General features: G+C 65.0%; 102 protein-coding genes, 7 tRNA genes, 1 pseudogene and 2 riboswitches (1 of these 112 running past the window's edge). Of the genes and pseudogenes, 45 read left to right on the plus strand and 65 right to left on the minus strand.

The annotated features are described in order from the left end of the window. Positions 1–168 precede the first annotated feature (168 nt). Both HSDC_RS14425 and HSDC_RS14430 read right to left on the minus strand, forming a co-directional pair. Positions 169–1,554 carry an aspartate aminotransferase family protein gene (locus HSDC_RS14425; protein WP_064700655.1) on the minus strand — a complete coding sequence of 462 codons (1,386 nt, stop codon included), beginning with the start codon at positions 1,552–1,554 and terminating at the stop codon, positions 169–171. 37 nt (positions 1,555–1,591) lie between these two features. Then, positions 1,592–2,359: a gamma-glutamyl-gamma-aminobutyrate hydrolase family protein gene (locus HSDC_RS14430; RefSeq protein ID WP_064700656.1), complete on the minus strand. Its 768-nt coding sequence runs from the start codon at positions 2,357–2,359 to the stop codon at positions 1,592–1,594. A gap of 254 nt (positions 2,360–2,613) precedes the next feature. On the opposite strand from HSDC_RS14430, the gene HSDC_RS14435 reads away from it, so the two are divergent. Together HSDC_RS14435 and HSDC_RS14440 are read left to right on the plus strand one after the other, a co-directional pair. Further along, positions 2,614–3,990, plus strand: coding sequence for a glutamine synthetase family protein (locus tag HSDC_RS14435; protein ID WP_064700657.1), 1,377 nt, complete (start codon positions 2,614–2,616; stop codon positions 3,988–3,990). 180 nt (positions 3,991–4,170) lie between these two features. Then, positions 4,171–5,655, plus strand: a complete 1,485-nt coding sequence (locus HSDC_RS14440) for a Na+/H+ antiporter NhaC family protein (RefSeq protein ID WP_064700658.1) — start codon at positions 4,171–4,173, stop codon at positions 5,653–5,655. Positions 5,656–5,692: 37 nt separating this feature from the next. Here the strand turns inward: HSDC_RS14440 and HSDC_RS14445 are convergent, their stop codons facing one another. Beyond that, positions 5,693–6,754 (minus strand): substrate-binding domain-containing protein, encoded by a 1,062-nt coding sequence (locus HSDC_RS14445; protein WP_064700659.1) that lies wholly within the window; start codon positions 6,752–6,754, stop codon positions 5,693–5,695. A 129-nt stretch (positions 6,755–6,883) separates the two neighbouring features. Here HSDC_RS14445 and HSDC_RS14450 point away from each other — a divergent pair, with 129 nt between their 5' ends. Genes HSDC_RS14450 through HSDC_RS14470 form a run of 5 tightly spaced genes read left to right on the plus strand, consistent with a single transcriptional unit; the run spans position 6,884 to position 12,863 of the window. Then, positions 6,884–7,375, plus strand: a complete 492-nt coding sequence (locus HSDC_RS14450) for a formate dehydrogenase subunit gamma (protein WP_064700660.1) — start codon at positions 6,884–6,886, stop codon at positions 7,373–7,375. After that, a complete protein-coding gene (locus HSDC_RS14455; protein WP_064700661.1) occupies positions 7,372–8,907 on the plus strand; it encodes a formate dehydrogenase beta subunit in 1,536 nt (511 codons plus the stop codon). The genes HSDC_RS14450 and HSDC_RS14455 overlap by 4 nt, the downstream gene beginning before the upstream one ends. 20 nt (positions 8,908–8,927) lie before the next feature. Continuing rightward, positions 8,928–11,798 carry a formate dehydrogenase subunit alpha gene (fdhF, locus tag HSDC_RS14460; RefSeq protein ID WP_064700662.1) on the plus strand — a complete coding sequence of 957 codons (2,871 nt, stop codon included), beginning with the start codon at positions 8,928–8,930 and terminating at the stop codon, positions 11,796–11,798. A 17-nt stretch (positions 11,799–11,815) separates the two neighbouring features. Next, positions 11,816–12,622: a formate dehydrogenase accessory sulfurtransferase FdhD gene (gene fdhD / locus HSDC_RS14465; protein WP_064700774.1), complete on the plus strand. Its 807-nt coding sequence runs from the start codon at positions 11,816–11,818 to the stop codon at positions 12,620–12,622. A gap of 10 nt (positions 12,623–12,632) precedes the next feature. Then, the gene (locus HSDC_RS14470; protein WP_064700663.1) at positions 12,633–12,863 is read left to right on the plus strand and encodes a formate dehydrogenase subunit delta; all 231 of its coding nucleotides are present in this window, start codon (positions 12,633–12,635) and stop codon (positions 12,861–12,863) included. A 57-nt stretch (positions 12,864–12,920) separates the two neighbouring features. On the opposite strand, the gene HSDC_RS14475 is transcribed toward HSDC_RS14470, so the two are convergent. From HSDC_RS14475 to hemA, 14 genes are all read right to left on the minus strand, one after another. Further along, a complete protein-coding gene (locus HSDC_RS14475; RefSeq protein WP_064700664.1) occupies positions 12,921–13,478 on the minus strand; it encodes a glycine zipper 2TM domain-containing protein in 558 nt (185 codons plus the stop codon). A 182-nt stretch (positions 13,479–13,660) separates the two neighbouring features. Then, complete coding sequence (locus tag HSDC_RS14480) at positions 13,661–14,953, minus strand: NAD(P)/FAD-dependent oxidoreductase (protein ID WP_064700665.1); 1,293 nt, start codon at positions 14,951–14,953, stop codon at positions 13,661–13,663. Between the two features lie 165 nt (positions 14,954–15,118). Next, positions 15,119–16,177, minus strand: a complete 1,059-nt coding sequence (locus tag HSDC_RS14485) for a polyamine ABC transporter substrate-binding protein (protein ID WP_064700666.1) — start codon at positions 16,175–16,177, stop codon at positions 15,119–15,121. A gap of 191 nt (positions 16,178–16,368) precedes the next feature. Then, a complete protein-coding gene (locus HSDC_RS14490; protein WP_064700667.1) occupies positions 16,369–17,736 on the minus strand; it encodes a glutamine synthetase family protein in 1,368 nt (455 codons plus the stop codon). Positions 17,737–17,790: 54 nt separating this feature from the next. Further along, complete coding sequence (locus HSDC_RS14495; protein WP_064700668.1) at positions 17,791–18,855, minus strand: ABC transporter substrate-binding protein; 1,065 nt, start codon at positions 18,853–18,855, stop codon at positions 17,791–17,793. A 37-nt stretch (positions 18,856–18,892) separates the two neighbouring features. Further along, positions 18,893–19,690: an ABC transporter permease gene (locus HSDC_RS14500; RefSeq protein WP_082920062.1), complete on the minus strand. Its 798-nt coding sequence runs from the start codon at positions 19,688–19,690 to the stop codon at positions 18,893–18,895. Next, complete coding sequence (locus HSDC_RS14505) at positions 19,687–20,607, minus strand: ABC transporter permease (RefSeq protein ID WP_064700669.1); 921 nt, start codon at positions 20,605–20,607, stop codon at positions 19,687–19,689. Before HSDC_RS14505 ends, HSDC_RS14500 begins: the two co-directional genes overlap by 4 nt. Positions 20,608–20,617: 10 nt before the next feature. Continuing rightward, complete coding sequence (locus tag HSDC_RS14510) at positions 20,618–21,760, minus strand: ABC transporter ATP-binding protein (protein WP_082920063.1); 1,143 nt, start codon at positions 21,758–21,760, stop codon at positions 20,618–20,620. A gap of 33 nt (positions 21,761–21,793) precedes the next feature. Then, a complete protein-coding gene (locus HSDC_RS14515; RefSeq protein ID WP_064700670.1) occupies positions 21,794–23,086 on the minus strand; it encodes an NAD(P)/FAD-dependent oxidoreductase in 1,293 nt (430 codons plus the stop codon). Between the two features lie 348 nt (positions 23,087–23,434). Further along, positions 23,435–24,181 (minus strand): HesA/MoeB/ThiF family protein, encoded by a 747-nt coding sequence (locus HSDC_RS14520; protein ID WP_064700671.1) that lies wholly within the window; start codon positions 24,179–24,181, stop codon positions 23,435–23,437. A 5-nt stretch (positions 24,182–24,186) separates the two neighbouring features. Beyond that, complete coding sequence (locus HSDC_RS14525) at positions 24,187–24,687, minus strand: Lrp/AsnC ligand binding domain-containing protein (protein WP_064700672.1); 501 nt, start codon at positions 24,685–24,687, stop codon at positions 24,187–24,189. A 175-nt stretch (positions 24,688–24,862) separates the two neighbouring features. Beyond that, on the minus strand, positions 24,863–25,711 hold the full coding sequence (gene prmC, locus HSDC_RS14530) for a peptide chain release factor N(5)-glutamine methyltransferase (RefSeq protein ID WP_064700673.1): 849 nt from the start codon (positions 25,709–25,711) through the stop codon (positions 24,863–24,865). Next, positions 25,711–26,802 (minus strand): peptide chain release factor 1, encoded by a 1,092-nt coding sequence (prfA, locus tag HSDC_RS14535; protein WP_064700674.1) that lies wholly within the window; start codon positions 26,800–26,802, stop codon positions 25,711–25,713. The genes prmC and prfA overlap by 1 nt, the downstream gene beginning before the upstream one ends. Before the next feature lie 9 nt (positions 26,803–26,811). Next, positions 26,812–28,080, minus strand: a complete 1,269-nt coding sequence (hemA, locus tag HSDC_RS14540; RefSeq protein ID WP_064700675.1) for a glutamyl-tRNA reductase — start codon at positions 28,078–28,080, stop codon at positions 26,812–26,814. 199 nt (positions 28,081–28,279) lie between these two features. On the opposite strand from hemA, the gene HSDC_RS14545 reads away from it, so the two are divergent. The 9 genes from HSDC_RS14545 (at position 28,280) to HSDC_RS14585 (ending at position 35,592) form a co-directional block, all read left to right on the plus strand. Next, positions 28,280–30,016, plus strand: coding sequence for a tetratricopeptide repeat protein (locus tag HSDC_RS14545; RefSeq protein WP_064700676.1), 1,737 nt, complete (start codon positions 28,280–28,282; stop codon positions 30,014–30,016). A gap of 60 nt (positions 30,017–30,076) precedes the next feature. Further along, positions 30,077–30,700 (plus strand): lipoprotein insertase outer membrane protein LolB, encoded by a 624-nt coding sequence (gene lolB / locus HSDC_RS14550; RefSeq protein WP_064700677.1) that lies wholly within the window; start codon positions 30,077–30,079, stop codon positions 30,698–30,700. Continuing rightward, positions 30,693–31,559: a 4-(cytidine 5'-diphospho)-2-C-methyl-D-erythritol kinase gene (gene ispE, locus HSDC_RS14555; protein ID WP_064700678.1), complete on the plus strand. Its 867-nt coding sequence runs from the start codon at positions 30,693–30,695 to the stop codon at positions 31,557–31,559. The genes lolB and ispE overlap by 8 nt, the downstream gene beginning before the upstream one ends. A gap of 37 nt (positions 31,560–31,596) precedes the next feature. After that, a tRNA-Gln gene (locus HSDC_RS14560) sits at positions 31,597–31,671 on the plus strand. 63 nt (positions 31,672–31,734) lie between these two features. Beyond that, entirely contained in the window at positions 31,735–32,676 is a 942-nt protein-coding gene (locus HSDC_RS14565) for a ribose-phosphate pyrophosphokinase (RefSeq protein ID WP_170825761.1), read from the plus strand. Positions 32,677–32,790: 114 nt separating this feature from the next. Further along, on the plus strand, positions 32,791–33,444 hold the full coding sequence (locus HSDC_RS14570) for a 50S ribosomal protein L25/general stress protein Ctc (protein WP_064700680.1): 654 nt from the start codon (positions 32,791–32,793) through the stop codon (positions 33,442–33,444). Between the two features lie 165 nt (positions 33,445–33,609). Then, positions 33,610–34,194 carry an aminoacyl-tRNA hydrolase gene (gene pth / locus HSDC_RS14575; RefSeq protein WP_064700681.1) on the plus strand — a complete coding sequence of 195 codons (585 nt, stop codon included), beginning with the start codon at positions 33,610–33,612 and terminating at the stop codon, positions 34,192–34,194. Between the two features lie 174 nt (positions 34,195–34,368). Further along, entirely contained in the window at positions 34,369–35,460 is a 1,092-nt protein-coding gene (ychF, locus tag HSDC_RS14580; protein WP_064700682.1) for a redox-regulated ATPase YchF, read from the plus strand. Positions 35,461–35,515: 55 nt separating this feature from the next. Further along, positions 35,516–35,592 (plus strand) — tRNA-Met (locus HSDC_RS14585). A gap of 103 nt (positions 35,593–35,695) precedes the next feature. Here HSDC_RS14585 and HSDC_RS14590 read toward each other — a convergent pair. Next, positions 35,696–36,991: a M18 family aminopeptidase gene (locus HSDC_RS14590; protein WP_064700683.1), complete on the minus strand. Its 1,296-nt coding sequence runs from the start codon at positions 36,989–36,991 to the stop codon at positions 35,696–35,698. 143 nt (positions 36,992–37,134) lie between these two features. On the opposite strand from HSDC_RS14590, the gene HSDC_RS14595 reads away from it, so the two are divergent. Beyond that, complete coding sequence (locus tag HSDC_RS14595) at positions 37,135–39,285, plus strand: carboxy terminal-processing peptidase (protein ID WP_064700684.1); 2,151 nt, start codon at positions 37,135–37,137, stop codon at positions 39,283–39,285. Between the two features lie 205 nt (positions 39,286–39,490). Here the strand turns inward: HSDC_RS14595 and HSDC_RS14600 are convergent, their stop codons facing one another. Continuing rightward, positions 39,491–40,711 (minus strand): Hint domain-containing protein, encoded by a 1,221-nt coding sequence (locus tag HSDC_RS14600; RefSeq protein WP_064700685.1) that lies wholly within the window; start codon positions 40,709–40,711, stop codon positions 39,491–39,493. Positions 40,712–41,648: 937 nt separating this feature from the next. Between HSDC_RS14600 and HSDC_RS14605 the strand changes: the two are divergent. Next, a pseudogene (locus HSDC_RS14605) lies at positions 41,649–41,969 on the plus strand (DUF2726 domain-containing protein); the annotation flags it as partial. A 203-nt stretch (positions 41,970–42,172) separates the two neighbouring features. After that, on the plus strand, positions 42,173–42,391 hold the full coding sequence (locus HSDC_RS14610) for a hypothetical protein (protein WP_064700687.1): 219 nt from the start codon (positions 42,173–42,175) through the stop codon (positions 42,389–42,391). 574 nt (positions 42,392–42,965) lie between these two features. On the opposite strand, the gene HSDC_RS14615 is transcribed toward HSDC_RS14610, so the two are convergent. From HSDC_RS14615 to HSDC_RS14635, 5 genes are all read right to left on the minus strand, one after another. Next, positions 42,966–43,041: transfer RNA gene (locus HSDC_RS14615), tRNA-Asn, on the minus strand. A 43-nt stretch (positions 43,042–43,084) separates the two neighbouring features. Further along, positions 43,085–43,160 (minus strand) — tRNA-Asn (locus HSDC_RS14620). A 60-nt stretch (positions 43,161–43,220) separates the two neighbouring features. Then, positions 43,221–43,296 (minus strand) — tRNA-Asn (locus HSDC_RS14625). Positions 43,297–43,430: 134 nt separating this feature from the next. Beyond that, a tRNA-Met gene (locus HSDC_RS14630) sits at positions 43,431–43,507 on the minus strand. A 108-nt stretch (positions 43,508–43,615) separates the two neighbouring features. Beyond that, on the minus strand, positions 43,616–44,560 hold the full coding sequence (locus HSDC_RS14635) for a choline ABC transporter substrate-binding protein (RefSeq protein ID WP_064700688.1): 945 nt from the start codon (positions 44,558–44,560) through the stop codon (positions 43,616–43,618). A 180-nt stretch (positions 44,561–44,740) separates the two neighbouring features. Between HSDC_RS14635 and betI the strand changes: the two genes are divergently transcribed. The 4 genes from betI (at position 44,741) to HSDC_RS14655 (ending at position 51,436) form a co-directional block, all read left to right on the plus strand. Continuing rightward, complete coding sequence (gene betI, locus HSDC_RS14640) at positions 44,741–45,391, plus strand: transcriptional regulator BetI (RefSeq protein ID WP_425292860.1); 651 nt, start codon at positions 44,741–44,743, stop codon at positions 45,389–45,391. Positions 45,392–45,402: 11 nt separating this feature from the next. Beyond that, positions 45,403–46,872, plus strand: a complete 1,470-nt coding sequence (gene betB, locus HSDC_RS14645; protein WP_064700690.1) for a betaine-aldehyde dehydrogenase — start codon at positions 45,403–45,405, stop codon at positions 46,870–46,872. Between the two features lie 173 nt (positions 46,873–47,045). Beyond that, positions 47,046–48,737: a choline dehydrogenase gene (betA, locus tag HSDC_RS14650; RefSeq protein WP_064700691.1), complete on the plus strand. Its 1,692-nt coding sequence runs from the start codon at positions 47,046–47,048 to the stop codon at positions 48,735–48,737. A gap of 251 nt (positions 48,738–48,988) precedes the next feature. After that, positions 48,989–51,436, plus strand: coding sequence for an acyl-CoA dehydrogenase (locus HSDC_RS14655; RefSeq protein ID WP_064700692.1), 2,448 nt, complete (start codon positions 48,989–48,991; stop codon positions 51,434–51,436). 63 nt (positions 51,437–51,499) lie between these two features. On the opposite strand, the gene HSDC_RS14660 is transcribed toward HSDC_RS14655, so the two are convergent. The 3 genes from HSDC_RS14660 to HSDC_RS14670 all read right to left on the minus strand — a co-directional run bounded on the left by HSDC_RS14660 (position 51,500) and on the right by HSDC_RS14670 (position 55,345). Beyond that, positions 51,500–53,299, minus strand: coding sequence for an SLC13 family permease (locus tag HSDC_RS14660; RefSeq protein ID WP_064700693.1), 1,800 nt, complete (start codon positions 53,297–53,299; stop codon positions 51,500–51,502). A gap of 134 nt (positions 53,300–53,433) precedes the next feature. After that, the gene (locus HSDC_RS14665; protein WP_064700694.1) at positions 53,434–54,003 is read right to left on the minus strand and encodes a carboxymuconolactone decarboxylase family protein; all 570 of its coding nucleotides are present in this window, start codon (positions 54,001–54,003) and stop codon (positions 53,434–53,436) included. Positions 54,004–54,016: 13 nt separating this feature from the next. Continuing rightward, on the minus strand, positions 54,017–55,345 hold the full coding sequence (locus HSDC_RS14670; protein WP_064700695.1) for an aspartate aminotransferase family protein: 1,329 nt from the start codon (positions 55,343–55,345) through the stop codon (positions 54,017–54,019). Between the two features lie 155 nt (positions 55,346–55,500). On the opposite strand from HSDC_RS14670, the gene HSDC_RS14675 reads away from it, so the two are divergent. Beyond that, positions 55,501–56,406 carry a MurR/RpiR family transcriptional regulator gene (locus tag HSDC_RS14675; RefSeq protein ID WP_064700777.1) on the plus strand — a complete coding sequence of 302 codons (906 nt, stop codon included), beginning with the start codon at positions 55,501–55,503 and terminating at the stop codon, positions 56,404–56,406. Between the two features lie 74 nt (positions 56,407–56,480). Here the strand turns inward: HSDC_RS14675 and HSDC_RS14680 are convergent, their stop codons facing one another. Continuing rightward, the gene (locus HSDC_RS14680; RefSeq protein WP_064700696.1) at positions 56,481–57,458 is read right to left on the minus strand and encodes an NADPH:quinone reductase; all 978 of its coding nucleotides are present in this window, start codon (positions 57,456–57,458) and stop codon (positions 56,481–56,483) included. 186 nt (positions 57,459–57,644) lie between these two features. Here HSDC_RS14680 and azu point away from each other — a divergent pair, with 186 nt between their 5' ends. Continuing rightward, complete coding sequence (azu, locus tag HSDC_RS14685) at positions 57,645–58,112, plus strand: azurin (RefSeq protein ID WP_137055336.1); 468 nt, start codon at positions 57,645–57,647, stop codon at positions 58,110–58,112. 71 nt (positions 58,113–58,183) lie between these two features. On the opposite strand, the gene HSDC_RS14690 is transcribed toward azu, so the two are convergent. Further along, on the minus strand, positions 58,184–58,756 hold the full coding sequence (locus HSDC_RS14690; RefSeq protein WP_064700779.1) for a hypothetical protein: 573 nt from the start codon (positions 58,754–58,756) through the stop codon (positions 58,184–58,186). Positions 58,757–59,085: 329 nt separating this feature from the next. On the opposite strand from HSDC_RS14690, the gene ugpB reads away from it, so the two are divergent. The 5 genes from ugpB to HSDC_RS14715 all read left to right on the plus strand — a co-directional run bounded on the left by ugpB (position 59,086) and on the right by HSDC_RS14715 (position 64,068). Next, entirely contained in the window at positions 59,086–60,402 is a 1,317-nt protein-coding gene (gene ugpB / locus HSDC_RS14695) for a sn-glycerol-3-phosphate ABC transporter substrate-binding protein UgpB (protein ID WP_064700697.1), read from the plus strand. Between the two features lie 71 nt (positions 60,403–60,473). Beyond that, positions 60,474–61,349 carry a sn-glycerol-3-phosphate ABC transporter permease UgpA gene (gene ugpA, locus HSDC_RS14700; protein WP_064700698.1) on the plus strand — a complete coding sequence of 292 codons (876 nt, stop codon included), beginning with the start codon at positions 60,474–60,476 and terminating at the stop codon, positions 61,347–61,349. A gap of 18 nt (positions 61,350–61,367) precedes the next feature. Then, entirely contained in the window at positions 61,368–62,213 is an 846-nt protein-coding gene (gene ugpE, locus HSDC_RS14705; RefSeq protein ID WP_064700699.1) for a sn-glycerol-3-phosphate ABC transporter permease UgpE, read from the plus strand. Between the two features lie 29 nt (positions 62,214–62,242). Continuing rightward, positions 62,243–63,364 carry a sn-glycerol-3-phosphate import ATP-binding protein UgpC gene (locus tag HSDC_RS14710; protein WP_064700700.1) on the plus strand — a complete coding sequence of 374 codons (1,122 nt, stop codon included), beginning with the start codon at positions 62,243–62,245 and terminating at the stop codon, positions 63,362–63,364. Further along, the gene (locus HSDC_RS14715) at positions 63,331–64,068 is read left to right on the plus strand and encodes a glycerophosphoryl diester phosphodiesterase (protein WP_064700701.1); all 738 of its coding nucleotides are present in this window, start codon (positions 63,331–63,333) and stop codon (positions 64,066–64,068) included. Before HSDC_RS14710 ends, HSDC_RS14715 begins: the two co-directional genes overlap by 34 nt. Here HSDC_RS14715 and HSDC_RS14720 read toward each other — a convergent pair. From HSDC_RS14720 to cbiE, 7 genes are all read right to left on the minus strand, one after another. Beyond that, positions 64,040–65,509 (minus strand): cobyric acid synthase, encoded by a 1,470-nt coding sequence (locus HSDC_RS14720; protein WP_064700702.1) that lies wholly within the window; start codon positions 65,507–65,509, stop codon positions 64,040–64,042. The two genes, HSDC_RS14715 and HSDC_RS14720, sit on opposite strands and share 29 nt — an antisense overlap. Continuing rightward, positions 65,506–66,216 (minus strand): 5,6-dimethylbenzimidazole synthase, encoded by a 711-nt coding sequence (gene bluB, locus HSDC_RS14725; protein WP_064700703.1) that lies wholly within the window; start codon positions 66,214–66,216, stop codon positions 65,506–65,508. The genes HSDC_RS14720 and bluB overlap by 4 nt, the downstream gene beginning before the upstream one ends. Next, positions 66,213–66,818 (minus strand): cob(I)yrinic acid a,c-diamide adenosyltransferase, encoded by a 606-nt coding sequence (cobO, locus tag HSDC_RS14730; RefSeq protein ID WP_064700704.1) that lies wholly within the window; start codon positions 66,816–66,818, stop codon positions 66,213–66,215. Before cobO ends, bluB begins: the two co-directional genes overlap by 4 nt. 229 nt (positions 66,819–67,047) lie before the next feature. Continuing rightward, positions 67,048–67,839, minus strand: coding sequence for a precorrin-6A synthase (deacetylating) (cobF, locus tag HSDC_RS14735; RefSeq protein WP_064700705.1), 792 nt, complete (start codon positions 67,837–67,839; stop codon positions 67,048–67,050). Continuing rightward, on the minus strand, positions 67,836–68,654 hold the full coding sequence (gene cobM, locus HSDC_RS14740; RefSeq protein ID WP_064700706.1) for a precorrin-4 C(11)-methyltransferase: 819 nt from the start codon (positions 68,652–68,654) through the stop codon (positions 67,836–67,838). Before cobM ends, cobF begins: the two co-directional genes overlap by 4 nt. After that, positions 68,651–69,034 carry a cobalamin biosynthesis protein gene (locus HSDC_RS14745; protein WP_064700707.1) on the minus strand — a complete coding sequence of 128 codons (384 nt, stop codon included), beginning with the start codon at positions 69,032–69,034 and terminating at the stop codon, positions 68,651–68,653. The genes cobM and HSDC_RS14745 overlap by 4 nt, the downstream gene beginning before the upstream one ends. Continuing rightward, positions 69,031–70,257 (minus strand): precorrin-6y C5,15-methyltransferase (decarboxylating) subunit CbiE, encoded by a 1,227-nt coding sequence (cbiE, locus tag HSDC_RS14750; RefSeq protein ID WP_082920065.1) that lies wholly within the window; start codon positions 70,255–70,257, stop codon positions 69,031–69,033. The genes HSDC_RS14745 and cbiE overlap by 4 nt, the downstream gene beginning before the upstream one ends. Positions 70,258–70,430: 173 nt before the next feature. On the opposite strand from cbiE, the gene HSDC_RS14755 reads away from it, so the two are divergent. Next, positions 70,431–71,156 carry a cobalt-precorrin-6A reductase gene (locus HSDC_RS14755; protein ID WP_064700709.1) on the plus strand — a complete coding sequence of 242 codons (726 nt, stop codon included), beginning with the start codon at positions 70,431–70,433 and terminating at the stop codon, positions 71,154–71,156. Positions 71,157–71,200: 44 nt separating this feature from the next. Here the strand turns inward: HSDC_RS14755 and cobJ are convergent, their stop codons facing one another. Genes cobJ through HSDC_RS14795 form a run of 8 tightly spaced genes read right to left on the minus strand, consistent with a single transcriptional unit; the run spans position 71,201 to position 82,670 of the window. After that, entirely contained in the window at positions 71,201–71,983 is a 783-nt protein-coding gene (cobJ, locus tag HSDC_RS14760; protein WP_064700710.1) for a precorrin-3B C(17)-methyltransferase, read from the minus strand. Further along, positions 71,980–72,720: a precorrin-2 C(20)-methyltransferase gene (gene cobI, locus HSDC_RS14765; RefSeq protein ID WP_244534491.1), complete on the minus strand. Its 741-nt coding sequence runs from the start codon at positions 72,718–72,720 to the stop codon at positions 71,980–71,982. The genes cobJ and cobI overlap by 4 nt, the downstream gene beginning before the upstream one ends. Further along, positions 72,717–73,346 (minus strand): precorrin-8X methylmutase, encoded by a 630-nt coding sequence (locus HSDC_RS14770; protein WP_064700711.1) that lies wholly within the window; start codon positions 73,344–73,346, stop codon positions 72,717–72,719. Before HSDC_RS14770 ends, cobI begins: the two co-directional genes overlap by 4 nt. Positions 73,347–73,348: 2 nt before the next feature. After that, a complete protein-coding gene (locus HSDC_RS14775; protein ID WP_244534492.1) occupies positions 73,349–74,494 on the minus strand; it encodes a ferredoxin-like domain-containing protein in 1,146 nt (381 codons plus the stop codon). 49 nt (positions 74,495–74,543) lie between these two features. Further along, positions 74,544–78,431, minus strand: coding sequence for a cobaltochelatase subunit CobN (gene cobN / locus HSDC_RS14780; RefSeq protein ID WP_064700713.1), 3,888 nt, complete (start codon positions 78,429–78,431; stop codon positions 74,544–74,546). Further along, positions 78,431–79,543: a cobalamin biosynthesis protein CobW gene (gene cobW / locus HSDC_RS14785; protein WP_064700714.1), complete on the minus strand. Its 1,113-nt coding sequence runs from the start codon at positions 79,541–79,543 to the stop codon at positions 78,431–78,433. The genes cobN and cobW overlap by 1 nt, the downstream gene beginning before the upstream one ends. Continuing rightward, positions 79,540–80,925: a cobyrinic acid a,c-diamide synthase CobB gene (locus HSDC_RS14790; RefSeq protein WP_064700715.1), complete on the minus strand. Its 1,386-nt coding sequence runs from the start codon at positions 80,923–80,925 to the stop codon at positions 79,540–79,542. Before HSDC_RS14790 ends, cobW begins: the two co-directional genes overlap by 4 nt. Beyond that, positions 80,922–82,670 carry an AAA family ATPase gene (locus HSDC_RS14795; RefSeq protein ID WP_064700716.1) on the minus strand — a complete coding sequence of 583 codons (1,749 nt, stop codon included), beginning with the start codon at positions 82,668–82,670 and terminating at the stop codon, positions 80,922–80,924. The genes HSDC_RS14790 and HSDC_RS14795 overlap by 4 nt, the downstream gene beginning before the upstream one ends. Positions 82,671–82,790: 120 nt before the next feature. Further along, a riboswitch (cobalamin riboswitch) is annotated at positions 82,791–83,001 on the minus strand. 220 nt (positions 83,002–83,221) lie between these two features. On the opposite strand from HSDC_RS14795, the gene HSDC_RS14800 reads away from it, so the two are divergent. Genes HSDC_RS14800 through HSDC_RS14820 form a run of 5 tightly spaced genes read left to right on the plus strand, consistent with a single transcriptional unit; the run spans position 83,222 to position 86,648 of the window. Continuing rightward, the gene (locus HSDC_RS14800; protein ID WP_064700717.1) at positions 83,222–84,238 is read left to right on the plus strand and encodes an ABC transporter substrate-binding protein; all 1,017 of its coding nucleotides are present in this window, start codon (positions 83,222–83,224) and stop codon (positions 84,236–84,238) included. 17 nt (positions 84,239–84,255) lie between these two features. Continuing rightward, positions 84,256–85,317 (plus strand): FecCD family ABC transporter permease, encoded by a 1,062-nt coding sequence (locus HSDC_RS14805; protein ID WP_064700718.1) that lies wholly within the window; start codon positions 84,256–84,258, stop codon positions 85,315–85,317. Beyond that, a complete protein-coding gene (locus HSDC_RS14810; protein WP_064700719.1) occupies positions 85,314–86,078 on the plus strand; it encodes an ABC transporter ATP-binding protein in 765 nt (254 codons plus the stop codon). Before HSDC_RS14805 ends, HSDC_RS14810 begins: the two co-directional genes overlap by 4 nt. A gap of 30 nt (positions 86,079–86,108) precedes the next feature. Then, entirely contained in the window at positions 86,109–86,471 is a 363-nt protein-coding gene (locus HSDC_RS14815; RefSeq protein WP_064700720.1) for a hypothetical protein, read from the plus strand. Further along, positions 86,472–86,648: a DUF1289 domain-containing protein gene (locus tag HSDC_RS14820; protein WP_064700721.1), complete on the plus strand. Its 177-nt coding sequence runs from the start codon at positions 86,472–86,474 to the stop codon at positions 86,646–86,648. It begins immediately after the preceding gene. Position 86,649: 1 nt separating this feature from the next. Here the strand turns inward: HSDC_RS14820 and HSDC_RS14825 are convergent, their stop codons facing one another. The 12 genes from HSDC_RS14825 to HSDC_RS14880 all read right to left on the minus strand — a co-directional run bounded on the left by HSDC_RS14825 (position 86,650) and on the right by HSDC_RS14880 (position 98,743). After that, a complete protein-coding gene (locus tag HSDC_RS14825; protein ID WP_064700722.1) occupies positions 86,650–87,417 on the minus strand; it encodes an ABC transporter ATP-binding protein in 768 nt (255 codons plus the stop codon). After that, entirely contained in the window at positions 87,417–88,418 is a 1,002-nt protein-coding gene (locus tag HSDC_RS14830) for a FecCD family ABC transporter permease (protein ID WP_170862791.1), read from the minus strand. Before HSDC_RS14830 ends, HSDC_RS14825 begins: the two co-directional genes overlap by 1 nt. Next, the gene (locus HSDC_RS14835; protein WP_064700782.1) at positions 88,405–89,259 is read right to left on the minus strand and encodes a cobalamin-binding protein; all 855 of its coding nucleotides are present in this window, start codon (positions 89,257–89,259) and stop codon (positions 88,405–88,407) included. Before HSDC_RS14835 ends, HSDC_RS14830 begins: the two co-directional genes overlap by 14 nt. 87 nt (positions 89,260–89,346) lie before the next feature. Further along, complete coding sequence (locus HSDC_RS14840) at positions 89,347–91,176, minus strand: TonB-dependent receptor domain-containing protein (protein ID WP_064700723.1); 1,830 nt, start codon at positions 91,174–91,176, stop codon at positions 89,347–89,349. A 127-nt stretch (positions 91,177–91,303) separates the two neighbouring features. Beyond that, a riboswitch (cobalamin riboswitch) is annotated at positions 91,304–91,534 on the minus strand. Positions 91,535–91,609: 75 nt separating this feature from the next. Continuing rightward, complete coding sequence (locus HSDC_RS14845) at positions 91,610–92,032, minus strand: bifunctional adenosylcobinamide kinase/adenosylcobinamide-phosphate guanylyltransferase (protein ID WP_064700724.1); 423 nt, start codon at positions 92,030–92,032, stop codon at positions 91,610–91,612. Further along, a complete protein-coding gene (locus HSDC_RS14850; protein ID WP_064700725.1) occupies positions 91,984–92,622 on the minus strand; it encodes a histidine phosphatase family protein in 639 nt (212 codons plus the stop codon). Before HSDC_RS14850 ends, HSDC_RS14845 begins: the two co-directional genes overlap by 49 nt. Before the next feature lie 46 nt (positions 92,623–92,668). Beyond that, a complete protein-coding gene (gene cobS / locus HSDC_RS14855) occupies positions 92,669–93,418 on the minus strand; it encodes an adenosylcobinamide-GDP ribazoletransferase (protein WP_064700726.1) in 750 nt (249 codons plus the stop codon). Then, complete coding sequence (locus HSDC_RS14860) at positions 93,415–93,951, minus strand: bifunctional adenosylcobinamide kinase/adenosylcobinamide-phosphate guanylyltransferase (RefSeq protein ID WP_064700727.1); 537 nt, start codon at positions 93,949–93,951, stop codon at positions 93,415–93,417. The genes cobS and HSDC_RS14860 overlap by 4 nt, the downstream gene beginning before the upstream one ends. Continuing rightward, complete coding sequence (cobD, locus tag HSDC_RS14865; RefSeq protein WP_064700728.1) at positions 93,948–95,030, minus strand: threonine-phosphate decarboxylase CobD; 1,083 nt, start codon at positions 95,028–95,030, stop codon at positions 93,948–93,950. Before cobD ends, HSDC_RS14860 begins: the two co-directional genes overlap by 4 nt. Continuing rightward, a complete protein-coding gene (gene cbiB, locus HSDC_RS14870) occupies positions 95,027–96,007 on the minus strand; it encodes an adenosylcobinamide-phosphate synthase CbiB (RefSeq protein ID WP_064700729.1) in 981 nt (326 codons plus the stop codon). The genes cobD and cbiB overlap by 4 nt, the downstream gene beginning before the upstream one ends. Then, complete coding sequence (gene cobT, locus HSDC_RS14875; RefSeq protein WP_082920066.1) at positions 96,004–97,053, minus strand: nicotinate-nucleotide--dimethylbenzimidazole phosphoribosyltransferase; 1,050 nt, start codon at positions 97,051–97,053, stop codon at positions 96,004–96,006. Before cobT ends, cbiB begins: the two co-directional genes overlap by 4 nt. An 85-nt stretch (positions 97,054–97,138) precedes the next feature. Then, on the minus strand, positions 97,139–98,743 hold the full coding sequence (locus HSDC_RS14880; protein WP_064700730.1) for an OpgD/OpgG family glucan biosynthesis protein: 1,605 nt from the start codon (positions 98,741–98,743) through the stop codon (positions 97,139–97,141). A gap of 154 nt (positions 98,744–98,897) precedes the next feature. Between HSDC_RS14880 and HSDC_RS14885 the strand changes: the two genes are divergently transcribed. Further along, positions 98,898–99,974, plus strand: coding sequence for a PA0069 family radical SAM protein (locus HSDC_RS14885; RefSeq protein ID WP_064700731.1), 1,077 nt, complete (start codon positions 98,898–98,900; stop codon positions 99,972–99,974). A gap of 24 nt (positions 99,975–99,998) precedes the next feature. Here HSDC_RS14885 and HSDC_RS14890 read toward each other — a convergent pair whose 3' ends face one another. The 9 genes from HSDC_RS14890 to HSDC_RS14930 all read right to left on the minus strand — a co-directional run bounded on the left by HSDC_RS14890 (position 99,999) and on the right by HSDC_RS14930 (position 107,402). Then, entirely contained in the window at positions 99,999–100,892 is an 894-nt protein-coding gene (locus HSDC_RS14890; RefSeq protein WP_064700732.1) for a hypothetical protein, read from the minus strand. A gap of 32 nt (positions 100,893–100,924) precedes the next feature. Then, positions 100,925–101,611 carry a glutathione S-transferase family protein gene (locus tag HSDC_RS14895; protein WP_064700733.1) on the minus strand — a complete coding sequence of 229 codons (687 nt, stop codon included), beginning with the start codon at positions 101,609–101,611 and terminating at the stop codon, positions 100,925–100,927. A 68-nt stretch (positions 101,612–101,679) separates the two neighbouring features. Continuing rightward, positions 101,680–102,525 carry a DUF2797 domain-containing protein gene (locus tag HSDC_RS14900; RefSeq protein WP_064700734.1) on the minus strand — a complete coding sequence of 282 codons (846 nt, stop codon included), beginning with the start codon at positions 102,523–102,525 and terminating at the stop codon, positions 101,680–101,682. Then, positions 102,509–102,793 (minus strand): YeaC family protein, encoded by a 285-nt coding sequence (locus HSDC_RS14905; RefSeq protein WP_064700735.1) that lies wholly within the window; start codon positions 102,791–102,793, stop codon positions 102,509–102,511. Before HSDC_RS14905 ends, HSDC_RS14900 begins: the two co-directional genes overlap by 17 nt. 87 nt (positions 102,794–102,880) lie before the next feature. Next, positions 102,881–103,723, minus strand: a complete 843-nt coding sequence (locus tag HSDC_RS14910) for a rhomboid family intramembrane serine protease (protein ID WP_064700736.1) — start codon at positions 103,721–103,723, stop codon at positions 102,881–102,883. Positions 103,724–103,900: 177 nt separating this feature from the next. Further along, on the minus strand, positions 103,901–104,905 hold the full coding sequence (locus tag HSDC_RS14915; RefSeq protein ID WP_064700737.1) for a metallophosphoesterase: 1,005 nt from the start codon (positions 104,903–104,905) through the stop codon (positions 103,901–103,903). Position 104,906: 1 nt separating this feature from the next. Next, positions 104,907–105,788: an NAD(+) kinase gene (locus HSDC_RS14920; RefSeq protein WP_122983346.1), complete on the minus strand. Its 882-nt coding sequence runs from the start codon at positions 105,786–105,788 to the stop codon at positions 104,907–104,909. 63 nt (positions 105,789–105,851) lie between these two features. Beyond that, a complete protein-coding gene (locus HSDC_RS14925) occupies positions 105,852–106,718 on the minus strand; it encodes a carboxylate/amino acid/amine transporter (protein ID WP_064700739.1) in 867 nt (288 codons plus the stop codon). 126 nt (positions 106,719–106,844) lie between these two features. Beyond that, the gene (locus HSDC_RS14930) at positions 106,845–107,402 is read right to left on the minus strand and encodes a YqaE/Pmp3 family membrane protein (RefSeq protein ID WP_064700740.1); all 558 of its coding nucleotides are present in this window, start codon (positions 107,400–107,402) and stop codon (positions 106,845–106,847) included. Positions 107,403–107,639: 237 nt separating this feature from the next. Between HSDC_RS14930 and HSDC_RS14935 the strand changes: the two genes are divergently transcribed. The 8 genes from HSDC_RS14935 to HSDC_RS14965 form a co-directional block, all read left to right on the plus strand. Further along, positions 107,640–108,047: a CBS domain-containing protein gene (locus HSDC_RS14935; RefSeq protein WP_064700741.1), complete on the plus strand. Its 408-nt coding sequence runs from the start codon at positions 107,640–107,642 to the stop codon at positions 108,045–108,047. 249 nt (positions 108,048–108,296) lie between these two features. Next, a tRNA-Gly gene (locus HSDC_RS14940) sits at positions 108,297–108,370 on the plus strand. A gap of 165 nt (positions 108,371–108,535) precedes the next feature. Then, positions 108,536–109,861, plus strand: coding sequence for a tyrosine-type recombinase/integrase (locus HSDC_RS14945; protein WP_064700742.1), 1,326 nt, complete (start codon positions 108,536–108,538; stop codon positions 109,859–109,861). A gap of 90 nt (positions 109,862–109,951) precedes the next feature. Beyond that, a complete protein-coding gene (locus tag HSDC_RS14950) occupies positions 109,952–110,302 on the plus strand; it encodes a hypothetical protein (RefSeq protein WP_064700743.1) in 351 nt (116 codons plus the stop codon). Between the two features lie 57 nt (positions 110,303–110,359). Then, positions 110,360–110,527, plus strand: a complete 168-nt coding sequence (locus HSDC_RS16545; RefSeq protein WP_082920069.1) for a DNA-directed RNA polymerase — start codon at positions 110,360–110,362, stop codon at positions 110,525–110,527. Positions 110,528–110,657: 130 nt separating this feature from the next. Beyond that, a complete protein-coding gene (locus HSDC_RS16550) occupies positions 110,658–111,425 on the plus strand; it encodes a Rha family transcriptional regulator (RefSeq protein ID WP_073292215.1) in 768 nt (255 codons plus the stop codon). A gap of 70 nt (positions 111,426–111,495) precedes the next feature. Next, on the plus strand, positions 111,496–111,702 hold the full coding sequence (locus tag HSDC_RS14960) for a winged helix DNA-binding protein (protein ID WP_219810287.1): 207 nt from the start codon (positions 111,496–111,498) through the stop codon (positions 111,700–111,702). A gap of 899 nt (positions 111,703–112,601) precedes the next feature. Continuing rightward, positions 112,602–113,984: the beginning of a hypothetical protein gene (locus tag HSDC_RS14965; RefSeq protein WP_064700745.1), read on the plus strand. The gene runs 2,025 nt beyond the window's last position; the window shows 1,383 of its 3,408 coding nt (coding positions 1–1,383); its start codon is at positions 112,602–112,604; its stop codon lies off the right edge, out of view.

The raw sequence follows: 113,984 nt of genomic DNA on the forward strand, positions 1-113,984 counted from the left end.
CGGTGGCCGGATTGACGGTGGTGAAGGTCTCGCCGCCGATGGCCGCGACGAAGGCATCGTCGATATAGGCACGGGTCTCGAGACCCTGCTCGACCAGCGTGGCGGCCAGCGCCCGCCAGTCGGCATGGGTTTCGGGGGACTCGGTGGCGAGAATCGAGGATTGAGCGGTCATGCGGTTGGCTCCTCTTGCATGTGCGGGGCGTGCGTCAGTCGGCGAGCCGTCTCGTCCAGGGCCCGTCGGGCCAGTTCCACCAGTTCGTCGATTTCCTCGCGACGAATCACCAAGGGTGGCGCAATGATCATGGTATCGCCCACGGAACGCATCACCAGACCACTGGCGAAGCACAGGTCACGACACAGGTTGCCGGCGCCCAGCGACTTGTCGAAGCGCTGCCCGGTCGTCTTGTCGGCAACCAGCTCCAGGGCGGCCATCAGTCCCAGGGAACGCGCCTCGCCGACGATCGGATGATCGGCCAGGCTGGCCCAGCGTTCGGCCAGATAGGGGCCAAGATCCTCGCGCACCCGATCCACCACGCCCTCGGCTTCGAGCAGTTCCAGGTTCTTGAGCGCCACGGCGGCACAGGTCGGATGCCCTGAATAGGTAAAACCATGGAAGAACTCGCCGCCTTCTTCGACCAGCGTCTCGGCGACACGATCCCCGACCAGCACGCCACCGATCGGCAGATAGCCGGATGAAAGCCCCTTGGCGATCGGCATCAGATCGGGCTCGAGACCGTAGTGCTGGCTGCCGAACCACTCGCCGAGTCGCCCGAAACCGCAGATCACCTCGTCGACGACCAGCAGGATGTCGTATTTCGCCAGCACTTTCTTGACGGCCGGCCAGTAGCTCTCCGGCGGCATGATGGCGCCCCCGGCCCCCTGAACGGGCTCGGCGATGAAGGCCGCCACCCGGTATTCGCCAAGCTCGAGAATCTTGGCTTCCAACGCGGCGGCGCACTCCCGGCCGAACGCTTCCGGCGACATGCCCTGCCCTTCACCAAACCAGTAGGGCTGACGGATATGGGCAATACCGGGAACGCAGGGGCCGCCCTGAGCATGCATCGGCGCCATGCCGCCCAGACTCATGCCAGCCAGGGTGGAACCGTGATAGCCATTCTCGCGACCGATGATCCACTGCTTGTCGGGCCGACCTTTCAAGGCCCAGTAACGGCGCACCATGCGCAGCACGGTATCGTTGGCCTCGGAGCCGGAACCGGTGAAGAACACCTGGTTGATGTGCGACGGCGCCAGTTTGCACAGCTTCTCGGCCAAGCGCACCGCAGGGGGGTGCGTGGTCTTGAAGAAGGTGTTGTAGTACGGCAGTTGCTCGAGCTGCGCCGTTGCCGCTTCAACCAGCTCGCGGCGTCCGTAACCGAGATTCACGCACCACAGCCCCGCCATGCCGTCGAGAATGCGGTTGCCCTCGCTGTCACGGAGGTAGACGCCCTCGGCATGGGTCACGACACGACTGCCTTCTTCGCCCAGTGCCTTGAAATCGGTGAAGGGATGCAGGTGATGGGTGCGATCCAGGGCCTGATAGTCTTGGGTTTGCATGATGTTGTTCTCCATTCACAAGGGGCTCGCAAAGCACTCAGGCCGTTACCGCCGCTACCTGTCTGTGGTACGCCTCACAGGCCCCGGCGAAGCCGCGGAAGATGGCGTCGTAGAGCGGGTGTTCCCGAGGCTGCCACTCGGGATGCCACTGCACCGCCAGGGTGAACCCCTCGGCCTGGGTCACCGACACCGCCTCGACCAGCCCATCGGGGGCCACGGCCTCGGTCGTGAGGCCATCGGCGAGCCTGTCGATCCCTTGCTGGTGCAGCGAATTGACGCGTGACCGCCCTTCTTCGAACAGCCGCGACAGGACACCACCCGGCCGGATTTCCAGATCATGCACGGGCGCATAGCGTGTCGCCTTGTCGCCTTCGGGCTCCCGGTGGTCGAGCTTGCCGGGCTGGTTTTGCACCGCCTGATACAGGCTGCCGCCGAGCGCCACGTTGATCTCCTGGAACCCGCGGCAGATACCCAGCAGGGGCAACCTGCGCGCCAGCGCCACCGATACCAGCGCCAGGGCAAGCGCGTCGCGGTCGAGATCCGCTCGGGTATTCTCCGGCGCCCGCTCGGCCCCGTAGCGCTGTGGTTCGACATTGGTATGACTACCAGTCAACACCAGGCCGTCGAGCCGCTCGGTCAGGGCCTCGACCTCCGCCGGCGCGATGTCTTCCCAGACCGGCAGCATCACCGGCGCGAGCCCATAGTCACGCAGGGCGCTCAGATACTTGTCGGTGACCATGTGTGACGGATGGCCCTCCACCTCACGGCGGCAGGCGATGACACCCACCAGGGGTCGAGTCGGCATGGCAGCCTCCTTGATCGAATCGAGATCACGCTTGTTATGTTTTAATCAACATACACAGGTTGAATAATCTTGCCAACTCTCGTCAGGACGAACACCCAACCTCTTAACATAACTAATTGATATTAATCATAAATACAGAAAAAACGGAGAAGCTATTGCCAGGCATCCGCGAGATGTCGTAAAAAATTTGACAACACGAAGAGTTGATTCAAAGATGACAGCATCATCAACAATCCGATTCCAACAGGTGCCACATGTCACCCAATCCCGTCGATGAGGCCCGAGCCTTTCTCGAGCGCCACCCCGACATCGTCAGCATCGATCTGCTGATCAGCGACCTCAACGGCGTACTGCGCGGCAAGCGCATTCCCCGGGACAACCTCGAGAAGGTCTATCGCGACGGCGTCAACCTGCCTGCCTCGGTGTTCGCCCTGGACATTCACGGCAATACCGTGGAGGAAACCGGTCTGGGGCTCGACAGCGGCGATGGGGACCGAGTCTGCCATCCGGTGCCGGGCACCCTGATGCCGAGTCCCTGGCTGCGCGACGGCCGGCAGGCCCAGTTGCTGATGACCATGACCGAGCCCGACGGCGCGCCCTTCTTCGCGGATCCCCGCCAGGTGCTCGCCCGCGTGCTGGAGCGCTTCCGGCGTGTCGGGCTGACACCGGTCGTGGCGGTGGAGCTGGAGTTCTACCTCGTCGATCGCCAGCGCAACGCGCTGGGCATGATCCAGCCGCCGCTGTCACCGAGCAGCGGAGAGCGCGCCACCCAGAGCCAGCTCTACTCGATCAACGAACTCGACGAATACGCGGACTTCCTCGAAGCGATCCACAGCGCCGCCGAACGCCAGGAGCTGCCGCTGGACACGGCCCTGAAGGAGTGTGCGCCGGGACAGTTCGAGATCAACCTGCTCCACTGCGACAACGCCCTGACGGCCTGCGACAGCGCCGTTCTGCTCAAGCGCCTGATCAAGGGCGTGGCCCTCCAGCATGGTTTCGATGCCACCTTCATGGCCAAGCCCTACGGTAACGAAGCCGGCAGCGGCACCCATGTACACATCAGCCTGCTCGACGACAACGGTCGCAACGTCTTTTCCGCCGAGGACGGGGCACCCCTGGGCACTCCCGAGCTACAGCGCGCGGTGGCCGGCCTGCTCGAGACCATGCCGGCCTCGATGGGGCTGCTCGCTCCCAACCTGAATTCCTTCAAGCGTTTCCAGCCCGGCCTCTACGTGCCCATGGCGCCGACCTGGGGCTACGACAATCGCTCGGTGGCAGTGCGCATCCCTTCCGGCGACAACCGGGCGAGGCGCATCGAACATCGTGTTGCCGGGGCTGACGTCAATCCGTACCTGTTGGTGGCTACCCTGCTCGCCGCCATTGATCACGGCCTTCACCATCACCTGACGCCGCCGCCGGCGATCACCGGCAATGCCTATGACCAGGTCGCCCCTACCCTGACCAACAGCTGGCGCCAGGCGCTGGATCTGCTGGAGCGCGATACCACCCTCGCCGAGGCGCTGGGTCCCGACTTCTTGCGGGTCTTCATCGCCAATCGACGCGTCGAGCGGGACCAGACCATGCAGTCCATCAGCAAGCTGGAATACGACTGGTACTTGCGCCACGTCTGATCTTCCCACCCCGGCACTACACCACCTTCCCGGCTGCCCCAGCGGCCGGGCCAGGGCCCGTATGCCCGGATATCCCATTCCATTCATCCACAACAAAGGGACAGGCAAGATGACAACGACAACCTGCATCGTCTCGACAACGGTCAAGCGGCCTGCCTTCCGTACCGAAGGAGGTCGAGCATGAGCCAGTCACCCCATCCTTTCGCTCCCAGCCTGCCGATGCAGCGCGGTACAGGCCGTACCCTGCTGCTGGTCATCGGCATACTGGCCACCGTGACGACCCTGACCCTGACGCACCGCGGCGTCAGCGACTATGGCTGGGTCAGCCTGGTGCCTTCGTTGATCGTGCTGATCGTGGCCATCACCACCCATCGCACCCTTGAGGCCCTGGCGATCGGTGCCATCTGCGGCCTGATCCTGCTGCAGCCCGATGATTTCATCGGCGAGCTGGCCGATATCTCGCTGTCGGTGATGATGAACGAGACCATCGCCTGGCTGATTCTGGTCTGCGGCCTGATGGGCGGCTTCATCGCCATGCTGGAAATATCCGGCTGCACCCTGAGCTTCAGCCATTGCCTGACACGGCTGGTCAAGACCCGTCGGCAGTCGATGCTCAGCACCGCCGCACTGGGTGTGCTGATCTTCATCGACGACTATCTCAACGCTCTGGCCACCTCGGCGGCCATGAAGCGCCTGACCGACCGTTTCGGCGTCTCCCGCGAGAAGCTGGCCTATATCGTCGACTCCACGGCAGCACCGATCTGCATCCTGGTGCCCCTGTCGACCTGGGCGGTGTACTTCGCCGAATTGCTGGAAACCAACGCCGCCACTGACGGTCCCGGCATGTGGCTGTACATCCAGTCGATTCCCTTCATGCTCTATGGCTGGGTGGCCATGGGATTGGTGGTGCTGGTGGCGCTCGGCCTGCTGCCCGACCTGGGACCGATGAAGGCCGCCGAAGCGCGCGCCAAACGCGGGCAACCGATCCCCGACGGCGCTCCGGACAAGCCACTCTCCGACGACGCGGCCCCGAGCGGACGTCCGTGGGTCGGCGTGTTCAACTTCCTCGCCCCCATGGCGGTGCTGATCGGTGCCAGCGCCTATTTCGAGATCGACCTGCTCAAGGGCGTGATCGTCGCCACCCTGTTCACCCTGGTGCTCTATCTCATCCAGCGGCTGGCGACCTTCAATACATTGATGGACGCCATCATGGACGGCTTCCGCACCATGATGTTGCCGTTGGCCATCGTTGCCGTGGGATTCGTGCTGCGCGAGATCAACGACCAGTTGGGCATGACCCCGTTCATGATCGACGCCTTGTCGCCCTATCTGACCAAGGCACTGCTGCCGGCCCTGGTATTCCTGTCCATGGCGGTCGTGGTCTTCGCCACCGGCTCGTCCTGGGGCGTGTTCGTGATCTCGATTCCCATCGTGGTGCCCATGGCCCAGCACCTGGATGCCTCGATGCCCCTGGTGGTCGGCGCCCTGCTCTCGGCCTCGAGCTTCGGCAGCCATGCCTGCTTCTTCTCCGATTCCTCGGTGCTCTCCGCCCAGGGCAGCGGCTGCCTGCCCATGCAGCATGGCCTGACGCAGTTTCCCTACGCCCTGCTCGGCGCCCTGGTGACTGCCGCCGGCTTCCTGGCACTCGGCTTCGCCCTGAGCTGACCTCCTTCGACCACGCCCGGGCCGGGCGTGGTCGACCTCATCCCGCCATCAGCGCCTCGATTCCCTCGACCTCGCCACACCGGTTCAGCGAATAGCCCGGCAACGCCAGAACGGCCTCCTGGAAGGCCTGGCCGGCCAGCACCTCCCGAAAGCTTTCCAGCCTTGGCTCGGCAAGGCTGCGATGATGGCACAGCAGCAGATAATCCTCGCTGGCCAGCGGCACGAAATCGAGCCCGAAACGCCGTGCCGCCGTCTCCACCCCGAATCCCACGTCGGCCATGCCGGCCGCGATGTAGGCGGCCACCGCCGAGTGGGTGTATTCCTCCAGCTCATAGCCACGAATGCGACGGGCCGATAGGCCCTCGGCCCGCAGCAACCCGTCAAGCAAGGCACGCGTACCGGATGCGGACTGACGATTGATGAAACGTGCCTCGCCGCGTGTTAGATCGGCCAGGCCATGGATATCGCAAGGATTTTCCGGCGTGACCATCAACCCCTGGCGGCGGGTGATGAAGCGCAGCACACGATGGCTGCGCGGTTTCAGCAGCGCGCGATAATCACGTGCCAGCCGTTCACCGACCGGCCCCTGGGGCAGGTGAAAGCCGGCCAGGTCACAAGCACCACGATTCAGGGCGACCAGCGCCTCCCGAGGGCTGCAATACTGCAGATCGAGGCGCAGCTCATCGAGAAATTCCGGCAGCAGCTCCACCGCATAACCGTGGCTGGCATGCAAGCGTAATACGGGCTTCACCCCTTCCAACGTCTGCTGGATGGCCAGGTTGAGCTCCGACCCCAGGCTTTCCAGTTGGGGGCCCAAGCGCGCAATCACGCGCTGCTCGGCCCACAGCAATTTCTCGCCGAGCGGCGACAGGCGTGCGCCACGCCCACGCTGCAGCTCGACCAGGCTAATGCCGAAGAATTCCTGCCACTTGCCGAGCAGGTTCCAGGCATGCCGATAGGACACCCCGGCCATTTTCGCCGCCTCGGTCAACTTGCCATGACGATGGACGCCCTCGAGCAACACGAACAGCTGCGGGTCGATCTGATTGCCTGCCTCGTCGCTGAAGTACCAGGCCGGCGTGATGCGTATCCGTTTCATATGAAGCAAGTTTCATATTTTGCAATTGGCATACCAATGCTAGCTTTAAATCAACCGTGACGCACACCGATCCACCATAATATGAAATGGTGTGCCTATATAGACACAACAACGATCAGGTGATGCCCGATGAGCGCTCCCGCCGAGTGGACGCCGCAGCTGATTCAGGCCGAAGTCGATGCCCTGAAGGACAAGCCCGGCGCCCTGCTGCCGATTCTCCATGCGATTCAGGATCGCGTCGGCTTCGTGCCCGACGCCTCCGTACCGATCATCGCCGAATCCCTGGGCCTGACCCGTGCCGAGGTCCATGGCGTGATCAGTTTCTATCATCATTTCCGCACGTCCCGCCCGGGAAGTCATGTGGTCCGTATCTGCCGCGCCGAGGCATGCCAGGCAATGGGGTCCAGAGCGCTGGAAGCCCACGCCAAGGCCAGTCTCGAGATCGACTACCACCAGACCACCCGCGACCGGGAGATCACCCTGGAAGCCGTCTACTGCCTGGGCAATTGTGCCTGTGGTCCCTCGATATGCGTGGACGACCGCGTCCACGGTCGTGTCACCCCGGAAGCCTTCGACCGCCTGGTCGATGACCTGCGCACCACGCCACTGGAGGTGAAATGATGGCTCGCGTCTTCGTTCCCCGTGATACCACGGCACTGGCGATGGGCGCCGACGAGGTGGCCGACCGCTTGATGTCCGAAGCCGAGGCCCGAGGCATCGAGATCGCCCTGACCCGCAACGGCTCGCGCGGCCTGGCCTGGCTGGAGCCTCTGGTCGAGGTCGAGACCGACACCGGCCGAATGGCCTATGGCCCGGTTAGCGTGGAAGACGTGCCGGGGCTTCTCGATGCCGGCTTGCTGGAGGGCGCCACCGACCACCCGCTGGCCCAGGGCCTCACCGAGTCGATTCCCTACCTGGCTGGCCAACAACGCTTGACCTTCGCCCGAATCGGCGTCACCGATCCCCTCTCGCTCGCCGACTATCTGGCACACGATGGCTTCCGTGGCCTGGAAACCGCCCTGACCCTCGACGCCCAGGCCATCGTCGACGAGGTCAAGACATCCGGCTTGCGTGGCCGAGGCGGCGCTGCCTTCCCTACCGGCATCAAGTGGCAGACCGTGCACGATGCCCCGAGCGACCAGAAGTACATCGTCTGCAACGCCGACGAGGGCGACTCGGGCACCTTCGCGGACCGCCTGGTGATGGAATGCGATCCCTACATGCTGATCGAGGGCATGGCCATCGCCGGCCTCGCCGTCGGCGCCACCCAGGGCTACATCTACCTGCGTTCGGAGTACCCCCTGGCGCATCGCATCCTCGATGACGCCATCGCGCGGGCCGAGCAGGCCGGTTACCTGGGGGCCGACATTCGCGGCAGCGGTCGACGCTTCGACCTCGAAGTACGCCTCGGCGCCGGCGCCTATATCTGCGGCGAGGAGACTTCGCTGCTGGAGAGCCTCGAGGGCAAGCGCGGCATGGTTCGCTACAAGCCGCCGCTGCCGGCCATCGAGGGGCTATTCGGACGTCCCACCGTGGTCAACAACGTGCTCTCCCTGGCGGCGATTCCCTATATCCTCGCCCGGGGCGGACAGGCCTACGCTGACTACGGCATGGGCCGCTCGCGCGGCACCCTGGCGCTGCAACTGGCCGGCAACGTCAAGCGCGGCGGCCTGGTCGAACTGGCCTTCGGCACCACCCTTCGCACGCTGATGGAAGACTTCGGCGGCGGCACCTTCAGCGAACGTCCGTTACGTGCAGTACAGGTCGGCGGCCCGTTGTGCGCCTATCTGCCAGAGAGCCAGTGGGACCTGCCACTGGACTACGAGACCTTCGCCGGCGTCGGTGCGGGAGTCGGACACGGCGGCGTGGTGATGTTCGACGACACCGTCGACATGGCCGAACAGGCACGCTTCTCGATGGAATTCTGCAAGGTGGAATCCTGCGGCAAGTGCACCCCCTGTCGCATCGGCTCGACCCGCGGGGTGGAGGTCATCGACCGCATCCTTGCCAACCAGGATCGCGACGCCAACCTCGAGTTGCTCGACGAGCTCTGCGAAACCATGGAAGACGGCTCCCTGTGCGCCATGGGCGGCATGACCCCCTTCCCGGTTAAGAGCGTGATGACCCATTTCCCCGACGACCTGCAGCGTTGAACGCTGAGGGAGAGATCGCCATGATCGGCTATTACGACCCCAACAAGGATTACGGCACCCCCGCCAGGCTGTCAGAGAACCACGTCAGCCTGTCGATCGACGGCGTGGAGATCAGCGTGCCCGAAGGCACCTCAGTGCTGCGGGCGGCGGCACTCGCCGATATCAATATCCCCAAGCTATGTGCCAGCGACAACCTCGAGGCCTTCGGTTCCTGTCGACTGTGCGCGGTACAGGTCGAAGGCAAGCGCGGCTATCCGGCCGCCTGCACCACGCCAGTGGAAGCCGGCATGCAGGTGACCACTCAGAACACCAAGCTGGCGCGGCTGCGCCGCAACGTCATGGAGCTCTACATCTCCGACCACCCGCTGGATTGCCTGACCTGTCCGGCCAACGGTGATTGCGAGCTCCAGGACGTGGCCGGCGCCGTGGGCCTGCGCGAAGTGCGCTACGGCTTCGAAGGCGAGAACCACCTGGCCGCCGAGAAGGACAACTCCAACCCCTACTTCAGCTTCGACCCCAGCAAGTGCATCGTCTGCTCGCGCTGCGTACGCGCCTGCGAAGAAGTCCAGGGTACCTTCGCCCTGACCATCGACGGCCGAGGGTTCGACTCCAAGGTCTCGCCGGGGCAGATGGAAGACTTCATGGACTCCGAGTGCGTCTCCTGCGGCGCCTGCGTCCAGGCCTGCCCGACGGCGACGCTGATGGAGAAGAGCGTGGTCGATCAGGGCGTGCCGGAACACAGCGTGATCACCACCTGTGCCTACTGCGGCGTGGGCTGCTCGTTCAAGGCCGAGATGAAGGGCGATCAACTGGTGCGCATGGTGCCCTACAAGGGCGGTGACGCCAATCATGGCCACTCCTGCGTCAAGGGCCGGTTCGCCTTCGGCTACGCCACCCACCAGGACCGCCTGACCACCCCGATGATCCGCGATTCCATCGACCAGCCCTGGCGCGAAGTCGGCTGGGAGGAAGCCATCAGCTTCGCCGCCGAACGCCTCAAGGCCACCCAGGCAAAATACGGTCGCGAAAGCATCGGCGGGATCACCTCCTCGCGCTGCACCAACGAGGAAACCTACCTGGTGCAGAAGCTGATCCGCGCCGCCTTCGGCAACAACAACACCGACACCTGCGCTCGGGTCTGCCATTCGCCGACCGGCTATGGTCTCAAGACCACCCTCGGCGAATCCGCCGGTACCCAGACCTTTGACTCGGTGATGAAATCCGACGCCATCATCGTCATCGGCGCCAACCCGACCGATGCTCATCCGGTGTTTGCCTCGCTGATGCGTCGCCGGCTGCGCGAAGGCGCCAGCCTGATCGTCGCCGACCCGCGCCACATCGACCTGCTCGACACCCCGCATCGCAGCGATGCCCAGCACCTGCCGCTGCGTCCGGGTACCAACGTGGCGCTGGTCAATGCCCTGGCGCACGTGGTGGTCACGGAGGGTCTCGAAGACCACGACTTCATCGCCAAGCGGTGCGACACCGAGGCCTACCGGGCCTGGCGCGACTTCATCAGCGAGGAGCGCCACTCCCCCGAGGCCGTCGAATCGGTCACCGGCGTATCCGCCGCGGCCGTGCGCCACGCCGCTCGCACCTACGCAAAAGCCCCCAATGGCGCCATCTACTATGGCCTGGGCGTCACCGAGCACAGTCAGGGTTCGACCATGGTGATGGGCATCGCCAACCTCGCCATGGCCACCGGCAACATCGGGCGCGAGGGGGTTGGCGTCAATCCGTTGCGCGGCCAGAACAATGTTCAGGGCTCCTGCGACATGGGTTCCTTCCCCCACGAACTGCCCGGCTATCAGCACGTCGCCGACGCCACGGCCCGCCAACGCTTCGAGGAACTCTGGGGCGTGCCCATCGACGACGAGCCCGGCCTGCGCATCCCCAACATGTTCGACGCGGCCATCGAGGGCAGCTTCAAGGCGCTCTACGTCCAGGGCGAGGACATCGCCCAGTCGGACCCCAACACCCAGCACGTCGAAGCGGCGCTGACCTCGCTGGACTGCCTGATCGTGCAGGACATCTTCCTCAACGAGACCGCCAAGTACGCCCATGTGCTGCTGCCCGGCTCCAGCTTCCTGGAGAAGAACGGCACCTTCACCAACGCCGAGCGACGCATCAACCGGGTACGCAAGGTCATGCCGCCGCGTGCCGGCAAGGAAGACTGGGAGATCACCGTCGAACTGTCCCGGGCTCTGGGCTATCCGATGGACTATCGCCATCCCTCCGAGATCATGGACGAAATCGCCCAGTTGACGCCGACCTTCACCGGTGTCAGCTACGACAAGCTCGAGCGCCTCGGCAGCCTGCAGTGGCCCTGCAACGCTGAACATCCCGAGGGCACGCCGACCATGCACGAGTTCGACTTCCCGATCGGCCTGGGACGCTTCGCGATCACCGAGTACGTGGCCACCGAGGAACGCACCAACCGGCGCTTCCCGTTGCTGCTGACCACGGGGCGCATCCTCTCCCAGTACAATGTCGGCGCCCAGACCCGGCGTACCGACAACCAGGTCTGGCACGACGAGGACGTCCTGGAGATCCATCCGTCCGATGCCGAAATGCGCGGCATCGCCGATGGCGACTGGCTGGGCATCACCAGCCGCTCCGGCCAGACGGTATTGCGTGCCCGCCTCAGCGAGCGCATGCAACCGGGGGTGGTCTACACCACCTTCCACCATCCGGCCAGCGGTGCCAACGTGATCACCACCGACAGCTCCGACTGGGCCACCAACTGCCCCGAGTACAAGGTCACGGCGGTACAGGTGGAAAAGGTCAGCCGTCCCTCGGCCTGGCAGCGGCGCTTCGATGACTTCGATCGCGAACAGCGCCAATTCCTCGAAGCGGCCAGAGAACCCGCGTCGCAGGGAGTGGCACCGTGACGGGTGACATGGAGCGCATGGGTCGGCTGCCGGTCGAAGAACACCGGGAGCCGACCTGGGAAGCCATTGTTCGCGACGACGACCTGACCCTGGAAACGCCCGTGGCGCTGGTCTACAACGGCATCTCCCATGCCGTGATGATGGCCAGCCCCGACGACCTGGAAGACTTCGCCCTCGGCTTCAGCCTGACCGAGGGCATTCTCGAGCATCCTCACGAGCTCTATGACATCGAGATGCACAACGAAGCGGCAGGCGTCGCCATTCATATGGAGATCGCCAGCCAGCGCATGGCGGAACTGCGCCAGCGTCGCCGGAGCCTGTCGGGCAAGACCGGCTGCGGCCTCTGTGGTACCGAATCGCTGGAGCAGGCCATCCGACCGATCCCTTCGGTCATCGCGCCCGATCCGAGCGACAACGCCATCCAGCATGCCTTGGTGCAATTGCGCGAGTACCAGCCGGTCCAGGCCGCTACCGGGTCCAGCCATGGCGCCGCCTGGTGCGACCTGAACGGCGACATCCTCCTCGTCCGCGAGGATGTCGGTCGTCACAATGCGCTGGACAAGCTGATCGGCGCCCTGGCTCGCGAAGCCGTCGACCGCCATGCCGGCTTCGTCCTGGTCTCCAGCCGTGCCAGCTACGAGATGGTGCACAAGTGCGCCAGCGTCGGCCTCGGCGCCCTGGTCGCCGTCTCGGCGGCCACCGATCTGGCAGTGGCACAAGCCGAGACCGCCGGCCTGTTACTGGTCGGATTCGCCCGCCCGGGCCGTCATCTCATCTACCATCGCCCCGCCATCCAGCCATCACCGGCGTCCATGGCCGGTTGAGGACATCGATATGCAGCACGACCAACGCGCCACTCTGATTCACATGGCCAACCAGATTGCCGCCAACCTGCAGAGTTCCGATGACGCCGCAGCGGGCGTGCGCGCTCACCTGGAAAAGTTCTGGGCGCGCAGCATGAAAGAACGCCTGATCGGCTGCCTGGACGACGCCGACTGCGACCTGAGCCCGATCGCCCGGCAAGCCGTCGAACAAATGGCCGAGCAGCGCCGCCAGGCCTCTTGATCGCCCCTTTCCTGGCAGGACATCCACGCCCCGGGCCAAGGTCAGGGTGACGGTCGCTCATTCCTCGGCGGACAACGACTTCCACTGGGGCTGGCCATCCACCAGTCGGACACGCTCGCCCTCGGGCCGGTTGTCCAGGCGCGTGGTACGTACCTCGCCATCGTGCTGCCAGGTCACTTCATAGCCCGTCGTCTCCTGATGGGTATCGGTCACCGTATGACAGCGCTGCTCGGTGGTGGTGACCGTCTGCCCGGACTCGATGCGCTCCTGCACCTCGCGCCCGGCCAGGCCACCACCGACCGCCCCGGCCACGGTGGCGATCTTCTTGCCGCTGCCGCCACCGATCTGATTGCCGAGAAGCCCGCCGACGATGGCGCCGGCAGCCGATCCGACGACACGATGCGGATCACGGGTCGGCGCCTGGCGCTGGACCGTCACGTTCTCGCAGACCTCTCGCGGCGTCTCGACGCTGCGCGTCAATGGCTCGACCCCGGTGATATCGGCATATTGCGGCTGCCGGGCCTCCTGCGCCTCCTGCATCTGCCAGGCGCCGAAGGCCATGCCACCCAGGCCCAGCACGGCCAGGGTGGTACCCACGACGATCGACTTGCTCATGTTCCACCTCCTCTTGTGATCATCATCGGCTCTACGACAGCAAGACCGAGGATAGCGATGGGAAACGGCGCCTCCCGCGCCCGATGCTCCTAGCATAAACGGCCGGAACGCCCCGAGGGGCGTTCCGGCAAGACTTCCACATTGATTGGACCGGCCGTCGCCGGTCGGCGACGATCCAGGGCCTATAGCCCCAGTCGGTCCCGGGTCTGGTAGTACCAGGCCCCGATGGCCGAGAGCGGTACGCGCAACATGCGCCCACCGGGAAATGGCAGGTGCGGCAGGCCGGCAAAGGCATCGAAGCGCTCGTCGCGGCCGGTCATGACCTCGGCGATCAGACGTCCGGCCAGGTGGGTACAGGTCACGCCATGGCCCGAATAGCCCTGAGCATAATAGACATTATCGTTGAGCACGCCGAACTGGGGCAGCCGGTTGAGGGTCATCAGGAAGGTTCCGCTCCAGGCATACTCGACGCCGACATCCTTCAGGCCAGGGAAGGTCTTCTCCATCTTGGGTCGGATCACTGCCTCGATATCGTTCGGATCCTGCCCCCCATAGTTGACGCCGCCCCCATAGAGCAGCCGGTTGTCGGCGGTGAGACGGAAGTAATCCAACAGATAGTTGCAGTCTTCCACCGCCATGCCGTTCGGCAACAGTGCCTGGGCACGCGTCGGCTCCAGTGGTTCGGTGGCGATGATCTGGGTGCCGCAGGGCATGGACTTGCCTTCCAGCTCGGGCAGCACGCCCTGCAGGTAGGCATTGCCGGCCATCACCACCCGAGCAGCACGCACCACGCCACCGGGTGTGGTCAGTTGCACCGGATCGCCATGCGCCAGGCGAGTCACCGGTGTCTGTTCGTAAATCGTGCCACCCCGCGACTCGAAGGCAGCGGCCTCGCCCAGCACCAGGTTGAGCGGATGCATGTGCCCGCCCGAATGATCGACGAGTGCCCCGACGTAACGCTCCGAATTCACCTCGCGCTTGACCGATGCTCCCTCCAGCAGCTCCAGCTCCCGGTGACCATAGCGCTCCCAGAGCGCCTTGTGCTCGCGCAACCCCTTGAGCTGTTTGGCATTACAGGCGGCGAAAAGGTTGCCATCACGCAGGTCACAGGCGATATCGTAGTCGGCCACGCGTTCGCGGATGATGCGATTGCCCTCGAAGGCCATGTCGCCCAGGGCGCGAGCCGTCTCGGCGCCGTACCGGGCTTCGATCATGTCCATGTCACGGCTGTAGCTGTTGACGATCTGCCCACCATTGCGCCCGGACGCACCGAACCCCACTCTGGAAGCTTCCAGTACCACCACGTCGAACCCTTGCTCGGCCAGGTGCAGGGCCGCCGAGATCCCGGTGAAGCCAGCACCCACGACGCAGACATCACAACTGACCTCCCCTTCCAGAGCGGGGCGCCTCGGTGCGGGATTCGCGGATGCCGCATACCAGGATGCGACGTGTTCCGTGGATGAGGTGGCAGTCATGGAAGCCTCCAATCGGTGATTTTATTCAACATGTTTTCGCCGATGATAGGCACTCTCCCATCACATGGCAAACCAAGAGTCACATTATATTCACCAAAAAAGCGAGCAAGGGATCTCTCCGTTGCTCGCCTTTCCGGGGCACGTGACCGTGCTCGGCGCAAGTGGCTAGCGACTGCGCACTTCCGTCCACAACTGCTGCAGCAATTGCAGCGCATCTCCCTCGATGAGCGGGGTGGTCACCAAACGACCGCGATGCTCCCCATCCAGCCGCGAACTCTCGGCCAACGCCGGGGGCAATCGTTCGAGTGCCGCTTCGTTGGGCGTCCGATAATAGGCATACTCGGCCGAGCGTGCAGCATTCTCGGGCTGCATCAGAAAATCGATGAAAGCATGGGCCAGTTCCGGATGCGGTGCTCGAGCGGGAATCACCAGAGTATCCACGCCCAGTTGCGATCCCTCTTCGGGCACGAAGAACTCGAGATGTTCATAAGTATCGGGAGACGCCGCCTTGCGATACTCCACGTCACCGCTGTAGGTCACGGCGACCTGAGTGACGCCCCTGGCCACCTGTTCGACGGCCGCTGTACTGTCGACGAAGCCCGTGAAATTGGGACGCTCCAGCGTCTCGCCGACCAGCCGCGCCGCCTCGACCCAGGGCTGCTGGCCGACACAGTCGAAGCCCGCTCCCTGATAAGCGCAGGCCATGCCCAATGCGACCTGCGGGTCGCCTCCCAGCAACGCAAAGGGCTGATCGGGATTCGCCTCCGGCTCGAAGAGCAGGCGCCATGACGGCGGCGGATCGGGGAAGGTCTCGGTATTGTAGACGATACCGGTCACGCCCCATAGATAAGGCACGCTGTAGCGCTCCTCCGGATCGTAGGGCGGATGGCGGAACGCTGTCATCAGGTGGTCGCGCCCTTGGAGCAAGGAAGCGTCGAGCGGCTGGACGAGCCCCGCCTCGATGAGCCTGGGCACGAAATAATCGGTGGGTACCACCACGTCGTACTGGGCATCGCCACCCGCCGAAAGCTTCGAGAACATCTCGGCGTTGGAGGTGAAGTAGTTCTGGATCACCTCGACGTCGTGGGCCTTCTCGAAGGCTTCCACGACCTCGGGATCCATGTATTCCGTCCAGTTGAACAGGTAGAGCTTGTCGGCAGCACTTGCCATCGTGCCGGAGCCGAGCAGACAAGCGCCGACAATGCCGGCCAGGAAGGGTCGCATGAGCGTATCTCCATATGGATGAAAAGCCCTTCCAGCCTAGCCTATCGCCCACTCAGAGGCTGTTTGCCAACATCACGAGGACGGCCCGACAAGGCGAAAATGCGAAGAGACGCGAAGTTTCGCCACCCTGCATGAGCGCATCGAGCCGAAGTCGACACCGTATGGGCGAGCGCCGTCATGGGTCGGCCCTCTCACACTCTCAGCAGCAAATGCTCCCGCTCCCAGGAACTGATGACCTGGAAATACTCGCGATGCTCGGCGCTCTTCACCGCCAGGTAACTGTTGGTGAAACGCTCTCCCAGAATATCGGCCAGGGGCTTGCAGTCACGCAGAAGCTCCAGTGCCGGCCCGATGTCGTCGGGTAGCTTGCTGCCATGAGACCAGGCCGAGCCGACCATGGGGGGCCGCGGCTCGAGCTGGCTGAGCATGCCCAGATAACCGCAGGCCAGTGAGGTCGCCATCACCAGATAGGGATTGGCATCGGCGCCGGCCAGCCGATTCTCGACTCGGGTGGCCTCGGGCGTGGACACCGGCACCCGCAGCCCCACGGTCCGATTGTCCATGCCCCATTCCACGTTGATCGGTGCCGAACCGCTGCTCTCGGTTCGCAGCAACCGCCGATAGGAATTGACGTTGGGCGCCAGCAACGGCATGGCCGCCGGCAGATAGCGTTGCAGGCCACCGATGAAATGATGGAAGAGGCGGCTCGGCTGGCCGTCGTCGCCAGCAAACAGGTTATGCCCCTTCTCGGCATCCATCAGGCTCTGGTGAAGATGCATCGAGCTGCCCGGCTCTCCCGCCATGGGCTTGGCCATGAAGGTGGCATACATGCCGTGACGCAAGGCCGTCTCGCGCAGGGTGCGCTTGAAGAGCACCACCTGGTCGGCCAATGTCAGCGGGTCGCCGTGCTGGAAGTTGACTTCCATCTGGCCGGCCCCTTCCTCATGGATCAGGGTGTCCAGATCCAGGCCCATCGCCTCGCAGTAGTCGTACATCTCCTCGAACAGCGGATCGAACTCGTTGACCGCGTCGATGGAGAACGACTGACGACTGCTCTCCTGTCGCCCATTGCGGCCGATCGGCGGTTCCAGCGGATAATCCGAATCCGTGTTGGTCTTGACCAGGAAGAACTCCACTTCGGGGGCTACCACCGGCTTCCAGCCCCGAGCCTCGTACAACGCAAGCACCCGCTTGAGGACATGGCGCGGCGACAGTTCCACGGCTTCGCCGCTCAGATAATGGCAATCATGGATGATCTGAGCGGTGGCGTCCTCGGTCCAGGGCACCAGGTAGACGGCATTCGGATCGGGCACCAGCTCCATGTCGCGCTCGACGGGATTCCAGAACTGGGTGTCCTCGTCATCGGGATAGCCGCCGGTGACGGTCTGAATGAAGATCGAATCCGGTAGCCGTGGGCGGCCGCCATTGAGGTACTTGCCGGCGGGCATGATCTTGCCCTTGAGGATGCCGGTCAAATCGGTCACCAGGCACTCGACCTCGGTGATGCCATGCTGCTGAAACCAATCGCTGAGGAGCGGAAGCTCCTGACGGTTACTCATGGGAATATCCTTGCTGCTGAAGGTGGGCCCGGCACCAGGCCAGGCCCTCGTGCCTCACCGCGACTTCACCTCAGACCACAGCTGCTGGAATGTCTGCAGCTGCTCGCCCTCCAGGGTCGGCGTGAAACGCAGCCGCTCCATGTCCGCCTCGCTGGGCTGGACAGGCGGCTCGGTCAGCACCTTGTCGAGATAGGGCCGGGCCGCCTCGTTGGGGCTGGCGTAGTAGTTGTAGTTGGAAAGCTGAGCACCGATCTCGGCGTCGAGAATGAAATCGATGAACTTGTAGGCCATGTCGGGATTCGGCGCTTCACTGGGAATCATCATGGCATCCACCCACATCTCGGCACCTTCGTCGGGAATCATGAACTCCATGTTCGCGAAGGCATCCGGATTCTCCTCCTTGTAGAACAGAAAGTCGCCATTGTAGGAGAGTCCGACATGGGTCACGCCCCGTGAAAGCTGCTGCAATGCCGGCGTGCCGTCGGTAAAGCCGCTGAATGTCTCGCGACTCTTGGTTTCGATGAGCAGGCGCGCCGCTTCACGCCAGGCCTCCATGGAGGTGCAGTCGTAACCATGGCCGAGATAGGCACAGGCGCCTCCCATGCTGACCTGACCATCTCCCATCAGACCGAAGGGATGCTGCGCGTTGACCTCGGGATCGAAGAGCAGCGACCAGCTCTTGGGCGCATCGGGAAAGGTCTCGGCATTGTAGATGATGCCGGTCACGCCCCATTGGTAAGGCGCGGAATAACGTGCCCCGGGATCGTAGGACGGATCGGCGAACTGCTCCATGACATTGTCGAGATTGTCGAGCTTCGACTTGTCGAGTTCCTGGACCAGGCCCGTCTCGATCAGGCGCGGTATATAGTAGTTCGACGGTACGATGATATCGTATTGGGAGACGCCGCCGGCATTGAGCTTGGCGAACATCTCCGGATTGGAATTGAAATAGTTCTGGACCACCTCGACATCGTACTTCTCCTCGAAGGCCTCGATGATCGCGGGATCCATGTACTCGGTCCAGTTGAACAGGTACAGCTTGTTTTCCTGCGCCTGCACCTGCCCTGCCAGCGCCAGGCCAGCCAGGGACAGGGCCAATGCGGTCTTGTTGGTCTTCATGATGGACTCCTCGTTTCCCCTCGATGATGATGCCGGCTCAGGCCCGCCGGCGACGGCTGAAAAAGAGACTCAGGATGGCGGCGACCACCACCGCACCGATCATCAGAGATGCGATGGCATTGATCTCCGGCGACACGCCTTTCTTGATCGCGCCCCAGATATAGATCGGCAGGGTCGCGCTTTCCGGTCCCGCCGTGAAGAAACTGATGACGAAGTCATCGATGGACAGCGTAAAGGACAGGAAGAAGGCCGAAATCAACGCCGGCTTGATGGTCGGCAGCATGAAATGCAGCACCCGCTTGAATGGCGTGGCATACAGATCCTTGGCGGCCTCGAAGAGCGTCGGGTCGAGTCCCACGAAACGCGAGTAGACGATCAACGCCACAAAGGGAATCTGGAAGGTCACGTGCGCAATGATCATGGTGCCAAGTCCCGGCTTCAATAACCCGGTAGCCTCGTGGATCTGCACGAAGAAGGCCATCTCGGAGATGCCGAAGACGATATCCGGCAGAACGATCGGCAGATAGATCAGCACGATCAGCCAACCAAGCTTGCGATGGCGATGGCGATACATGCCGTAACCGATCAGGCAACCGATGACCAGGGCGATCACCGAGGAGACGATGGCCAGCACCATGCTGTTGGCGAAGGCCGAGAGTATCTGCTCGTTACCCAGCAGACGCTGGTACCAGCGCAGCGAGAAGCCCGCAAAACTGGCCGAGCTGTTGGCGGCATTGAAGGAAAACAGGACCACCACCGCCAGCGGCAGGTAAAGGAAGACCAGGGTCAGCCACCAGAAGCCGGTCAGGCCACGCCTCAATACCCGCTTATTCATATCACCACCTCCTCACCGCCGCCCAGGCGCTTGCCGATGCGTCGCATGGCAAAGAGCCCGATGAAGGTCGCGATCAACATCAGGATCGCGCCGGCCGCACCCAGCGGCCAGTTGGAGCCTCCCGAAAACTGGGTAGCCACCAGGTTGCCCAGCATCATGCCCTTGCCGCCCCCCAGAAGCTCGGGGATCACGTACATGCCGAACGCCGGGATGGCCACCAGCACGATGCCCGCCAGCAACCCCGGCAGGGTCTGCGGAAAGACCGCATGCCAGAAGGCGCGCACCGGCGAGGCATAGAGATCCTGGGCCGCCTCGACCTGAGCGGTATCCAGCTTCTCGAAGGCCGCATAGAGCGGCAAGACCATGAAGGGCAGGAAGTTGTAGACCAACCCCAGCGTGACCGCGAAGTTGGAAGGATAAAGCCCCATGTTGGGTGCGATCAGGCCAAGCCCTTCCGCCAATTCCGAAATGGGCGTTCCCGGCGCCAGCAAGTTCATCCAGCCAAAGGTGCGAATCACCTGATTGGTCCAGGAGGGCACCACGACCGCCAGCAGCATGATCGGACGCCAGCGTTCTCGGCAGGTGGTGATGTAGTAAGCGATGGGATAGGCCACCAGCACCACCAGGGTCGTGGAAAGCAGGGTCTGCCACAGCGAGCGCAGCAGGGTGTAGAGATTGCCCGGACTCCAGCCGAGAAAGCCAAACCCGGCCAGGCGCTCGAAGGCATCCAGCGTCAGGGGCATCTCGGGCAAGCCGTAGGGGCCGTTGGTCATGAAGGCCACGCCCATCAGGTAAGCACTGGGCAGCACCAGGAAGATGACGATCCAGGCCGCACCGGGCGTGACACTGAACAGCAGATGACGCATTTCGCCGACCACGGCCCGGCGACGCATCGCATGTTGGGATATCTCGGCCATGACGCCCTCCTCAGGCAGCGACCCGAACCAGATCTTCCGGGCAGACGCTGATGGTCACCTCATCGCCCTCGTGATGTATCCGCTGGCCCAGATTGCTGGCCACCGCCATCACCATGCACTCGTTGACTTCGAGCCGGTACTCGATACGACTGCCACGATAGAGGCGTTCGCGTACGATGCCCGTCATTCGGTTGTAGCCCTCCGGCACCTCGGGCCCCAGCTCCAGCGTCTCGGGACGCACCAGCAACCAGCCATCGGCGTCATCGCGCTGCTCGCCGGGCATCAGCCTCAACCGACCGATCTCGGTCTCCACCCAGTCGCCTTCACTATGATGAATGGCAAAGAGGTTGTCGTGCCCCATGAAACGGGCCACGAAGGCATTGGCGGGACGCTCGTAGACGTCGTTGGGAGCACCGACCTGCTGGATGTTGCCGCCATCGAGCACGGCGATGCGATCCGACATGACCATCGCCTCGTCCTGGTCATGGGTCACGAACACGAACGTCATGCCCAGTCGCTTCTGCAGGCGCTGCAACTCGACCTGGAGCTGAGCGCGCAGGCCGGCATCGAGCGCCGAAAGCGGCTCGTCGAGCAGCAGGACATCGGGCTCGCAGACCAGCGCCCTCGCCAGGGCAATGCGCTGACGCTGCCCCCCTGAAAGCTGGTCGACGCGTCGATCGACCAGGTCCCCCAGCTTGATGAATGCCGCGATCTCATCGACCTTGGCATCGCGCTTTTCCGCCGGCAGACCGCGCATCTTGAGGCCGAAGGCGAGGTTGTCGCGCACCGAAAGATGAGGAAAGAGCGCATAGGACTGGAAGACAGTATTGACGCTACGCTGGTGCGGGGGCACCTCGGTGAGCTCCTTGCCGCCCACCACCAACGTTCCCTGATCGGGCTCTTCGAGACCGGCGAGGATGCGCAGCAAGGTCGTCTTGCCACAACCGGAAGGCCCCAGCAGGGTGAAGAACTCACCGGCCTGGATCGTCAGGTCGACCCCGTCCAGCGCCACGGTATCCCGTCCGAAGCGCTTGTGCAGGCCGCGCAATTCAATGGCGGAGGCCTTGCGGGTCGACGCCTGGTGTCGTGTTGTCTTCGCCGCCGGCGCCACACCCGTCTTGTCGGCGATGTCCGCCGAGATGGTATCGCTCATGGAGGTGCCCTCTTCGTTGGTCGATGGCCTCGCTCAGAGGCGATCGCGAAGTTTATAGAATTGAGTGGCCAGCACCAGTAGAGGCTTGCGCAGCAGCCGCCCCCCGGGAAAATGCCGGTGCGGCATGGCGGCAAAGGTGTCGAACCCCTCGCCATGCCCGGCGACGGCATCGCTCATCAACTTCCCGGCGAGCCCTGCCATGGCCATGCCATGCCCAGAATAGCCCTGGGCGTAGAAGAGGTTGTCGTCCAGGCGACCGAAATCCGGCGCCCGATTGAGGGTGATGGCCACGTCGCCACCCCAGCGGTACTCGATGGGTACGCCCTCGAGAACGGGAAAGAGGCGGGCGATCTTGGCGTCCATGCGTGTCTGGAGATTCGGGGGCTCGCGTCCATCGTAGCTGACCTCGCCGCCATAGATGAGGCGACGGTCCGCCGAGAGGCGATAATAATCGAGCACGAAATTGGCATCGGACAAGGCATCGCCACGCGGCAACACCTGGGCGGCCTGTTCCTCGGTCAGTGGCGCGGTGGCGACCATGTAGTTGGCCGCCCGCATGATGCGTCCCGACAGCTCCGGCACCAGGCCAGTCTGGTAGGCATTGGTTCCCAGCACCACGACATCGGCCGTGACGCTGCCCTGCTCGGTGCGCACGACAGCCGGTTCGCCACGGCGAATTTCCTGGACGGTACTGTGCGGATACAGCCGAGCACCGGCTCGCTGGGCGGCACGAGCCAGGCCCAGCGTATAGTTGAGCGGGTGAAGGTGGCCCCCCTCGCGATCGTAGAGAGCCGCGGGATAGACATCGGTGACCACGTGCTCGTGCAGCGCCTCTCCTTCCAGCCACTCCAGCGCCTCGTACCCGTACTTGCGGCTCAGTTCCTCGCGGAACTGTTCCAGCTCCCGGACGTGGCGCGGCTTGACCGCCGCATGGAGATAGCCCCAGGCCAACTCGCAAGGAATCGCATGACGCTCGACCAGTTCGGCAGTGAGGCGTACCGCTTCTCGGCTCATCTCCCAGATGCGACGTGCACACTGGAGTCCCAGCGCCTGCTCGACCGTGGCGATGTCGGTCCCGAGTCCGGGCAGGATCTGACCGCCGCTGCGGCCGGAAGCGCCATGGCCGATATCCTCGGCTTCCAGCAACGCCACCGAATATCCACGCTCGGCCAGATGCAGCGCCGCCGAACAACCGGTGACTCCTCCGCCGATCACACAGACATCGGCATGTCGGTCCTCGGTCAAAGGCGCACAGGGTTCGAGTTCGACGGCGATGGAATCGCGGTACCAGGAGGCGGGACGCTCGTGTGGCGCAGAAGTCTTCATACACTCAGCCTGTTCGGTGCGCAGTGCGCTCGTTGTTGTTCATCGCCCCGATGGCTGCCACCGATCGGGACAGCTTCAGTTTGACACCAGCACTGCGTTTAATGTCAAGTATTCAATAACGGAACAACAACGTCTGCCGACAGGATGGCAGGCCAAAAGCACGTCAAGTGCCTTGTTTTTTCGCGTCTTGTCGCCTTCTTCAAGGTACCCGGCTCGGAATTCATGCAGCAGCCCTTCCACCGCCAGTCGCCACCAGGCGTCAAATAAACACCATCAAGCATCATCAAAGGGAGCATCGAGAGAGCCGGCCTGATCGGCTGGGACGCCGGGGCGGCAACATGGCGCCATTCAGGCCCCGCATACCGGGCACTCGGGGTCTCGGGGCACCTTGAAATGGCGCCACTGCCCCGTCAGGCCATCGAAGGTGGAAAGCCCCTGATGCACGCTGCCCGCGCCACTGACCAGCTTGAGCGCTTCCAGCGCCTGGAAGCTGCCGATGAGCCCGACCAGGGGAGCCACTACCCCATTCTCGGCACAGCGCAACTCGTCGTCGCCCCCTTCCCCCGGCGGATAAAGGCAACCATAGCACGGCGCCTGTGGATCACGCGGGTCGAACACCGCCAACTGCCCGGAAAAACGGATCGCCGCCCCCGACACCAGAGGCACACCGGCATGCCGGCAGGCTTCGTTGACCGCATAGCGACTGCTGAAGCGATCGGTGCAGTCGAGCACCACATCGACCTGACTCACCACTGTACGAAGATCTTCACCACTCAGGCGTCGGGGCAGCGCAACGATATCGCAATCGGGATTGAGCGCCAGGCTGGCATCACGGGCCGATTCCGCCTTGGGACGACCGATGTCGGCCATGCCATGAGCGATCTGGCGCTGCAGGTTGGAAAGCTCCACGGTATCGTCATCGGCCAGCGTCAAGCGCCCCATCCCGGCCGCTGCCAGGTACAGCGCCACCGGGGAGCCGAGCCCGCCGGCCCCGACCACCAGGGCGTGCCCGGCCAGCAGCCGCTCCTGCCCCTCGACATCGATCGACTCGAGCATGATCTGACGGCTGTAACGCAACAGCGCTGCATCGTTCATGGGGCTCACTTGTCGTCGAACTCCTCGATATCGGGCACATGGAGGGAGACGTCTTCCTTGACCTCCTCCATCACCACATAGCTCTTGGATTCCTTGACGCCCGGCAAGGTCAGGACCACATCACCGAGCAACTGGCGATAGGCCGACATCTCGGGAATACGACACTTGAGAATATAGTCGAACTGACCCGAGACCAGATGGCATTCCTGAATCTGCGGCAGCTTGGCCACGGCGCGGCGAAACTCGTCGAACACCGAGGGCGACTGGGTTTCCAGACTGATCTCGACGAAGACCAGCAGATTGGCCTTGAGGGCACGAGGGTCGAGCAGCGCCTTGTAGCCACGGATCACGCCCGAACGCTCCAGGCGCTTGACGCGCTCCAGGCAGGGCGTCGTGGAGAGCCCCACCTGAGAGGCGAGATCCACGTACGAGATACGGGCATTTTCCTGCAGGCAACGCAGGATATTGAGGTCGATACGATCGAGCGAGCGAGTCTTGGTTTTCATTGTCTTCCTGACACGCGGTGGGCGTTGGTCTTTGCCGTCTTGGCAGAAGCTTTACCTGAAAATCACCTTTTGGCAGGCGATTGTTGGTTTTCACTCATGCGAAGCCGGCCATTGATGGCATTTTTTACTGCGTTCAGGTTTAACACAGCCGCCCCCGCGGGCTCCACCCCGGCCCTCAACGGCACGCTTTCGTCCAACGCCCAAGACTGACCCTTTCATGCCCCGATAGATCGCGTTCGCAGGTCACGTCCTGGTAGCCGCTTGCATGCAATGCTTCGCGCACCGCGCCTCCCTGATCGGCACCATGCTCCAGCAGCAACCAGCCACCCGACGCGAGCCGCTCCCTCGAGGCATCGACCAGGTGATAAAGATCCGAGAGCCCTCGTTCGCGCGCCACCAGGGCGCCACGCGGCTCAAAGCGGACATCGCCCCGATCGAGGTGCGGGTCATCATCGGCCAGGTAAGGAGGATTGGCGACGATCACGTCGAAGTCGCTCTCCTCGAGTGCCGCAAACCAGTCGCCGACCCGAAAGTCGACATTGTCGATGCCCAGGCGCTCGGCATTGCGTATCGCCAGCGACACGGCCTCGGGGTTGAGATCGATGCCGACGGCACGCCAGCCGGAACGTTCGCTTGCCAGGGCCAGGGCCACGGCACCAGTGCCTGTGCCCAGGTCCAGCAGCCGGCCGGCGCGAGCGGGCATGCGCGCCAACGCCGCCTCGACCAGCGTCTCGGTGTCGGGTCGGGGAATCAGAGTGCTCGGCCCAGTGAACAGGGGCAGCCCCCAGAATTCACGCTCACCGGTGAGATAGGCCACCGGGTGCCCCGCCGCGCGGGCGGCGACGAGCGCCTCGAAACGCGCCTGCTCGGAGGTGTCAGCGTTCCGATCCCCCCAGGTATAGAGCCAGGTGCGGTCGACACCGAGCACATGGCACAGCAAGACCTCGGCATCGAGACGCGCACTCGGCGAGCCGGCGTCGGCAAGCCGAGAGGCGGCCTGTGCCAGGAGCATATCCAGCCGCATCATCCCTCCTGTTGCAGGGCGGCCAGTTGCTCTGCCTGGTACTCGTTGATCAAGGGCTCGATGACATCGTCGAGTCCCTCGCCGCCGACCACCTCGGAAAGCTTGTAGAGCGTCAGGTTGATGCGGTGATCGGTCACTCGCCCCTGCGGGAAGTTGTAGGTGCGAATCCGCTCGCTGCGATCGCCCGAGCCCACCAGCGAACGCCGCTCATCGGCCTGCTGCTGGCGCTGACTGTCCTGAGCCGCCTGCTTGAGGCGCGCGGCGAGAAGCGACATGGCCTTGGCGCGGTTCTTGTGCTGACTGCGTTCTTCCTGACATTCCACCACCACGCCGCTCGGCAAGTGAGTGATACGGATCGCCGAATCGGTCGTATTGACGTGCTGACCACCTGCCCCACTGGCGCGAAAGGTGTCCACGCGCAACTCATTGGGGTCGAGGTTGACCTCTCCCACCTCGGCGGCTTCTGGCATCACCGCCACGGTGCAGGCCGAGGTATGGATGCGCCCCTGGGATTCGGTCGCCGGCACGCGCTGCACACGGTGGGCGCCGGACTCGAACTTCAGCCGGGCATAGACGCCCTCGCCCTTGACCCGGGAAATCAGTTCCTTGTAGCCGCCCTGATCGCCATGGCTGGCACTGACGATTTCCACTTTCCAGCCATGCAGCTCGGCATAGCGGGAATACATGCGAAACAGGTCGCCGGCGAACAGCGCGGCCTCGTCGCCGCCAGTGCCGGCGCGAATCTCCAAGAAGACGTTGCTCTGGTCATCCGGATCCCGCGGCACCAGCAACTGCTTGAGCCGAGTCTCCAGCGCCTCCAGCTTCTCCCGACCGGACTCGCGTTCCATCGAGGCCAGTTCACGCATCTCGGCATCGGCATCGTCGGCGAGCGCCTCGGCGGCTTCGAGGTCTTCCTCCACGGCGCGATAATCGCGCCAGGTCGCCACCAGAGCATCGAGCTCGGCATATTCCCGCGAATAGTCGCGAAAGCGAGGCTGATCGGCAATCACCTCAGGATCCGCCAACAGGGCGGCGAGCTCCTCGAAGCGCTCGGCGAACGTCTCGAGGCGCTGACGCAGGGAAGCTTTCATCAACAGGTCCTATCGGGGTGGGTCAGAAGTGTCGTCCAGCAATAAGGTCGCGGCGGCGTCCATGAGATCATGGCGATCGTCCGAGGCGGCTTCGCGCAGGGCCAGGGTAGGGCGGTGCAGCAAGCGGTTGGTCAACTGATGCGCCAGACGGCGCACGACTTCCTCGGGGTCCTCGCCTCTGGCCAGGCGCGCCAGCGCCTGATCGCGGGCTTCGTCCCGCAACGATTCCCCCCTGGCGCGAACGTCACGAATCAACTCCCCGCCGCCGCGCAACCGACGTTCGTGCTGCCAGCGTCCCACGCCGCTTTCTATCAACGACTCAGCCTGATCGGCCGCGACCTGCCGATGACGGCGATTCTCCTCGATGACCTCCTGGAGATCATCGACGGTATACAGGAAGACATCGCTCAGCTCTCCCACCTCCGGCTCGATGTCGCGAGGCACGGCGATATCGACCATGAAGACGGGGCGGTGTCGGCGCTTCTTCAATGCTCGCTCGACCATGCCCTTGCCGAGAATCGGCAGCTCCGCGGCAGTGGAAGCAATCACGATATCGGCGTCGACCAGCGCGTCGGGAATGCCATCCAGGGTGATCGCTTCACCGCCAAGGGGAGCGGCAAGCTGGTCGGCCCGCTCGCGGGTCCGGTTGGCCACCGTCAGGCGGCGCACTCCAGCTTCGTGCAGATGACGGGCCACCAGCTCGATGGTCTCGCCGGCACCGATCAGCAGTGCCCGGGAGCCGGCCAGGTCGTCGAAGATGCGACTCGCCAGGCTGACCGCGGCATAAGCCACCGAGACGGGGTTGCGCCCGATACCGGTCTCGGTCCGCACCTGCTTGGCCACGGCGAAGGTATGCTGGAAGAGTCGCTCGAGTTCCCCGCCCACGCCCTTGGCACGTCGTGCGACCTGGTAGGCCTCCTTGAGCTGGCCGAGGATCTGCGGCTCGCCGAGCACCATGGAATCGAGCCCCACCGCAACCCGCATCAGGTGGCGCGCCGCATCGCCATCGAGAAAATGGTAGGCACAGTGCGTCAGTGCCGAGACCTCCATGCCATGAAAACGCCCCAGCCACTCGTAGATTGCGTGCTCGCCCGCCTGGTCGGTCACGCAATAGAGTTCGGTGCGGTTGCAGGTCGAGAGTACCGCAGCCTCACGGACTTCAGGCAGGTTCCGCAACTCGGTCAGCGCCTGCTCGAGCTGGGTCGGCGTAAAGGCGACCCGTTCGCGGACCTCGAGCGTCGCGGTGCGGTGATTGATTCCCAGGGCAAGAAGCGTCATGCGTCGGTGTCTTTGCGAAAGTGAGCCGGCGTCGTCATAGCGGTGGAATGGCTTGGCACCCTATCCCATTGCGTCGCCACGGCGCTACATTCTACCACAGCGCATCCTGCGACGGCGCCCATCTACCGGTCGCGATGTCCTTTGCCCAACGAAGACAAGCCGTTATGCTGACGGCTCGGCCTTACTTATCGAGACTCGCATGTCCCGAGCACTTCTCAAGTCGCGCGCCCATCGCCACCCCATCGCCATTCTCGGTCTGGCGATGATGCTCGGCAGTTGCCAGACCCTATCGTCCGACGCCTCACCGGACGACCCGTTTGCCAGTGCGCCCCCCATCACCCGGGGGCTCGATGCCAGAGGGCTGTCCACCCTGCTGGAGGCCGAACTGGCCGGGCAGCGCGGCGACTATCGACGCGCCAGCCGAGGCTATCTCGAAAGTGCCGAACGCTACGGCGCCGCCGACCTGGCCGAACGGGCCGCCCTGGCCGCACGTTTCGACGAAAATTCCGATCTGCTCGAGCACGCGGCCCAACGCTGGCAGCACCTGGCACCCGACGACACCGCTCCGGTTCGCCTGCTGGCCAGCCTCGCCGCGCAACGGGGGGACTGGGACACCGCCCTGGCCCGGCATCTCGACCTCATCGAGCGCAATGGCGCCGACGAGCTCGTCCCCTTTCTCGAATCGGCCCTGGAATCTGGCGCGCCTCCCGCATCGCTTTTGGCGCGTCTACGGGATTTTTCCCCCACGCCTTCGTCACGCCACGACGTCGAACTCGCCACCGCCCTGCTGGAAGCCGCCAATGGGCTTACCGCCTCGGCACAGGACCGGCTTGCCCGACTCGCCGACGAGATGCCAGGACTTCCCGGCCTGTGGCGTATCCGCGCCGCCGTTTCGCTCGACACCGGCGCCCCTCGGCAAGCCGAGACCATGGCGCGACGAGGCCTCGAACACACGCCCGGCGACCCACGGCTGATCCTGCTGCTGGCCCAGGCCGAAATACGACAGGGCAATACACAGGCCGCCGAGGCCAATACCGATGCCTTGCTCGAGGATCATGGCGACAGCCCCGACCTGCGCCTGGCGCTGGCGCAGCTCTATCTCGAGGAAGGCCATACCGGTCCGGCCCGGCGTCTGCTTCTGCCCCTGACGGACAACGAGACGCCCTCCTCGACGGCCTACCTGATGCTTGGTGCCATCGCCGAGCAAGAAGGCGAAATCGACAATGCCCTCCTTTATTACCGACAGGTTCCCGAGGGCGAGAACTTCCTGGCCGCCAGGGCCAATGCCGCCCGCATGCTGTTCGAGCATGACAGACCGAGCGATGCCCGGACCTTTCTGCGCATCGAACGCCTGAGGCATCCGGACGACGCGCCTGGACTCTACTCGCTGGAAGTCGAGCTGCTGGACGAATCCGGCGCCCGTCAACAGGCCGATGCCCTGTTGAACCAAGCCGTCGAGGCCCATCCCGAAAGCCACCAGTTGCGTTACCAGCGGGCCATGCGGGCCTTCCGTCACGGCGACATCGCCGCCATGGAGCGCGACCTGCGCATCCTGATCGAACAGGATTCGGAAAACGCCAATGCCCTCAACGCACTGGGCTACACCCTGGCCGACGAGAACATCGACGGCAGGCTCGACGAGGCCCGGCGACTCATCGAGCGCGCCCATGCAATCGCGCCCGACAATCCGGCGATTCTCGACAGCATGGGATGGGTACGCTATCGCCAGGGCAATCCCGAGGCCGCCCTGCCCTGGCTGGAGCGCGCCTGGGCCAGCATGCCCGACCAGGAGGTGGCTGCCCACCTGATCGAGGTCCTCTGGCAACTGGGACACCATGACCGGGCACGCGAGTTGCTCCAGCAGGCACATCAACGCTTCGCATCTCACCCGCGAATCGATGCGTTGCTCGATCGCCTGCCCGAGCTGGCGCAATAGCGACAGGCGCCATCGCCATAGGAGCATGCGCACATGACTCATCCACGAAAGGAATCGACCATGCCATTCCGCCATTCGATCCGACTGACCTGCCTGGCCATGGGACTGATCCTGCTGGCCGGCTGCGCCAGCCGCACCCCCATGCAAGACGCGCAACGCGATATCGGGCAGTGGGAAGCTCAGCAGGAACGCCTGGCCGAACTGCAGAGCTGGAAACTTCAAGGCAAGGCGGGCCTGCGCACGCCCCAGGATTCCACCAGCGCCAATCTCGACTGGCTGCAGACGCCCTACTACTTCCGCATCCTGCTCAGCGGCCCCTTCGGCAGCGGGCGGAGCGTGCTGGAGGGTCGTGAGGGGCGCGTCTCGCTGACCACCGGCGAAGGGCGAACCGAAGCGGAAAGCCCGAAGGCCCTGATGCAACAGGAACTGGGCTGGTCGTTGCCCGTCTCCGCCCTGACCGACTGGATTCGCGGCCTGCCCGCCGCCGACCGGCCCCACCACATGGAAAAGGACGAGCTGGGCTTCCCGGCCCGCCTCGAGCAGGACGGCTGGCAGATCGTCTACCGCGACTGGACCCATACCGGCGAGCTATGGCTGCCACGGCGGATGAAGCTGACCTATGACGACCTGGACGTCACCCTGGTGGTGACTCGCTGGCAGCCGGAGCCCGACGAAGATGCCTGAGGCCGGGACGCTGACATTGCCAGCACCCGCCAAGCTCAACCGGATGCTGCACATCACCGGCCGCCGCGACGACGGCTACCATGCGCTGCAGACGCTCTTCCAGTTCCTCGACCATGGCGACACCCTGACGCTGGCCCCCCGCGCCGACGGCGAGATTCGACTCGATGCCACCCTGCCGGGCGTGACCTCCGACGACAATCTGATCCTGCGCGCGGCCCGGCGACTCCAGGCCATCACCGGAACACACCACGGCGCCCACATCACGTTGGACAAGCGACTGCCGATGGGTGGAGGACTCGGCGGTGGCAGCAGCGATGCGGCGACCACACTGCTCGGCTTGAACCGACTCTGGAAGCTGGACCTGCCTCTGGCATCCCTGGCCTCGCTCGGCCTCGAGCTCGGCGCCGACGTGCCGGTCTTCGTCAGGGGACATGCCGCCTGGGGCGAAGGCATCGGCGAGCGCCTGACCCCCGTCGCGCTCGACACGCCCTGGTTCGTGGTCGTCCACCCGGGTGTCGGCATCTCCACGGCGAGCGTCTTCGGGGCCCCGGAATTGACACGGGATACCCCCCCGATTACCATGGCGCGCGCACTTCAGGGGGGAGTGGCGAGCTGGCGCAACGACTGCGAACCGACGGTCAGGGCACTGTATCCCGAGGTCGCCTCTGCACTCGACTGGCTTGGCACGCGAGCACCGTCAATGCTGACGGGCACGGGAGCCTGCATTTTCGCCCGGCTGGAACGGGAAGAGGATGCCGACGCGCTACTGGCCGAGATACCGGAGCGCTGGCAGGCCTTCAAGGCGCCAGGCCGTAACCGCTCTCCCCTCCATGATGCCTTGGATCGACGAGCGCCCTGAATGGCGACTCGCGGTTCGGTCCGGTGCGGTAGGTCGCTGGGGTATAGCCAAGTGGTAAGGCAGCGGTTTTTGGTATCGCCATGCGCAGGTTCGAATCCTGCTACCCCAGCCATTTCCAGCCTGGAGCGACACCGATCCGAACACTGAAGACCCAACACTGCAAAGGTGGCTGCGCGTGTCAAAATTGATGGTTTTCGCCGGGAACGCCAATCCCGAGCTCGCCCAGAAGGTCGCCGAGAGCCTGGACAACCGATTGGGCCACGCCACGGTCGGGCAGTTCAGCGACGGCGAGGTCGCGGTCGAGATCAATGAGAACGTGCGCGGCAAGGATGTCTTCATCCTGCAGCCCACCTGCGCGCCGACCAACGACAACCTGATGGAACTGATCCTGATGGTGGACGCCCTGCGCCGCGCCTCCGCCTCGAGGGTCACCGCCGTGGTTCCCTACTTCGGCTATGCCCGTCAGGACCGTCGCGTCCGCTCCGCCCGCGTACCGATTTCCGCCAAGATCGTCGCCGACATGATGGTCAAGGCAGGGGTCGACCGGGTCATGACCATGGATCTGCATGCCGACCAGATCCAGGGCTTTTTCGACGTCCCGGTGGACAACGTCTACGGCTCGCCGATCCTGCTCGACGATATCGAGCGCCAGAACTATGACGATCTGGTGGTGGTCTCGCCCGACGTCGGCGGTGTGGTGCGGGCCCGCGCCATCGCCAAGCAGCTCAATGCCGACCTGGCGATCATCGACAAGCGCCGCCCCCAAGCCAACCAGGCCCAGGTGATGCACATCATCGGCGAGATCGACGACCGCACCTGCGTGGTGGTCGATGACATGATCGATACCGCCGGCACCCTGTGCAAGGCGGGCGAGGCACTCAAGGAGCACGGCGCACGCCGCGTGGTGGCCTACGCCACCCACCCGATCCTGTCCGGCCCCGCCGTCGACAACATTACCGGCTCGGTGCTCGACGAAGTGGTCGTCGCCGATACCATCCCGCTGTCCGACAACGCGCGTCGCAGCGGCCGAATTCGCCAGCTCAGCGTGGCCGGCCTGATCGCTGAAGCGATCCGGCGGGTCAGCAACGAGGAATCCGTCAGCGCCATGTTCCACTGAGGTTTCCCTCGGCGGACCATGGCCTCGGAAAAGCGCCCTTCGGGGCAATCGGAGGCGTCAAGGAACTGGTCGCGGTCCTTGGCGCCCTCCTTATTTCAAGCAAGAGGCAAAACCATGTCCGATTACATCCTCACCGCCAGCGTTCGCCACGACCTGGGGAAAGGTGCGAGCCGCCGCCTGCGTCGTGCGAACGAACAAGTGCCGGCCATCATCTATGGTGGCGAGCAGGCACCGCAGGCAATCGCCGTCGACAAGACCCGCTTCTACAAGGCAATCGAGGAAGAAGCTTTCTTCTCCTCCGTGATCACCCTGGAAGTGGAAGGCAAGGCCCAGCAAGTGGTCGTGCGTGACCTCCAGCGTCACCCCTACAAGCCGCTGGTGACCCACGCCGACTTCATGCGTATCGATGCCACTCACGAGATCACCATGCGCGTGCCGCTGCACGTGGTGAACGAGGAGAGCTGCAAGGGCATCAAGGACGAGGGCGGCGAGCTTCACGTCCTCTCCAACGAAGTCGAGATCAGCTGCCTGCCGAAGGATCTGCCCGACTATCTGGAGATCGATATCGCCGAGGTCAGCCTGGGCACCACGCTGCACCTGTCCGACCTGAACCTGCCGGCCGGCGTGACACTGGTCGCACTGACCCACGGCGAGGACCATGACAACGCCGTGCTGAGCGTCACCCAAGCCAAGGTTCGTGGCGACGACAGCGATGCCGAAGACGGCGACGCCGCCGAGGGCGAAGAAGGCGAAGGCAGCGCCGAGTAATCCGGAGCCGCCAGGGCCGCGCGAATCGGCGCGGCCCTTTCGTCACGATCAAGCGCTCCGGCGCTTGATTTTTTTTGTGGCCTGCCATCCTGGCAGCCATCCCTCCGGATCGCCGCAGGCACAACCTCGAAAATCGTTCCAGACGATGCTTTGGAGACAGAGAAGATGACCCAGGTCAAAGCCATCATCGGGCTGGCCAACCCCGGCGCCGAGTACGAAGCCACCCGCCACAATGCCGGTGCCTGGCTGGTCGACGCCCTGGTTCGCGACGCCGGCGACACCCTGCGTCCGGAGAAGAAATTTCTCGGGCGTTACGCGCGTATCCGCCTGGATGGCCAGGATCTGCACCTGCTCGAGCCCACCACCTTCATGAACCGCAGCGGTGGTGCCGTCGCCGCCCTGGCCCAGTTCTTCAAGCTGGCGCCCGGTGAACTGTTGATCGCCCACGATGAGCTGGACCTCGCGCCCGGCACGGCCCGCTACAAGACCGGAGGCGGGCATGGCGGCCATAACGGCTTGCGCGACATCGTCCGGGCATTGGGCAACGACAACACCTTCCATCGACTGCGACTGGGCATCGGTCATCCCGGCGACGCCCGCCAGGTCACCCACTACGTCCTGGGGCGCCCCGGCAAGGCCGAGCGCACCGCCATCGACGACGCTATCAACGAGTGCCTGATCACCTTGCCCCAGGCGATCGCCGGCGACTGGACGAAGGCGATGCAACGGCTGCACAGCTTCAAGGCATAAGACGGCAGAACGCGGCGGCGCCGCTTGAAGAAGGATGAAAGGCACTCCGTGGCGGGATAGAGGTCCACCGGTAGTCTCTTCTCTCTTCCGACTTCCCCTTCTGGCTCGCGCCGAAGGCGTCCCGTAGAATACCGGCCAATCATCCTTTTCGAACTCTCATTCCAGGATCAGCCCATGGGTTTCAACTGCGGTATCGTCGGCCTGCCCAACGTCGGCAAGTCGACCCTCTTCAACGCCCTGACCAAATCGGGTATCGACGCCGAGAATTTCCCGTTCTGCACCATCGAGCCCAACGTCGGCATCGTGCCGATGCCGGACCCGCGGCTCGACAAGCTGGCGAGCATGGTGAAGCCCGAGAAGGTGATCCCCACCACCATGGAGTTCGTCGACATCGCCGGCCTGGTGGCAGGCGCCTCCAAGGGCGAAGGGCTCGGCAACCAGTTCCTGGCCAATATCCGCGAGACCCAGGCCATCGCCCATGTCGTGCGCTGCTTCGACAACGACAACGTCATCCACGTGGCCAACCAGGTCGATCCGCGGGCCGATATCGAGACGATCAACCTCGAGCTGGCCCTGGCCGACCTGGACACCGTCGAACGCGCCATCCAGCGCCTGGCTCGTGTCGTCAAGGGCGGCGACAAGGAGGCCATCGCCACCAAGGCCATCCTCGATCGCATCCAGCCCCATCTCGCCGAGGGCCAGCCGTTGCGCAGCTTCGGCCTGGATGACGACGAGAAGCGTCAGCTCAAGAGCTTCGGCCTGCTGACGCTCAAGCCCACCATGTACATCGCCAACGTCAACGAAGACGGCTTCGAGAACAATCCCTATCTCGACACCGTCAACGAGATCGCCGCCGAGGAAGGCGCCGTGGTGGTACCGGTATGCAACCAGATCGAGGCCGAGATCGCCGAGCTCGATGACGAGGAGCGCGCCATGTTCCTCGACGAGATGGGCATGGAAGAGCCAGGGCTGGACCGCGTGATTCGCGCCGGCTATGCCCTGCTCGGCCTGCAGACCTACTTCACCGCCGGCGTGAAGGAAGTCCGGGCCTGGACCGTCAAGGTCGGCGCCACCGCCCCCGAGGCTGCCGGCGTGATCCACACCGACTTCCAGAAAGGCTTCATTCGCGCCGAGGTCGTGGCCTACGACGACTTCGTGGCCCTGGGCGGCGAGCAAGGCGCCAAGGATGCCGGCAAATGGCGCCTCGAGGGCAAGGATTACATCGTCGCCGACGGTGACGTCATCCACTTCCGGTTCAATGTCTGATGCCGTAACGGCTTGACGTGCCGGGGCCTTGCCGGTATGATTCGCCCCCGTTGTCGGCTACGTAGCTCAGCTGGTTAGAGCACATCACTCATAATGATGGGGTCCCCTGTTCGAATCAGGGCGTAGCCACCAGATATCGAAAAGCCCGCCTGGCTCGCCAGGCGGGCTTTTTGGTTTCCGGCCCGGACGATGCCCGGGCCTTCCTTCCAGCACAGCGGCGCAGCCGCGTTCTTGTCTAAAGCGCTTCGCGCTCGAGAAAGGCGGTGAGCACTCGGATCAGGTACTCCACATCCTGCACCCCCGCTGTCTCGCGGATCGAGTGCATGGCCCATTGCGGCACCCCCACGTCCAAGGTCGGTACCCCCAGCTCGGTGGCAGTGATCGGGCCGATGGTACTGCCACATCCCATGTCAGCACGGGTGACGAAGGTCTGCACCGGTACCCCTGCTTGACGGCACAGCTCACGAAACAGCGCCGACGTGGCACTGTTGGTGGCATAACGCTGATTGGCGTTGACCTTGATGACCGGCCCGCCGTTGATCGCCGGCCCATGGGCCGCATCGTGCTTGTCGCGGAAGTTGGGATGCAAGGCGTGGGCGTTGTCGCAGGAAATCAGCCGCGAGGCCTGCACCAGGCGAATGAAGCCCTCTTCGCCGGCCTCGCCCAGCGCCGCGTTGACCCGCCGCAGCACATCCCCCAGGAAAGGCCCCTGGGCACCGCAGGCACTGGCACTGCCGACTTCTTCATGATCGTTGGCGACCAGTACTGCCCCCTGGCGGCCATCGCTTGCCAGCAAGGCCTCGAGGCCGATGAAGCACGACAAGAGGTTGTCGAGACGGGCACTGGCGAGCAGCTCCCCTTCGACCCCGACGCGCGAGGGCGGCTGAACGTCGTAAAGCGCCAGCTCGAAGTCGATCACCTCGACGCCCTCGATTCCATGCTGCTCCGCCAGCCAGTGTCGCAACAACCGATCCAGATCGGCATGCTCGCCGCCTTGCAGGAAGACTGGCGGCATATCGGTCTGGGCGTTCATCGCCTTCCCATTGTTGGCCTCGCGATCGAGGTGTATCGCCAGGCTCGGGATGATCGCCAGCGGCCGGTCGACATCGAGCAGCAGACCTTCGAGCCGACCATCGGCATGGCGCACGTGTACGCGTCCTGCCAGGCCCAGGTCGCGATCGAACCAGGGCGCCAGCAAGGCGCCGCCATAGACCTCGACACCCAACTGCAACCAGCCGGCCGACGTCTGAGGCGCATGCGGCTTGAGACGCAATCCCGGGCTATCGGTGTGAGCGCCGATCATGCGCAAGGCATCGAGCGGCTCTGACGGCAACTGCAGCGCGATGATAGAGGAATCGTTGCGCGTCACGTAGACACGCTCGCCGGGTGACAGACGCCAGGCCTCGGTCTCCTCGAGGCGACGAAAGCCCTCGGCCTCCAATCGCTCGGCCATGTTGGCGGTGGCGTGCCACGGAGTCGGAGAGCGACGCAGAAAGTCGAGCAAGCGCTCGAGTCGGGCATCCTGGGGCATGGGGTCCTCTCGTGATGAAATGTACAAGGGGTCTTGGCATGTCGCCGGAACTGCTACAATGCTCGCTCGGTCTTGCAACTCGAGCGCCGAATCACAGTCTGGACAGATACAAGAGTGTACATGAATCAGGGAGTGCTTCATTGATGAGCCTGTTTGCTACCCTGGGGCGCACGGCGGCCCTGGCCATGCTGCTGGTTGCCGGCCCGGCACTGGCCGATCTCGCCCCCAGCGACGCCCAGCGTCAAACGGCCGAGGAAATCGCCGACTCCCTGCTACACGGCCATTACTCGGATATCGACCTCGACGATGACTGGTCGAAGCGCGCCTTCCAGCACTACCTGGACGTGCTCGATGGCCAGCGCGCCTATCTGCTGCGCAGCGACATCGACGACTTCCAGGATCTGAGCACCCGGCTCGATGAGGCCGTCCTCGACGGTGAACTGGCACGCCCCTTTGCTCTTTACGAGCGTTACCAGACACGCGTCGAGGATCGTCTCGAATGGCTGCTGGCCCGCCTCGACGAGGGACTCGACTTCACCTTCGATGGCGACCAGCGGATGATCCTGGATCGGTCCGACATGCCTTGGCCCACCGACGAGGCACAGCTCGATGCCTTGTGGACCAAACGTCTCAAGAACGCCGCCCTGGAGCTGGCAATCAACCGACAGGACGCCGAGGAACGGAAAGCGAATGCCGAGGAAAACGAGGACTCGGCCTCCACCGAGGCGGACTCCTCGTCATCACGCGACGACGATACCGTCGACGAGAAGGAAAAGACCATCGAGGAGACCCTTCGCGAGCGCTACGAAGGGCAACTCAACCGGATACGCCAGATCAACGCCGAGGATGTCTTCGACCTGTTGATGACGGCGGTGACCGGCACCATCGATCCGCACACCAACTACATGTCACCGCGCGAGAGCGAGGACTTCGATATCCAGATGAAGCTCTCCCTGGAAGGCATCGGCGCCCTGCTCCAGGCGGACGGTGAATACGTCAAGGTCTCCAGCCTGGTGCCCGGCGGCCCGGCCGAGAAGGCCGGCGTGCTCGAACCCGCCGATCGCATCATCGGCGTCGGCCAGGAAGACGAAGAGATCGTCAACGTGGTCGGCATGCGCCTCGACGAGGTGGTCGACATGATTCGCGGTCCCAAGGGCTCGGTGGTGCGCCTCGAGATCGTTCCTGGCCAGGCCATGGACATGACCCGCTCCAAGGTCGTCGAGATCACCCGCGACACCGTCAAGCTGGAAGACCAGGCAGCCCAGAGCGAGGTGGTCGAGATCCAGCGCGACGATGGCAAGCACCGTGTCGGCGTGATCAAGGTACCCGCCTTCTATGTCGATTTCGATGCCTGGCAGGCCGGCGCGGACGACTATCGCAGTACCACGCGGGACGTGGCCAAGGAAATCGAGAAACTACGCAAGGAGAACGTCGAAGGCATCGTCCTCGACCTCCGCAACAACGGCGGCGGCGCCTTGCAGGAAGCCAACTCGATGCTCGGCCTGTTCATCGACCGCGGCCCCACCGTTCAGGTTCGCGATGCCCGTGGTCGCATCAACCTCTATGGCGACACCGACAGTGGCAGCCTTTATGACGGCCCCCTGGTCGTGCTGGTCAACCGCCTCTCGGCCTCAGCCTCGGAAATCTTTGCCGGCGCCATCCAGGACTACGGACGCGGCCTGGTGGTCGGCAGTAACACCTTCGGCAAGGGCACCGTGCAAACGCTCAACGACCTGGATCTCGGCCAGATCAAGCTGACCCGGGCCAAGTTCTACCGCATCTCCGGCGACAGCACCCAGAATCGAGGCGTCGTGCCGGATATCCAGTTCCCCAGTCTGGTGGACCCGGAAAGCATCGGCGAGAGCAGCCTCGACAACGCACTGGGCTGGGACAGTGTGCGCAAGGTGCAGTACCGCCAGTACGGCGATCCACGCCGTTACCTGGACATCCTGCGCGAGCGTCATCGCCAGCGTGCCGACGATCATCCCAACTTCCATTACCTGGAACGCCGTGCCACCCTCGCCGAGCGGCTCCGCGAGCAACACACCAGCGTCAGCCTCAACCGCGAGCAGCGACGCCAAGAAACCCAGGCCCGCGAGAATGAACAGCTGGCCCTGGAGAACGAACGCCGCGAAGCCCTCGGGCTGGAGCCGTTGGACAACTGGATCGACAGCCGCGGCCAGGATGAGGAAGAGCCACAGCCGCTGGAACGCGCGCCGCTGACGGAGGCGGCCGAAATCCTGCTCGACTTTTCCCGGCTGGAGAGTGGCATACAGTTCGCCGAACACGAGTAAGGCAGCGCACCACTCCATGACAAGACGCCGGGCATTGCCCGGCGTCTTGCTTTCATCCTGGACTCGCCCTCCCCTCCACGTTCTAGCTACACGTACTGGGCTGCCTGGCCAACTCGCCCCGCCCCGCGCCACCAGAAAAAGCCCGCCTGAAAAGGCGGGCAATGCAGAAGCACACTTGAATCAAGGGGCCATTCGTTGCCGTGGCTCAGGCGACCCGGGACTCCCTCGTCATGTCCTGAATCCCCAGGCGCTGGCGCAGGTAGGAGGGAATCAAGCGGCGCGACGAGATACGATGACGGGGCATCTCGACGATCCGTTGCTCAAGGCCATAGAGCGCCACGTATTCATCGTAGTTGTCGAAGGCCTGACGATCGACATAGTCGATGTAGGTCTCGGCTTCGGTGCCGTTGGCGATGATCACCTCATGAGTCTCCGTCTCGATGTGGTAGTAAGTGATCGCCTCGGGCATTTCTCCCCATGGCAGATAGTCGATGGTGTCGTGGTTGACCAGCGCGCCGGCATTGATCACCAGGCCATCGATGATGACGCCGTGGTTGGCGGTGAGGACGAGATCCCGGTTGGGTTGGCCATCCGCCAGGGCGCCTTCCTTGATCCGCACGGGGGCATAACCGGCCGAGAAGAGGCGATGAACGGACTGGCGACCGATCCACTTCACCGGCACCGCCTCGCCGCTGGCAGTCCTTACCAGATCGCCGATCGATAGCGTCTCCACAGGCACTTCGCCATCGGGCGTGGCGATCATGGTGCCCGCCGCGAAGCAGTTATGCGTATAGGTACCGCCGGAGAGGTAGGTATCCTGGTTGGCCTTGAATTCCTCGAACTCCGCCTGCGTCATCTCGATGCTGGCGTTTACCTGCGTAGTTACAAGGCCATCCCCTTGCGTGATATGCAGGGAACCATTCTGGTAGGCATCATCGGCCGTCGCCCCGTCCAGACTCCAGTCTCCACTGCCGATATTTAGCTCATCCCCCGCCTGTATGTTATTGACGTCAAAGCTGATGCTGTCCAGTACCCCCGCATCCGGTTGATTGAATGTGAAGGAGCCTTCTCCGGCCTCCGCATAATTAACGGTATAGCTGTTCAGGGGATCACTGAGTGCACTCAGAGTAGAGCCATCGAGCGTCGTGTGACTCGCTCCATTGACATTGAAGGTAAAGCTATTGAGTTGGTTAACATCCAGCAGGCCCATATCCAGCGTCAGATCACCACCGTTAGTGGTAGTAAAGGTCGGACTCGAGCCACCATCAATGTTCGCAATCGAAGTGATCGTGACAGTAACGCCGTCGACGATCAGCTCCCCACTGCCTAATGCACTAATTTCAGCAGTGTTCTCTTGGTCCGCATTTTCCTCCGAGATGGTATGTGTCTCATCATCCCCAATCGAAATGTCCAACAGTTCAGCCATAGTTCTATACCCCTCCAGAGCAAGTTCTTGTTCACTTCGTTGTCTCACTCTGCGCGCCAGAGGCGGCGTGCCCTTTTCACCCTAGCACATGGCTGAGAATCTGCAGCAAGAAGGCCATTGCGTGTCTCAACGCCGTGAAGAGGTCATTTCGGAAAATGAGGCTAGTTTTAAACCGACTAACCATTAACCTCAATACCGTTAACCATTGACGCTAATGGTGCACATTTCCCCTTCACTTCACGGCTGAATATTAGAAATGCACGGTCGATTCCAGCCACAGCACCTTCGAACATCATGCATATTTCAGAAAAACCGTATATTCGAATCAGGTTTTCGATACCCAACGACCGATACCTGACGAGATATCGATGATGGACCGCGCGAATCGGCAGGAGTCGACCGCCACCGCGTAGCGCTGCAAGGCCAGCGCTGAATGATATGAGTTGATGCTTAATCAATTTTCCTACAATTCGTGTAGGAAATCGCTTACACGCACAAGGCTGATTACCCCTTACCCTAGGCAGACGTTTTGGTAGCCATGCTGTCCACGCATGAAAAAAGCCTGGCGCGGACGCCAGGCAATATCAGGGGTGTCATGGAGGATGGATCCATGACGAACAAAATGTTACCGAAACAATACAATGCGAGTAAAATGACAGAAATATGACATGCTCGCCCTGAGGATGACCTGAAAAGGGCTGCCTGACACACGGGCGGTCCCGCCTTTATCGCATCCTCGCGTACTTCGCACTATCGCCCAGCCTTCCACTCAACCTATAGCGTCACTGCCCATTGTGGGCAACGCATCGAGCATCCTGTGCCCGCTTCGATACGCAAGCTCCGCACCGTAAGGTTAGCCCCTGCCGTTGCAGGCGCCGCTATGGCACGGTGAACGCCAGACCGGTCCGGAGGCCAGGTTCTCTCAACAGAAGATGATGCGTATCGGGCCATCAACAGCAAGCGCGACGATGTGCTTGTCACCGATCGTGATGGCCATCCGGTCACCGCTGTGGAAGTTCAGGAGATCGGGTACAACTTGAGCAAAGACCCCGGGCTACGCGACGGAATCAAGAGGACTGCCTGGGAGAAGGCGGGTATTCACTACATAGAGGTCCATTCACCGCTGGATCGTCAGGCCTTGTCGACGCATCTGCTCAACCGGCGGCAGTCGCGCGTCAGCACATCCAAGGATTCCGTCTCGAACAACGCCAATTCGTTCGAAGCCTCCAATGCCCCAGTAAAGTTCACTTATCCTTGAATTTTCACTCTGAATATCGTGGTTCATTTCGAGCCATTAACCAGGGCACTTTGCCGCGAACAGGCTGAGTGAGGCCACCGCGTGTTACCGGGAATTACATAGACCTAACACATCGTGACGGTTAGCGCGGAGAAATTCTCTAGACTCAAGGGATAGCGGATCGCCATCCGCGAGTTTACTGGAATACGCTAATGGAGGGGACAATGACCGATTCAACCATTCGCACACTCAACGCAGCAGAACTGGACGCCGTGTCAGGTGGCCTTACCGATGCGCTGCCCGGCGGCACCGACCTGATTGGCAGCCTGCCCATCGCTGGCCTGATCGGCGGTATACTGGACACGGTCACGAGCACCCTGCTGGGAGCCGTGCCCGGCGACCTGCCAGTGTCCGGCGTCAACGACACCCCCGATATTTCATGATCTCTCCCCTCCGCCACTGACCTGGGCGGGGGCAAGGCGCCGAGCCCGACGAAATACTCGTCGGGCATTTTTTTCATGCATGTCGACCTGTCCGGCCTTCGAATGCGGCATCATCACCCTATAACTTGCGAGCCCTATCTGCCTGAATGACCTGGTTGTGCAGTACCAGGTAGATGCTCAAGGGCATCGCCAGGGTCTCGCCAAGGCCACAGGGTCGTCCACCTCAATGGGAAAGCCATAGCACTCGTTCCCGCCCGGAGCTTCGTGAAGCTGCACAGTCACGCTATATCGTCCTGTGACGCCTTAGAAGCGTTTCGAGCCTTTCTCGCACCGCACAGCTGTGGTGGCGATTGATCTGGTGTGCTTGGCCACGAGACACCTTTTCTGTTGCGTACACCCTTCGTCTCTCATGACGCAACGCGACAGGGATGTTCACGATGCCTACGCTCGACAACATCTCACTTGCGAACCTATAACGGAGCACGTCTCCAACAAGCGGCCAGGCCCAACACACAACGCTGATACGAAGTGTCTATCGACGTTCGTGCCAAGACTTGAGGACAGGTAGAAAAGATGGCTCCCCGAGCAGGACTCGAACCTGCGACCCAGTGATTAACAGTCACTTGCTCTACCAACTGAGCTATCGGGGAATGACGATGTATGCACCCGGAAACGGGCAACAGGCAGGAAAGGTGGCTCCCCGAGCAGGACTCGAACCTGCGACCCAATGATTAACAGTCATTTGCTCTACCAACTGAGCTATCGGGGAATGACCTTCAGCACGTCCGATAGATCGGCGTGGCATTCGAACCTTGATGAAACAAGGTGTTGGCTCCCCGAGCAGGACTCGAACCTGCGACCCAATGATTAACAGTCATTTGCTCTACCAACTGAGCTATCGGGGAACGACCTCGAACACGGGGCGTAGTATACGGATCGGCTCGGCAACGTCAAGTCGCTCCGACGATATCCGCCCCAGCGTGGTCCCAATGCAAGACGCCCGCTCGGCATGACCGAACGGGCGTCTTCTCGATATCCCTGGTGGCTACGCCCTGACTCGAACAGGGGACCCCATCATTATGAGTGATGTGCTCTAACCAACTGAGCTACGTAGCCATTTTCACGCCGCGGGCACATGCCTCGACGACGGGGGAGGATTATGCACGGCGGCTTGCGCCAAGGCAAGTCCGACCAACCCCCGAACAGGGACTATTCGAGCGCGGCTTACTCCTCGATGGACAGCGCCGCTTTCACCGCCGGCAGCGCCGGTTCGCCGGCCTGGGTCGTCACGCCCTCGAGCCAGCCATCAAGCACCTGAGGATGAGCCCTGAGATACTCCGCCGCCGCCTGACGAGGATCGGCACCCTCCTCCATGATGGCCCCCATCAGCTGGTTCTCCATCTCCAGGGTGAAGCTCAGGTTGTCCAGCAGATTGCCGACATTGGGGCATTCCTCGGCATAGCCGGCCCGGGTGTTGGTATACACCGTGGCGCCGCCCAGGTTCGGGCCGAAATAGTCATCGGCACCCTCGAGGTAGGCCATGTCGAAATTGGTGTTCATCGGGTGCGGCTCCCACCCCAGAAAGACCATCCACTTCTCGTCGGGAACCCGCGCCTTCAACTCGGCCAGCATGCCGGCCTCGCTGGAATCGACCAGTTGCCAGTCCCCCAGGCCGAAGGCATCGTCGTCGATCATCTGCTGGATCATCTCGTTGCCGTCGTTGCCGGCTTCGATGCCATGCAGCTGATGAGAGAAACGCTCGGCATGCTCGTCCAGGTCGGCCACCGAGGTCACGCCGGCGTCATGAACATACTGCGGCACCGCCAGCGTGTACTTGGCTCCCTCCAGATTGGCCCCCAGGCGTTCCACTTCGCCGCGCTCCACATACGGATCGCTGATCGAGGCCATGGACGGCATCCAGTTGCCGAGGAAGACATCGAAATCGCCGTTTTTCATGCCCGAATAGGCGATGGGCACCGAGACAGTGTCGATGCGGGTCTCATAGCCCATGGCCTCGAGCACTTCGGTGGTCAGCGCTGTGGTGGCGGTGATGTCCGTCCAGCCCACTTCGGCGAAACGCACCGGCTGGCAACTGTCGTCGGCGGCCATCACCGGCGAGGCGGAAACCGCGAGCGCGGCGGTTGCCAATCCCATGGTCATCTTGTTCATTGATCGCTCTCCCTTGAATTGGAAGGTGGATAGTCGGCGTGAATCTTCCGACAATGGGCACCACGCCCACTGGGGCGTGAGACTGCCCGCCGCCATTTTTATTGATTGAACATTCAATAAAAAAATGGCAGACTGGCTTTATCTTAATCATGCTAGACCGCATGGTTGCAAGATGGACACATGAGAGGAGTCAGCAAGGTGCCCAAGGTCGGAATGGAACCTATCCGTCGCCAACAGCTGATCAAGGCCACCATGGCCGCTATCGACGAGGTTGGCCTGGCCGATGCCACGGTGATGCGCATCGCGCGGCATGCCGGTGTTTCCGCCGGCATCATCAGTCACTATTTTGGCGGCAAGGATGGCCTGATGGAGGCGACGATGCGCCAGATCCTCAACGACCTGGGGGAAGCCGTCTCGGCGCGACGCAACGCCTTGTCGACGACCTCGCCCAGAGCGCACCTCGAAGCGATCATCGATGGCAACTTCGACCGCAGCCAGGTCACCGGCCCCGTGGCCAAGACCTGGCTAGCGTTTTGGGCCAGCAGCATGCACCAACCACAACTGCAGCGCCTGCAGAACGTCAATGACCGCCGCCTGTATGCCAATCTCTGTCACCAGTTTCGTTTCCTGATGCCACGCGAGCAGGCTCGTGATGCCGCCCGTGCCCTGGCCGCGATGATCGATGGTCTCTGGCTGCGCGGCGCCCTGACGCCCGAGGGCCTGGATACCGACCGTGCGCGACGCCTGGCCCGAGAGTATCTCGATCAATTGCTGCAGTCCCACGACGCACGGTCTTCTCGACCTTCACACGAACCTCAACCCGAGTCCTGACGGGAGCCAACATGACACAGCTCGATACTCAGACCCTCTACATCGACGGCCGCCGTGTGGACGCCACCTCCGGCGAGACTTTCCCGGTCGTGAATCCCTTCGACGGCAGCCGCCTGGCCGATATCCAGCAGGCCAGCGAAGCAGACGTCGACGCCGCCGTCGATGCCGCCCGCCGTGGCCAGCGGACCTGGGCCGCCATGACCGGCGTGGAGCGCGGCCGTATCCTGAATCGTGCCGTGGCGCTCTTGAGGGAGCGCAATGACGAGATCGCCGAACTGGAAACGCGCAACACCGGCAAGCCGATCAGCGAGACCGCCGAGGTGGACATCGTCACCGGCGCCGACGTCCTCGAGTACTACGCCGGTCTGGCCGGCGCCATCGAGGGCAGCCAGATTCCGCTTCGCGACTCCTCCTTCGTCTATACTCGTCGCGAGCCGCTGGGTGTGATCGGTGCCATCGGCGCCTGGAACTACCCCATCCAGATCGCCTGCTGGAAGTCCGCCCCGGCACTGGCAGCCGGCAACGCCGTGGTCTTCAAGCCCAGCGAGGTCACCCCGCTGACCGCCATGGTGCTCGCCGAGATCTTCACCGAGGCCGGCATGCCCGATGGCGTCTTCAACGTCATTCATGGCGATGCTCGGGTCGGTCAGTTGATCACCGGCCATGCTGGTATCGATAAGGTCTCCTTCACCGGCGAGGTCGGCACCGGCAAAAAGGTGATGTCGGCCTCAGCCGCCTCCACCCTCAAGGACGTGACCATGGAACTGGGCGGCAAGTCGCCGTTGATCGTCTTCGACGACGCCGACCTGGACCGCGCCGCCGACGCTGCCATGATGGCCAACTTCTATTCCAGCGGGCAGATCTGCACCAACGGCACCCGAGTCTTCGTCGACCGCCGCGTCAAGGAGGCCTTCGAAGCGAAGATCGCCGAGCGTGTAGCACGCATCAAGCCCGGCGATCCGCTGGATCCGTCGGTCAACTTCGGCCCGCTGGTCAGCTTCGAACACCAGGAAAAGGTGCTCTCCTACATCGCGCTGGGCAAGCAGGAAGGTGCCCGCGTGCTGGCCGGCGGCGAAGCCTGGGACCAGGGTGATTACAGCACCGGCGCCTGGGCCGCGCCCACGGTGTTCACCGACTGCGACGACAGCATGCGTATCGTCCGCGAGGAGATCTTCGGCCCGGTGATGTCGATCCTGGCCTTCGACGACGAAGAGGAAGTGATCCGTCGCGCCAACGACACCACCTACGGCCTGGCCGCCGGTGTCTTCACCGAGGGGCTCAATCGCGCCCACCGCGTGATTCATCGCCTCGAGGCCGGTATCTGCTGGGTCAACACCTGGGGCGAGTCCCCCGCCGAAATGCCGGTGGGCGGCTACAAGCAGTCCGGCGTGGGCCGTGAGAACGGCCTCGAGACCCTGGCCCACTACACGCAGACCAAGTCGGTTCAGGTCGAGATGGGGCCCTTCGAGTCGGTGTTCTGATCGCTACTTGGCGCTATTCGCGAGATGAGCGCCGGAGATAAGGCGACGCGAGGGGCATCCGCCATGCATGTCGGATGCCCCCAGGAATGGGGTGACAGCACCCTCGCGCAGGCTTTTCGCCGGTAAAGCCCATCTTCCACCGAGCTCTTTTTGTCATTGCCCAGGGAGGCTCCATGTCCCAGATCCGTGAATTCGACTACGTCATCATCGGTGCCGGCTCCGCCGGCAATGTCCTGGCCACTCGACTGACCGAGGACCCGGACGTCAAGGTCCTGCTGCTCGAGGCCGGCGGCCCCGACTATCGCTTCGACTTCCGTACCCAGATGCCGGCGGCGCTGGCCTACCCGCTGCAGGGCAAGCGTTACAATTGGGCCTTCGAGACCGATCCCGAGCCGTACATGAACGGTCGACGCATGGAGTGCGGTCGCGGCAAGGGCCTCGGCGGCTCCTCGCTGATCAACGGCATGTGCTACATCCGCGGCAACGCCCTAGACTACGACAACTGGGCCAAGCGCGACGGCCTGGAGGACTGGACCTACGCCGACTGCCTGCCCTACTTCCGCAAGGCCGAGACGCGCGACATCGGCCCCAACGACTATCACGGCGGCGATGGCCCGGTCAGCGTCACCACGCCGAAGGAAGGGAACAACCCGCTCTATCACGCCTTCATCGAGGCTGGCCAGCAGGCCGGCTATCCGGCGACGGAAGACGTCAACGGCTACCAGCAGGAAGGCTTCGGCCCGATGGATCGGTTCGTCACGCCGAACGGTCGCCGTGCCTCCACGGCACGCGGCTATCTCGACCAGGCCAAGTCGCGCTCGAACCTGACCATCGAGACCCACGCCACCACCGACATCATCACCTTCGAGGGCAAGCGCGCCACGGGAGTTCGTTACGCGCGCAAGGGGCAGCCCCAGGAAGTGCGTGCACGCCGCGAAGTGCTGCTGTGCGCCGGCGCCATCGCCTCGCCGCAGATCCTTCAACGCTCCGGCGTGGGACCGCAGGACGTGCTCGATGAATTCGGCATCGAGCCGGTCCAGGTCAACGAGAACGTCGGTGCCCACCTGCAGGATCACCTGGAGATGTACATCCAGTACGAATGCACTCAGCCGATCTCGCTGTACCCGGCCCTGAAATGGTGGAACCAGCCAAAGATCGGTGCCGAGTGGCTCTTCATGGGTAGCGGCGTGGGTGCCAGCAACCAGTTCGAGGCGGCCGGCTTCATCCGTACCCGCGACGAGGAAGAATGGCCCAACCTGCAGTACCACTTCCTGCCCATCGCCATCAGCTATAACGGCAAGAGCGCGGTCCAGGCCCATGGCTTCCAGGCCCACGTCGGTTCGATGCGCTCCGAGAGCGAAGGACGGGTACGCCTGACGTCCCGCGATCCCGCGGCGGCGCCCAGCATCCTGTTCAACTACATGTCCACCGACAAGGACTGGCAGGAGTTCCGTGACGCCATTCGCCTGACCCGAGAGATCATCGCGCAACCAGCCTTCGATGCCTATCGTGGCCGCGAGATCTCCCCTGGCCCGAACGTGCAGTCCGACGACGAGCTCGACGCCTTCGTCCGCGAGCACGCCGAGACTGCCTACCACCCCTGTGGCAGTTGCCGCATGGGCGAAGGCGATGACGCTGTGGTCGACGGCGCCGGACGTGTCCACGGGCTCGAGGGCCTGAGGGTGGTCGATGCGTCGCTGTTCCCGGTGATTCCCACCGGCAACCTCAACGCCCCGACGATCATGCTGGCCGAGAAGATGGCCGACAAGATCCGGGGACACGAACCGCTGCCGAGGAGCGAGGCCCCCTATTATGTCGCCAATGGCGCCCCGGCTCGTCAGACGCCCATGCGCCGACTCGACTGAGTCCGTCCCGCTCCGTGCCATGACGCCCCGCCTGCCCCGCAGCGCGGGGCGCTTCTTTGTGGCGTCGACGCACGCCAGCAAGGAGTATCGGATCGCCTCGCAGAACGTCGCGAACGTATCGGTGGATCAGCCCTCACGAGAATGCTGGGACAACATTCAATCCGCTGGCCGCTTGCAGCGAACTGAGCTATTCTGCAAGAATTCAAACAGATGTTCGAATCCTTGCCAATGATAACGAACCGGAGACTCTCATGCTGACCCTGATCCTGCTCGTGCTGGCCATAATCGGCCTGCTCATCGTGATGCGCCGCGAGGCCGGGGCCTTGCCGGCACTGGCGGTCACCGGCGTCACCGGCCTGATCGGTGTACTGGCCGGCGCACCGGTGATCGGCGTATTGCTGCTGATCGCCACCGCCGGTATCGCCGCCTGCGGCCTGCCGGGGCTGCGACGCGCCTGGCTGACGCCGCGGCTGTTCGCGATGTTCAAGAAGGTCGCCCCCAAGGTCTCGGATACTGAACGCACCGCGCTGGAAGCCGGCAGCGTGGCCTGGGACGGCCAGCTTTTCTCCGGTCGCCCTGACTGGCAACGCTTGCTGGCCTTCCGCGACGATGGCCTGACCGATGAGGAACGCGCCTTCGTCGATCACCAGTGCAGCGTCGCCGCCGGCATGTGCAATGCCTGGGACATCGCCCGCGAGCGTGCCGACCTGCCCCAGGAGCTCTGGGACTACCTCAAGCGCGAGCGCTTCTTCGGCATGATCATCCCCAAGGAGTACGGCGGCCTGGGCTTCTCCGCCAAGGCGCAGTCGACAGTCCTGCAGAAGCTGGCGATCAACGAGACCCTGATGGTCACCGTGGGCGTGCCCAACTCCCTCGGCCCGGGCGAGCTGCTGCTCAAGTACGGCACTCAGGAGCAGAAGGATCACTACCTGCCGCGCCTGGCCGACGGCCGCGAGATCCCCTGCTTCGGGCTGACCGGGCCGCGCGCGGGCAGCGATGCCACCTCGCTGCCGGACACCGGCATCGTGGTCAAGCGCAGCATCGACGGCGAGGAAGTGCTCGGCCTGGAGCTGACCTTCGAGAAACGCTGGATCACCCTGGCCCCCATCGCCAGTGTGGTCGGCCTGGCCTTCCGCCTGTTCGACCCCGATCACCTGCTCGGCGATGACGAGGATCGCGGCATCACCCTGGCGTTGATTCCCCGCGACACCGAAGGCATGCAGATCGGCCGTCGCCACCACCCCATCGGCAGCCCCTTCCTCAATGGCCCGATCAAGGGCGACAAGGTCTTCGTGCCGCTCTCGACCATCATCGGCGGTGAGGAAATGATCGGCCAGGGCTGGCGCATGCTGGTCGAGTGCCTGTCCGTCGGCCGCTGCATCACCCTGCCCTCCGGCGCCACCGGCACCGCCCGTTACGCCATCGGCTGGAGCGGCGGCTTTGCCCGTATTCGCCGCCAGTTCAACGTACCGGTGGCCGAGATGGAAGGCGTCCAGGAACCCCTGGCTCGCATGAGCGCACTAGCCTACATCGCCCAGGCGGCCGTCTATCAGACCGCCAATACCATCGACCACGGCGAGAAGCCGGCCGTGCCCTCGGCGATTCTCAAGAGCCAGTTGACCGAGTTCCAGCGCGTCATCCTCGCCGATGCCATGGATATCCATGGCGGCAAGGCCGTGACGCTCGGGCCGCGCAACTATCTCGGCATCGGCTACAGCGCCAACCCGGTGGCCATCACCGTCGAGGGCGCCAACATCATGACGCGCAACCTGATGATCTTCGGCCAGGGCGCAATCCGCTGCCATCCCTACGTCCTCGAGGAACTGGCCGCCAAGGATGCCGACGATCCCAAGGCCTTCGACCAGGCCTTCTTCAACCACGCCGGCCTGATCCTCGGCAACGCCGCCCGCGCCCTGACCCAGGGGCTGGGCATCGGCAAGCCCAGCGTTCCCTTCGACGATGTCGCCGCGCCCTACGCCCGCGACATCGCACGCCTGTCCGCCGGCTTCGGCCTCGCCGCCGACGCCGCCATGGCCAGCCTCGGCTCGAAGCTCAAGCAGCGCGAGATGCTTTCCGCCCGGCTCGGCGACGTGCTCTCCAACCTCTATCTGGCCAGCATGCTGCTCAAGCAATGGCACGAAGGCGACCGCGTCGAGGGCGAGGACACCCTGCTGCACTATGCCGCCCGTCTGCTGCTGGGACGCGCCGAGCAGGCCTTCGTCGAGCTGTTCGAGAACCTGCCCAACCGCGCCCTCGGCCGCACACTGCGCCTGATCATCATGCCGCTCGGCCGGCGCTGGTCACGCCCGCAGGATGACCTGTCGCGAGCCATCGCCCAGTCCGTCTCCCGCGACAGCGCCCTGCGCCACAAGCTCATCAGCAATACCTGGGACACCGACGACGGCCCTCAGGACAATCCCCTGGCACGCTACAATGCCCTGCTGGCCACGCAGGAACGTGCCGAGGCCCTGTATCGCACGGTCGGCAAGGCACACGCCAAGGGCGAGATCCCGGCCGAGGCCCTGCATCCCGAACAGCAGGTGGAAGCCGCTCTCGCCGCCGGGCTGATCAGCGACGAGGACGCTACCTTCATGCGCCAGCGCGAGGCCGAGGTGCTGGACATGCTGACCGTGGATGACTTCGACTACGACGCCTTCGTCATCGACAAGTCCAAGGTGCTGCGTCACCACCCCGCCTGATCCACGCTTCTCACCGTCACTCGATGCCCCGGCCCTGCGCCGGGGCTTTTGCGATATTGGGCGCTACACGGGCCAGACCAGTAATACCATCGGCACGGTCACGACCATCACGACCAGCGACAGCGGCAGCCCCAGCCACCAGTAATCGCCGAAACGATAGCCGCCGGGTCCCATCACCAGGGTGTTGGATTGATGTCCGATAGGGGTCAGGAAGGCACAGGAGGCACTGACCGCCACCACCATCAGAAAGGGATCCAGGGAGGCATCGAATCCCTTGGCCAGGCTCGCCGCGATGGGCGCCATCAGCAAGGCCGCGGCGGCGTTGTTGACCACATTGGACAACAGGGTGCTCAACAGGAAGAGTCCCGCCAGGGTCACCACGACCGGCCACTCGCTGCCCAGCGCCAGCATCCCCTCGGCGATCAAGGCAGCACCGCCACTGGTTTCCAGCGTCTGGCCCACCGGAATCATCGCCCCCAGCAAGACGATCACCGGACCGTCGATGGCCTGATATCCGTCGCGCAGCGGCAGCACGCCCACCAGCAGTGACACCAGCGCCGCCCCGGCCAGCGCCACCGAGGCTGGCAGCAGGTCCAGCACCATGGCCAGGATGGCGGTAGCGAAGATGGCCACCGACACTAGCAGCAGGCGCGGCTGACCAAGGCTCAAATCGCGCTTGGCCAGCGGCAGGCAGCCCAGGGTCGTCAGGCTGTCGGTAAGTTCATTCTCGCCTCCTTGCAGCAACAGCACGTCACCGGCCCGGAAGCGGATGTCCCGCAGCCGCTGATTGAGCCGGCCACCGTCACGGGCCACCGCCACCAGATGCAGGCCATACTGGTTGTGCAGGCGCAACTGGGCCACGGTACGGTTGATCATCATGGAGTCGTTTCTGACCACCGCCTCCACCAGATGCAGTCCCTCGGGATCGAAGGCCTCGCCTTCCTCGCGCTCTTCTTCCGACGCCGGCTCGTCGCCGGGTTCCGGCCCCATCTCCAGGCCCGCCTTGTCCTCGAGCAGCTTCATTTCCTCGGGGCCAGCCTCCACCAGCAGGATATCGCCCTCGCGCAACACGCCGTGAAACCTGTGCCCGGCGTGACGACGTTCGTCGCGAACCACCGCCAGTACCGGGATGTCCTCGTCGACGGCCTGGCGCAGATCAAGCAGGGTCCAGCCTTCCGCCTTGGCCTTTTCCGGCACGCGCAGCTCCACCAGGTAATGGGCGGTATCGAACATCGCCTCGGTGGACGCACTACCGGCACGCTTGGGCACCAGGCGCCAGCCCAGCAGCACGATGAAGGCGAGCCCGACCAGGGCGACCGTCGCCCCGACGGGAAAGAACGAGAACATGCCGAAGTTGTCGGCCCCAAGGGAGCCGCGATAACTGGAAATGATGATGTTGGGCGGCGTGCCGATCAGGGTGGTCAGGCCACCCAGCAGTGAACCGAAGGCCAGCGGCATCAGCAACAGTGACGGCGGAGTGCCGTGCTCCCGGGCCATGCGAATCGCGACCGGCAGCATCAACGCCAGGGCCCCGACATTGTTCATCACCCCGGAAAGCACCAGCACTGCACCAACCAGCACCAGTAGCTGCAGCAACAGGCGGTCACCGACCTTGAGCGCCTGCTCGGCGATCAGGTCGACCAGGCCGGAGCGTTCGAATCCACGACTGAGGACCAGCACCGCCGCCACCGTGATCACCGCCGGATGACCAAAGCCGAGAAATGCCTCCTCCGCCGGCACCAGGCCCAGCAGTACCGCCGCCAGCAATGCGGCCAGGGCAACCAGGTCATAGCGAAATCGCCCCCAGATGAAGGCGGCCAGCGTCAAACCAAGAAGCGCAAAGACCAGGGTGCTATCATCCATGGCGTTCAGTCATCCATGACAAAGGAGATACCGCCAGCATAGCCGCATCGAACGCTTGAGGGACACTGTCGATGCAACCCGGCCGCCCGCCAACCGCTCAGTGCCTCAATGAAGGAACGGCATGCCACGGGGCGTCACGAGCCAGGCGGCTCGGCAAACGGCAGCGGGCCATCGCCGCGGCGCACCTCGAAGACGTTGAGCGTCATGGCCACCAGGGCGTAGTAGCCGAACACGCCCACCAGCTCGACCATCGCCGGCTCGCCGAAGACCGCCACGGCCTCGGCGTAGAGCGCCTCGTCGACGCGGCGGCTGGTATAGAGCGACTCACCCAGGCGCACCACCAACGCCTCGTCGTCGCGTTCGAAGGTCGGCTCGCGACCTTCGCGCAGGGCCTCGATCACCGCCTCGGCGACGCCGGCCTCACGGGCAATGGGTTCATGGATCTGCCACTCCGCCTGGGACTGCCACCAGGCAGCGGTGAACAGGATCGCCAGCTCGGTCAGCCGCAACTCCAGGCGCGTGCCGTAGCGGCAGAAGGCCCCCAGGCGCTGGGCGTGATCGGCCAGCTCCGGGCTGTGGATCCAGGCCAGAAAGGGGCCGTCCAGATTGCCGCGTGGGCCGCTGAGAATGGTGTCCAGCACACGGCGCTGCTCGGGGGCCATGTGCGCCTCGTTCAGCGGCGAGAGACGGGATTCGATCGACATCGGTCAGGCTCCTTCAATGAGGGTCGACAACGCGCTTCAGGGTCGCATCGAGCTTGTCGACGATTTCATCCAGATGGAATTCCTCGAGAATGAACGGCGGTGCCAGCAGGATATGGTCACCTCGTTGGCCATCGAGGGTGCCGCCCATCGGATAGCACATCAGCCCCTCGTCCATGGCCGTGCGCTTGATGGCGGCATGCAGCTTGCGGGCCGGATCGAACGGCGTCTTGTCGCCGCGATCGGCCACCAGCTCGAGGCCGCGGAACAGCCCGCGCCCGCGAATATCGCCGACATGGGGATGATCGCCGAAACGCGCCTCGAGTCGCTGCTGCAGCCCGTCACCCAACCAGCGCACGCGGGCCATCAAATCGCGCGATTCGATGGCGCGTTGCACCGCCAACGCCGCGGCACAGGCAGTGGCGTGGCCAATGTAGGTATGGCCATGCTGAAAGAAGCCCGAGCCCTCGGCGATGGCCTCGCGGATGCGTTCGCTCACCAGGGTCGCGCCGATCGGCTGGTAACCGGCTCCCAATCCCTTGGCAATGGTTGTCAGGTCCGGTGCCACGCCCTCCTGTTCGGCGGCGAAGAGGCTGCCGGTACGCCCCATGCCGCACATCACCTCGTCGAGGATCAGCAGGATGCCGTGGCGATCGCAGATCTCGCGTACCCGCTTGAAGTAGCCCGGTACTGCCGGCACCGCGCCAAGCGTCGCGCCTACCACGGGCTCGGCCACGAAGGCCATCACCGTCTCCGGCCCCAGGCGCTGGATCTCGTCTTCGAGCTCCGCGGCCAGGCGCTCGCCATAGGCCTCCGGCGTCTCACCCGCGGCCTGGCCACGATAGGCATAACACGGGCTGACATGGCCGACCTCCACCAGCAGCGGCTCGAACGGACGCCGCCGCCAGGCGTTGCCGCCGGTGGCCAGCGCGCCCAGGGTGTTGCCGTGATAACTCTGCCGCCGCGCGATCAGGTGCCTGCGCTCGGGCTCGCCACGCTCTAGGAAATACTGGCGCGCCATTTTCAGCGCCGCCTCCACCGCCTCGGAGCCCCCCGAAACGAAATAGACCGATGACAACCCTTCCGGTGCCCGCTCGACCAGGAAATCGGCCAGCGCCTCCATCGGCTCGCTGGTGAAAAAGGAGGTATGCGCATAGGCGAGTCGACCGACCTGCTCGCGAACCGCCTCGATCACCTCGCCGTCGCGGTGGCCCAGGCATGAGACGGCGGCGCCACCGCAGGCATCCAGGTAACGACGCCCCTCGGCGTCGATCAGATAAGGGCCCTCGCCACCCACGGCGGTGGGATAGCGCTGTTTCAGATGACGATGAAAGACGTGACTCATGCTGCCCTCCCGGGCTCTATAAGCAATAATATTTCCTATACTGTCAATAAGGAAATATATCTGCAAATATGACCCCTGCCTCACTGACGCCACCTTCCCCGGACGCTACAATGCTCGTCCGTTCGCCAACCGCTCAGGACACCCCGGAATTCACCATGACGCCATCCGCCTCACCCCGCCCCGAAACGCTCGGAGACCTCGAGCGCCTGCTCGCCGATATCGAGGACGGCGAGGGTTCGGTACGCCTGGGCAAGCGCTCGCGCCATGTGCTGACCGCGCTGGTCACCGCTCCCCAGCAGGCCGCGGTGTCCTCGATCAGCGAGCTGGCCGAACGCCTGAGCGTCAGCCCCTCCACGCTATCTCGCCTGGCCCAGCGCCTGGGGTTCGATGGCTTCGCCGGCCTGCAGGGCGTCTTTCGTCGCAACGTCACCGAAGGCAAGAGCTTCTACAGCGATCAGGTCTCCCGCCTGCTGGACGGTGATGGCAACGACGGCAGTCATGCCCGGTTGTCCCGCCTGGGACGCCAGGAGAGCGCCAATATCGGCGATATGGTGGCGGAAATCGATGAAGTGAGCTTCGTGGAGGCCGCCGGGCTGCTGGCCGAGGCGCGTCGCGTGAGGGTGCACGGCATGCGCCAGTTCGCCTCGCTGGCATCGTTCATGGCCTATGGCCTGGGCATGCTGCGTCCGGACGTGGCACCGCTCGATGCCGCGCGACATGGCGTCGCGGATGCCTTGGCCCAGCTCGGTGAGGGCGATGTGCTGGTGGTGGCAAGCTGCTTTCCCTATACCCCCAGTGTGCTGACGACCGCCGAGGTGGCGGCCCGCCAGGGTATCCGGGTCATTGCCCTGACGGACTCCACGGCCTCTCCGCTCGCCAAGGTTGCGCGATACAGTTTCCCGGTGCCCAACCACAGTCTGTTCTTCAGCAATAGCATGTGCGCCTTCATGCTGCTGGTGGAAGGACTGTTGAGCGAGGCGGCGAACCAACTCGGCGAGACCGGCCTCACCGCACTGAAGCGGCGCGAGCGCTTGATCGGCGAACTCGACGCCTCGCTGTGACATTCCCCGTGCCCAGGCGGCTCGGAGCAGGGCAACAGGGCGTCAGGGCATCAGGGCATCAGGGCATCAGGGCATCAGGGCACCAGGATAGTGGAGCCGGTCGTCAGGCGTCCGGCCAGCGCCTCCTGGGCCTTGCCCGCCTCGGCGAGCGGAAAGCGCTGGGCGATGTCGATCTTCACCTGGCCGCTCTCCAGCATCGCGAACAGATCAGCGCACATGCTCTCCAGGCGCTCGCGCGTATCGGCATAGCCATTGAGGCTCGGCCGCGTTACGTAGAGCGCTCCCTTCTGGTTGAGAATACCAATGTTGACGCCCTCGACCGGCCCCGAGGCGTTGCCGAAGCTGACCATCAGGCCGCGCTTTTTCAGGCAGTCCAGCGAGGTCTCCCAGGTATCCTTGCCGACCGAGTCGTAGACCACGTCGCACATCGCCCCGTCGGTCAGTTCGCGCACCCGCTCGACGACATCCTCGCGGGTATAGTCGATGGTCGCCCAGGCCCCATTTTCCCGGGCCAGCGCTGCCTTCTCGGGAGAGCTGACCGTGCCGATCAGCTTCACGCCGAGTGCCCGGGCCCACTGACAGGCAATCGAGCCCACCCCACCGGCAGCCGCATGAAAGAGAATGGTCTCGCCGCCCTCGAGCCGATAGGTCTGACGCAGCAGATACTGTACGGTCAGCCCCTTGAGCATCGACGCAGCCGCCGTCTCGCCATCGACCCCGTCAGGCAGTGCCACGACCTTATCGGCCGGTACGACGTGCTGCTCGGCATAGGCGCCCAGGGGGCCCTGGGCATAGGCGACCCGGTCTCCCACTGCCAGGTGCTCGACGCCATCGCCCACCGCCTCGACGACACCTGCTCCCTCGGTGCCCAGTCCGGAGGGCAAGGAAGGCACGGGATAGAGACCGGTTCTAAAATAGATATCGATGAAGTTCAGGCCGACGGCCTGATGTCGAATCCGCACCTCACCGGCTTGCGGCTCGACCAGCGGAGCATCGACGAACTCGAGCACTTCCGGGCCACCAGTGCGGGAAAACTCGATACGCTTGACCATGGGGGCATTCCTTAATTCGCTAATGAACTGGAGAACCAGTCAAGCGTTATGCTGGCAGCGGGTCAAGTCGAGCATTGGGGCATCACCGCCGAAGTCGCTTGACAGATCCAAATGGCTACAAAAGAATGAGTGTTGTGTATACAGAAATACAATCTCATTGACGACACACTCAACAGGAGCGTCATCATGAAAATCACCTGGATGTTGACCGCCGTCGGCCTCGCGGCCGCCCTGACCAGCGCCCCGACCTTTGCCGCCGACGACGAGGCCTGCAAGCTGACCGTCGAAAGCAACGATCAGATGCAGTTCGACACCGACTCGCTGAGCGTACCCGCCAGCTGCGAGACCGTCACGCTGACGCTGGAACACACCGGCTCGATGGATGCCAACGTGATGGGCCACAACTGGGTACTCTCCGCCACCGAGGATGCCCAGGCCTTGTCCCAGGAAGGCATGAAGGCCGGTCTGGAAAGCGACTACCTGCCGACCGACGATGACCGCGTCATCGCCGCTACCGAGATCATCGGCGGTGGCGAAAGCACCAGCATCGAGTTCTCCACCGAGGACCTGGCAGGCCGAGACCTGACCTTCTTCTGCTCCTTCCCCGGCCACTTCGCTTCCATGCAGGGGACCTTCACGGTCACCGAGGAGTAAATCACTCCCCTTGCAACGACGCCTGGCACGCCGGGCGTCGTCTTCGGCACGGCCATCACAGAGCACGGCCATCACAGAGATAGCGGAAACGACTCCAACCCGCGAATAAAGCGGCGCTTGTAGTCCTCGAAGGCCTCACGGTCGCGCTTGAAGGATTGCGCCACGGCGTTTTCATCCACTGTCAGCGTGCGCGGCAGGTCATCGAGTCCCGAAGCGGGATGCTTGGGCCCAAGCCCGATACGCACGCCGCTCTTGCCGTCGAACCAGCGCTTGATACCGGCAGCCTCGAAGCGTTGCTGTTGTGCCTCGTTCATGGCATCCACCCGCAAGGGCGCGCGCAAGGCCAGTTCGGCCACCAGGCGTCCAGCCGGATCGGCCACCTTGCTGTCGGTCAGCGAGGCCAGTTGCATGACATTCATGCCCTCACCCGCCTCGTCCAGCGCCAGCAGCGCCAATGCGACCGGCTGCGCATCGTCATCGACCAGTGCCAGCACGCGGGCCGCTTCCTGCTTGACCAGCACCCCCAGCACACCGGCGAAGGTTGCCAGCGGCGCGATACCGGCCTGGTGACCGTAGACCTCGGCACACAACCGTGCCAGGCACGCCTCGCGCTGGTCCTCGTTCTTGACATGCACCACTCTCATCGATTCTTCCTCGTCCATCACACGCCTCGATATGAGCCGCGCAGCCTATCATATTCCCCCACCGGGCTCTCTCTCCCCGCACAACATCGATAGTGATATCTGCCCGAGGCTGATCCGTCGACAGATGCAACCGAGATAACCCGGCATAGCGGTTCTTCCTTCTTATCTTTTCCTCCTTCGCCCCCGCAGCATGGCGGTCCCCGAGGGCATGATCTAGCTTTCATGGAGTTGTCATCGTCATGACCTAATGTGCCGGGGCCTGACTGCCCAGGCCGTCGCATGGCTCGGGCTTTCCGATGCAAGACCCGACAAGAGACAAGGAGACACCGATGTCGCGTATCCACGCTGGAGCACTGACCCTGGGGCTGGCCGCCGCCGGCCTGTCGCTTTCCGCCCAAGGCGCTACCGAGATCGCCTGGTGGCATGCCATGGGAGGCGAACTGGGCAACAAGGTCGATGAGATCGCCGCGAACTTCAACGAAACCCAGGACGACTATGTCGTCAAGCCATCGTTTCGCGGCAACTACTCCGAAACCATGACCAGCGCCATCGCGGCCTTCCGTGCCAATGAAGCACCGGCCATCGTGCAGATCTACGAGGTCGGCACCGCCACCATGATGAATGCCGAGGGGGCCATCGTGCCGGTGCACGAACTGATGGCCGACTCGGGCCTCGACTTCGACCCGGATGCCTTCCTGCCTGCCGTGACCGGCTACTACACCAACGGCGACGGCCAGATGCTGTCCATGCCCTTCAACTCCTCGACGCCGGTGGTCTACGTCAATCGCGACATCCTCGCCGAGGCCGGCGTGGATGAGGTCCCGGCCACCTGGGAAGGGCTCGGCGAGGCTCTCGGCCAGATCGTCGACTCCGGCGCCGCCGAATGCGGCATGACCACCACTTGGCCTTCCTGGATCCAGCTCGAGAACTTCTCCGCCCGCCACGACCTGCCCTTCGCCACCGAAGAGAACGGTTTCGGTGGCCTCGATGCACGCCTGACCATCAACGACACCGCCGTCGTCGACCACATCCAGCGCCTGACCGACTGGCAGCAGGACGGCCGCTTCGACTACGGCGGGCGCTTCGACGAGGCTGCACCGGCCTTCTACACCGGTCGATGCGCCATGCTGATGGCCTCCTCCGCTTCGCTGGCAGGCGTGCGCGCCAACGCCGAGGACTTCGAGTTCTCCGTGGCACCGTTGCCCTATTCGAGCGAGCTGATCGACACGCCGCAGAACAGCATCATCGGCGGCGCCTCGCTGTGGGTTCTGGCAGGGCAGAGCGATGAGGTCTACCAGGGTGTCGCCGAATTCTTCGACTACCTCTCCTCCGCCGAGGTCCAGGCCGACTGGCACCAGTTCTCCGGCTACCTGCCGATCACCGAGGCCGCCTACGAACTCGGCCAGGAACAAGGCTTCTACGAAGACAATCCCGGCAGTGCCGTGGCCATCGAGCAGATGACCGGCGTCACGCCAACGGCCAACTCCAAGGGGCTGCGTCTGGGCAACATGCCTCAGATCCGTGACGTGATCGAGGAACAACTGGAGAAGATCTTCAATGGTGACATCGGCGTCCAGGAAGGCATGGACGAGGCCGTGAGCCGCAGCAACGAGCTGCTGGAACGCTTCCAGCAAGCCAACGACTGAGCCATCGGCACGCCTGCACCGGAACGCCTCGTGGCGTTCCGGCCTCTCCTGAACAGCTATGACGGATCACCATGGCGACTTTTCAACGTCACCGCCTCACGCCCTGGCTGCTGCTGGCCCCTCAGTTGGTCATCGTCGCGGTCTTTTTCTTCTGGCCGGCCGCCCAAGCCGTCCTCCAGGCCTTCTATGTCGAGGACCCCTTCGGTCTCGGCCGCACCTTCGTCGCCTTCGAGAACTTCGCCCGCGTGCTGGCCTCGGCAGAGTATTATCGGGCGCTCGGTATCACCGTTGCCTTCAGCATCGGCGTGGCGCTCGGCGCCATGGCGCTGGCACTGCTGCTGGCGGTGCTCGCCGACCGTGTGATCAAGGGCGCCCACGGCTACAAGACACTGTTGATCTGGCCCTATGCCGTGGCACCGGCAGTGGCCGGCGTGTTGTGGATGTTCATGCTCGACCCCGAGCTCGGCCTGATCAGTGCCTGGCTCGGTGCACTCGGCATCGACTGGAACCATCAGCTCAATGGCGGCCAGGCCATGGCGCTGGTGGTGATGGCCTCGATCTGGAAGCAGATGAGCTACAACTTCGTGTTCTTCCTGGCCGGGTTGCAGGCCATTCCGAGGAGCTTGCTGGAGGCCGCGGCCATCGATAACGCGGGTCCCTGGCGACGCTTCTGGACCATCACCTTTCCCCTGCTGTCGCCGACCAGCTTCTTTCTGCTGGTGATGAACAGCGTCTACGCCTTCTTCGAGACCTTCGGCACCATCGACGCCACGACCGCCGGCGGCCCTGGCGGCGCCACGCGAACGCTGGTCTACAAGGTCTACGAGGATGGCTTCATCGGCTACGACCTGGGCTCCAGCGCGGCGCAGTCGGTGCTGCTGATGCTGCTGGTGGGGCTGCTGACCCTGCTGCAGTTCCGCTATCTCGAACGCAAGGTACAGTACTGACCCCGGAGAACGACCACGATGCGCTACCGCCGCCCCGGCCTCGACATCGCCAGTCACGCCCTGCTGATCCTGGCCCTGCTCGCCTTCTGCCTGCCGGTCTGGCTGGCCATCACCGCCGCCACCCACGACCAGGCCTCGCTGTACACCGGCACCGCACCGCTGTGGTTCGGCGAGCAGGGACTCGGCAACTTCCACGCCGTGCTCAGCGAACCGGTGGCCCGCCTCGGCACCGACGTGGCCAGGCTGCTGTTCAACTCCACGGTCATGGCGCTGGGCATCGCCTGCGGCAAGATCTTCATCGCCATCCTCGCCGCCTATGCCATCGTCTTCTTCCGCTTTCCGCTGCGTCGGCTGTGCTTCTGGCTGATCTTCATCACCCTGATGCTGCCGGTGGAGGTGCGCATCATGCCCACCTACAAGATTGCGGCCGACCTCAACCTGCTGAACTCCTATGCCGGGCTGATCCTGCCGCTGATCGCCAGCGCCACCGCCACCTTCCTCTTCCGCCAGTTCTACCTCACCGTACCGCCGGAGCTGCTCGAGGCGGCTCGGGTCGACGGCGCCGGCCCCTGGCGCTTTCTCAAGGACATCCTGCTGCCGCTGTCGAAGACCAACATCGCCGCCCTGTTCGTGATCATGTTCCTCTATGGCTGGAACCAGTATCTCTGGCCGCTGCTGATCACCACCGAGTCGGATTACATGACGATCGTGGTCAGCCTCAAGCGCCTGCTTTCCTCGGCCGACAACCTGGTGCCCTGGCAAGCCGTCATGGCCACCGCCCTGCTGGCCATGCTGCCGCCGGTCGCGGTGATCGTGCTGATGCAGCGCTACTTCGTGAAGGGACTGGTCGACGCCGAGAAATGACCGAATCACTGCATGGACAAGATACCGCTATGGCAACCCTGAGTTTGAACGCCCTGCGCAAGACCTACCCCAATGGTTTCACCGCCCTGCACGGCATCGATCTGTCGATCGACGACGGTGAGCTTATCGTGGTGGTCGGTCCCTCGGGCTGCGGCAAGTCTACCCTGCTGCGCATGCTCGCCGGCCTGGAATCGATCAGCGACGGGGAACTCGCCATCGATGGCCGGCGCGTCAACGATCTGGAGCCGGCCGAACGCGACATCGCCATGGTGTTCCAGAACTATGCCCTCTACCCCCACATGAGCGTGGCCGACAACATGGGCTATGCCCTGAAGAACCGCGGCGTGCCCAAGGCCGAACGCCGCCGCAAGGTCGAGGAGACCGCACGGCTGATCGGCCTCGAGGACCTGCTCGAACGCCGTCCTCGCCAGCTCTCCGGCGGCCAGCGCCAGCGCGTGGCCATGGGGCGGGCCATCGTGCGCGAACCCAAGGTCTTTCTGTTCGACGAGCCGCTCTCCAACCTCGATGCCAAGCTGCGCGTGCAGATGCGCATCGAGATCCGTCGCCTGCAGAAACGCCTCGGCGTCACCGCCGTCTACGTCACCCACGACCAGGTCGAAGCCATGACACTGGCCGACCGCCTGGTGGTGATGAACGGCGGACACATCGAGCAGGTCGGCACGCCGATGCATCTCTACGAGTGTCCCGCCAGCCACTTCGTGGCGGGTTTCATCGGCTCTCCCGCGATGAACTTCCTGGATGCCCGCCAGACGCATGGCACCCTCACGCTACCCTGTGACACCCGCATCGCCGCCCCATCGGCGCGCGATGCCATCGACACGCCGGTGTGCCTGGGCATTCGCCCGGAGCACCTGTTGCCGGTTGACGAGCCCGATGACACCACCCTGACCACCCGGGTCGAGCTGGTTGAGCCGCTTGGCGCCGACACCCTCGCGCACGTTCGCCTCGAGGGGCAGGACGAGCCCCTGGTGGCTCGACTCGATGGTGTCCACGCCGTGGCCGAAGGCGATACGCTGTATCTGCGCCCCGACGCCGACCGCCTGCACCTCTTCGATCACGAGACCGGCCGACGCCTCGACGACAAGGACATCCACTCATGCCCCAGCAGCCCCTCGTCCCACCTCGCCTGATCGCTCATCGCGGCCTTTCCGCCCGGGCGCCGGAAAACACCCTGGCCGCCGTTCGAGCCGCCCACGAAGCCGGCTGCCGCTGGGTCGAGCTGGACGTGCAACTGCTCGGCGACGGCACCCCGGTGATCTGGCATGACCGGGATATCAGTCGCTGCAGCAACGGACGCGGCCGACTGGCCGACCTGGACATCGACCAGGCCAGACGACTCGATGCCGGTAGCTGGTTCGATGCCGCCTTCGCTGGCGAATCCATGGCCACCCTGGAACAGATGTTGACCTTGATCGACGAACTGGCGCTGGGCCTCAACCTGGAACTCAAGGTCAACCGCGGTCGTGACCCCAAGGCCCTGGTCGAGCGCGTCCTGCCGACCCTGCTCGACGCCCTGCCCGCCGAGCGCTTGATCGTCTCCTCCTTCGACGCCACTGCCCTGACGCAGGCGCGACGCCAGGCACCGGCCGAGCGTCTCCCCCTAGGCGCGCTGTTCGAACGGATCCCCCGCGACTGGGCCGCCCGCTGCGAGGCCATCGACGCCTACAGCGTGCACGCCGACTGGCGTCGTCTGCGCGCCTCCCGTGCCCATGAGATCGTCCAGGCCGGCCATGCGCTGCTGTGCTACACGGCCAACGACCCGGCGGCCTTCGCTACACGCTGGGAGTGGGGGGTCCACGGCGTGATCAGCGACGACCCCACGCACTTTCGCTGAGCAGCATCTCGATGGTCCCCGAAGCGAGATTCGCCTCCAGCGTGTCGGCCAACCGGTCGAGCTGGCGCTCGCGATGGGCGGCCAGGTCGACGGCGGCGCCCTCGCCCGTCAGTCCCAGCATCGCCAGCAGCGCGGCGGCCGCCGGCGCCTCGTCGAACAGCCCGTGCACATAGGTGCCGAGCACCTGGCCGTCCGCGCTGACCGCGCCATCCGGCCGGCCCTCGAGGTCGAGCAACGGTCGATCCAGCGCCGGACCTTCGCTGACGCCATTGTGGATTTCGTAGCCGCTCACCATCACGTCGTCATCGGCGAGGGTTCCCCGAACGGTGCGCAACTGCTTGCCGGCCACCATACGGGTGCGCATCGGCAGCAGCCCCAGCCCCGGCGTCGTGCCGGCCTCACCCTCGACGCCCTGCGAATCCTCGATCTCTTCACCGAGCATCTGGAAGCCTCCGCAGATGCCCAGCACCCGGCCGCCATAGCGCAGATGGTGACGTATCTGCGCCTCCCAGCCCTCGCGGCGCAGCCAGGCCAGGTCGCTTGCGGTGCTCTTGCTGCCGGGCAACAGGATGACGTCGGCCGGCGGAATGGCCCGCCCCGGCCCCACCAGCGTCAACTCGACTCGCGGATGCAGGCGCAGCGCGTCCAGGTCGGTATGATTGCTGATCCGCGGCAACGCCGGCACCACCACCCTGAGCCCCGGCGCCTCGGCGGCGCTCTCGGTGAGTCCCAGACCATCCTCGGCGTCCAGCAGCAACCCATTCAGATGAGGCAACACGCCGAATACCGGCTTGCCGGTGTGGCCGGTGAGCCAATCGAGCCCCGGCTCGAGCAGCGCGAGATCGCCGCGAAAACGATTGATGACAAAGCCCCGGGTCCGGGCCCGTTCGCTGTCGCTGAGCAACTCGAGCGTACCCACCAGTTGGGCAAAGACCCCGCCGCGGTCGATGTCGGCGACCAGCCACACCGGGCAGTCCACCGCCTCGGCAAACCCCATGTTGGCGATGTCGTTCTGGCGCAGGTTGATCTCGGCGGGGCTACCGGCGCCCTCCGCAATCACCAGGTCGTGGCAGCTCGTCAGTCGCTCCCAAGCCGAGAGCACCGTCTCGCGTGCCTGTCGCTTGAAGGCGTGGTAATCCAGCGCGTCCATATGACCGTGGACCCAGCCATCGAGAATAACCTGGGCACCGCGATCGGTTTCGGGCTTGAGCAGCACCGGATTCATGTCGGTATGAGGCGCCAGACCCGACGCCAGCGCCTGCAAGGCCGTGGAGCGACCGATCTCGCCGCCCTCCGGCGTCACGGCGCTGTTGAGTGCCATGTTCTGGGGCTTGAAGGGCGCCACCGACACGCCGCGCCGGGCCAGCAGCCGACACAGCCCTGCCACCACCGTGCTCTTGCCGGCATCCGAAGTGGTGCCCTGGATCATCAGCGTGCTCATCGCGAGCGCTCCCGCACCGCCAGTGCGTCGAACAGCGACGGTGCGCCCAGCACCTCGCCCCAGCCGTTGCCGTGCACTCGCTCGACCAGTGGCAGACGCTGGCGCCAGCCGACCCGGGCCAGCTCAGGGCTGTCGAGGAAGTCGTCGACGTAGCCCAGGCACAGGTAGGCGAGCGGATAGACGTTCTCCGGCAGGCCCAGCACCTCGGCCAGTTCCTGCTGGTCGAGGATGCTGACCCAGCCCACGCCAATGCCCTCGGCGCGGGCCGCCAGCCACAGGTTCTGGACCGCCAGGCAGGTGCTGAACAGGTCCGTCTCGACGATGCTCTGGCGACCCAGCACGTGCTCGCCGCCGCGGCTGCGGTCGCAGGTGATGCACAGGTTGAGCGGACTCTCGAGGATGCCCTCCAGCTTGAGACGGCGATACAGCTCGCCGCGCTCGCCGGTGTGGGCCTCGGCCGCCCTGGCGTTCTCGCGCTCGAAGATGGCGTGCACGCGCTCGCGCACCGCGCGGCTGTCGATCACCAGGAAGTCCCAGGGCTGCATGAAGCCCACCGAAGGCGCATGGTGAGCGGCCTGGAGCAAGCGTGCCAGCACCTCGGGCGGAATCGGGTCCGGGCGAAACTGGGCACGCACATCGCGGCGCTCGAAGATGGCGCGGTAGACGCCCTCGCGCTGCGCCTCGGGGAAGGCATGATCGGACTTCATAGCTCGACGCCTTTCTGGGCCTTTATCCCTTGGTCTTTAAAAGCGTGCTTGACCACCTTCATCTCGGTCACGGTGTCGGCCAGCTCGACCAGCGCCTCGGGGGCGTGGCGACCGGTGACCACTGCATGCTGCATGGGCGGACGGGTCTGGAGGTCGTCGAGTACCCGATCGAGCTCCAGATAGCCGTGCCGAAGGGCAATGTTGAGCTCATCGAACAGCACCAGCGCGTAGTCCGGGTCGGCGAGCATGCGGCTGGCCTCGGCCCAGGCCGCCTCGGCGGCGCGCACGTCACGCTCGCGATCCTGAGTATCCCAAGTGTAGCCCTCGCCCATGACGTGGTAGTCCACACCCGGCAGGTTGCGAAAGAAGGCCTCTTCGCCGGTCTGGAACTTGCCCTTGATGAACTGCACCACGCCGACCCTCATGCCGTGGCCCAGGGCCCGGGCGAGCATGCCGAAGCCAGAACTGCTCTTGCCCTTGCCGGGGCCGGTCAGCACCAGCAGCACACCCTGTTCCTTGTCGGCGGCGGCAATGCGCTCGTTCATGATCTTCTGCTTGTGGGCCATGCGCGCCGCATGGCGCTCGGGGTCGACGTGCTTCATTGGGATCTCCAACAGTCGAAGGAATAACGTGATAATTCTGGTGCCATACCGGGGACAAGCCGCAGCGGAGCTCCTACGCCAGGGGTGAGGAGCATCGCTCCGAACGGGCTGGCCAAGGATGGCCAGCACCGGACCTGCAAGCGAAGCGGGACGCGAGAGCGCCGCAGGGCGTCGGGAGCTACAAGGACGTATTCATCGCGTCTCCGCGCAGGCTTGTCCCCGGTGTTTGTCATTCGACCGGCCGTGACAACAGCGGCGTGCGTGCCAGCAGATAAACGTCCATGATCCAGCCGTGCCGCTCGCGCAACTCGGCACGCCGCTCGACGATGGCCGGCCCCACCTCGGCCAGCGGGCCCTCGATCAGGCACTGCTTGTCCATGCCCAGATAAGCGCCCCACCAGATATGCAGTCCCTCCGGGGCCAGCGCCTGGAAGGCGCCACCGCTGTCGAGCATGACAGCGACACTGGCAGCATCATCGGGCCAGCCGCGCTCGCGCAGGCGTCGCCCGGTGGTGATCTGCACCGGCTCGGCCAGAACATTGAGGGGAATCCGGTGCTCGGCGGTCAGCACCTGCAGGCTGGTGATACCCGGCACGACGCTCACCGCCGGCGACGCCTCTCCGTCCTGTCCCAAGCCCTTCAGGCGACCGGTGATGCGCAGGCTGCTGTCGTAGAGCGAAGGGTCGCCCCAGATCATCATGGCGACCCGTCCGCCCCGCGGCAGGTGGCGCGTCATCTGCTCACGCCACACCTCGGCAATCGCCGCATGCCAGTCGTCCACTGCGCCCAGGTAATCGTCACGCCTCTCGCGGTGCGGCAGGTCGAACTCCACGACCCGCGATTGCGCGGCCTCGTCGAGCAGGTTGCGGCACAGCAAACGGCGCAGATCGACCAGATCCGACTTGGCTTTCCCCTTGCGCGGCAGCAGGATCAGATCGGCCTCCCGGAGCGCGCGCACGCCGGCCAGGGTCACGTGGTCGGGGTTGCCGGTGCCGACACCGATCAACGCGAGCTGGATCATGCCTCGCCCCGTCCTTCGCTCACCGGATCGTCCGCATCATTCTCGGCGAAGGGCGAATCCGCCGATTGCGGTCGGAAGCGGCGGTCATAGCCGATCGCGTAGAGACAACTGTCGTCGAAGTTCTCGCTTGCCAGCACCGGGCCGACCAGGATCAGCGCGGTGCGGTTCATGGCCGGATCGAGCCGTGAGGTGACGGTCTCCAACTGCCCACGGACCACCTTCTGATCGGGCCAGCTGGCCCGCCAGATGATGGCCACCGGACAGTCCCCGCCGTAGAAAGGCGCCAGCTCCGCCACCACATGCTCGAGGTTATGGATGGACAGATGGATCGCCAGAGTCGCCCCGGTGCGCGCGAAGTTGGCCAGGGTCTCGCCGTCCGGCATGGCGCTGGCCCGACCCGGCGTGCGCGTCAGCACCACGGACTGCGCCACGCCCGGCAGCGTCAGCTCCTGGCCGAGGGTGGCGGCCGCCGCGGCAAAGGCGGGCACTCCGGGCGTGATGGCGTAGGGGATGCCCCGTTCGCGCAGCCGACGCAACTGCTCGCCCATGGCCGACCATACCGAGAGATCCCCGGAGTGCAGCCGAGCCACGTCCTGCCCCGCAGCGTCGGCGCGGGCCATCTCGTCGATGATCTCGTCGAGCGACAATGGGGCGGTGTTGACGACCCGGGCACCTGCTGGGCAATGCGCAAGGATCGCCTCGGGCACCAGCGAGCCGGCGTAGAGACACACCGGGCAGGCCGCGATGAGGTCCCTTCCCCGCAGCGTCAACAGATCCGGCGCGCCGGGGCCGGCACCGATGAAATGAATGGTCATGTCGTATCTCCTGTCGTCGCCTCGCGCACCACCGCCACCGCGGCGGTCGCCCGTCGATCCGTCGAAATCAGTCGAGGGCCGAGCAATCTCGCCCCGGGCCCCGCCGCCAGCAGCGCTACGGCCTCGGCAACGCTGCCCGTACCGCGGGACTGACGGCTGTGTCGGGAATCGGTGAGGGTGGCGACCGAGGTCAAGTCGAGGTCGGCCACGCTCCGCGTCACCAGGCCCCGCGCCTCCCCCAAGGCCTGCACCAGCGGGCGCATGGACGCGGCCACCGCCAGCCGGTCGACCGGGCCATGGCACGTCTCGAGCCGGTCCAGCGCCTCGGCCAGCGAGGCGAGCGTCGCCGAGCGGCGAAAACCGAACCCCGCCACCTTCATCGCACCACCCGCCACTGCACGATGGGATAGGCGGCCTTCCAGCCGCGTCGGGTGCCGAGAGCAGCCGCCGACGACAGCTCCAGCCGCACCAGCTCGCCGCCGACGTGATTTTGCCAGTGGCTCAGCAAGGCTTCCGACTCCAGGGTCACCGCATTGGCCACCAGCCGCGTGCCAGACCGCAAACGCAGCCACAGTGCGGTCAGCAGCGCCTCGGAGAGCCCGCCGCCGATAAAGACCGCATCGGGCAACGGCAAGTCCTCCGGCGTCTTCCCGTTCAGCATTTCCAGGGCATCGCCCTCCACCACCTCGAACCAGTCGACACCGAGTTTCCGGGCGTTGTGGCGCGCCCGAGCCGCCCTTTCCGCATTGCGCTCGAGACCCAGGGCACGGTTGTCCGGATGCGCCAGCAGCCACTCGATGGCGACCGACCCCGAGCCGGTGCCGATGTCCCACAACCGCTCGCCCGGGGTCGGCGCCAGGGCGGCCAGCGTGGCGGCGCGGACCACCTGCCGAGTGATCTGACCGTCGTGCTCGAACCAGTCATCCGAGCGTCCTGGCATCAGCGGCAGTGCCGGTCCATCGCCGTCGACCTCGAGCCCCACCGCCACCGGGTGGGTGATGTCGTCGGGCAACTCGGCATCGGCGCGCACGCTGCGCACGCGCTCCTCGATGCCGCCCAACGCTTCCATCACGTGAAGCCGGCTGGCGCCGAAGCCGACATGCGCAAGCCAGCCGGCGAGCTCATTCACCGCCGCACCGTCGCGCAGCAGCACCAGCAGCCGGCGTCCACGATGCAAATACGGGCGCAGGCGCGTCAGCGGCCGGGCGTGCAGGCCCAGGCAGGTCACGCCCTCCAGCGCCCAGCCGAGCCGGGAGGCCGCCAGGCTGAAGGTCGAGGGCGACGGCAGCGCGCGCCACTCGCCGGGCGCGAGGTGTCGTGCCAGGGTCGCGCCAGCGCCGAACCAGAAGGGATCGCCGGAGGCCAGCATCACCACCCGCCGGCCACGCTCGGCCAGCAGCTCGGGGATGCCGTCGGCAAAGGGCACCGGCCACTCGCGCACCTCGGCGGAAAGCGCCGGCAGCAGGCGCAGATGACGTCGCGCGCCGAACACCACCTCGGCGGTCTCCAGCGCCTCGCGGCTTGCCGGCGTCAGCCCTGCCGTGCCACTCTCGCCCCAGCCCAGCACCGTCAGCCAGGGAGCGTCGTCCGCGTCAGTCATCATCCGAGTCCCGCTAAAAGAGATGAGCTGTTCCGGTGCCAAGCCTCCGCGAGGGCGCTGTAAACCCTTTCCTGGGCGCTACTTTTGCCATCCATGGCAAAAGACCCTCGCTGCGCCTTGTCCCCGGCGCTCATCTTGCCAACTGCTTGAAAGGTAAAAGAGCTCAAGAAGCCTCTATGAAAGTCCTTATCCTGGGTGGTACCACTGAAGCCAGCGCGCTGGCCCGTGCACTCGCCGAGCGCGAGATCCCCGCGCTGTTCAGCTACGCCGGCCGCGTCAGCGCGCCCAAGCCGCAGCCGCTGCCCACCCGCATCGGCGGCTTCGGCGGCGTGGAAGGGCTGGCCGCCTTTCTCGAGGCAGAGCGCATTACCCACCTGGTCGACGCCACCCATCCCTTCGCCGAGCAAATGAGCCGCCACGCCGTGGTGGCAGCCGAACGCAGCGGCGTCGAGCTGCTGGCCCTGACCCGGCCGCCTTGGGTGCCGCAGGCCGGCGATCGCTGGCAGCGGGTCGCCGGCCTCGAGGACGCGGTGGCGGCGCTCACCGGGCCGATGCAACGGGTGCTGCTGGCGATCGGTCGCATGCATCTGGCCGACTTCGCGGCCCAGCCCCAGCATCATTACCTGCTGCGGCTGGTCGACCGGCCCGATAGTCCGCCGCCCCTGCCGTACCACACCGTCACCGTCGACCGCGGTCCCTTCACCCTGGAAGGCGACCTGGCACTGCTGCGCGAGCACGGCATCGAACGCCTGGTGTGCAAGAACGCCGGCGGTACGGGGGCGGCGACCAAGCTCGTCGCCGCCCGGGAGCTGGGCCTGCCGGTGGTGATGATCGACCGCCCGGCGCTGCCGCCGCGCCGCGAGGCACATACCATCCAGGAAACGCTCCACTGGCTGGTTTAAAGGGCATCCACAAATTACGGCGCTCGGCCATGTGGCGTTGAAAGTCATCGAGTCGCCTCTGATGACGGCGCTGATCGCGGCGTATAGACCCACTCGCCCTCGCCTTCCCTTCCGGCGGGAAACCGCCGCGTCAGGCTCGAGCCCACCATCACCAGGGTGCGCATGTCGGCCATCTCTGGCGTCGCCTCGCCCAGGCTGGTGACCCGCACGCTTTCCTGTGGCGTGGAGATGGCACGGGCGAACATGATCGGACGCGCCTCACCGCAGGCCTCGCGTAGCACCGCCAGGGCGCGGGCGAAGCCCTCAGGTCGCGAGCGGGAACGCGGATTGTAGAAGGCCATGGCGAAGTCCGCCTCGGCGGCCAGTCGCAGGCGCTTCTCGATCAAGGCCCAGGGCTTGAGGTTGTCCGAGAGGTTGAGACAGCAGAAGTCATGGCCCAGGGGCGCGCCCAGCCGCGCACTGGCGGCCAGCATGGCGGAGACGCCCGGCAGCACCTGGATATCCAGCGCCCGCCACTCGGGGCGCCCCGCCTCCAGCGCCTCGAACACCGCCGCGCCCATGGCGAACACCCCAGGATCGCCCGAGGAGACGACCACCACCCGGCGGCCCTCGGCGGCCATCATGAGCGCCTGTTCGGCCCGGCGAATTTCCTCGCGGTTGTCCGAGCCGTGGCGGGTCAGGCCCAGCCGCGGCGCCAGGCGCTCGACGTAGGGCACATACCCCACCGCATCGGTGGCCTCGCCCAGTGCACTCGAGGCCTCCGGGGTGATCAACTCCTCGCTGCCGGGCCCTAACCCGATGATTTTCAACCACCCTTCCGCGCTCATGGGCGCCTCCCGTTACCGTGAATCACCAGGATCGAGAAATAGGGCACACGTTCACCGACCTCGGCGAGCGGCACCACCCGCTGCTGCGCCATGGAGGCATATTCGATCATCCAGGCATCCTCCTCGCGCCCGGCGCTCGCCAGTGCGCGGCGCAGCTTGTCGAGGTGGCGGCCGATCTTCATGACCACCAGGGCATCGGTGCGCGCGATGCGCTCGGCCAGCATCGCCTCCGGCTGGGTCGCGGTCAGCACGGTCAGGACATCGTCGCCCCAGGTGATGGGCTGCCCCGTTGCCGTCCAGGCGGCGGACATGCCAGTGATGCCCGGCACCACCTCGACCGGGACGCGGTCCATAAGCCGCGTATACAAATGCATGAAGGAGCCATAGAAGAAAGGGTCGCCCTCGCAGAGCACCACCACGTCGTGACCCGTCCCGGCGATCTCGTCGAGCTGAGCGACCTGGCGCTCATAGAAGGCCGCCAGCCATTCGTTGTAGCGCGGGTCGTCGAAGGGGATCTCGGTGGTGACCGGATATTCCATGGGCAGCTCGACGGCATCGGCGGCCAGCATGCCATCGACGATGCGGCGGGCGTGGCCGGTACGCCCCTTCTTGCGGAAGTAGGCGACGTGAGAGGCACCGCGAATCAGGCGATCCGCGCGCACGCTCATCAGATCCTGGCTGCCGGGACCGAGGCCGACGCCGAAGATGGTGCCGGAGCGGGGGTCGCGCCTCATCATTCGCGGCGATCCGCCATGGCGTTGACGGCGGCCACCGTTACCGCGCTGCCGCCGAGCCGACCCTCGACGATGGCGCAGGGCACCGCGGCACTCTCCCACAACGCCTGCTTGGATTCCGCCGCACCGACGAAGCCCACCGGGCAGCCGATGATGGCGGCCGGCCGCGGACAGTCCGGCGACTCCAGCATGTTCAGCAGGTGAAAGAGCGCCGTCGGTGCATTGCCGATCGCCACCACCGCTCCGTCCAGATAGGGACGCCACAGCTCCAGCGCTGCCGCCGAGCGGGTGTTGGCCATCTCTCGGGCCAGACCGGGCACTCGCTCGTCATGCAGGGTGCAGAGAATGGCGTTGTTCGCCGGCAGGCGCTGTCGCGTGATGCCCTCGGCGACCATGCGTGCGTCGCAGAGGATCGGTGCACCGGCCTCCAGTGCCCGGCGAGTGCGATTCACCACATCGCCACGAAAGTGGACATGTTCAGCCAACGCGACCAGGCCGGCGGCATGGATCATGCGCACGGCCACCGGCTCTTCCTCCGGCGAGAAGCGTGAAAGTGCCGCCTCGCGCCGAATGGTGGCAAAGGATTCCCGGTAGATCGCCGGCCCATCGGTTTCATAGACGTAAGGCATCCCTATTTCTTCTCCTTCTTCAACGCCGCCAGTACCTCGGCTTCGCTCAGGCCAGTCGCGACCGGGGCGTCGTCGGCGCACCCGCCCAGAATCAGATCGAAGCGACCGTCGCGTCCCGTCAGGCAGATATCGGCCGATCGACCGCGGGCGCAGCCCTTGGCACAGCCGGAAACATGCACGCGCTCCGCGTCCCGAGCGCCCCGGCGCTCGGCGATCGCCTGCGCCAACTCTCGGGTCGCCACACTGGCCCGTTCGCAGTGAGGCGCGCCCGGACAGGCATCCATGGCCAGCCGCGGGTCGCGCTCGTCATGAATCAACCCCGGCACCGCCTCGGCGTCGTCCGGGTTTCCGCCCTCGCCTTCTATCAACAGGCGGCGCCAGGGCGTCGCCCGCACCCCCGTGATGTTCTCGGGCGCGAGCGCAGCACGCAGTGTCGAGGCCGACGCCCGGCCGAAGGGCAAGCCGACCACCCGACCTCGGGGATGCTCGCCCAGCGCCAGGCTTGCGGTGGATTCGGAAAGCCCGGCGGGCGCCATCGTGGCCGGTGCCCAGGCAGGCAAGGGCACGGTGAGGCGATGCATGCGCCCGGTGCCACCGTTCTCGACGAACCAGTGCGCCAGACGCCGCAATAGCTCGATGGCCGCCTCGACCGAGTCCACCGGGGTACCCAGGCTTCGGCCATCAGCGCGCACCAGCAGCCTGCCGTCGGCCGCGCGCTCGAGGCGAAGATCCGCGGAGGCCTCCGTCAGCACCGGCGCCGGACCGGCATCGATGGCCAGCCCCCACTTGGCCGGCAGCCTCGGCCATGCGTCACGAGGGACGCCATGACGCCCCTCGAACCATTCCTGCAACCGACGAGCCGCGTCATGGGTGACATCGCCAGGCTGCCAGTCCGGGGTCACCAGCAACGCCGGCTGACGCTCGACCTCGGCGTCCGCCGCGACCAGTTCCCACTCGACGAGACACGCCATCAGTGCGGGCCATTCGGCCTCACTCACGCCACGAAGTTGCAGATTGCCGCGACGCGTGAGTTCGACCAGCCCGCTGCCCCAGGTCTCGGCGGCATCGCACAGTGCCAGCATCTGCGCCCGGGTGAGACGTCCCAGGCGCGGGCGCACGCGCACCAGCAGGCCATCACCGGTGGCCATGGGCCGCCAGGCTCCGGGACACCAGCCCCTGACGCGGGGCACGATTGGCCTACCCGCCATGGGGCACTGCCTCCCGACGCTCGTCGAACTCGAGCAGCAGGTCCCGCAGGGCCTCGCCCCGCTCACCGGCGTCTTGCCACAGGCCGCGCTGGACCGCTTCCACCAGTCGCTCCGTCATTTCTTCCAGCGCCGCGCCATTGTGCTCGCGCAGGAAGCGCTGGTTGGTCTCGTCCAGCACCAGGGCATCGGTCACCTGGGCGTACTGATAGTCAGCCACCAGGTCGGTCGTGGCGTCGTAGGCAACCAGGTAATCCACCGTGGCGGCCATCTCGAAGGCCCCCTTGTAGCCATGCTCGCGCATGGCTTCGAGCCACTTGGGGTTGAGCACCCGGGAACGCATCACGCGCGCCAGTTCCTCCTTCAGGGTGCGGATTCTCGGCCGAGCCGGGTTGGCGTGGTCGCCATGATAGATGGCCGGCGCCTGGCCGCCGAGGGCACGGCTGGCATTGGCCATGCCGCCCTGGAAGGCGTAGTAGCCGTGGGAGTCGAGGATGTCGTGCTCGCGGTTGTCCTGGTTGTGCATCACCGCCTGCAGGCCTTCGAGCTGTCGTTCAAAGGCCTCCCGGGCAACGGTGCCGGATTCCGGGAACTGGCCGTAGGCGTAGGCGCCGGCAGCGAGATAGGCGTCAGCCAGCTCATCGGCATTCTCCCAGGTACGGGCATCGATCCGCCGATCCAGGCCGGTGCCGTACTCGCCGGGCCGACTGCCGAACACGCGATAACCGGCTTCACGCTCGGCGGCCTCGGATGCGATGCCGCGGGCCTCTAGCTCACGACGGCGCGCCTCGACCGCCGCACGGATGGTGTTGGCGTCACCCGGCTCCTCGTAGGCCGCCACGGCGCGCACAGCGGCATCGAACAGGCGGATGACGTGGGGAAAGGCGTCACGGAAGAAGCCGGACACCCGCAGGGTGACATCCACCCGAGGCCGTCCCAGCAGCATGCCGGGGATCACCTCCACGTCGACCACTCGCTGCGAACCCAGCGACCAGATCGGCCGCACCCCCATCAGGGCGAAGGCCTGAGCGATATCGTCGCCGCCGGTACGCATGGTGGCGGTGCCCCAGATGGACAGCCCCAGCCGACGCGGATAATCGCCGTGATCCTGCAAGTAACGCTCGACGAAGGCCTGGGCCGAGGCCTCGCCCAGCGACCAGGCAGCGGGCGATGGCACGGAACGGTTATCGACGCCGAAGAAGTTGCGCCCCGTGGGCAAGACATCGAGCCGGCCTCGGCTGGGGGCACCGCTCGGCCCGGGCGGCACGCAGCGTCCGTCGAGCCCATCGAGCAGCGCACCGATCTCCCGTTCGGCGCCATGGCGCATGGCGGCCCAGAGTCCGTCGCGGGCGTAGCGACACAGCGCCGCCGTCGCCGGATACTCCCTGGCCAGCTCGTCCAGGCGACCCGGCTCGAGCACGTACTCGGCCACCAGCCGCTCGGCGAGCCATTCGAGGCGCTCGCGGGTGTCGGCGGCGCTGCGCCAGGGAGCCTCACTGCCATCGGCCAGCACCCGTGGCTTGGGTCCTTGCCAGGGCTCGGCGCCGGCCGCCAGGGGATCGAAGCGAGTACCGGCCTGATCCGGTTCGCGCAGCCCCAGATCGTCAGCCAAGGCATGCAGCAGTCCTCGCCGCTGAGGTTCCTCGCCCCGCGGCAGCCGCAGAATGGCGACCAGGGTCGCCGCCCGCTTGTCCGCCGGTGGCAAGGTTCCCAGCACGTGCAGGCCGTGGCGGATCTGCGACTCCTTGATATCGCACAGGTAGGTGTCGAGCTCGTTGAGCAGCCGCTCATCGTCACCCTCGCTTCCTTCACCGACGGCGCCTGCCGCCTGGCCCAGTTCCCGGTCGATGCCGGTGCGCCTGAGGTGCTCGAGGATCCGCTCGCGCAACAGCGCCTCGCGTTTCGGGTCCATGCCCAGCGCCTGGTAATACTCGTCGGTCAGCGTCTCCAGCTCGGCCATGTCACCGTAGAGCTCGGCCCGGGCCAGCGGGGGCATCAGGTGGTCGATGATCACTGCCTGGCTGCGGCGCTTGGCCTGAGCCCCCTCGCCGGGATCGTTGACGATGAACGGATAGAAGTGCGGCAGCGCCCCCAGGACAATGTCCGGCCAGCACTCGGCGGACAGCGCGGTGCTCTTGCCAGGCAGCCACTCCAGGTTGCCGTGCTTGCCGACGTGGACCACCGCGTCCACCCGGTAGTGGTCGCGCAGCCACAGATAGAACGCCAGGTAGCTGTGGGGCGGCACCAGCTCGGTGTCGTGGTAGCTCCTGGTCGGATCGGCGTCCGGGCCGTCATCGATATCCCGTGCCGGCTGGATGCCGACGAAGGTCTCGCCGAGACGGATGCCGGCAATCAACAGCCGGCCCTGGCGATACTTCGGATCGTCCTCGGGTGCTCCCCAGCGCTGCCAGACTGCCTCCTGGAGGTGGGTCGGAAGGGTGCGAAACCAGGCCAGGTAGTCGTCGATGCCGAGGCTCTGCCAGCTCCCCCGCCAGGCCAGCGATTGCGGATCATTGGTCACGCTGTCCTGCAGCCGGCGGACCAATGCCCCACCGTCCTCGGGCAGCTCCGCCACCGGGTAGCCTGCGTCCGCCAACGCCCGCAGCAGCTTGACTGTGGAGGCCGGGGTATCCAGGCCGACACCGTTGCCGATGCGGCCGTCGCGGTTGGGATAGTTGGCCAGCACCAGCGCCAGGCGCTTCACGGCATTCGGGGTGGTGCGCAGACGACAGAAACGCCACGCCAGTTCGGCGACGAAGGCCGCGCGCTCGGGTTGCAACCGATGGCGGGTCACCGACAGCTGGCAGCGCTCGTCGTAGTGAGCCTCAGCCTTGAAGCCCACCGTGCGGGTGATGAGACGCCCATCCATCTCCGGCAGTGCGACCTGCATGGCCAGGTCGCGACTGTGCAGGCCGGCGGCCTTGTCGCGCCAGTCTTCCTCGGTACTGCTGGCGAGAATCGCCTGCAGGACCACCGGCCGGCCGACGAACGGCCCCTCGTCGAACTCACCGCCCGAGGCATCCGCGTCATCCGGCTCGCGGTTGACGGAAAATCCGGTGGTGTTGACCACCAGGGCCGCACCGGTCCGCTCGATGAGATGATTGACGAAGGCCACGCAGGCGTCGTCCTTGAGCGAGGCCACCGCTACCGCCAGAGGCTCGAGCCCGCGGCCTCGCAGTATCTCGATCAGGCCATCGATCACCGCGGTATTGGCACCCTGCAGATGGCTGCGATAGAACAGCAGCAGGCACACCGGCCGCCCGGAGTCGCGCCGTGACTGCCACTCGCCGAGCGTCGCATCCTGCCGTCTCGTTGCACGGGGATCGTAGAGCAGCGCCGAGGGAATCGCCCTGGGCTCTCGCCAGGCCAGATCCCGGCCTAGGCACTCGGCAGCGACAAAGCGCAGCAGTTGCTCGGCGTTGTCGGCACCACCTTCGCGGAGATAGCGCCACACCCGATGAGCCGCGGCAACGGGCACGCTGGAGGCGTCCAGCAGGGCCTCATCGGGCTCGTCGCTGCCTGGCACCAGAATCAGTTGCCGATCGGCATCCGCCGCCGCCCAGGCCTGCAGGCGCTCGACGCCATAGCGCCAGTAGGCGCTGCCGCCGAGCAGCGAGACGATCACCAGGCGGGCACGCTCCAGCACGGGGTCCTCGTAGAGATCGAAGGCAGCGGGCTTGACCAGATTCATCCAGTTGGCAAGCCGCACCGATGGCACCGTGTCGCCGCCTGTCGAGACCAGGCGTTCGACCGCCTGGGCCAGGGCCGACAGGCTGCTGTCGGCGGCCGAGAGGATCACGACCTCGGCGGGGCTCTGTTGCAGGTCGACGATCCCCTCGTCGTCGACAAAGCCCCCGGGCTTGGCGGCGAACAGGTGCATCAGGCGGGCGTCGCAGTCTCGGCAGTCGTCAGGGTCGCGTGCAGCGCCTCACGATCCAGCGAGCGGCCGATGATGACCAGTTCGGTATGGCGCGGCTCATCCTGCGCCCAGAGCCGATCATAGTAGCCGTCCAGGCGCTCACCGACGGCCTGGATCACCCGGCGCATGGGCTTGCCGGGAATCGCCGCGAATCCCTTGGCGCGATAGATCTCGTGGGCCTTCAAGAGCTCGGCGAGGCGTGCTTCCAGCGCCTCGGCATCGACCTCGTCCAGGCGGATCACGACACCATCGAAGTGGTCGTGGGCATGGTCATGGTGGGCCCCCTCGGCATGATGGCGGTCGTGATGGTTGTCGATGCGGTCGATGCCCTCTTCGCTGGCCGCGCCGATGCCCATCAGCGCCTCCAGGCGAGCGGGATCGTCGGCCAGGCTCGGATCGATGAAGAGCGTCTTCACGGACGCGGGGACCTTGTCGGCGACCAGTGCCTCGACCCGCTGCCTCTCGTCCGCCGAGAGCAGGTCACTCTTGCTGACCAGCACCAGATCGGCGGCGCTCAACTGGTCGTCGAGCAGCTCGCGCAGGCTGGGGTTGTGATCCAGGCTATCGTCGGCGCGGCGCTGAGCCTCCACCTGGTCGACGTCGCTGGCATAGCGGCCTGCCGCCACGGCAGGGCCGTCGACCACGGTGATGATGGCGTCGACGGTGCAGTGCTGACGCACCTCCGGCCAGTTGAAGGCCTGGACCAGCGGCTTGGGCAGCGCCAGGCCGCTGGTCTCGATCAGGATATGGTCGATATCGTCGCGACGTGCCACCAGCTTCTTCATCACCGGCAGGAATTCCTCCTCCACGGTGCAGCAGATGCAGCCGTTGGCCAGCTCGAAGATCCCGCCGTCCTCGTCGAAGGCGCTCGCGCGCGCTTCCTCACTGCCCTCGTCACACCCCAGGGCACAGCCGCGCAGCAGGCTGGAGTCGATATCCTGCTCGCCGAACTCGTTGACGATGACGGCGATGCGCTTGCCGGTGATCTGGCGCAGGATGCCGGCCAGCAGGGTCGTCTTGCCGCTGCCCAGAAAGCCGGTCACCACTGTGGCGGGAATCTTGTCGAGTTTCATGCTTGGCATTCCTTTATCGAATCGGCCTCGACCGCGTCCGCGCCGAACAGGCGAGCCACGGCGACGGGATTGTCGGGGAAGAACAGGTGCAGATAGGTCGCCGTCAGGCGTCGCGCCCGGTAAATCGCCTCGCCTGACGCAGGATGGCGCTGGCGCCGACCGAAGCCGATGGGCTCGGGCGTGCCACTGGCCTGGGAGCGGTGATGAGCGTGGCCGCGCACCGGGCCTTCGGGCAACTCGGCAGTCTGCATGCCCTGGCAGCCGCGTCGCCCGCGCATCGCACCCGCCCCGGGCAGCAGGCCCAGCATGGCGTGGATCTCGCCCTGCTGATCGGTCAGGGTGTCGAGGGCATAGAGCAGCCCTCCGCATTCGGCCAGGATCGGCAGGTCTGCGGCGAAGGCGCGACGAATGTCGTCATGCAGGTCGGCATTGGCCGCCAACCGCGCGCCATGCAACTCGGGATAGCCCCCCGGCAACCAGAGGGCATCGCAGGCCGGCAGAGCGGGATCCTCAAGCGGCGAGAAGAAGCGCAGGCTCGCGCCCATGCGCTCGAGCAGATCCAGATTGGCCTGGTAGAGAAAGCTGAAGGCCGCATCCCGCGCCACGCCGATGGTGCGACCAGCCAGCCACCGAGGGGGTGCCGCTGCCTCGGCTGGCGCCGCGGTGAAGGTCACCGGCGCCATGCCCAGCAGGGCCTCGGCCAGCCCTTCACCCGCGAGCGCCTCGGCGCCGGCCTCGAAGCGTGCTTCCAGGTCATCGCGGATCTCCTCGGCCTGAACCAGCCCCAGGTGGCGCTCGGGCAGGGCCAGAGAGGCATCGCGGGGCATCGCGGCCAGCAGCGGCACGCTTTCCGGCAACGCCGCCTCGATCAGTTCGCGATGGCGCGCCGAGCCACAGGCGTTGGCGATCAGGCCGGCAATGCGGATATCGTCGCGAAAGCCCACCAGGCCACTCACCAGCGCCGCCGCGGTCTGGGCCATGCCCTTGACGTCCATGACGATGACCATCGGCAGACCGAACAGCGCCGCCAGGTCGGCACTGGAGGGCTCGCCATCGAACAGCCCCATGGCGCCCTCCACCAGGATGAGATCGGCCTCTTGCGCGGCCTCGAACAGGCGCCGGCGGCAATAGGTCTCGCCGGCCATCCACAGGTCGAGCGGGTCGACCGATCGGCCCGAGGCCTGGGACAGCACCCGAGGATCCAGATAATCCGGGCCGGTCTTGAAGACCCTCACCACCTTGTTCCGACGACGCAGCATCCGCGCCAGGGCGGCGGTCACCGTGGTCTTGCCCTGGCCCGAGGCCGGCGCTGCGATGAAGACCGCGGGACAGCTGGCGCTCGTCTCGCGGTGACTTTCTCGACTATCCCGGAAGTCACTCATGGCGCCTCCAGGCCAGTCAGCGGTCGATAGGCCGCACCCAGCTGACGGGCGAGATCGCGGCCTCGACCGCGCTTCACGGCGGCGCTCTCGGTATCCACGACCACACAGTCGCCGAGCGACGGCAGGCCGGCCAGCGGTTGGCGGGTACGGCCGTCAGTGATCAGGTAGGTGCACACCTGCAGCCCAGCATCCTGGCGTCGCCATTGGCGGATCAGCCGTGCCGCCCGCTGCACGGCCTCGCGAAGCGGCGTGCCGCCACCGCCGGGCGTGGCGTCGAGCCGTTCGAGCAGAGTCCGGGGCGCACGTCGTCGTGGCTGGATGGTGGCGACGCCATCATTGCCGAAGCCCAGCACCGCGATCTGCTCGCGGGCGGCATAGGCCTGACGCGACAGGCGGTCGACCAGTCCCTTGGCCTGTCCCAGCAGGCGCCGGCCGAGAGTGGATGCGGACGTATCCAGCAGGATGAGGTGCAGCATCGGCTGCCCGGTACGCGCCCGGCGATAGCGCAGGTGTCGCCAGGGCCATTGCCCGCGGTTCTCGACCAGGGTGGCGAACCAGTCCGGACGCGCCTCATCGCGCACATCGCGACGGTCGTGGCGCGAGCGCCATTGGCCTACCTGGCGGCCGGAACGTCGACTCGACGACGCGAATGCGCGGCAGGCCGCCCCGGCCCTCGGGGACGCAACGGCGCTCTCCAGCAGCGCTGGCTGAGACGCCTCGACGCTCGGCTGCATCACCGGCGGCATGGCGCCCCACTGCCCCTGGGGAGCCGGATCGGACGCCTGATCACGGGATGAGGAACCGGCGCCCGGCGTATTTCCGCCCGAGCCATTGCCGGACGGCGGCGTACCGCCCTGCTCGGGCGGTGTCTCGGGTGCGGTAGTGCGGCGGTGGGCCAGCACCCAGGGTTCGACGGCGTCCAGATCCGCCTGGCGGACCGCCGCCGCGCCGTGCCAGGCGGCATGGGCCCGAGCGGCGCGATGCCAGGTGACATCGGCACGCAGTCCTTCGACGCCAGCGGCCTGGCTACGGGTGGCGATATGCTCGTAGACCCAAGGCTCGGCCACGATCCCGGCCAGCCGCTCGCGAGCCTCGGCCAACCGGCGGGTGAGTGCCTCCTGCGCGTGTCGGTGGGCATCGACGAAGGCCTGCGGATCGTGATCGAAGGCCTCTCGCTGGCGCATGATGGCGACCCGCTCGTCCACGTCGGGTGTGGCCGCCTGCTCGACGCAGAGGCCGAAGCGGTCGAGCAACTGGGGGCGCAGCTCGCCCTCGTCGGGGTTCATGGTGCCGATCAGGCCGAAACGCGCGGGATGGGAATGGCTGATGCCATCGCGCTCGACGACGTTCACGCCACTGGCCGCCACATCGAGCAGCAGATCGACCAACGAGTCAGGCAGCAGGTTGACCTCGTCGACGTACAACAGGCCACCGTGGGCCCGGGCCAGCAGCCCTTCCTGGAAGCTCGCCTCGCGTTCGGCCAGCACCCGCTGCAGGTCCAGGCTTCCGGTCAGGCGCTCCTCGCTGGCCCCCAGTGGCAGGGTGACCAGCGGTGGACGACGACCTTCGGCATCGTCCGGCAGGATCGCCGCCAGCGCCCGGGCCAGGGTCGACTTGGCGCTGCCCTTGGAGCCGCTGATCAGCACGCCGCCGATGCGGGGGTCGACGACGTTGAGCAGCAACGCGGTCTTCAAGGCCCGCTGGCCGACGACAGCAACGAAGGGAAACTCGGGCACGCTGCTCATGACGCCGCCGATCGAGAACGGACGGACGCAAGGTGCACAGCACGGCGGAGTCTCCGCCGGGAGGGGAAATCGAAAATCGCAGGCATGTTGATCCTCTCGGTGCCCACCGCACCGCTACGGGATGACACGACACGACAGGCCGGTCTCCGGGCTCGAAGGGACATGCGCCAGGGCGCCATGTCATGACCTGCACCTTCCCGGCGAACGCCAGTGGTCTTCGCAGATCGCGCTTCATTACCGTTGCGGGGGCAGCGATGGAATCGGCTCAGGCCTCACCATACTTCCCGATTATCCCCTGACCATCAGGGGCACCTGTCATCGAACGGGTATCCTAAAGGACCGGCAGCACACCGCGCAATCGGCGTGACATGCCGTGGCTCTCGCTTGCCAGCCGAAATAGTTATGTTATAACATAACCAAACAATACTACTCCGACACTGCCATGTCCGCGCGGAGGAAATCGAGAATCGGGAGTGGAAAACGCCTCGAAACTCATGGCAACCTCCAGGCGTCGTTTGGCCCTATCACCTATCCTACCTGGACACCACCGCATGGATATCGCTCGCACGGCTCTGGCAATACTCTCGTTGATTCCGGCCACATCGGCCCTGGCCAACGCTACCGAATATCCGCTGTCGATGATGAATTGCGGTCGGGAAATCCATGTTTCTTCGGCACCGGAACGCACGGTGACCATCGGTCAATCAGCTACCGAAATCCTCTACGCTCTCGGAGTGGAAGACCGGGTCGTCGGTACCTCAGTGTGGTTCAACCCTGTATTGCCGAAATTCCGCGATATCAACGCGAATATCGAGCGAATCGCCGACAATGATCCGAGCTTCGAGGCCGTGGTGAACAAGAAGCCAGAACTCGTCGCCGCCCAGTACGAATGGCACGTCGGTCCCACCGGTAGCGTGGCGACTCGCGACCAGTTTCATGACCTGGGTATCGCCACCTACATCATGCCGGCCGACTGCGATACCAAGAACAATGCCACCGGTAGCGATGGCACACGCACTGCGGCCTTTTCCACCGATTCGATCTACAAGGGCATCCATGAGCTGGCCACAATTTTCGATGTACAACAGGCCGGAAAGGCTCTGGTGGATGACCTGGAATCTCGCGAAAAGAAAGCCATTTCCACGGCCAGAAGCCTGAATCTTCCGGACGATGTTTCAGCAGTCTTCTGGTTTTCTTCCCCCGATGGATCCTCGGATCCCTATGTTGCCGGACGTCTTGGGGCACCAGGCTACATGATGGACAAGCTCGGCATTCGCAACGTGATTCAGTCCGATGAGGAATGGCCAACCGTCGGCTGGGAATCGATCGCCCAGGCCGATCCCGACATCATCGTGGTGGCGCGCATGGATCGTCGTCGCTACGCAGCGGACAGCCTCGAGGCCAAGCTCGACTTCCTGCACAACGACCCTGTGGCCAGTCAGATGTCGGCCGTGCAACACGACCGCATCATCGAGATGGATGCCCATGCAATGAGTGCCACGATGCGCACTATCTTCGGCCTCGAGACGCTGGCCGATGCCCTGTCGTCCCTGTCCTTCGCGCAATGACGAGAGCACTTCTCGCCATGACGCTGGCCGTGGCTGCTCCGACTCGCTCGGCGTGGCACTGGACCTGGCTGACGCCGATCATGCTGCTTCTCGCCGTGATGGCAGGGACCATGATCGGTGAGACACCGATACCGGCCGATACCATTCTCAAGGTACTGGCCAATCGACTGTGGGGAACGGAATTTCCAGTGGACCGGATCGATGCCGGCATCATCTGGAGCTACCGGCTCAGCCGGGCCATCCTGGCGGCCTGCTGCGGCGCCGGGCTGGCCCTGGCCGGGGTCGTGCTCCAGGCTTTGCTGCGCAACCCGCTGGCCGACCCCTTTCTGATGGGGATCTCCGCTGGCGCCTCGACGGGGGCCGTGACGGTCGCCATCATCGGCCTCGGCGCCGGCACCCTGAGCCTCTCGCTCGGTGCCTTCGCCGGGGCAGGCCTGGCCTTCACCCTGGTCGTGGCACTCGCCCATGCCGCCGGCAGCGGCACCGGAGGCGGCCGCGCGACCCAGGCCGCGGGGGCCATCATCCTTGCCGGTATTGCCGGCTCGCAGCTCTTCAATGCCCTGACCGCGCTCATCATCGCCAAGTCGGCGAGCGCCGAACAGGCGCGCGGCATCATGTTCTGGCTGATGGGCAACCTGTCCGGCGTGCGCTGGGACGACGTCGCCCTGGGGCTGCCTGCCGCCCTGACCGGCCTGGCGATCTGCCTGTGGTACCGGCGCGCCCTGGATGCCTTCACCTTCGGCGCCGACAGCGCCGCCTCCCTGGGCATTCCGGTGCGTCGCGTACGGGGTGCGCTGATCACCGCCATGGCGCTGGTCACCGCCGTCATGGTCTCCATGGTCGGCACCATCGGTTTCGTGGGGCTGGTGATTCCCCACGCCATGCGCTTCATCGTCGGCAGCCGTCACACTCGCCTGGTGCCAGCCTCGGCACTGGCCGGCGCTATCTTTCTGATCGGCGCGGACATCCTGTCACGCACCCTGGTGCCGGGCCAGGTGCTGCCGATCGGGGTGGTCACCGCCTTGATCGGCGCGCCGGCCTTCGCTTTGATCCTGATACGCGGCGCGAGGTCACGATGAGACTGCGTGCCGAACACATCGAATGGCGGGTCCATGGGCACAGGCTACTCGATGACGTCAGCCTCACGGTGGAACCGGGCGAGACCTTCGGCCTGGTCGGCCCCAACGGTTCGGGCAAGACCACCCTGCTGCGCGTCCTGGCCGGACTGCGCCGACCGAAGGTCGGCCGCGTGTTGGCGAACGAACGGCCGATGCGCGCCATGCGGCGCCACGAGGTCGCCCGCACCATCGCCTTCGTCGAACAGCAAGCGGATACCCTCGACCGTCTCGAGGCCCGGCAGGCGGTGGCACTGGGACGCACGCCCTTCCTTTCTCCGCTGCGCCCCTGGTCCGCGCAGGATGATGCCATCGTCGACCGGGCCCTGGCGGACGTCGGCATGCAGTCGATGGCGGATCGCCTCTGGCACACGCTGTCCGGCGGCGAGCGACAGCGCGTACACATTGCCCGGGCCCTGGCCCAGCAACCGAGCGCCCTGCTGCTCGACGAGCCGACCAATCACCTGGACATCCGCCACCAGCTGTCGATCCTGACGCTGGTCAAGCAACTGCCGGTGACGGTGATCATCGCCCTGCACGACCTCGACCAGGCCATGGACTGCGACCGCATCGGCGTGATGGACGGTGGACGCCTGGTCGCGACCGGCCCACCCCGGGACGTGCTGACCCTCGAGCGGCTGCGGCGCACCTTCGGCGTGCACGCCACCCTGCTCGACGACCCCGACGAGGATCGTCCCATCCTGCGCTTTCGCCATGCGCTGTAGCGCTCAGCCACACGACCGGAGAGGTACGCCATGCTCGACAAGAAAACCCGCGCCCGGATGGAGCGCCGACTGACCCGGGCCCTGACCGAAGCCTGCGAGACGGCCAAGCCGATGCTGCCCGGCTTCTGTTGGCTGACCCATCTGGTGGACTACCGCCACTTCCCCGAGAGCCTGAGGGTGGTCTGGGTATTCGAGACCCAGGACGACCTGGCCCGAGCCCTCAAGGGGGAGGGTCGCCAGCGCATGCGTGAACTCACCGAGGCCGCCTTCTTCGAAGTGGGGCTCGAGGTCGACAGCATCGACGCCCACCTGGACGCCGACAGCGAAGAAGAGTGTCGCCGCGTGCACGGTAGCGACTGGGAACGTCGTCTTTCGCTGCTGGAGCGGCATTGAATGGCCAAGCGTATCGACAGTCCCTGTGTCTCGATCTGCCGGCTGAAGGGTGGACTCTGCGTGGGCTGCGGCCGCACCACCGAGGAGATCACCCGCTGGCCGTCGATGAAACGCCCGGAGCGCATGAAGACTCACCAGCGCGCGGCGCAGCGGCTGAAGAAGCTGAAAAAGGACTGAGTCAGCGGGTCGGGATGAAGACCGGCGCCCCGTCGGCTTCGACACACATCAGTTTCTGGCCATAGAGCCGTTCAAGGGCCTCGACCTCCAGCATGTCGGGTGCCGGCCCCCAGCAGGCTTCGCCATCGGAATAGAGCAACAACAGGTGACTGCACCAGCGGGCCGCCAGGTTGAGGTCATGCAGACACATCACCACACCGCATCCCGCTCGGGCCTGCGCCTCGAGCAGCGTCATGGTGGCCATCTGGTGGTGAAGATCGAGATGGTTGGTCGGCTCGTCGACGAGCCACCAGAGCGGTGACTGGGCCAGCACCGTGGCCAGGCTGACCCGTTGCCGTTCGCCCCCGGAAAGCGTCGATACCAGGCGTGGCGCCAGATGCTCGAGATCGAGACGCCGAAGTGCCTCACGGGCATGCGCGATATCCGTTTCGCCTTCCCGCTGCCAGGGCGACAGATAGGGATGACGGCCGATCAGCGCGGTTTCCATCACGGTGGCGGGAAACTCGTCGTGGCGCTCCTGAAACACCACGCCCAGCCGCTGCGCCACCTCCCGGCGGCGCCAGCGTGGCAGGTCGCGCCCCTCGAGCCGTACCAGACCGGCGCGCGGGGCCCGCAGGCCGGCCAGGGTATGCAGCAAGGTGGTCTTGCCGGCGCCGTTGGGCCCCAGCACGCCCCAGCACTCTCCCGGCGCCATGCACAGGTCGAGCGCTCGGCCCGGCGAGCGCCCGGGTACGTCGACGATCAAGCCGCGCGTCTCGAGGCTCGCCATCAGCGACTCCGATAGAGCAGATAAAGAAAACTCGGCACACCCAACAGCGCGGTGATCACCCCCACCGGCAATTGCTGCGGGGCGATCAAGGTGCGCGCCAGGGTATCGGCGAGTGTCAGCAGGGTTCCGCCGGCCAGCAGGCTGGCCGGCAGAATCAGACGCTGGTCGTTGCCCAGACGCAGGCGCAGCATGTGCGGCACCATCAACCCCACGAAACCGATGCTGCCGGCGGTAGTCACCGCCACGGCAGTGAGCAGGCTGGCCACCAGATACAGGGTCCACTCCACGGGACGCACCGCCACGCCGAGGGCGGCGGCCTGCATGCCGCCCCGGGCCAGCACGTTGAGGGTACGCCCCAGCGGCACCATCACCACCAGGGCGAGCGCGGCCAGGGCCAGCACCAGCCAGGGCGACCCCGCATAGGCCAGATCCCCCATCAGCCAGTAGAGCATGCCGGGAAGCCGTTCGGCCGGGCTCACCGCCAGCAAAAAACTGATCAGCGCACCCCAGCCGGCGGCCATCACCACCCCGGTGAGCAGCATGCGAGTCGGCGTCCAACTACCCGTGCCATGCGCCAGACCGAAGACGATCAGCATCGAGGCCAGGGCGCCGCCGAAGGCCGCCCCCGCGACCAATGACGCGCCCAGGCCGGCCAGCATGGCCAGCAACGCGCAGACCGAGGCGCCGCCGGAAAGCCCCAGCACATAAGGGTCGGCCAGCGGATTGCGCAACAGCACCTGCATCAAGGCGCCGGCCAGCGCCAGCAGGGCGCCGGTACCGAAGGCCGCCAGCGCACGAGGCAGGCGAAGATCGAGTACCAGGGTACGGTGCAACGGCTCGCCGCCGCCGCCGCCAAGCACGGCGAGCAGCGCATCCGGCGACAGTGCAACGCTACCCAGCACCAGCGCCAGTGCCTGGGACAGAAGTGCCGCCAGGGCCAGCCATGTCAGCGGTCCGGCAAGTGACGAGCCGCCTCGACGACGTGCCTCAGCGTCGCTCACGCGCCACCTCCAGGTGATGGCAGATCTGGCGAGTTCCCTCCAGCAGCCGGGGAGTGGCGCGCTGCACCAGATCCGGGTCGACGAAGAAGAGGTTGTCGCGCTGCACGGCCGTCATGTCCGGATAGTCGTGCCAGGCGTCGAGCCAAGAGGCATCGGACTTGCCCATGCCGCCGGTGATGATCGCTTCCGGGTCCCGAGCCAGTACCGCCTCGACGGCGATGCGCGGCACCAGCGACGACTGCCGGGCGAAAAGATTGACGCCACCACACAGGGCCAGCGCCTGGCTGATCCAGTGCTCGCCATTGATCGTCATCAACGGCGACGCCCAGACCTGATAGAAGACCTTCACCGGTTCGGCCTCGGCGTGACGCGCCCGCAGGTCGGCGACCTCCTCACGCAACCGTTCGGCGACTCGCCGGCCTTGGGCCTCGCTGCCGGCGAGGACGGCCAGACGCTCCAGATTCGACGCTATAGAGGCAAAATCGTCGGCATCGGAGAAGAACACCGGCATGTCAAGCGCCGACAGGCGCTCGAGCTGCTGCTCGGGGTTGCCGCCTGACCAGGCCACCACCAGATTCGGCGACAGGGCCAGCAGTGCCTCGAGATCGAGGCGATCATAGCTACCCACCCGAGGCAGGTCGGCGGCCTCGGGTGGATAGTCGCTGAAGCTGACCGCACCCACCACGCTCCCGCCGGCGCCGGCGGCGTAGAGCAGCTCGGTGACACCTGGCGAGAGCGCCACGATGCGCTCGGCCGGCGCATCCAGGCAGACCTCGCGCCCCCGGTCGTCGGTAACACAGGGAGCCGCCTGCGCGGAGCCGGCCAGCGCCAGCAGCCCCATGCCATACAGCAGGTATTTCAAGCGCACCACGTCTCCTCGAACATGCGGATCATGCCCGGCGGCAAGCCTCCGCTGAGCGTTGTATTCTTATTGCGCGCCGAAGCTCACGCTCAGGAAGGCAGCGCGGCCGGCGTCGATGTAATCGCGGCCCTGATAATCCCGGGCAGTGGCGTACTCGCGATCAAAGACGTTCTCCAGCGTCAGGCGCGCCGACCAATGCGGCGCGAAACGCCATCCGGCCCGCAGGTTGACGATGCCATAACCCGACAGCCGTTGGTCGTTGTCGGCGTCGCCGTAGCGATGGTTCTGAGCGATGATCGACCCACCGAAGGTCCAGTCGCCCAGTTCACGGTCGGCATCGAAACGCAGGCTCCGCGTGGCCCGATGCGCCAGCCGGTTACCGGTCTCCTGGTCTTCGGGGTCGGTATAGGTCAGGGCGGCACGCAGGCTCCAGTCCAGCACTTCCGCGCCGGTGGAGAGCTCCACGCCGCGAATGCGGGCTTCATCGACATTGTAGGGCGTGCTGACGCCATCGAAGACGACATTGGCGATCATGTCCTCGACATCGGTCTGATAGAGCGCCAGGTCCCAGAAGCCGCGTTCGAACTGACCGCGCATCCCGAGCTCGACACTCGCGGAGCGTTCCGGATCGAGATCGGCATTGCCGTAACCGGGATAATAGAGTTCGTTGAAGGTCGGCGCGCGGAAGGCCGTGCCGTAACTGGCGCGCAGGGTGTGGTGGTCATCCAGCGCATAGCCAAGCGCCAGGTTGCCGGTGACCTCCTCATCGAAGGCATCGTTGTCATCGTAGCGCAGCCCAGCCTGGACCGAGATCGGCGAGAAATCGAGCAGCGCCTGGGTGAAGACCGCAACGTTGTCGCGGCTATCTTCGTCGTAGTCGGTGGTGCCCGAGACCTCGTCGCGACTGGCTTCGGCACCGGCGATCCACTCATGCGGCCCCACAGCCACGGTGTTTTCCCAGCGAGCGGTGCGCGTGCGGGTATCGATCACCGAATCGCCGAAGTCATCGTGATTGTCGCTTTCGTCACGCGACTCGCTCAGCGTCAGTCGGCTACGCCAGGCCTCGGTGACGGGCAGTTCACCGTAGACGCCGGCCACTTGCTGGACATAGTCGGTGTCACCGCCGACAAACTCGGTATTGCCCCGAGCGCGCAGGGCCAGCAGGCCGACCTCGGCGCCGCTGTGGAAAGTGTGCGACAACCGGGCGAAACCGGTGGTGTTGTCGTAGCCCTTGTCGCCCTCGCCTTCGACGACCTCGGCGCCTTCGGTGCCGAAATGGCTGGCCGAGACGGCATAGCGAGTGCCGTCGTCACCACCGGTCACGCTCGCGGTGACACGGCGACTGTCATGCGAGCCGCCTCCCAGGGTAACGCTGGGCTCGGGATCACCAAGCTCGCCCTGCGGCGTGAAAAGCTGCACGACGCCGCCCACGGCATCGGCGCCATAGAGGCTGCCGCGCGGGCCGCGCACGACCTCGACGCGCTCGAACATGCGTGGATCGAGGAACTGCCAGGCCGGGCTGCCCAGGGTGGCGGAACGCAGCCGGATGCCATCGATCAGCAGTGGCGTGGACTCGCTGCCGGTGCCGCGCAGGTAGACGCTGGTGGTCTTGCCGAAAGCGCCGTTGGAGGAAACGTCGACGCCGGGCTGGGCGCGCAACACATCGGTGATATCGGTGGGATCCTGGCGGCGCAGCGACGCCTCGTCGATCACCGAGACCGAGGACAGCGACTGACTGGCCGTACGTGGCGCCAGGGTAGCCGACACCACCAGCGGATCGAGCCGTTGCTCGACATCGGTCTCGGTATCGGCCGCGCTCGGGGCGGCATGAAGGAGTGGCGACGCCCCCAGGCAAAGGGAGGCCAGGCCCCAACGGAAAGAGAGAGAAGTTGTCATGATATTCGTCCCGGAGCCGCACACCCCCGTGCGGCAGTGAACCCTTGGAAGGCCGGACGTGGGGCGAGGAAGGGAAGATCGACATGATATCGGCGAGTCCGCCCTGCCCGAGGTTCGCCTTCCGCGTCCTGGCAAGCACTCACAGGCCGGTCTCCGGGCTGACGAGCGAGGCACACCGGCCTCGTCACCGCCGCCTTCCCGTGCGTGGCACAGTGGCGTGAGACGGTGTTTGACTCGATCACCGTTGCGGGGGCAGCGTCGGATTGACCCGCTGAGCTGACAAGCGAGCATCACCGACTTCCCGTTTCAACCCGGCCCATCTGGGCAGGCCTGGGTCACCTGAGAGTGGGCGTAAGCTAGCAACCGCCCACCGGGGCGTCAACGTGCTCGGGCCTTCATGGGCAACGAGGCTGGCCGCCGGCATCGCCCTTTCTCACAATCGGCGTGCCAGGCCATGGCGAACGTACCAGACCGCCTCGGCACGGGCGGCGGCATCCTGGGCCAGCCAGCCGGACAGATCGCGCAGGCGGCGATCCGCGGCATCCACGGGCACGATGCCACGCCCCATCTCGGGCAGAATCAGCACGACCTCTCCGTCGCTCCCCGCCTCCACCTCGACCAGCGTCTCGAGCATCGCGGCCAGCCGCGCGCGCAGCCGGTCGTCATCGGAGTCATCCTCCAACGCGCCTTCCAGCCAGCTCGCCCAGCCGGTCAGCACCAGAGGCGCGCCCGGAACGAGCGCATCCCGCCAGCTCTCAGGAGCGTCCGGGTCCAACCGATGCCAGACGGCATCCGGGAACCGTGCCGCTACGAGGTCGCGCTTGCCGGCGCAGGCACCGCCGATGAACAGCTGCATCGCCAGTTTCCTTCATCATGGATGAGAACAAAGCGCCGCCCCTGGGCCTGACCGACCACACCGTCCCAGAATTCGGCCCCCTCCAGGCGTCGCCGAAGTTCGCGGATGACCCCGCCGTGGCTCACCGCCAGTACCCGGCGCTGGCCCGTCGCCAGCGCTTGCGCCTGTACCTCCGCCAGCCAGTCTTCCAGGCGTGACCACAGGGCTGCGGCCGACTCGCCGTTCGGCGGCGCCACGGCCCCGGCGCTGTCGACCCAGGCACGATAGCCGGGATCGTCCTTGAGGTGCGCGTAGGTGCACCCTTCGTAGTCGCCGAAATCCAGCTCGCGCAGGCGGGCATCGAACCACGCCTCGGGGGTCGGCAGAGTCTCGCGTACCGCCGCCAGGGTCTGTCGGCAGCGTGTCAGGTCACTGCAGTGAACGGCGTCGAAGCGTTCCTCGGCCAGGTCATCGCGCAGTCGCTCGATATCGGCTATCGCCTCGGGCATCAGCAAGGGGACATCACGGTGCCCCTGGTAGCGACGCTCCAGGTTCCAGGCCGTCACACCATGTCGCACCACGGTCAGTTCCAGGCTTGGCGACTCGGTCATCGACCTCTCTCCTTTGCTCCCATCGTTTCCTTCTCTGCCCTGCCGGTCAGGCCGCGCACGACACCCACGCCATCAGCAGCAGCCACAGCTCGCTTCCTTCGATGGCGGCACCGACGATATCGCCGTTGATGCCGCCGAAAGCCCGGCGCACCGCCAGGCCATAGAGCGCCACGAACACGACCAGCGCCGGGATCAACCCGACTGCCCCCGGCATCAGCGCCAGCAGCACCAGCACCGGCGCCACGGCCCAGACCAGATCGCCCCGCCCCAGGCTCCGCTGCCAGGCATGAGCCAGCCCTTCGGCCCGGGCGGCGGGCACCGAGACCAACAGGCCGACCGCGGCCAGACGCCCCAGCGCGATCACCGGCACCAGCCACCAAGGGCTCGCCCCGGCGGCCAGCAGGGTCCACAGCAGTGCCGCCTTCCAGGCCAGGAGAAACACCAGCGCCAGCACTGCGAAGCTGCCTACCTGGGGGTCCTTCATGATCGCCCAGCGCTTCTCGGGTGGTGCGTTGCTGCCCAGAGCATCGGCCAGATCCATCAGGCCATCGAGGTGCAACCCGCCGGTCAGCGCCACCCACAGGCTGAGCAGGGCCAGGGTCAACAGCGGCAACGGTAGAGCCGCCTCGAGCAAGGTGCCAACGGCAGCCACGAGCGAGCCGATCAGCATGCCCACCAACGGGTAGACCCGTGCCGCCCAGCGCCGGGTGCCGGGCGTCCACGGGCAGGCCAGCGGCACCGGCAGCCGGGTCAGGAACTGGATGGCCAGCAGCACGCCGAATCCCGCTTCCTTCATGCGGACTCTCCTTTCCAGTCGATGCCCCGGCCGGCCACCACCTCGATGACCCTGTCCGCCTCGGCGGCCAGATCGCAGTGCAACGCCTGCAGGAAGGCCAGGTAATGCCACACCTGTGCATCACGCGGCGGCAGGTCTTCGTTGAGGTCGTTGGAGACCACCACCAGGGCCAGTTCTCGGCGACGCGCCTCGACGAGCCCATGCGCCAGCATCGCCCGGCCTTCGGAGGCCGCCAGTTCGGCTTCGAACATCACTCGGCTGGCCCACAGGGTCAGGCAGTCGAGCAGTACGGCACTGCCCTGGGGGATCGTCGACAAGGCCCCGGCCAGCGCCAGTGGTGGTTCCAGGGTCACCCAGTCGTCGCCGCGGCGGTGACGATGCCGGGCGATCCGCGCGGCCATCTCGTCGTCGCGGCCCTGCGCCGTGGCCAGGTAATAGCGCGCACCGCCGCACCGCGCCCGCTGCTCGCTCACCAGGGCTTCGGCCACGTCGCTCTTGCCCGAGCGCGCTCCGCCGGCAACGAAGGCGATCATGGCCGCCTCCAGGCCGTCAGTGCCTCGAGCAGTCGAGCGTTGTCCTCCGCTTCACGCAGTGCCAGCCGCAGCCAGGCTCCCTCGAGGCCGGGGAACCCATGAGTGTGACGGGCCAGCAACCCGCGCTCCAGCAGGAAGGCGAACAGTGCCCGGCTCTCGTCGGCATCGTGTCCACCACGCAGCAGGAAGAAGTTGGCCTGGGTATCCGTCACCGTGAAACCGAGCTCGCGCACCGCTCCGGGCAGGCCGCGCTCGGCCGACAGCCAGGCGCGGGTACGCGCGAGATATTCATGGTCGGCGAGCAACGGTGGCACCAGCCCTCGAGCCAGGGCGTTGACGCTCCACGGCATCTGCTGGGTGGCGAGGCGATTCACCGTCTCCGGGGCGCCGAGCAGGTAGCCGAGCCGCAGTCCCGGCACGTCGAAGCGCTTGGTCAAGGAACGCAACAGCAGCAGGTTCGGTGCCTGATCGAGCAGCGTCGTGAGCCGTTCGTCATTCTCGGTGAAGTCGACGAAGGCTTCGTCCACCACCAGAGTGGTACCGCTCCGATGCGCCCGAGCCAGCAAGCGTTCGACATCGGCACGCGGCATCAGCGTCCCAGTGGGGTTGTTGGGTCGACACAGGAAGACGACATCGATACCGGCCAGGGCCGCCTCGGCGGCGTCGAGGTCGAGCCGGAACGTCGGTGCCTCCAGCGCCAGCCGGTCGACCGTCAGGCCGTGCCGGCGACAGGCCAGGGCGTACTCGCTGAAGGTGGGTTCGATCACCAGGGCGCGGCCGCCGGCGTGCAGCGCCGCGGCCAGATAGATCGCCTCGATGCCGCCGTTGGTCACGAGCACTCGCTCCGGGGCCACATCGTCGTGTTCGGCAAGCGCCCGGCGAGCCCGGTCGTCGTCCGGGTCCGGGTAGCGGGCCAGCGCGTCGCCGGCACCGGACAGCCACGCCGGCAGCCAGGATGGCGGCCCCAACGGGTTGAGATTGGCGCTGAAATCGATCACCGGATGATCAGCAGGCAAGCCGAAGCGCGCCAGCAGCGGAGCCACTCTTCCACCATGCGCCGGCCAGGCAGTAAGGGTCATGACAGCCACTCCCTGAGCAGTACCAGGGGCACCAGCAACAGCAACACACCCAGCCAGCCGCCGTGCATGTAGCGGATGGCACGCTCGATGTGGCCGACGACCAGCGGCTCCCGCGGCTGGCCAAGCGTGGCGCGATGAGAGGGGTGCCCGTCGTAGTGATTGAGTCCGCCCAGCCTCACGCCCAGCAAGTGGGCCACCATCGCCTCCGGCCAGCCGGCGTTGGGACTCGGATGGCGCGGCGCTTCGCGGCATGTGGCAGCCAGGGCGCCGGCCGTCCGGCTCTCGGCGATGAAACGCGCCGCAAGCCACATGGCCAGGGCCGTGAGCCGGGCCGGCAGCCAGTTGACGGCATCGTCGAGTCGCGCCGAGGCGCGGCCGAAGTCCGCATAGCGCGGGCTGCGATAGCCGACCATGGAATCCAGGGTATTCACCGCCTTGTAGGCCAGTGCCAGGGGAGCTCCCCCGAGCAGCGCCCAGCAGAGCGGCGCGGTGATGCCGTCCACGGTGTTTTCGGCGACGGTCTCGACCGCCCCGCGGGTCAGGCCGGCCTCGTCGAGCGCCTCGGTATCGCGCCCGACGATGCGCCCCAAAGCCAGCCGGGCCGCCGGCAGGTCGCCGCACCGCAGGGGCTCGGCCACCGCTCGGGCCGCATCGGCCAGCCCTCGAGTGGCGAACGCCATGGCCAGCAGCACGAGTTCAGCCACCAGCGCGAGCCCGGGCGACACCCAGGCCAGCACCGTCAGCGCACTCCAGGCTAGCGTCCAGGTGCCGACCACTACCACGCACGCCAACCAGACGCCACGCCGCTGGCGAGCCGCCGCTGAGCCATGGTTCCAGGCGCGTTCGAGCCAGGCAATCACCCGACCGATCCCGACCACCGGATGAGGCAACCAAGGCGGATCGCCAAGCGCCAGGTCGATGACCAGCGCCACGCCGACCAGCGCCAGCAACTCGAACGAAAGCGGCGCGACGCTCACGTTTTGCCCTCGGTAGCGACGCCGGCGGCATCGAATGTGGCCATCTCGGCGAGCATCGCGCTGGCCGCCTCGAGCAACGGAAACGCCAGGGCCGCACCACTGCCCTCCCCCAGCCGCAGCGACATATCCAGCAGCGGTTCGGCGTCCAGCGCCGCCAGGGCATGGTCATGGCCAGGCTCGTGGGAACGATGCCCGAAGATCAGATAGGGACGCAGCGCCGGCTCAAGCCGGCAGGCGGTGAGTGCGGCCACCGTGGCGATGAAGCCGTCGACCAGCACGGGCATGCGCCTTGCCGCCGCCTCCAGGTAGGCCCCGACCATGGCGGCGATCTCCAGCCCGCCCAGCTTGGCGAGTACGTCCAGGGGCTCGGCGGGGTCCGGCGCGCGCGCGACCAGGGCCGACTCGATGATCGCCTGCTTGCGCGCCAGGGCGGCACCGGCCACCCCCGTTCCCGGACCGACCAGCCCGGCCACGGAAGCGCCGGTCAGCACGGCCAGCATGGCACTGCTGGCCGTGGTATTGGCAATGCCCATCTCGCCGACGATCAGGCAGCGGCAGCCGGCCACTGCGGCTCGCTCGGCGGCACGCCGGCCGGCGGCGATGGCCGCCAGCGCCTCGTCACGCTGCATGGCCGCCTCGCGAGCCAGGTTGGCGGTGCCTGGGCGCACCCGGTCATGAACGACGCCCTCGGCGGGCAATGCATTGGCCACGCCCACATCGACCACTTCGAGATGCGCACCGATGCGTCGGGCAAAAACATTGATGGCCGCTCCACCGGTGACGAAGTTGGCCACCATCTGGGCGGTCACGGCCTGGGGAAAGGCCGAAACGCCCTCCGCCGCCACCCCGTGGTCGGCGGCAAACACCACCACAGCCGGCGGGGAGACCCTGGGAAAGGCCTCACCGGTGATGCCCGCCAGGCTTACCGCCAAGGCTTCCAGTCGGCCCAGGCTGCCCGGCGGCTTGGTCAGGGTATCGAGGTGACGACTCGCCCGTTCGGCACAGGCGGTGTCGACATCGGCTATGAACGGCAGGGCATCGTTCACGGGGCTTCTCCAGGCAGGCTCGGCGAGCCGACCATCCTACCAGAGGGCTGGCGATGACGGAGGTCATCTTGCCTGGCACTGCGATCTATAGATGGCCGGGATTGCGCAGCTCGCGCTCCTCCGCGGGCGGTGGCGTCCACTCATAGAGCCAGGTTTCGGTGAGGGGCCGATCGCCGCTTTTCAGGTACAGCCGCAGGGTGATGGGGTCAGTGCCGTCATCGGGAGGCACCACGTCGAACATGGCGCGGTAGCCCTCGATGGCCTCCTGGGGGCGTGCCGAGGTGATCTCGACCCGGCCGGCAGAGGCTTCGATGACGGGTTCGACCTCGACATCCTCGCCCAGCGGCATGGGGCCACCAGCGAAGTCGACCACGAAGCGCCAGCTGAAATATTCCCGTCGTTGCCCGACTACGCCACCGAGCCCGGTGCGCGTCGCCACGCAGCGCGCCAGCGAGGGCTGCGCCGGGGAGGTATCGCACCAGTAGAGACGATAGCCGAACAGCATCTCTTCGCCGGGCCGGGTGGGCTCGGCGGGATTCCAGAAGGCGACGATATTGTCGAAGGTCTCGTCCAGGGTGGGCAGCTCGACCAGTTGCACCGAGCCTTCGCCCCAGTCGTTCTTCGGCTCGACCCAGACACCGGGGCGACGGTCGTAGAAGACGCCATCGTCCTGGTAATGATCGAAGTCGCGATCGCGCTGCAGCAGGCCAAAACCGCGCGGCGCACGCTCGCCGAAGGCATTGAAGCGCAAGTGCTTCGGGTTGGTCAGCGGGCGCCAGATCCATTCACCGCTGTCGGCGTGGATCGACAGGCCGTCGGAGTCATGGATTTCCGGCCGCCAGTCCCAGTTCGCATCGCGGTCGTTCTCGCCGACCATGTACATGCTGGTCAGCGGTGCCACGCCGAGCCGCTCGATGGCACGGCGTGGATAGAGGGCCGCATCGACGTCCATGGCGACACCTTCACGATCCCTGATGACGAAGCGGTACGCCCCGGTGACACTGGCGGACTCGAGCAAGGCATAGACGATGACGCTCTCCTCGTCACCTTCGGGTCGCTCCAGCCAGAAGCGGGTGAAGTCCGGAAACTCCTCTTCGCGCGACGCCGACGCGGTGTCGACCGCCAACCCCCGGGCTGACATGCCGTACTGCATAGAATCGCTCACCGCGCGGAAGTAACTGGCGCCAAGAAAGGCCGCGACATCCCGCTTCCAGTCATCCCGGTGGTGGAGCCGGAAACCGGCGTATCCCAGGTCCTCGGGCAGGCGCTCCCCCTCGACGCCCGATTCGCCGAAGTCGAACCGGGAAGGATCATAGGCCAGTTCATGGGCACGCCCATCGACGACTTCATGGATGCGCACCGGCGTTTTGTAGTGCAGCCCCAGGTGGAACAACTGGGCACGGAATGCCGAGCCGGGATCATCGGCCCACAAGGCACTGTCGGCTCGATACTGGATCGCCTGGTAGGCATCCCAGTCGAGGTTCCTGATCGGCGCGGGCAGCTCGATGGCGTGCTCGCGTGGGTCCTGGGTCGACAACTGCCGGGCCAGCCCCTTGAGCCAGGCATAGTCGAAGGGCTCGCCGGCGCCGCTGGGTTCGACCCTTGCCGTGGCGGTCAGCAGGGGAGAAATCGGCAGCAGGCCGCTGCCGCCAAGTGCCCCGGCCATCTTCAGGAAGTCGCGTCGCTTCATGTCGGGTTCCTTCTCGCATGGCATTCCCGTGAGGCGCCGGGCCATCCCGGTGCCGTATCGTTCCTGTGGAACGCCGGACGACCATTCGAGTTCCGCGGTTGCCCTCATGGCATGACGCTCTATACTGTATATAAATACAGAAAGAGGCTTGAGCATGGCCACTCGAGTGCCCACGACCCCAGGGGCGCGCCGGGGACGCGGCGCGACCTTCGATCCTCACAATCGCTTCGCGCCGACCCGCAGCGAGGCCATCGACGACGGCTGGTGGCAGGACGCCGTGCCAGAGCGCCTGGCCACCCGAGTCACGACCGAAGCCTCACGCAGCGCCCTGTCCTGGAACCGCTCGCCGGACCTGCCCTTCGATCGCTCCCTCAACCCGTATCGAGGCTGCGAGCACGGCTGCATCTACTGTTATGCCCGCCCCAGCCATGCCTACTGGGATCTCTCGCCGGGCCTCGACTTCGAGACCCGGCTGATCGCCCGCAGCGGCCTGGTGGAGCGTCTCGAGGAGGAACTGGCCAAGCCGGGCTATGTCTGCCGGCCGATCAACCTTTCCGGCAATACCGACAGCTACCAACCCCTGGAAGCCGAACGAGGAACGACACGTCGCGTGCTGGAGACCCTGCTGAAGCATCGCCATCCGGTGACGCTGGTGACCAAGAGCGCGCTGATCCTGAGGGACCTCGACGTGCTGACAGCGCTGGCCGAGCACCGCCTGGTGCGAGTGATGATCAGCCTGACCAGCCTGGATCGTGAACTGAAGCGCACTCTGGAACCTCGGACGGCCTCGCCCGAGGCACGGCTCAAGGTCATCCGCACCCTGGCCGAGGCCGGTGTGCCGGTCGGGACGCTGATCTCGCCGGTGATTCCCGGCCTCACCGATCACGAACTGGAACGGCTGCTGGAAGCGGCCCGCGACGCCGGCGCCAGCAGTGCCTCCTGGATGCTGCTGCGCCTGCCCCGCGAAGTCGCCCCGCTGTTCGAAGACTGGCTGAGCACCCACTATCCGCAGCGTGCCGACAAGGTGATGAGCCTGATGCGCCAGTGCCGTGGCGGCGTCGACTACGACGCCCGCTTCGGCCACCGCATGCGCGGCGAGGGCGTGTTTGCCGAACTGCTCGCCCAGCGCTTTGACAGGTGCCACCGGCGCCTGGGCTTTCCAGGCAACGTTACCCTGGATACCTCGGCCTTTCAGCCACCCGGCGCGCAGGGCGACCTGTTCACGCCTTGAGTCCCGGTTCCGGCTGGCAGGGCCTCAGCGCGCTTCCACCACGAAGGCAACCGCGGTGGCATCGTCCTGCAGCTTGAGCCGGGGATGGGCACGCGCTTCCGGGTCGTCCGCCTCGGCGGCACGCAGGCGCGATAGGATGTGGTCCAGTCCGCTGTCGAAGGCGGCCGCGAAGAGCTGCTCGTGGCTGAAGAGATGGTAGGTGTCGACGGCCCGATAGAAGCCATCGCTCATGGCGAGCAATCGGCGCCCCGGGCGCGCGGGCATCAGCACCCGCTCCAGCTCGATGGCAAGATCGCCGATGGGCTCGACGACATCGTAGCCGAAACGCCGGTTGCGCTGGGCCTGATTGTCGAGGATATGCGGGACGGTCGCACGAAGGGCCGCGTCGTGGCTCGCCCCGGTGCGCGCCTTGACCTCGAGCAACGTGGTCACTGCCTGCTGCTCGAGCGAGCTGACCGCACTGTGGCCGAAACAGGCCAGATCTCCGGCATCGGTTTCGTAGAGCAGCACGCAGTCCCCTGCCCCGGTGATCTCCAGGGTATCGTCGACCAGGCGTGCCGCCCCGAAACAGGCGAAGGGCAGATCCAACCGCCCGACAGCGTCGGTCGGCGCCAGGGCATCATACTCCGCCGCCAGGCGTGCCTGGATGTCGCTGACCAGTTCCCGCGTCTGCCGCGCCGGGTCGACACTGGCCAGGAAATGCGCCACGAAGCGTCGCACCAGCCAGGCCGCATCACTGGGGTAGCCACTACGCGTCTGCCCGACATTGACCGGTGCGGCGCCATCCATCCACAGCACGCACTCCTCGGCGACGCCGAGCCAATCGGCATTCGCGTCGCCTTCGGGGTCCGTCAGCCGATCGACGACCCGGAAACCGGCCCGGCCCGTGTCTCGCTCCTTGAGATTCGATACCGTCATCCGAGCTTCCCCCTGTGCGTCTCGTGCCGTTGTCAGCCGTTCTCGCGACGATCCTCCAGCAGGGTCCCGCGAGCCAGCAAGTCATCCTCGTGGCCAGGCTCCCGCCAGGGTTCGGCCACGGCATCGGCGTCCCACTGCCGCATCGCCGGCAGTGCGAGGAGTGTGTCGACATAACGCCGCGAGGCCTCGCCGAGCTCGAGGTCGAAGCTGCGCACGCGAAATGCCACGGGAGCGAAGAAGGCATCCACCGCGCTGAAATCCGAACCGGCCAGGAAAGGCCCGCCAAAACGGGACAAGCCTTCCTGCCAGAGCTCGTCGAGTCGCGCCAGATCATTGCCCAATGCCGCCGAAGGCGACGACAGGCGCACCCGCGCGCCACAGTTCATCGGGCACTCGTCACGCAGGGCACCGAAGCCGGCATGCATCTCGGCACTGGCCGAACGTGCCCAGGCCCTCGCGGCCTCGTCACGCGGCCAGACACCCTCGTGCCGCTCGGCCAGGTACTCGACGATCGCCAGCGACTCCCAGACGGCACGCTCGCCATCCTCCAGGCAGGGCACCTTGCCGGTGGGCGAAAAGGCGCGAAAACTGTGCCAGCTCGAGCCGGTCTCGAAAGGCGTGAGCCTTTCCTCGAAGGGAATCTCCAGATGGTGCATGATCACCCAAGGGCGCAGCGACCAGGAAGAATAGTTCTTGTTGGCGATATGCAATCGGTACATCCGCTCACCCTCCTTGTGATGTGACATTCAGTCCTTACGGCATGAACCTGTAACGCTGACACAAGCCGTCACGAGACGCCATGGCTCACCACGATCTCGTAGCCGGTGAACTTGCGCAGGTTGATCACGCCGCTGTCCAGCATCAGGTACTGCCCCTTGATCCCCATCAGGCGCCCCGCCACCTCGGCACGCTTGTCGAAGTTGTGCGACACCACCTTGGTGGGGTATTCCAGCACCGGGTACGTGAACGTGCGCGGGGCGGCCTCCACAGGACGAATGGTCGACTCACCGAAGCGCTCGCGCAGCGCATCGAGCCCGCTCGCCAGTTGCGCAAATAATCGGTCGCGCTCGGCCGCCAGATCCAGCTCCGGTGTCTCGCCCTTGAGCATGGCGCGCCAGTTGGTGCGATCCGAGACCTCGCCCTTGAAGAGCATCTCGACGAAACCGGACTGCTGGCGGGAATCCACCTCGAGGATCGGCAGGGCCTGGACCGCGCCCTGGTCGAGCCAGCGGGTCGGCACCTGGGTGGCGCGGGTAATCCCGACCTTGAGACCGGAGGCATTGGCCAGATAGACGATGTGGGGTTGAAAGCAATGGCTCTCTCCCCACTCCGGCTCACGGCAAGTGCCCTGGAAATAGTGGCACAGCTCCGGCTTCATGATGCAGGTGTCGCAGCGCGCGAGTCGCTTGAAGCAAGGATAGCAATGGCCCTGTCCGAAGCTCTTGCGAGTCGCTCGACCGCAGTTCGTGCAGGCGATGGCCCCGCTCCAGGCAAGACGCAGCGGCTCGCCCAGCAGCGAATCGAGGGGCAGGCGGTCATCGCCGGCTCGCAAGGTGTAGCGAGCGGGGGCGCCGGGCTCGACGGCCATCTTGGTCAGACAGCCGTGTGCCAGGGTCTCAGTCACGACCGACATCCTGACCCAGGCCCGCCATCTCCGGGGACACGTTTCCGCCACCGCTGTCGGCACCACAGGTACGACGCTCGAGATAGCCGACCCGCTGCTCCTCGGGAACACCGTTCTCTACCTCGTAACGCATCACGGCCTCGAGGCATAGCTCGGTCTGCTCGGAGGTGAGAAAGCGACCGTCCGGCCATTTGCGCAGCGCCACCGCCTGCTTGAGGCTCTCGTAGATGGCCGGCGTCATCTGCTGGATCATGCGCTCGAAGGTCATATCGCTCATGGCGGAATCTCTCGGAAGAAATGGATCGGAGCGGGGAGAATCACTGGCTCGCGGAGCCACCAGGCTCGCCGTAGTCGGCGAGCAGCATTACCTGGCCCGCCGCGAATGATACCAGCCCAGCGCCAGCCCCACGACCAGCCCCCCGAGGTGTGCCTCGTTGGCCACATTGCCGAAACCGAACAGGGTGGCGATATCGGTCATGGTGAAGACCATCCAGGCCAGCATGAAGATCACCAGCATCTGGGGCACGAAGAAACCGCTACCGGGACGTCGCCGCGACATCAGCCAGACATAGCCCAGCAGCGCAAAATCGACCCCGGATATGCCGCCGAACAGCACCGTGCCGGTCGCATACTGCGCCAGGTTGCCGCCGATGCCCGACAGCAGCAGCAGCGTCAGCATGCGCCGCCCCCCATGGAGCGCCTCGACCTGGCGGCCGAAAAACCACAGCCAGAGCATGTTGAAGATCAGGTGCATCCAGCCGAAGTGCAAAAAGATCGGTGACAGAAGGCGCCATACCTGGCCGCTGGCCAGCCCCTCCCCGAGGCTGCCAGGCACGGGTTGTCCGTCGACGATGCCCACCGGCGCGATAGTCATCGCGGCGATCACCAGATCGCCGAGCAGCCAGGTGGCGGCGAACACCAGCAGGCACAGGCCCAGCGTCAGGGAAGTGACCGGGACGCGTCGCAGCGGCGCCAGCCACTGGGCGCCACCGCCACGCCGCGCCGCCCTGCCTTCGGGCATCAAAGGCTCGCCGCGCTGCCATTGCGCGAGCAGCTCGCGCAGCGCCTCTTGCTGGGAAGGGTCGACCAGCCACAGGACCTGGCCGTCGTCTTCCTCGGTGATGCGATGCCCGATGCGATGGGCCCAGAGCGCCCGACGCAACTCATCCAGGTCGGCATCGCGAGGCAACAGGATTACCCGATACATGCAGCCTCCGAGGCAGGACATTCCGTGTTGCAGGCACGCGACAGACGCGCAAAAAGAAAAGTCCGGTGGAGGGAACCACCGGACAAGAGCAAGGGATCATTCAAGGGAACACTTACTCTGATCGGCGATGTGGATGCGAGTTCAGTCATGGGGCACATTTTTGTGTAACGGTTTGTATCAATCGAAATCGATCTCCTGGGGCGTCACCCGGGCCCGCTCTTCCTGGGGAACGTCGACCCACACGAAATGATCGGCATCGAGGCTCGTCTCGCCACTCCAGCGGTAGGCCACCAGGCGGCCGAACTTGACGGCGCTGTAGTCCAGGCAGGCGATGTTGGGAGCCGGCAGCGCCGGGATGCCCTCGCACCAGTAATGGCCGATGAACAGGGGGGGCTGGTCCGGGCCGTAATAGCTCAGCCGCGAGCGCTCCTCATCGCTCAGCTCACGGGACTCCAGGTCATCCGGCAGGCTGTCCGGCTGAAAGACCACATCCCCCCAGGTACGTGGTTGCCTGGCCCAGAAGTGAGCGCGAAAGCTGCGCCGGGTGAAGCCGTCCCCGGAACGAATATGCATGCCTTCCGGCAGGGAGAGGTGGCTCCCCCGGGTCAGGCGATCGAGAATGCGGGATGCACGCGTGCCAGAACGCTCGGCCTCGGCGAGGAAATCCAGATCGATGCGGGCATCGGGACGCTGATGGCGCAACTCGTCGATCAACGCCTGATCCCAGCAAGCATGCACTACCCTCAGCCCGTCGAACTCCAGACACAAAGGGATCGTCAGGAACCATTCGAGCGTCTGCTGCCACTCTTGGGGATGATCGCGGTACTGCGCCAAGGTTTCCCTGACAATGCGATTGTGGCGCGGCGTATGCTCGCGAAGCCAGGTCCGCCCCGCTTCCGCAGGCGCCCGATGGCAATAGGCGAGCGCGTTGACTTCATGGTTGCCGAGCACGATCGACGCCTCGCCCGCCTCGACCATGCGCCGCGCGATGGAGACCGCCAGACGGATACGTGGCCCCCGGTCGATGAGATCCCCCAGGAAGATCACCCTGCGACGCGGATGACGGTAAACACCGTCCTGCTGGTGATAGCCAAGCCGCTCGAGCAGCACGGCCAGGGTGGCGCCGCATCCATGCACGTCACCGATCAGGTCGTAGCCCTCGGGGGTGCCTCGTTCGCTCACCTCAGTCTCCCAGGCGATTGCTCCAGCCCAGCTTGCTGCGCAGGACTTCATAGAAATTATGCCCCAGCGGATGCACCAGCTGGACCCGTTGCGGCTTGCGCCGGATCACCAGCACATCGTCGGGCTTGGCCACGGCACGCGTCTGGCCATCGCAACTGATGTGCGGATAGGTCTGATTGGTCTCGCCGATATGAATACGGATCTCACTGGCCGCGTCGATGACGATCGGCCGGCTCGACAGGGTATGGGGAAACATCGGCACCAGGGTGATCACATCCAGCTTGGGGTGCATGATCGGGCCGCCACCGGACAAGGCGTAGGCCGTCGACCCCGTGGGCGTGGCGATGATCAGGCCGTCGCTGCGCTGGCTGTGCACGAACTGCCCATCGATGAACAGCTCGAACTCGATCATGCGCACGGCCTTGCCGGGGTGCAGGACCACCTCGTTGAGGGCGTCGCCATTCCCCATCAGGGTATCGTCGCGATAGAGCTCGGCATCGAGCAGGAAACGCTCCTCGACCTCAAAGCGCCCCTCGAGCACTTCGCCCACGCGAGCCTCGAGCTCATCGGGCGAGATGTCGGTGAGAAATCCCAGGCGACCGCGATTCACGCCGAGCACCAAGGTACCGCTATGGCACAGGGTACGGGCGGCACCCAGCAGGCTGCCGTCGCCACCGACCACGATCACCAGGTCGCACAGCTCGCCGAGCAGGCGACGGCTGGCCTCCGGGTGGCCATGGTCGAGCAGTACCGTGGCGGTGCGGTCCTCGATGATGACGTGATAGCCGGCGGCGTCGAGAAAGCGACTCAGGCGCTTCAGGGTCTCGACCACCTTGGCGCTGCCCAGCCGACCGATCAGGCCGATGTTCTTGAAGGCTTGCATGCGCGGGTCCCTCGCTTCGCGAGGAACCATTATGGCGACACTGCCGATGGGGGGCAAACCGCCTCAGGCAGCTCGCGGTGCCCGCTTCTGCCACCAATCATTGAGTGCCAGGGAGGCGATGATGATCGCGCCGCCCAGTATCAGACGCGCCAGATCGGCGTCGCGGTTCCAGATCAGCAGGTTGACCAGCAAGCCAGCCGGCACCAGGGCATTGTTCATGATCGCCAGCGCGCCGGCATCGACCCGCACGGCCCCAAGGTTCCAGAGAAAATACCCCACCCCGGAGGCCACCAGGCCCAACCAGGCCAGCACGCCCCACTGCAGGCCCGTGGTCGGTAATGCCGTCGTATCACCCAACACCAGGAAGGCCGGCACCGCCACGGCCACGGCGCCCAGGTAGAACCAGCCGAATACCGATAGCCTAGGCAGAGCATCGGGCAGGCCCGCCGACAGTCGGCGATACCCAACTTGGCCGAGAGCGAAACAGAGGTTGGCACCCTGCACGACCAGGAATCCCAGCCAGTAATCGTCGGTGAGCCCCTTGTAGCGAATCACCGCGGCCCCCAGCACCGCCAAGGCCGCGGTCAGTAGATGGAAGGGCGTGAAGCGCCGGAACAGGGCATCGTCCAGCAGCGCAATGTAGAGCGGCGTGAGGACAGTGAACAGCAGCACTTCGGGAACCGACAGCAACAGAAAGGACTGGTAGAAGAAGATGTACATCACACCGAGCTGCACCGCCCCCAGAGCCATCAGCGCCAACCGCTGCCGCCCCTGCAGCAGGCGCGGACGCAGCACCGGCAAGAAGACCAAGGCCGCCAGTACGATGCGGATCATCACCGCAAAGTAGCTGTCCACCTGCCCGGCCAGGTAAACACCAATCAACGAGAACGAGAAGGCCCACAGAATGGTGACGCCAACGAGATAGCCCAACGGTCAACTCCTGCTTACATCAAGGGTTGACGATGATTATACGCGCGTCCTGCCCGCTGCCAAGCGGGTTCCGCCCTGTCGGTCGGTACTCGTCGATATCACGAACGAGAGGTCGAGGACGAGCCCTCAACGCCGCAGGAGCCAGACAACCGCGTAGAGCGACCCCGGCAACCAACCGAGCAGCATCAGTACCAACGACACCACAACCCGACGAACGCCGGCACCGGCCAGGGCCATCGCCAGGGGCGGCATCAGCACGGCCAGGGTCACAATGGCGGCAAAGGGTTCGGGCCGCGACGTCGAGTCCGCATGCCGGCTCGCCTCGCCCCGCGGCTCGGCATCCCCGGCGGCGCCAACCGCCGCGGAGGACGGTGGCGTGAAATGCTCCACGCCACGGCTCGGGCGCTCGCCTTCACTCGCATCGTCTCCCGCCTGCGGTCGCTCATGCTCCAGGGCCCGCTGATGCGCCTCATGGTCGATCTTCTGTTCCAGGGCGTCGGCGCCTTCGGCCAGCGTCTCGTGATAGCGCTCCCAGTCTTCCCAGTCATGAGGCGTCCCCGCTCTGGGACGGTGGTCCCCGGCCTCACGGGCACGGTACCAGGCCTTTTCCTCCAGAGTGTTGGGGCGCTCCTTGTCACGTTCTCCATCCAGCCCCTTGCGGGCCAGGTATTCGCGGGCATCCATGGGGCATCTCCAACAGTGATCGGCATCACGAACGATTCATGTCGGCATTGTGCCATATTGGAGTGGGCCGGCCCGACCTGGGTTCCTGCCTCGGGAGCCTCATCGCGTGCCAGTCGACTATGCTGAAATCGAGGCAGCCCCAAGGGCACCCGGATCACCCGACGCTCCGGTGCATGCCGGACCATCGGATATCAGCCCGGGCGAGGCTCATCACCATTCGGCACAAGGAGAATCGCCATGCCCAAGAAGGCCCCAACCATCGTGCGCGAGATCATGTCCCGCGACTGCTACCGGGTCTCCGGCAAGACCTCGGTGTCCACCCTGGCCGAAGGATTGTCACTGCATCGCCTGCCCGGGGCGCCCGTGGTCGATGAGCACGATCGCCTGATCGGCTTCATCTCCGAACAGGATGTCCTCGGCAAGGTACTGGAAAGCGCCTACCTCAATGATGAGCCACCTCTGGTCAGGGAGCTGATGCGCCACGAGGTGCTGTCCGTCACGCCCAACAAGAGCATCATCGACCTGGCTCAGGAAATGCTGGGTGCCAAGCCCAAGATCTATCCGGTCACCGAACAGGCCCGCCTGGTCGGCATCGTGACCCGTCGCGATGTGCTCAACGCGATCCTGCGCATGCGCCACAGCTGAGCCCGATGGACGAACCAAAAAAAACCGCCCCAGGGACGGGGCGGAAGGGATCGATTATGCAAGCCAGAACAACATTGCTAGCGACTGCCATCGCGATGATGATGTTGCCTGTGCTTGGTGAGACAACGCTGACGAAAAAAGTTCGCCGCTTTCGCGATTTTTTTCTCCCACCTGGCCACCAGCCCACGCCAGGGAGACTCGCCGAACGGGGTTGTAATCCTTAACCCTCTGGATATACTGGGAAACCTCGCGGGTGTAGCTCAATGGTAGAGCAGAAGCTTCCCAAGCTTAAGACGAGGGTTCGATTCCCTTCACCCGCTCCAACCCTACTATAAGCTCCTGATCCTCAAGATTTTTCCCACCTTTCATGGGGTTAGGTGCTACGGTAATGGCTACACAAGTGGCTACACCTGATCCCCGCTCCAATGCTACCCTCGGTAAGTGGCTGATCCGTCAGACCTCGATCAATGGCACCAGCAGGGGGACTCATGGCCAGGGGCAAGCCAACCGACACCCGAAGCCTTCGCCAGCGTGGCAACGTCTGGTTCATCAACAAGCGCCTCTCTCCGATCCTCGCCAAGCACCTCGGTAAGAAGATGCTCAACCAGAGCACCCAGACCGGCGACCTAGATGAAGCCTGTCGAGTACGTGACCGAGTGCTTGCCGACCTGAGCGACCTTGAAGCCCAACTCAAGGGCGAAGCCAGCCGAGTCCAGCAACGTCGGGTATTCCTCCAGGCCCGTGATCAGTTTAGGGAAGCTAAGGATGCCATCACCAGCCACGACCCGAGCCACCCTGTCAGTCTGATCGACACCATAGACCCCGAACAGCTTCCAGAGATCGAACAGGACGCGCTCAAGAGCGTGTACCAGGGGGACACACCGACCCGCTACCGGCTAACCCTGAGAGCGGCGCTGGAGGACTGGAAAGCGTCACCGTTAGTGGAGCGCAAGCCCTCGACTCGCTCGAAGAATGAGCTGGCCATGGAGCGTTTGCTGGCATACCTGGGCGAGGATGACGTGACACTGCTCTCCATCGACCGTCGGCAGGTCAAGGGGTTCATTACCTCGATGCTCGGCGAGGAGAGGACGAAACAGACCATCGCCAACTACCTCTCCGGCCTGTCGGCCATCTGGCACCACGCCGAATACTCGATGGAGGAAGAGCTGCCGAACGGCAACCCGTTCAAGGGCCACCAGCTCAAGCCCAAGGCCACCGTCCGCAGTTACGACCAGTTCAGCCGCGAGGACGTGGAAGCCATCTTCGAGGCCACGGCAAAGAGCGAAGGCATCTACTACCTACTCCCACGCTTGGGCTTCTACACGGGCGCTCGGATTGATGAGCTGTGCTCCCTGAAGGTGACGGACATCATCCAGCGTCAGGGCATCTGGTGTCTAGCGATCCGCGAGGGGAAGAACCAGAACGCCACACGGGAAGTTCCGCTCCACTCCGAGATTAAATCAGCGGTGCTAGACCAGCTCGAACAGGCAAAGGCTATTGGGGCCGTGTACCTATTCCCCGAGGCTGAAGCATCCACTCGACGTGACGGCAAGAAGAGTCCGAAGTTCTCACAATGGTTCGCCCGCCTGTCGAAGCAGGTCGTCGAACGGGGCGACCGCAAGCTCGGCTTTCACTCGTTCAGGACTACCGCCATCACCATCATGGGTGACGCAGGTCAACGCGAAGAAATCATCGTGTGGGTAACGGGTCACGAGCGAGGGCTTACTACCGCGAACAGGGTCTACAACCGTGGACCGACTTACCGGACTCGCTTGAAGGCTGTCGAGAGCATTCGACTCGATGCCCTGCACTGATCGTCTTCACCACACCGGTGAATGTTGATGCCCTCATCTTACAGGGGCTAGGGTCAGCGGCCATGGAAACGGAGACTGGAGAGACACAGTATGAACGGTCGAACACTGGGGGCATTCATAGCCGCCGCCCTATTCCTGGCCGCAGGGTACGTAGTGAAAGCAGGTCAAGGGGCTGATTCAACACTACTCCATCTCCTGGGCGTCGGCATCGGCGTCGTGGTCATTATCTGCGTATTCAAGCAATACAACCCGTTTCGTAAACTCTGGATAGGCCCTACCTATGAACAGATGCGTAGAGAAGCACAGGAACTAGAGGACACCCTCTGGAATGGCGAGAACGATGCGCACTTGACGACCAAAGATCGTAACCGCCTCATGAAACGGGAACAGAAGGTCCGCAGGATGATGGCCGAATACCGCAAGCTTAACGATAAGGACTGATCCCCACCGTCTTGTTCAAGAGCAGTCCCTCGGCTCGAAACGTGGGCACTCGCCGACATGCTCAGGGAAGCCTTCATCGAGATGTACACCGAGCAGGACGTACTCGCTGACTTCAAGGAGGAACTTGAAGAGCAGCTACCAGAAGACGTTGAGCTGCCCGACCTCCCGAAGAAAGGCTCCTTGGATTTGGAGCAGGTGATGGAGTCTGACTTTTTCTTCGCCTGACCTATCCGCAATTCATTCTATTAGCAGTCTGAAGCCCCGCATGACGGGGCTTTCGTGATTACGGCCCACCTTTGGACAACCGAAACGTCCACCCATCGAAACAGCCCTCGACAACTGAGAGAGCAATCCAATGAGCACCGCAATCGAAACCACCACCGAGCCGACCATGAGCAGCCGCGAGATCGCGGAGCTGACGGGGAAGCAGCACAAGAACGTGAAGCGCGACATCTTCACGATGCTCGATACCTTGAAAATCAATGCGTTCAATTTTGAGCACATCTACCGGGACGACCGGAATCGGAAGCAAATGGAGTACCGTCTCAACCGCTACTACACCGAGCTTCTCATCACCGGCTATGACGTGAAGCGCCGAGCCGCTGTGATCGACCGCTGGTTCGAGCTAGAGAAGCAGGTCTCCCAGCCCCAGGTTCCTCAGTCCTTCGCCGAGGCGCTTCGGCTTGCCGCCGACACCCAGGAACAGCTTGAACAGGAGCAGAAAGAGAAGGAACAGGCACAGCAGCGTGTCAGCACCTACGAGAAGGTCACGTCTCAGCATAACCATACGCTTCATCGGATAGTTCGCACCTTCCCCGGTGTGAACACCATGAAGATCAAGTCTGATCTGATGTTCTACGGGTATCTCTACAAGAGAGCCAACACCTACAAGGTCCGCGCTAAGTACAGCCATCTGTTCACTGAGCGTACTGACGATGAATACGGGAAGCCATCTCCGGCGAGTAGAGGCGGGGATGATCCATCCATTGTCAAACAGGCCGTTGTTCTGGCTTCATATTCACCAGCCCACTGCTCAACCAATAGAGGTCAACATGTCCGAACCAGCGCCGTACACGAAATCATCTGTGAGCCAAGTGATACAAGCCATTCAAGCCATCCGTGAAGTTCACAGTGATATGCAGGTAGATACGGCCCGCCTGTTCGTGCTTATCGCTATGCACCCAGGAATCACCATGCAGAAGCTCAGAGAGATAACTGAGCTACCCCAGCCCACCGTTTCACGGAGTGTGGCTCTTTTGTCTGAATGGAAGACGCCGGAGACACCGGGACTCGGCTTGGTGACGACCGCAATCGATCCCCAAAAGCGTCGACGCAAGACGGTTGACTTGACCGAAAAAGGCGAAGAATTGGCGAGCAGTCTTGCCAATGCGGTGAGGTGATATTCATTTTTTATATATGACGGAAACGAAACTATAACCAATGATTACGGCCCACCTATGGAGAACAGAAGGATGTCACCCACCCCCAACAGCGTTCGATTGAGGACGTATGCACCACCCACCACATCAACGACAGCAACACCCGCACTCGCTCTGCGAGCTGCAACGAAAGACCGGCGTTGAGTTCGCTCAAGGTCGGGAGATTGTTTGTCCTTCGATGCGACGTTAGTAACGGGCGGCCCTGAGCCGTCGCAAGCGAACGCGGATAACATCGACCGAAGGCCCGCGACGGAGGTAATGGCGTCGTCGAGGGGGCCGGGGACTCATCCATGATGATCGAATGGATGGGGTCAATCTCGAAATGGCTTTTAGTTCTTCTATTAGTGAATCTAGAGGCTCACCTTTCAGAGCCTCCTTGCAGGATAATCATCCTAAAGAAATAACCAATTATAAGAGACTCCATAGATCATCTCCTAGTGAGTCTTCTGGACTAACGCTATTCGTTATCGTCAAGCTAACCAGAAGTCGGCCTAGAAGTCCGAGGCTAGTAACTCGCTTCGCTCGTTGGTTCTGACATGGATGAAATTACATCTCACACTGATACTTCCAGTGATTCGCTTCGGTCTATGGTTCGGGACGACTGAAAGTACCAGCATTGTTGTGCCCGAAATGGTCCAACCACCGACATCTCGTCAGCCTCCCCTGCTGACCATCTAACGGCCTCTCCCTTGGGCCGAGGTTCCGGCTTGCTACAGAAGCATGTCAGGAATATTCCATCGATCACTATCGAATCCAGCGGCATTCTCGAAGACAGTCGGTCAGTCTGGCGGTTTCGTCCGTCTCGCTGGTCCGCCTAGCTGAAGGGAACCGACTGTCTCCGACAATGAGGACGACCTTCAATGAAGACACAGCAATACATCGCCACCACCCCGCAAACTCCTGAAGAACAGCACCGCGAACGAGCCTACGAGCTGTTCGGTGAGATAATGCTCGGCCCTCGCCAGGGGGTAGATACTGAGTATGACGGTCTCGACAACCCCACCGAGGGCCAAGAGATTGCCCGCCAGTCAGTCCCTCTCGTTCGTCAGACCGATGAGGAACGTCGGCGTGAACAACAGCAGATGGAAGACGAGGCTCCCGGCCTCATCGAAGGGATCGACCTTGCGACCCAGCAAGAGTGGATTCCCCGGCTCATGGGGAACAAGGAGTTCACCCCCGATCCTGACTTCGAGATGAGCGCCGACGTTCTCGAAAAGAGGGCTGAGGGTCTTCCTGAAGACGCCTTCGACTATATCGCCAAGGCGCAGTCTCAGGAGGAAGCTGACTACCTGGAGAGGAAGTACCGGAAGGACTACGAGCGAGAGCAGGAGCTGGCCAAGATGGGCTGGTCTGGTGTCGGCCTTCGGGTAGGCGCTGCGCTGACCGATCCCGCTGCCTGGGGCATTGGTGCCGCAGCGTCCGCAGCCTTCGGCCCTGCCGGTCTGGTCGGTACAGCAGCGAAGAACCTCAGTCGAGCCGGACGTATCATCCGGTCGGGTACTGCCGGTGCCGCTGGTAACTTGGCAGTCGAGGCGGCTATCAGCCAGAACAAGCCGATCTACGACAACATGAACCTGTTGTACGCGGCTGGCCTGGGCTTCGGCATCGGCGGTGGTATGTCTGCCTTATCCCGCAATCCATCGACTCAGGCTGAGGCCGAGGGTCTTCGGAAGGCTGGCGAGGGACTCAAGAGAGAAGCTGAAGAACGTGTCGGACAGATGATCCGTGACGCTCAATTCTCCCCTTCCCAGGCGGGGCCTGGAGACGCGGGCGCTGCTGCCGTGTCACGGGAAATCCCTATCAGGGATGATGACATTTCCATCGACAGCTTCCTGACCGCCGTAGACAAAGACCCGTCGATTGCTCCGAGAGCAGCATTCTCCAAGGGTCGATTCTCATCGATGTCCATGGGCCTGTCCTCCGAGAACCCAGCCACCCGAGCCATCTTCAAGCCGCTCGCTGAGGAAGGCGTTGGGTACACCGACCGCAACGCTGCTGTCATCCATAGCGCGTCGGAAGGTCAGCGGATGCGGGAGATGCAGGTCACGAACGAGTGGATGCGTGGCTGGCAGCCAAACTTCCGTGAGTGGGTGAAGGCCGAGGGCCAGGGCAATCGGTGGAAGCCCTTCTACAACGAAGAGATGGCCAAGGTCTTCAATGAGCAGGTCACGGATTACGTCGAGGGCCTGACCACCGATGTTCACCCTGCCGTCGCTCGCCAAGGCGATGTCATGAGGAAAATC

The organism is Halomonas caseinilytica (genome assembly GCF_001662285.1).
Taxonomy (GTDB): domain Bacteria; phylum Pseudomonadota; class Gammaproteobacteria; order Pseudomonadales; family Halomonadaceae; genus Halomonas; species Halomonas caseinilytica.

Coding starts and splice junctions, on each gene's coding strand:
- HSDC_RS14425 (WP_064700655.1), bottom strand. CDS start 1,554: ATGCAAACCCAAGACTATCAGGCCCTGGATCGCACCCATCACCTGCAT.
- HSDC_RS14430 (WP_064700656.1), bottom strand. CDS start 2,359: ATGCCGACTCGACCCCTGGTGGGTGTCATCGCCTGCCGCCGTGAGGTG.
- HSDC_RS14435 (WP_064700657.1), top strand. CDS start 2,614: ATGTCACCCAATCCCGTCGATGAGGCCCGAGCCTTTCTCGAGCGCCAC.
- HSDC_RS14440 (WP_064700658.1), top strand. CDS start 4,171: ATGAGCCAGTCACCCCATCCTTTCGCTCCCAGCCTGCCGATGCAGCGC.
- HSDC_RS14445 (WP_064700659.1), bottom strand. CDS start 6,754: ATGAAACGGATACGCATCACGCCGGCCTGGTACTTCAGCGACGAGGCA.
- HSDC_RS14450 (WP_064700660.1), top strand. CDS start 6,884: ATGAGCGCTCCCGCCGAGTGGACGCCGCAGCTGATTCAGGCCGAAGTC.
- HSDC_RS14455 (WP_064700661.1), top strand. CDS start 7,372: ATGATGGCTCGCGTCTTCGTTCCCCGTGATACCACGGCACTGGCGATG.
- fdhF (WP_064700662.1), top strand. CDS start 8,928: ATGATCGGCTATTACGACCCCAACAAGGATTACGGCACCCCCGCCAGG.
- fdhD (WP_064700774.1), top strand. CDS start 11,816: ATGGGTCGGCTGCCGGTCGAAGAACACCGGGAGCCGACCTGGGAAGCC.
- HSDC_RS14470 (WP_064700663.1), top strand. CDS start 12,633: ATGCAGCACGACCAACGCGCCACTCTGATTCACATGGCCAACCAGATT.
- HSDC_RS14475 (WP_064700664.1), bottom strand. CDS start 13,478: ATGAGCAAGTCGATCGTCGTGGGTACCACCCTGGCCGTGCTGGGCCTG.
- HSDC_RS14480 (WP_064700665.1), bottom strand. CDS start 14,953: ATGACTGCCACCTCATCCACGGAACACGTCGCATCCTGGTATGCGGCA.
- HSDC_RS14485 (WP_064700666.1), bottom strand. CDS start 16,177: ATGCGACCCTTCCTGGCCGGCATTGTCGGCGCTTGTCTGCTCGGCTCC.
- HSDC_RS14490 (WP_064700667.1), bottom strand. CDS start 17,736: ATGAGTAACCGTCAGGAGCTTCCGCTCCTCAGCGATTGGTTTCAGCAG.
- HSDC_RS14495 (WP_064700668.1), bottom strand. CDS start 18,855: ATGAAGACCAACAAGACCGCATTGGCCCTGTCCCTGGCTGGCCTGGCG.
- HSDC_RS14500 (WP_082920062.1), bottom strand. CDS start 19,690: ATGAATAAGCGGGTATTGAGGCGTGGCCTGACCGGCTTCTGGTGGCTG.
- HSDC_RS14505 (WP_064700669.1), bottom strand. CDS start 20,607: ATGGCCGAGATATCCCAACATGCGATGCGTCGCCGGGCCGTGGTCGGC.
- HSDC_RS14510 (WP_082920063.1), bottom strand. CDS start 21,760: ATGAGCGATACCATCTCGGCGGACATCGCCGACAAGACGGGTGTGGCG.
- HSDC_RS14515 (WP_064700670.1), bottom strand. CDS start 23,086: ATGAAGACTTCTGCGCCACACGAGCGTCCCGCCTCCTGGTACCGCGAT.
- HSDC_RS14520 (WP_064700671.1), bottom strand. CDS start 24,181: ATGAACGATGCAGCGCTGTTGCGTTACAGCCGTCAGATCATGCTCGAG.
- HSDC_RS14525 (WP_064700672.1), bottom strand. CDS start 24,687: ATGAAAACCAAGACTCGCTCGCTCGATCGTATCGACCTCAATATCCTG.
- prmC (WP_064700673.1), bottom strand. CDS start 25,711: ATGCGGCTGGATATGCTCCTGGCACAGGCCGCCTCTCGGCTTGCCGAC.
- prfA (WP_064700674.1), bottom strand. CDS start 26,802: ATGAAAGCTTCCCTGCGTCAGCGCCTCGAGACGTTCGCCGAGCGCTTC.
- hemA (WP_064700675.1), bottom strand. CDS start 28,080: ATGACGCTTCTTGCCCTGGGAATCAATCACCGCACCGCGACGCTCGAG.
- HSDC_RS14545 (WP_064700676.1), top strand. CDS start 28,280: ATGTCCCGAGCACTTCTCAAGTCGCGCGCCCATCGCCACCCCATCGCC.
- lolB (WP_064700677.1), top strand. CDS start 30,077: ATGCCATTCCGCCATTCGATCCGACTGACCTGCCTGGCCATGGGACTG.
- ispE (WP_064700678.1), top strand. CDS start 30,693: ATGCCTGAGGCCGGGACGCTGACATTGCCAGCACCCGCCAAGCTCAAC.
- HSDC_RS14570 (WP_064700680.1), top strand. CDS start 32,791: ATGTCCGATTACATCCTCACCGCCAGCGTTCGCCACGACCTGGGGAAA.
- pth (WP_064700681.1), top strand. CDS start 33,610: ATGACCCAGGTCAAAGCCATCATCGGGCTGGCCAACCCCGGCGCCGAG.
- ychF (WP_064700682.1), top strand. CDS start 34,369: ATGGGTTTCAACTGCGGTATCGTCGGCCTGCCCAACGTCGGCAAGTCG.
- HSDC_RS14590 (WP_064700683.1), bottom strand. CDS start 36,991: ATGCCCCAGGATGCCCGACTCGAGCGCTTGCTCGACTTTCTGCGTCGC.
- HSDC_RS14595 (WP_064700684.1), top strand. CDS start 37,135: ATGAGCCTGTTTGCTACCCTGGGGCGCACGGCGGCCCTGGCCATGCTG.
- HSDC_RS14600 (WP_064700685.1), bottom strand. CDS start 40,711: ATGGCTGAACTGTTGGACATTTCGATTGGGGATGATGAGACACATACC.
- HSDC_RS14610 (WP_064700687.1), top strand. CDS start 42,173: ATGACCGATTCAACCATTCGCACACTCAACGCAGCAGAACTGGACGCC.
- HSDC_RS14635 (WP_064700688.1), bottom strand. CDS start 44,560: ATGAACAAGATGACCATGGGATTGGCAACCGCCGCGCTCGCGGTTTCC.
- betI (WP_425292860.1), top strand. CDS start 44,741: ATGAGAGGAGTCAGCAAGGTGCCCAAGGTCGGAATGGAACCTATCCGT.
- betB (WP_064700690.1), top strand. CDS start 45,403: ATGACACAGCTCGATACTCAGACCCTCTACATCGACGGCCGCCGTGTG.
- betA (WP_064700691.1), top strand. CDS start 47,046: ATGTCCCAGATCCGTGAATTCGACTACGTCATCATCGGTGCCGGCTCC.
- HSDC_RS14655 (WP_064700692.1), top strand. CDS start 48,989: ATGCTGACCCTGATCCTGCTCGTGCTGGCCATAATCGGCCTGCTCATC.
- HSDC_RS14660 (WP_064700693.1), bottom strand. CDS start 53,299: ATGGATGATAGCACCCTGGTCTTTGCGCTTCTTGGTTTGACGCTGGCC.
- HSDC_RS14665 (WP_064700694.1), bottom strand. CDS start 54,003: ATGTCGATCGAATCCCGTCTCTCGCCGCTGAACGAGGCGCACATGGCC.
- HSDC_RS14670 (WP_064700695.1), bottom strand. CDS start 55,345: ATGAGTCACGTCTTTCATCGTCATCTGAAACAGCGCTATCCCACCGCC.
- HSDC_RS14675 (WP_064700777.1), top strand. CDS start 55,501: ATGACGCCATCCGCCTCACCCCGCCCCGAAACGCTCGGAGACCTCGAG.
- HSDC_RS14680 (WP_064700696.1), bottom strand. CDS start 57,458: ATGGTCAAGCGTATCGAGTTTTCCCGCACTGGTGGCCCGGAAGTGCTC.
- azu (WP_137055336.1), top strand. CDS start 57,645: ATGAAAATCACCTGGATGTTGACCGCCGTCGGCCTCGCGGCCGCCCTG.
- HSDC_RS14690 (WP_064700779.1), bottom strand. CDS start 58,756: ATGAGAGTGGTGCATGTCAAGAACGAGGACCAGCGCGAGGCGTGCCTG.
- ugpB (WP_064700697.1), top strand. CDS start 59,086: ATGTCGCGTATCCACGCTGGAGCACTGACCCTGGGGCTGGCCGCCGCC.
- ugpA (WP_064700698.1), top strand. CDS start 60,474: ATGGCGACTTTTCAACGTCACCGCCTCACGCCCTGGCTGCTGCTGGCC.
- ugpE (WP_064700699.1), top strand. CDS start 61,368: ATGCGCTACCGCCGCCCCGGCCTCGACATCGCCAGTCACGCCCTGCTG.
- HSDC_RS14710 (WP_064700700.1), top strand. CDS start 62,243: ATGGCAACCCTGAGTTTGAACGCCCTGCGCAAGACCTACCCCAATGGT.
- HSDC_RS14715 (WP_064700701.1), top strand. CDS start 63,331: ATGCCCCAGCAGCCCCTCGTCCCACCTCGCCTGATCGCTCATCGCGGC.
- HSDC_RS14720 (WP_064700702.1), bottom strand. CDS start 65,509: ATGAGCACGCTGATGATCCAGGGCACCACTTCGGATGCCGGCAAGAGC.
- bluB (WP_064700703.1), bottom strand. CDS start 66,216: ATGAAGTCCGATCATGCCTTCCCCGAGGCGCAGCGCGAGGGCGTCTAC.
- cobO (WP_064700704.1), bottom strand. CDS start 66,818: ATGAAGCACGTCGACCCCGAGCGCCATGCGGCGCGCATGGCCCACAAG.
- cobF (WP_064700705.1), bottom strand. CDS start 67,839: ATGATCCAGCTCGCGTTGATCGGTGTCGGCACCGGCAACCCCGACCAC.
- cobM (WP_064700706.1), bottom strand. CDS start 68,654: ATGACCATTCATTTCATCGGTGCCGGCCCCGGCGCGCCGGATCTGTTG.
- HSDC_RS14745 (WP_064700707.1), bottom strand. CDS start 69,034: ATGAAGGTGGCGGGGTTCGGTTTTCGCCGCTCGGCGACGCTCGCCTCG.
- cbiE (WP_082920065.1), bottom strand. CDS start 70,257: ATGATGACTGACGCGGACGACGCTCCCTGGCTGACGGTGCTGGGCTGG.
- HSDC_RS14755 (WP_064700709.1), top strand. CDS start 70,431: ATGAAAGTCCTTATCCTGGGTGGTACCACTGAAGCCAGCGCGCTGGCC.
- cobJ (WP_064700710.1), bottom strand. CDS start 71,983: ATGAGCGCGGAAGGGTGGTTGAAAATCATCGGGTTAGGGCCCGGCAGC.
- cobI (WP_244534491.1), bottom strand. CDS start 72,720: ATGATGAGGCGCGACCCCCGCTCCGGCACCATCTTCGGCGTCGGCCTC.
- HSDC_RS14770 (WP_064700711.1), bottom strand. CDS start 73,346: ATGCCTTACGTCTATGAAACCGATGGGCCGGCGATCTACCGGGAATCC.
- HSDC_RS14775 (WP_244534492.1), bottom strand. CDS start 74,494: ATGGCCACCGGTGATGGCCTGCTGGTGCGCGTGCGCCCGCGCCTGGGA.
- cobN (WP_064700713.1), bottom strand. CDS start 78,431: ATGCACCTGTTCGCCGCCAAGCCCGGGGGCTTTGTCGACGACGAGGGG.
- cobW (WP_064700714.1), bottom strand. CDS start 79,543: ATGAAACTCGACAAGATTCCCGCCACAGTGGTGACCGGCTTTCTGGGC.
- HSDC_RS14790 (WP_064700715.1), bottom strand. CDS start 80,925: ATGAGTGACTTCCGGGATAGTCGAGAAAGTCACCGCGAGACGAGCGCC.
- HSDC_RS14795 (WP_064700716.1), bottom strand. CDS start 82,670: ATGAGCAGCGTGCCCGAGTTTCCCTTCGTTGCTGTCGTCGGCCAGCGG.
- HSDC_RS14800 (WP_064700717.1), top strand. CDS start 83,222: ATGGATATCGCTCGCACGGCTCTGGCAATACTCTCGTTGATTCCGGCC.
- HSDC_RS14805 (WP_064700718.1), top strand. CDS start 84,256: ATGACGCTGGCCGTGGCTGCTCCGACTCGCTCGGCGTGGCACTGGACC.
- HSDC_RS14810 (WP_064700719.1), top strand. CDS start 85,314: ATGAGACTGCGTGCCGAACACATCGAATGGCGGGTCCATGGGCACAGG.
- HSDC_RS14815 (WP_064700720.1), top strand. CDS start 86,109: ATGCTCGACAAGAAAACCCGCGCCCGGATGGAGCGCCGACTGACCCGG.
- HSDC_RS14820 (WP_064700721.1), top strand. CDS start 86,472: ATGGCCAAGCGTATCGACAGTCCCTGTGTCTCGATCTGCCGGCTGAAG.
- HSDC_RS14825 (WP_064700722.1), bottom strand. CDS start 87,417: ATGGCGAGCCTCGAGACGCGCGGCTTGATCGTCGACGTACCCGGGCGC.
- HSDC_RS14835 (WP_064700782.1), bottom strand. CDS start 89,259: ATGGGGCTGCTGGCGCTGGCCGGCTCCGCGCAGGCGGCTCCCTGTGTT.
- HSDC_RS14840 (WP_064700723.1), bottom strand. CDS start 91,176: ATGACAACTTCTCTCTCTTTCCGTTGGGGCCTGGCCTCCCTTTGCCTG.
- HSDC_RS14845 (WP_064700724.1), bottom strand. CDS start 92,032: ATGCAGCTGTTCATCGGCGGTGCCTGCGCCGGCAAGCGCGACCTCGTA.
- HSDC_RS14850 (WP_064700725.1), bottom strand. CDS start 92,622: ATGACCGAGTCGCCAAGCCTGGAACTGACCGTGGTGCGACATGGTGTG.
- cobS (WP_064700726.1), bottom strand. CDS start 93,418: ATGAAGGAAGCGGGATTCGGCGTGCTGCTGGCCATCCAGTTCCTGACC.
- HSDC_RS14860 (WP_064700727.1), bottom strand. CDS start 93,951: ATGATCGCCTTCGTTGCCGGCGGAGCGCGCTCGGGCAAGAGCGACGTG.
- cobD (WP_064700728.1), bottom strand. CDS start 95,030: ATGACCCTTACTGCCTGGCCGGCGCATGGTGGAAGAGTGGCTCCGCTG.
- HSDC_RS14880 (WP_064700730.1), bottom strand. CDS start 98,743: ATGAAGCGACGCGACTTCCTGAAGATGGCCGGGGCACTTGGCGGCAGC.
- HSDC_RS14885 (WP_064700731.1), top strand. CDS start 98,898: ATGGCCACTCGAGTGCCCACGACCCCAGGGGCGCGCCGGGGACGCGGC.
- HSDC_RS14890 (WP_064700732.1), bottom strand. CDS start 100,892: ATGACGGTATCGAATCTCAAGGAGCGAGACACGGGCCGGGCCGGTTTC.
- HSDC_RS14895 (WP_064700733.1), bottom strand. CDS start 101,611: ATGTACCGATTGCATATCGCCAACAAGAACTATTCTTCCTGGTCGCTG.
- HSDC_RS14900 (WP_064700734.1), bottom strand. CDS start 102,525: ATGTCGGTCGTGACTGAGACCCTGGCACACGGCTGTCTGACCAAGATG.
- HSDC_RS14905 (WP_064700735.1), bottom strand. CDS start 102,793: ATGAGCGATATGACCTTCGAGCGCATGATCCAGCAGATGACGCCGGCC.
- HSDC_RS14910 (WP_064700736.1), bottom strand. CDS start 103,723: ATGTATCGGGTAATCCTGTTGCCTCGCGATGCCGACCTGGATGAGTTG.
- HSDC_RS14920 (WP_122983346.1), bottom strand. CDS start 105,788: ATGCAAGCCTTCAAGAACATCGGCCTGATCGGTCGGCTGGGCAGCGCC.
- HSDC_RS14930 (WP_064700740.1), bottom strand. CDS start 107,402: ATGGATGCCCGCGAATACCTGGCCCGCAAGGGGCTGGATGGAGAACGT.
- HSDC_RS14935 (WP_064700741.1), top strand. CDS start 107,640: ATGCCCAAGAAGGCCCCAACCATCGTGCGCGAGATCATGTCCCGCGAC.
- HSDC_RS14945 (WP_064700742.1), top strand. CDS start 108,536: ATGGCCAGGGGCAAGCCAACCGACACCCGAAGCCTTCGCCAGCGTGGC.
- HSDC_RS14950 (WP_064700743.1), top strand. CDS start 109,952: ATGAACGGTCGAACACTGGGGGCATTCATAGCCGCCGCCCTATTCCTG.
- HSDC_RS16545 (WP_082920069.1), top strand. CDS start 110,360: ATGCTCAGGGAAGCCTTCATCGAGATGTACACCGAGCAGGACGTACTC.
- HSDC_RS16550 (WP_073292215.1), top strand. CDS start 110,658: ATGAGCACCGCAATCGAAACCACCACCGAGCCGACCATGAGCAGCCGC.
- HSDC_RS14960 (WP_219810287.1), top strand. CDS start 111,496: ATGCAGAAGCTCAGAGAGATAACTGAGCTACCCCAGCCCACCGTTTCA.